Source organism: Aquimarina litoralis, from assembly GCF_039523995.1.
GTDB lineage: Bacteria > Bacteroidota > Bacteroidia > Flavobacteriales > Flavobacteriaceae > Aquimarina > Aquimarina litoralis.
In genome coordinates this window covers 1-107,598 of the sequence record NZ_BAAAGE010000008.1, presented here as the reverse complement: position 1 = coordinate 107,598, position 107,598 = coordinate 1, and the positions used below count along the sequence as shown (strand labels likewise).

Annotated in this window: 94 protein-coding genes and 1 other RNA gene; 44 read left to right on the top strand and 51 right to left on the bottom strand. The window is 32.7% G+C overall.

The window, feature by feature from the left end:
* The 5 genes from ABD077_RS24505 to ABD077_RS24485 form a co-directional block, all read left to right on the top strand.
* The coding region (locus tag ABD077_RS24505) for a T9SS type B sorting domain-containing protein (protein ID WP_343914840.1) at positions 1-445 on the top strand (445 nt) is incomplete at its 5' end.
* 68 nt (positions 446-513) lie between these two features.
* On the top strand, positions 514-1,473 hold the full coding sequence (locus ABD077_RS24500; protein WP_343914839.1) for a PorP/SprF family type IX secretion system membrane protein: 960 nt from the start codon (positions 514-516) through the stop codon (positions 1,471-1,473).
* 14 nt (positions 1,474-1,487) lie between these two features.
* Positions 1,488-3,455 (top strand): OmpA family protein, encoded by a 1,968-nt coding sequence (locus ABD077_RS24495; RefSeq protein ID WP_343914838.1) that lies wholly within the window; start codon positions 1,488-1,490, stop codon positions 3,453-3,455.
* 302 nt (positions 3,456-3,757) lie between these two features.
* Positions 3,758-4,417 (top strand): TrmH family RNA methyltransferase, encoded by a 660-nt coding sequence (locus tag ABD077_RS24490; protein WP_343914837.1) that lies wholly within the window; start codon positions 3,758-3,760, stop codon positions 4,415-4,417.
* Positions 4,418-4,616: 199 nt separating this feature from the next.
* Complete coding sequence (locus tag ABD077_RS24485) at positions 4,617-4,760, top strand: hypothetical protein (RefSeq protein WP_299610343.1); 144 nt, start codon at positions 4,617-4,619, stop codon at positions 4,758-4,760.
* Between the two features lie 79 nt (positions 4,761-4,839).
* Here the strand turns inward: ABD077_RS24485 and ABD077_RS24480 are convergent, their stop codons facing one another.
* From ABD077_RS24480 to ABD077_RS24465, 4 genes are all read right to left on the bottom strand, one after another.
* Positions 4,840-5,541 (bottom strand): hypothetical protein, encoded by a 702-nt coding sequence (locus tag ABD077_RS24480; RefSeq protein WP_343914836.1) that lies wholly within the window; start codon positions 5,539-5,541, stop codon positions 4,840-4,842.
* A gap of 73 nt (positions 5,542-5,614) precedes the next feature.
* Positions 5,615-6,475: a DKNYY domain-containing protein gene (locus ABD077_RS24475; protein ID WP_343914835.1), complete on the bottom strand. Its 861-nt coding sequence runs from the start codon at positions 6,473-6,475 to the stop codon at positions 5,615-5,617.
* A 101-nt stretch (positions 6,476-6,576) separates the two neighbouring features.
* Complete coding sequence (locus ABD077_RS24470) at positions 6,577-6,885, bottom strand: hypothetical protein (RefSeq protein ID WP_343914834.1); 309 nt, start codon at positions 6,883-6,885, stop codon at positions 6,577-6,579.
* A gap of 3 nt (positions 6,886-6,888) precedes the next feature.
* Positions 6,889-7,596, bottom strand: coding sequence for a hypothetical protein (locus ABD077_RS24465; protein ID WP_343914833.1), 708 nt, complete (start codon positions 7,594-7,596; stop codon positions 6,889-6,891).
* A gap of 739 nt (positions 7,597-8,335) precedes the next feature.
* On the opposite strand from ABD077_RS24465, the gene ABD077_RS24460 reads away from it, so the two are divergent.
* On the top strand, positions 8,336-8,530 hold the full coding sequence (locus ABD077_RS24460) for a type II toxin-antitoxin system HicB family antitoxin (protein WP_343914832.1): 195 nt from the start codon (positions 8,336-8,338) through the stop codon (positions 8,528-8,530).
* A 3-nt stretch (positions 8,531-8,533) separates the two neighbouring features.
* Positions 8,534-8,794, top strand: coding sequence for a hypothetical protein (locus ABD077_RS24455; protein WP_343914831.1), 261 nt, complete (start codon positions 8,534-8,536; stop codon positions 8,792-8,794).
* A gap of 13 nt (positions 8,795-8,807) precedes the next feature.
* Here ABD077_RS24455 and ABD077_RS24450 read toward each other — a convergent pair whose 3' ends face one another.
* Positions 8,808-9,923 (bottom strand): virulence RhuM family protein, encoded by a 1,116-nt coding sequence (locus ABD077_RS24450; protein WP_343914829.1) that lies wholly within the window; start codon positions 9,921-9,923, stop codon positions 8,808-8,810.
* On the bottom strand, positions 9,916-10,821 hold the full coding sequence (locus ABD077_RS24445; RefSeq protein WP_343914828.1) for an IS1595 family transposase: 906 nt from the start codon (positions 10,819-10,821) through the stop codon (positions 9,916-9,918). Before ABD077_RS24445 ends, ABD077_RS24450 begins: the two co-directional genes overlap by 8 nt.
* A 110-nt stretch (positions 10,822-10,931) precedes the next feature.
* Here ABD077_RS24445 and ABD077_RS24440 point away from each other — a divergent pair, with 110 nt between their 5' ends.
* Positions 10,932-11,297, top strand: a complete 366-nt coding sequence (locus tag ABD077_RS24440; RefSeq protein WP_343914827.1) for a VOC family protein — start codon at positions 10,932-10,934, stop codon at positions 11,295-11,297.
* A 15-nt stretch (positions 11,298-11,312) separates the two neighbouring features.
* On the opposite strand, the gene ABD077_RS24435 is transcribed toward ABD077_RS24440, so the two are convergent.
* The 3 genes from ABD077_RS24435 to ABD077_RS24425 form a co-directional block, all read right to left on the bottom strand.
* Positions 11,313-12,077, bottom strand: coding sequence for a carboxypeptidase-like regulatory domain-containing protein (locus tag ABD077_RS24435; RefSeq protein ID WP_343914826.1), 765 nt, complete (start codon positions 12,075-12,077; stop codon positions 11,313-11,315).
* A gap of 116 nt (positions 12,078-12,193) precedes the next feature.
* Complete coding sequence (locus ABD077_RS24430) at positions 12,194-13,957, bottom strand: DEAD/DEAH box helicase (RefSeq protein WP_343914825.1); 1,764 nt, start codon at positions 13,955-13,957, stop codon at positions 12,194-12,196.
* A gap of 115 nt (positions 13,958-14,072) precedes the next feature.
* Positions 14,073-15,122, bottom strand: a complete 1,050-nt coding sequence (locus ABD077_RS24425) for a glutaminyl-peptide cyclotransferase (RefSeq protein ID WP_343914824.1) — start codon at positions 15,120-15,122, stop codon at positions 14,073-14,075.
* 87 nt (positions 15,123-15,209) lie between these two features.
* On the opposite strand from ABD077_RS24425, the gene ffs reads away from it, so the two are divergent.
* The 3 genes from ffs to fsa all read left to right on the top strand — a co-directional run bounded on the left by ffs (position 15,210) and on the right by fsa (position 16,949).
* Positions 15,210-15,308: signal recognition particle sRNA small type (gene ffs, locus ABD077_RS24420), an RNA gene on the top strand.
* 91 nt (positions 15,309-15,399) lie between these two features.
* Entirely contained in the window at positions 15,400-16,221 is an 822-nt protein-coding gene (locus tag ABD077_RS24415; protein WP_343914823.1) for an SDR family oxidoreductase, read from the top strand.
* A gap of 74 nt (positions 16,222-16,295) precedes the next feature.
* The gene (fsa, locus tag ABD077_RS24410) at positions 16,296-16,949 is read left to right on the top strand and encodes a fructose-6-phosphate aldolase (protein ID WP_299610369.1); all 654 of its coding nucleotides are present in this window, start codon (positions 16,296-16,298) and stop codon (positions 16,947-16,949) included.
* Between the two features lie 45 nt (positions 16,950-16,994).
* Here fsa and ABD077_RS24405 read toward each other — a convergent pair whose 3' ends face one another.
* Positions 16,995-18,383, bottom strand: a complete 1,389-nt coding sequence (locus ABD077_RS24405) for a TlpA family protein disulfide reductase (protein ID WP_343914822.1) — start codon at positions 18,381-18,383, stop codon at positions 16,995-16,997.
* Positions 18,384-18,698: 315 nt separating this feature from the next.
* Here ABD077_RS24405 and ABD077_RS24400 point away from each other — a divergent pair, with 315 nt between their 5' ends.
* Positions 18,699-20,324, top strand: a complete 1,626-nt coding sequence (locus tag ABD077_RS24400; RefSeq protein WP_343914821.1) for an ABC-F family ATP-binding cassette domain-containing protein — start codon at positions 18,699-18,701, stop codon at positions 20,322-20,324.
* A gap of 61 nt (positions 20,325-20,385) precedes the next feature.
* Here the strand turns inward: ABD077_RS24400 and ABD077_RS24395 are convergent, their stop codons facing one another.
* Positions 20,386-20,985 (bottom strand): TetR/AcrR family transcriptional regulator, encoded by a 600-nt coding sequence (locus ABD077_RS24395; protein WP_343914820.1) that lies wholly within the window; start codon positions 20,983-20,985, stop codon positions 20,386-20,388.
* A gap of 86 nt (positions 20,986-21,071) precedes the next feature.
* Between ABD077_RS24395 and ABD077_RS24390 the strand changes: the two genes are divergently transcribed.
* Positions 21,072-22,925 (top strand): fatty acid desaturase, encoded by a 1,854-nt coding sequence (locus ABD077_RS24390; protein ID WP_343914819.1) that lies wholly within the window; start codon positions 21,072-21,074, stop codon positions 22,923-22,925.
* The gene (locus ABD077_RS24385) at positions 22,922-24,484 is read left to right on the top strand and encodes a GMC oxidoreductase (protein ID WP_343914818.1); all 1,563 of its coding nucleotides are present in this window, start codon (positions 22,922-22,924) and stop codon (positions 24,482-24,484) included. Before ABD077_RS24390 ends, ABD077_RS24385 begins: the two co-directional genes overlap by 4 nt.
* Position 24,485: 1 nt before the next feature.
* Here the strand turns inward: ABD077_RS24385 and ABD077_RS24380 are convergent, their stop codons facing one another.
* The 4 genes from ABD077_RS24380 to pheT form a co-directional block, all read right to left on the bottom strand.
* Positions 24,486-24,689, bottom strand: a complete 204-nt coding sequence (locus tag ABD077_RS24380) for a hypothetical protein (RefSeq protein ID WP_343914817.1) — start codon at positions 24,687-24,689, stop codon at positions 24,486-24,488.
* Between the two features lie 4 nt (positions 24,690-24,693).
* Positions 24,694-24,921: a putative signal transducing protein gene (locus ABD077_RS24375; RefSeq protein WP_343914816.1), complete on the bottom strand. Its 228-nt coding sequence runs from the start codon at positions 24,919-24,921 to the stop codon at positions 24,694-24,696.
* A gap of 10 nt (positions 24,922-24,931) precedes the next feature.
* On the bottom strand, positions 24,932-25,651 hold the full coding sequence (locus ABD077_RS24370) for a hypothetical protein (protein ID WP_343914815.1): 720 nt from the start codon (positions 25,649-25,651) through the stop codon (positions 24,932-24,934).
* Positions 25,652-25,819: 168 nt separating this feature from the next.
* Entirely contained in the window at positions 25,820-28,246 is a 2,427-nt protein-coding gene (gene pheT, locus ABD077_RS24365) for a phenylalanine--tRNA ligase subunit beta (RefSeq protein WP_343914814.1), read from the bottom strand.
* Between the two features lie 281 nt (positions 28,247-28,527).
* On the opposite strand from pheT, the gene ABD077_RS24360 reads away from it, so the two are divergent.
* The 5 genes from ABD077_RS24360 (at position 28,528) to ABD077_RS24340 (ending at position 35,050) form a co-directional block, all read left to right on the top strand.
* A complete protein-coding gene (locus ABD077_RS24360; RefSeq protein WP_343914813.1) occupies positions 28,528-28,905 on the top strand; it encodes a hypothetical protein in 378 nt (125 codons plus the stop codon).
* Positions 28,906-29,005: 100 nt separating this feature from the next.
* Complete coding sequence (locus ABD077_RS24355; protein WP_343914812.1) at positions 29,006-30,247, top strand: peroxiredoxin family protein; 1,242 nt, start codon at positions 29,006-29,008, stop codon at positions 30,245-30,247.
* A gap of 231 nt (positions 30,248-30,478) precedes the next feature.
* Positions 30,479-31,579, top strand: a complete 1,101-nt coding sequence (locus ABD077_RS24350; protein WP_343914811.1) for a DUF2911 domain-containing protein — start codon at positions 30,479-30,481, stop codon at positions 31,577-31,579.
* A gap of 178 nt (positions 31,580-31,757) precedes the next feature.
* A complete protein-coding gene (pta, locus tag ABD077_RS24345; protein ID WP_343914810.1) occupies positions 31,758-33,851 on the top strand; it encodes a phosphate acetyltransferase in 2,094 nt (697 codons plus the stop codon).
* A gap of 14 nt (positions 33,852-33,865) precedes the next feature.
* Positions 33,866-35,050 (top strand): acetate/propionate family kinase, encoded by a 1,185-nt coding sequence (locus tag ABD077_RS24340; RefSeq protein WP_343914809.1) that lies wholly within the window; start codon positions 33,866-33,868, stop codon positions 35,048-35,050.
* 66 nt (positions 35,051-35,116) lie between these two features.
* Here the strand turns inward: ABD077_RS24340 and ABD077_RS24335 are convergent, their stop codons facing one another.
* The 3 genes from ABD077_RS24335 to ABD077_RS24325 form a co-directional block, all read right to left on the bottom strand.
* Positions 35,117-35,308 (bottom strand): hypothetical protein, encoded by a 192-nt coding sequence (locus tag ABD077_RS24335; protein ID WP_343914808.1) that lies wholly within the window; start codon positions 35,306-35,308, stop codon positions 35,117-35,119.
* A gap of 138 nt (positions 35,309-35,446) precedes the next feature.
* Complete coding sequence (locus ABD077_RS24330; RefSeq protein ID WP_343914807.1) at positions 35,447-35,647, bottom strand: hypothetical protein; 201 nt, start codon at positions 35,645-35,647, stop codon at positions 35,447-35,449.
* A 224-nt stretch (positions 35,648-35,871) separates the two neighbouring features.
* Positions 35,872-36,075 carry a hypothetical protein gene (locus ABD077_RS24325; RefSeq protein ID WP_343914806.1) on the bottom strand — a complete coding sequence of 68 codons (204 nt, stop codon included), beginning with the start codon at positions 36,073-36,075 and terminating at the stop codon, positions 35,872-35,874.
* Between the two features lie 353 nt (positions 36,076-36,428).
* Here ABD077_RS24325 and ABD077_RS24320 point away from each other — a divergent pair, with 353 nt between their 5' ends.
* Positions 36,429-38,636 carry an endonuclease gene (locus ABD077_RS24320; RefSeq protein ID WP_343914805.1) on the top strand — a complete coding sequence of 736 codons (2,208 nt, stop codon included), beginning with the start codon at positions 36,429-36,431 and terminating at the stop codon, positions 38,634-38,636.
* 115 nt (positions 38,637-38,751) lie between these two features.
* Here the strand turns inward: ABD077_RS24320 and ABD077_RS24315 are convergent, their stop codons facing one another.
* The 3 genes from ABD077_RS24315 to dnaN all read right to left on the bottom strand — a co-directional run bounded on the left by ABD077_RS24315 (position 38,752) and on the right by dnaN (position 41,408).
* On the bottom strand, positions 38,752-39,528 hold the full coding sequence (locus ABD077_RS24315) for a type 1 glutamine amidotransferase domain-containing protein (RefSeq protein WP_343914804.1): 777 nt from the start codon (positions 39,526-39,528) through the stop codon (positions 38,752-38,754).
* Positions 39,529-39,621: 93 nt separating this feature from the next.
* A complete protein-coding gene (locus ABD077_RS24310) occupies positions 39,622-40,191 on the bottom strand; it encodes a Crp/Fnr family transcriptional regulator (protein WP_343914803.1) in 570 nt (189 codons plus the stop codon).
* 98 nt (positions 40,192-40,289) lie between these two features.
* Positions 40,290-41,408 (bottom strand): DNA polymerase III subunit beta, encoded by a 1,119-nt coding sequence (dnaN, locus tag ABD077_RS24305; RefSeq protein ID WP_299610424.1) that lies wholly within the window; start codon positions 41,406-41,408, stop codon positions 40,290-40,292.
* 371 nt (positions 41,409-41,779) lie between these two features.
* Between dnaN and ABD077_RS24300 the strand changes: the two genes are divergently transcribed.
* On the top strand, positions 41,780-42,754 hold the full coding sequence (locus tag ABD077_RS24300; protein WP_343914802.1) for a VPGUxxT family thioredoxin-like (seleno)protein, type 2: 975 nt from the start codon (positions 41,780-41,782) through the stop codon (positions 42,752-42,754).
* Positions 42,755-42,766: 12 nt separating this feature from the next.
* Here ABD077_RS24300 and ABD077_RS24295 read toward each other — a convergent pair whose 3' ends face one another.
* Positions 42,767-43,336, bottom strand: a complete 570-nt coding sequence (locus ABD077_RS24295) for a DUF1572 domain-containing protein (protein WP_343914801.1) — start codon at positions 43,334-43,336, stop codon at positions 42,767-42,769.
* 156 nt (positions 43,337-43,492) lie between these two features.
* Between ABD077_RS24295 and ABD077_RS24290 the strand changes: the two genes are divergently transcribed.
* Positions 43,493-43,705 carry a hypothetical protein gene (locus tag ABD077_RS24290; protein ID WP_343914800.1) on the top strand — a complete coding sequence of 71 codons (213 nt, stop codon included), beginning with the start codon at positions 43,493-43,495 and terminating at the stop codon, positions 43,703-43,705.
* A gap of 178 nt (positions 43,706-43,883) precedes the next feature.
* On the opposite strand, the gene gldG is transcribed toward ABD077_RS24290, so the two are convergent.
* From gldG to ABD077_RS24275, 3 genes are all read right to left on the bottom strand, one after another.
* On the bottom strand, positions 43,884-46,283 hold the full coding sequence (gldG, locus tag ABD077_RS24285; RefSeq protein WP_343914799.1) for a gliding motility-associated ABC transporter substrate-binding protein GldG: 2,400 nt from the start codon (positions 46,281-46,283) through the stop codon (positions 43,884-43,886).
* Positions 46,284-46,362: 79 nt separating this feature from the next.
* Positions 46,363-46,656 (bottom strand): putative quinol monooxygenase, encoded by a 294-nt coding sequence (locus ABD077_RS24280; protein ID WP_299610433.1) that lies wholly within the window; start codon positions 46,654-46,656, stop codon positions 46,363-46,365.
* A 152-nt stretch (positions 46,657-46,808) separates the two neighbouring features.
* Entirely contained in the window at positions 46,809-47,639 is an 831-nt protein-coding gene (locus ABD077_RS24275; RefSeq protein WP_299902685.1) for an SAM hydrolase/SAM-dependent halogenase family protein, read from the bottom strand.
* Positions 47,640-47,922: 283 nt separating this feature from the next.
* On the opposite strand from ABD077_RS24275, the gene ABD077_RS24270 reads away from it, so the two are divergent.
* Genes ABD077_RS24270 through ABD077_RS24260 form a run of 3 tightly spaced genes read left to right on the top strand, consistent with a single transcriptional unit; the run spans position 47,923 to position 50,316 of the window.
* Positions 47,923-48,879, top strand: coding sequence for a PhoH family protein (locus tag ABD077_RS24270; RefSeq protein ID WP_299902688.1), 957 nt, complete (start codon positions 47,923-47,925; stop codon positions 48,877-48,879).
* 58 nt (positions 48,880-48,937) lie between these two features.
* Positions 48,938-49,327: a four helix bundle protein gene (locus ABD077_RS24265; protein ID WP_343914798.1), complete on the top strand. Its 390-nt coding sequence runs from the start codon at positions 48,938-48,940 to the stop codon at positions 49,325-49,327.
* A 38-nt stretch (positions 49,328-49,365) separates the two neighbouring features.
* Positions 49,366-50,316: a phosphoribosylaminoimidazolesuccinocarboxamide synthase gene (locus ABD077_RS24260; RefSeq protein ID WP_343914797.1), complete on the top strand. Its 951-nt coding sequence runs from the start codon at positions 49,366-49,368 to the stop codon at positions 50,314-50,316.
* A 75-nt stretch (positions 50,317-50,391) separates the two neighbouring features.
* On the opposite strand, the gene ABD077_RS24255 is transcribed toward ABD077_RS24260, so the two are convergent.
* The 5 genes from ABD077_RS24255 to ABD077_RS24235 all read right to left on the bottom strand — a co-directional run bounded on the left by ABD077_RS24255 (position 50,392) and on the right by ABD077_RS24235 (position 55,214).
* The gene (locus ABD077_RS24255) at positions 50,392-50,811 is read right to left on the bottom strand and encodes a DUF4174 domain-containing protein (RefSeq protein WP_343914796.1); all 420 of its coding nucleotides are present in this window, start codon (positions 50,809-50,811) and stop codon (positions 50,392-50,394) included.
* 82 nt (positions 50,812-50,893) lie between these two features.
* Positions 50,894-52,009: a 3-isopropylmalate dehydrogenase gene (gene leuB, locus ABD077_RS24250; protein WP_343914795.1), complete on the bottom strand. Its 1,116-nt coding sequence runs from the start codon at positions 52,007-52,009 to the stop codon at positions 50,894-50,896.
* A gap of 11 nt (positions 52,010-52,020) precedes the next feature.
* A complete protein-coding gene (gene leuD, locus ABD077_RS24245; RefSeq protein WP_343914794.1) occupies positions 52,021-52,608 on the bottom strand; it encodes a 3-isopropylmalate dehydratase small subunit in 588 nt (195 codons plus the stop codon).
* 5 nt (positions 52,609-52,613) lie between these two features.
* Positions 52,614-53,996, bottom strand: a complete 1,383-nt coding sequence (gene leuC / locus ABD077_RS24240; protein ID WP_343914793.1) for a 3-isopropylmalate dehydratase large subunit — start codon at positions 53,994-53,996, stop codon at positions 52,614-52,616.
* A 48-nt stretch (positions 53,997-54,044) separates the two neighbouring features.
* The gene (locus tag ABD077_RS24235) at positions 54,045-55,214 is read right to left on the bottom strand and encodes a 2-isopropylmalate synthase (protein WP_343914792.1); all 1,170 of its coding nucleotides are present in this window, start codon (positions 55,212-55,214) and stop codon (positions 54,045-54,047) included.
* 192 nt (positions 55,215-55,406) lie between these two features.
* Here ABD077_RS24235 and ABD077_RS24230 point away from each other — a divergent pair, with 192 nt between their 5' ends.
* The 3 genes from ABD077_RS24230 to ABD077_RS24220 all read left to right on the top strand — a co-directional run bounded on the left by ABD077_RS24230 (position 55,407) and on the right by ABD077_RS24220 (position 61,231).
* A complete protein-coding gene (locus ABD077_RS24230) occupies positions 55,407-56,951 on the top strand; it encodes a hypothetical protein (RefSeq protein WP_343914791.1) in 1,545 nt (514 codons plus the stop codon).
* Between the two features lie 203 nt (positions 56,952-57,154).
* Positions 57,155-60,217 (top strand): choice-of-anchor L domain-containing protein, encoded by a 3,063-nt coding sequence (locus tag ABD077_RS24225; protein WP_343914790.1) that lies wholly within the window; start codon positions 57,155-57,157, stop codon positions 60,215-60,217.
* A 156-nt stretch (positions 60,218-60,373) separates the two neighbouring features.
* The gene (locus ABD077_RS24220) at positions 60,374-61,231 is read left to right on the top strand and encodes a DMT family transporter (RefSeq protein ID WP_343914789.1); all 858 of its coding nucleotides are present in this window, start codon (positions 60,374-60,376) and stop codon (positions 61,229-61,231) included.
* A 2-nt stretch (positions 61,232-61,233) separates the two neighbouring features.
* On the opposite strand, the gene ABD077_RS24215 is transcribed toward ABD077_RS24220, so the two are convergent.
* The 3 genes from ABD077_RS24215 to panB form a co-directional block, all read right to left on the bottom strand.
* A complete protein-coding gene (locus ABD077_RS24215) occupies positions 61,234-61,932 on the bottom strand; it encodes an RluA family pseudouridine synthase (protein WP_343914788.1) in 699 nt (232 codons plus the stop codon).
* An 82-nt stretch (positions 61,933-62,014) separates the two neighbouring features.
* Positions 62,015-62,365, bottom strand: a complete 351-nt coding sequence (locus ABD077_RS24210) for a four helix bundle protein (RefSeq protein WP_299610477.1) — start codon at positions 62,363-62,365, stop codon at positions 62,015-62,017.
* A 47-nt stretch (positions 62,366-62,412) separates the two neighbouring features.
* Positions 62,413-63,231 (bottom strand): 3-methyl-2-oxobutanoate hydroxymethyltransferase, encoded by an 819-nt coding sequence (panB, locus tag ABD077_RS24205; protein WP_343914787.1) that lies wholly within the window; start codon positions 63,229-63,231, stop codon positions 62,413-62,415.
* Positions 63,232-63,386: 155 nt separating this feature from the next.
* On the opposite strand from panB, the gene ABD077_RS24200 reads away from it, so the two are divergent.
* Positions 63,387-63,854: a nuclear transport factor 2 family protein gene (locus ABD077_RS24200; protein WP_343914786.1), complete on the top strand. Its 468-nt coding sequence runs from the start codon at positions 63,387-63,389 to the stop codon at positions 63,852-63,854.
* Between the two features lies 1 nt (position 63,855).
* Here the strand turns inward: ABD077_RS24200 and ABD077_RS24195 are convergent, their stop codons facing one another.
* Both ABD077_RS24195 and ABD077_RS24190 read right to left on the bottom strand, forming a co-directional pair.
* Positions 63,856-64,410 (bottom strand): CPBP family glutamic-type intramembrane protease, encoded by a 555-nt coding sequence (locus ABD077_RS24195; protein WP_343914785.1) that lies wholly within the window; start codon positions 64,408-64,410, stop codon positions 63,856-63,858.
* Between the two features lie 127 nt (positions 64,411-64,537).
* Positions 64,538-65,962 carry an L-serine ammonia-lyase gene (locus ABD077_RS24190; RefSeq protein WP_299610486.1) on the bottom strand — a complete coding sequence of 475 codons (1,425 nt, stop codon included), beginning with the start codon at positions 65,960-65,962 and terminating at the stop codon, positions 64,538-64,540.
* Between the two features lie 231 nt (positions 65,963-66,193).
* On the opposite strand from ABD077_RS24190, the gene dnaK reads away from it, so the two are divergent.
* Together dnaK and ABD077_RS24180 are read left to right on the top strand one after the other, a co-directional pair.
* Positions 66,194-68,104: a molecular chaperone DnaK gene (dnaK, locus tag ABD077_RS24185; protein ID WP_299610489.1), complete on the top strand. Its 1,911-nt coding sequence runs from the start codon at positions 66,194-66,196 to the stop codon at positions 68,102-68,104.
* A 197-nt stretch (positions 68,105-68,301) separates the two neighbouring features.
* The gene (locus ABD077_RS24180; RefSeq protein WP_343914784.1) at positions 68,302-69,603 is read left to right on the top strand and encodes a CoF synthetase; all 1,302 of its coding nucleotides are present in this window, start codon (positions 68,302-68,304) and stop codon (positions 69,601-69,603) included.
* Between the two features lie 150 nt (positions 69,604-69,753).
* On the opposite strand, the gene ABD077_RS24175 is transcribed toward ABD077_RS24180, so the two are convergent.
* From ABD077_RS24175 to ABD077_RS24160, 4 genes are all read right to left on the bottom strand, one after another.
* Positions 69,754-70,806 carry a T9SS type A sorting domain-containing protein gene (locus ABD077_RS24175; protein ID WP_343914783.1) on the bottom strand — a complete coding sequence of 351 codons (1,053 nt, stop codon included), beginning with the start codon at positions 70,804-70,806 and terminating at the stop codon, positions 69,754-69,756.
* Between the two features lie 496 nt (positions 70,807-71,302).
* Entirely contained in the window at positions 71,303-73,009 is a 1,707-nt protein-coding gene (gene ggt / locus ABD077_RS24170; RefSeq protein WP_343914782.1) for a gamma-glutamyltransferase, read from the bottom strand.
* Between the two features lie 16 nt (positions 73,010-73,025).
* On the bottom strand, positions 73,026-73,415 hold the full coding sequence (locus ABD077_RS24165) for a toxin-antitoxin system YwqK family antitoxin (RefSeq protein ID WP_343914781.1): 390 nt from the start codon (positions 73,413-73,415) through the stop codon (positions 73,026-73,028).
* Positions 73,412-73,996 (bottom strand): acyl carrier protein phosphodiesterase, encoded by a 585-nt coding sequence (locus ABD077_RS24160; RefSeq protein WP_343914780.1) that lies wholly within the window; start codon positions 73,994-73,996, stop codon positions 73,412-73,414. Before ABD077_RS24160 ends, ABD077_RS24165 begins: the two co-directional genes overlap by 4 nt.
* Before the next feature lie 122 nt (positions 73,997-74,118).
* Between ABD077_RS24160 and glmM the strand changes: the two genes are divergently transcribed.
* Positions 74,119-75,507, top strand: coding sequence for a phosphoglucosamine mutase (gene glmM / locus ABD077_RS24155; protein WP_343914779.1), 1,389 nt, complete (start codon positions 74,119-74,121; stop codon positions 75,505-75,507).
* Positions 75,508-75,565: 58 nt separating this feature from the next.
* On the opposite strand, the gene ABD077_RS24150 is transcribed toward glmM, so the two are convergent.
* Together ABD077_RS24150 and ABD077_RS24145 are read right to left on the bottom strand one after the other, a co-directional pair.
* Positions 75,566-76,465, bottom strand: a complete 900-nt coding sequence (locus ABD077_RS24150; protein WP_343914778.1) for a lysophospholipid acyltransferase family protein — start codon at positions 76,463-76,465, stop codon at positions 75,566-75,568.
* 81 nt (positions 76,466-76,546) lie between these two features.
* On the bottom strand, positions 76,547-77,452 hold the full coding sequence (locus ABD077_RS24145) for a lysophospholipid acyltransferase family protein (RefSeq protein ID WP_343914777.1): 906 nt from the start codon (positions 77,450-77,452) through the stop codon (positions 76,547-76,549).
* Between the two features lie 137 nt (positions 77,453-77,589).
* On the opposite strand from ABD077_RS24145, the gene ABD077_RS24140 reads away from it, so the two are divergent.
* On the top strand, positions 77,590-78,240 hold the full coding sequence (locus ABD077_RS24140; RefSeq protein WP_343914776.1) for a rhomboid family intramembrane serine protease: 651 nt from the start codon (positions 77,590-77,592) through the stop codon (positions 78,238-78,240).
* 56 nt (positions 78,241-78,296) lie between these two features.
* Here ABD077_RS24140 and ABD077_RS24135 read toward each other — a convergent pair whose 3' ends face one another.
* Positions 78,297-79,418, bottom strand: a complete 1,122-nt coding sequence (locus tag ABD077_RS24135) for a redoxin domain-containing protein (RefSeq protein ID WP_343914775.1) — start codon at positions 79,416-79,418, stop codon at positions 78,297-78,299.
* A 351-nt stretch (positions 79,419-79,769) separates the two neighbouring features.
* On the opposite strand from ABD077_RS24135, the gene ABD077_RS24130 reads away from it, so the two are divergent.
* Positions 79,770-82,136, top strand: a complete 2,367-nt coding sequence (locus tag ABD077_RS24130; RefSeq protein ID WP_343914774.1) for a GAF domain-containing protein — start codon at positions 79,770-79,772, stop codon at positions 82,134-82,136.
* Positions 82,137-82,152: 16 nt separating this feature from the next.
* Here ABD077_RS24130 and ABD077_RS24125 read toward each other — a convergent pair whose 3' ends face one another.
* Entirely contained in the window at positions 82,153-83,328 is a 1,176-nt protein-coding gene (locus tag ABD077_RS24125; protein ID WP_343914773.1) for a Pycsar system effector family protein, read from the bottom strand.
* 52 nt (positions 83,329-83,380) lie between these two features.
* On the opposite strand from ABD077_RS24125, the gene ABD077_RS24120 reads away from it, so the two are divergent.
* Positions 83,381-87,085, top strand: coding sequence for a metallophosphoesterase (locus ABD077_RS24120; RefSeq protein WP_343914771.1), 3,705 nt, complete (start codon positions 83,381-83,383; stop codon positions 87,083-87,085).
* A 57-nt stretch (positions 87,086-87,142) separates the two neighbouring features.
* Here the strand turns inward: ABD077_RS24120 and ABD077_RS24115 are convergent, their stop codons facing one another.
* Complete coding sequence (locus ABD077_RS24115; RefSeq protein WP_343914770.1) at positions 87,143-87,607, bottom strand: hypothetical protein; 465 nt, start codon at positions 87,605-87,607, stop codon at positions 87,143-87,145.
* Between the two features lie 368 nt (positions 87,608-87,975).
* Positions 87,976-88,257 (bottom strand): hypothetical protein, encoded by a 282-nt coding sequence (locus ABD077_RS24110; RefSeq protein WP_343914769.1) that lies wholly within the window; start codon positions 88,255-88,257, stop codon positions 87,976-87,978.
* Between the two features lie 295 nt (positions 88,258-88,552).
* On the opposite strand from ABD077_RS24110, the gene ABD077_RS24105 reads away from it, so the two are divergent.
* On the top strand, positions 88,553-89,098 hold the full coding sequence (locus ABD077_RS24105; protein ID WP_343914768.1) for a GNAT family N-acetyltransferase: 546 nt from the start codon (positions 88,553-88,555) through the stop codon (positions 89,096-89,098).
* Between the two features lie 2 nt (positions 89,099-89,100).
* Here the strand turns inward: ABD077_RS24105 and ABD077_RS24100 are convergent, their stop codons facing one another.
* From ABD077_RS24100 to ABD077_RS24090, 3 genes are all read right to left on the bottom strand, one after another.
* Positions 89,101-89,961 carry an SdiA-regulated domain-containing protein gene (locus ABD077_RS24100; RefSeq protein WP_343914767.1) on the bottom strand — a complete coding sequence of 287 codons (861 nt, stop codon included), beginning with the start codon at positions 89,959-89,961 and terminating at the stop codon, positions 89,101-89,103.
* A gap of 10 nt (positions 89,962-89,971) precedes the next feature.
* Positions 89,972-90,424 (bottom strand): Dps family protein, encoded by a 453-nt coding sequence (locus ABD077_RS24095; RefSeq protein WP_343914766.1) that lies wholly within the window; start codon positions 90,422-90,424, stop codon positions 89,972-89,974.
* 91 nt (positions 90,425-90,515) lie between these two features.
* A complete protein-coding gene (locus ABD077_RS24090; RefSeq protein WP_343914765.1) occupies positions 90,516-91,070 on the bottom strand; it encodes an NUDIX hydrolase in 555 nt (184 codons plus the stop codon).
* A gap of 132 nt (positions 91,071-91,202) precedes the next feature.
* Between ABD077_RS24090 and ABD077_RS24085 the strand changes: the two genes are divergently transcribed.
* The 7 genes from ABD077_RS24085 (at position 91,203) to acs (ending at position 100,593) form a co-directional block, all read left to right on the top strand.
* Complete coding sequence (locus ABD077_RS24085; RefSeq protein WP_343914764.1) at positions 91,203-91,622, top strand: IS1/IS1595 family N-terminal zinc-binding domain-containing protein; 420 nt, start codon at positions 91,203-91,205, stop codon at positions 91,620-91,622.
* A 110-nt stretch (positions 91,623-91,732) separates the two neighbouring features.
* Entirely contained in the window at positions 91,733-92,965 is a 1,233-nt protein-coding gene (locus ABD077_RS24080) for a hypothetical protein (protein WP_343914763.1), read from the top strand.
* An 11-nt stretch (positions 92,966-92,976) separates the two neighbouring features.
* On the top strand, positions 92,977-93,234 hold the full coding sequence (locus tag ABD077_RS24075; protein ID WP_299610544.1) for a DUF4212 domain-containing protein: 258 nt from the start codon (positions 92,977-92,979) through the stop codon (positions 93,232-93,234).
* A 30-nt stretch (positions 93,235-93,264) separates the two neighbouring features.
* Entirely contained in the window at positions 93,265-95,037 is a 1,773-nt protein-coding gene (locus ABD077_RS24070) for a sodium:solute symporter family protein (protein ID WP_343914762.1), read from the top strand.
* 265 nt (positions 95,038-95,302) lie between these two features.
* Complete coding sequence (locus ABD077_RS24065) at positions 95,303-97,987, top strand: ATP-binding protein (RefSeq protein WP_343914761.1); 2,685 nt, start codon at positions 95,303-95,305, stop codon at positions 97,985-97,987.
* A 29-nt stretch (positions 97,988-98,016) separates the two neighbouring features.
* On the top strand, positions 98,017-98,379 hold the full coding sequence (locus ABD077_RS24060; RefSeq protein WP_343914760.1) for a response regulator transcription factor: 363 nt from the start codon (positions 98,017-98,019) through the stop codon (positions 98,377-98,379).
* Between the two features lie 306 nt (positions 98,380-98,685).
* The gene (gene acs, locus ABD077_RS24055) at positions 98,686-100,593 is read left to right on the top strand and encodes an acetate--CoA ligase (protein ID WP_343914759.1); all 1,908 of its coding nucleotides are present in this window, start codon (positions 98,686-98,688) and stop codon (positions 100,591-100,593) included.
* Between the two features lie 62 nt (positions 100,594-100,655).
* Here acs and ABD077_RS24050 read toward each other — a convergent pair whose 3' ends face one another.
* From ABD077_RS24050 to ABD077_RS24040, 3 genes are all read right to left on the bottom strand, one after another.
* A complete protein-coding gene (locus ABD077_RS24050; RefSeq protein ID WP_343914758.1) occupies positions 100,656-102,839 on the bottom strand; it encodes a DUF3857 domain-containing protein in 2,184 nt (727 codons plus the stop codon).
* Between the two features lie 58 nt (positions 102,840-102,897).
* Positions 102,898-104,820, bottom strand: a complete 1,923-nt coding sequence (locus ABD077_RS24045; protein WP_343914757.1) for a transglutaminase-like domain-containing protein — start codon at positions 104,818-104,820, stop codon at positions 102,898-102,900.
* A gap of 196 nt (positions 104,821-105,016) precedes the next feature.
* Positions 105,017-106,150, bottom strand: a complete 1,134-nt coding sequence (locus ABD077_RS24040) for a M42 family metallopeptidase (RefSeq protein WP_343914756.1) — start codon at positions 106,148-106,150, stop codon at positions 105,017-105,019.
* Between the two features lie 106 nt (positions 106,151-106,256).
* Between ABD077_RS24040 and ABD077_RS24035 the strand changes: the two genes are divergently transcribed.
* Positions 106,257-106,961 carry a DUF4294 domain-containing protein gene (locus tag ABD077_RS24035; RefSeq protein WP_343914755.1) on the top strand — a complete coding sequence of 235 codons (705 nt, stop codon included), beginning with the start codon at positions 106,257-106,259 and terminating at the stop codon, positions 106,959-106,961.
* Positions 106,962-107,598 lie beyond the last annotated feature (637 nt).

The window sequence follows — 107,598 nt, the reverse complement described above, 5'->3', positions numbered from 1 at the left end:
CAATCAGGCTATAGTCACAGGTCAAGATCCAAATGGAGATGATGTAGTTGATGTTTCTGATGATCCTACCAATACAACTGATGATGATACCGATGGAGATGGAGATCCAGAAGATGAAACCGTTACAGAAATAACCTCAGATGAATCAGTAACTGTTTATACGGGAATTACTCCAAATGGTGATGGGATAAATGACTCTTTGATCATTAGAGGGATCGAGAATCTAGAAAATACCTTAGAGATTTACAACAGATGGGGAGTTATTGTTTTTAGTTCTAGAAATTATGGAAGTAATGATAATTTATTTAGAGGTTTTTCTAATGGTAGAGCCACTATACAAGAAGATAAGCAGCTTCCGGTAGGTACCTATTATTATTTCTTGGAATATACACTAGAAACAGGAGAAAAGAAAAATAAAACAGGTTTCCTGTACATAAATAGATAAATAATTGATCCGAACACAAATCGTCGATAATCAGGGCTCTTATGATCATTCTTTAAAAATTTAAATAAATGAGAAAAATATTTATATTATTCCTATCCTTTCTTTTGTGGTTTGGTTTTTTTAATAATATCCAAGCACAGCAAGATGCGCAATATACCCAGTATATGTATAATACGATAAGTGTAAATCCAGCATATGCAGGTAGCCGAGGTGTTATGAGTATTATGGGCTTGCATCGTAGTCAATGGGTTGGATTGGATGGAGCCCCAAGAACACAAACCTTAACACTAAACACTCCAATAGGAGATAATAATAGAGTTGGGTTAGGGTTCTCTATCGTAAATGATGAAATTGGACCTACAGATGAAACTTACTTCGATATAGATTTCTCCTATACGATCCCTACTTCGGATACAGGAAAGTTAAGCTTCGGATTAAAAGCGGGAGGACATCTCCTTAATGTAGATTTCCAAAGATTATCACAGTTTGATATAAACGACCCGAATTTTGAAAATAATATTGATAATAAATTTAGTCCTAATGTGGGTGTTGGAATCTACTATCATACAGATAAGTTTTATGCTGGATTGAGTGCTCCTAATTTATTAGAGACAAATCATTTCGATGAAGATGCTACAGTAAATAGTAATGATTCATCAACATTTATTGCAGAAGAACGTATTAACTATTATTTGATAACAGGATATGTTTTTGAGCTAAATGATAATCTAAAGTTTAAACCAGCATTATTATCCAAATTAGTATTTGGAGCTCCTTTACAGGTAGATCTATCTGCTAATTTCCTGTTGTATGATAAATTAACATTAGGAGCAGCTTACAGATGGAGTGCAGCTTTTAGTGCCATGGCAGGTTTCCAGATTTCAGATTCTTTAATGATTGGATTTGCATATGATAGAGAAACTACCGAATTAGGAAGAACACAATTTAATGATGGTAGTTATGAAGTAATGCTACGTTTTGAATTGTTTAGAAAATATAATAGAATGCTAACTCCTAGATTCTTTTAACCAATAAGATTGTTATGAAAGTTATAAAAACCCTTATAAGTCTATCTTTATGTGTTATTGTATTTGGAGGAATAGAAGCACAGGAAAAAAGACTGGCAAGAGCAGATGAGACTTTTGCTAAATATGCCTTCGTAGATGCTAGAAAAATATATTTAGATGTAGCCGAAAAAGGATACACTTCTTCGGATTTGTATAAGAAAATTGGCGATTCATATTATTTCAATGGCGAATTAGAAAAGTCCATTGATTGGTATGAAAAACTAATGAATGAGTATTCAGATGATATGGATGTGGAATATTTATTCAGATATTCACAAAGCCTCAAAAGCATAAAGCGTTATGATGATGCCGATGCTATCATGGAAATTTTCTACAAGAAAACAAATACCGATAAAAGAGCAGTCTATTTTGTAAGTACAAGAGACTATTTGCGGTTTATCGAAATGCAATCTGGAAAATTCACACTCAAAAAAATCGATATTAATTCAAGCGCCTCAGATTATGCTCCAAGTTTTGATAATAGAGGAAATCTAGTGTTTGCATCTTCTAGAAGTCCATATAGCTCCATGTCTAGAATAATTCACGAATGGAACGAAATGCCGTTTTTAGATCTTTTTATTTCAGAAGTTGTAGAACCTGATAACGAATTAACTCAACCCAAAAAAATAAAAGGTAAAATAAATACTAAGTTTCATGAATCTTCTACTTCTTTTAGTCCAGATGGACAAACAGTATATTTTACGAGAAATAATTATACGAAAAGAAAAATAGGTTCTGATACAACAGGAACAGTGTTGTTAAAGTTATATAGAGCAACCTTAGAGGGTGACAAGTGGAAGAATATAGAGGAATTACCATTTAATGGTGAGGAGTATTCTGTAGCGCATCCAGCTCTTACTAAAGATGGGAAACAACTATACTTTGCCAGTGATATGCCTGGTGCCAAAGGAATGTCAGATCTATATAAAGTAGATGTGTTACTCGATGGAACCTTTGGTACTCCAATCAATCTCGGAGATAAAATAAATACCGAAGGAAGAGAAACTTTCCCTTATATAAGTGATACAGGAAGACTATATTTTGCAAGCGACGGGCATGTAGGATTAGGAGGTTTAGACATTTTTGTAACAGTTCCAGAAGAAGAAGGTTTTTCAATTCCTTATAATATAGGAAGACCAGTAAATAGTCCAGATGATGACTTTAGTTTTGTATTAAATGAAATGACTAAAATAGGTTTCTTTGCAAGCAATAGAGAAGGAGGAAAAGGAAATGATGATATCTATAGTTTTAAGCAAATAGAAGAGTTAATCACCAGTTGTAGACAATATGTATCGGGTGTAGTTACAGATGCCGAATCTGGAGTGATTTTGTCAGAAGCCGATGTACTTTTACTAGATGAAGATGGAAATGAAATATCCAGAGTAGCAAGTGATGCTAAAGGGATATATAATTTTGAGTTAGAGTGTGAAAAATCATATATTATTAGGGCGCTTAAAAACAGCTACAACCCATCAGAAAAACTTCTGGTAACCAACACAGCATTAGAGTATACCCATGATGTACCTCTGCAATTGTCTAAAGGAGGATTACAAGAACAAGAAGTGAAACCTGGAGATGATTTAGCTAAAATATTAGACCTACAAATAATTTATTTTGACCTAGATAAGTCTTTCATTCGACCAGATGCGGAGATAGAACTTCAGAAGATTATTGCGACCATGAAACAATACCCAGAGATAAAAATAGATGTTAGATCACATACAGATAGTCGAGCTCCAGATAGTTATAACATGGCATTAAGTGATCGCCGTGCAAAAAGTACTATAAAATATATCGTAGAAAAAGGAGGGATTGATAAATCCAGACTCACTGGACGTGGATATGGAGAATCAGCGTTGGTAAATAGATGTGATAATAATGCGCAATGTAGTGAAGCTGAACATCAGAAAAATAGAAGAAGTGAGTTTATTTTACAAAAATAAAATTAAGAAAAATCAAAACATGTAGTAGCTAAAAACATCAAAACGAATTGAAAATTTAGTGATTTGTTAATAGGAGCTAATGTAATTTCTAAAAAGAATTGTTTTTTTATTTTTATATGACGATGGGAATAAAAACGTTAAGCAAAATTTTCGTACAAGACTTTTCTGATCTTATATTAGTATAGACCTCTCTATGCGGATGGGTAACGTAAGAGAGGTCTTCCTTATGAAGAAAATAGTTTGATGATCTTTAAGACCATTTTCATTTATAAATTACCAATGTTTTATATTTTAGCACTCTTATGGTAGATATTCAACTATTAGAGTACTTAGAATCTTTTCTTACTCCACGACGTCAGAATCTTAACAAAAATATAATTGCACAAAGAACAAACTATTTTTCTGTAGCTGTAGAAGATGTATATCAGTTACATAATACAAGTGCTGTAATAAGAAGTTGCGATGTTTTTGGAATTCAGAATGTGCATGTGATCGAAGAGATAAATGCTAAGCGTATTGATAGAGAAATTGCAATGGGCGCGCAAAAATGGGTAGATATCAATAGGTATACCACCACTCGAGAATGTATTAATACCCTAAAAAGTAAAGGATATCAAATTGTGGCAACAACTCCGCATGATAGCTCTGTTGAGTTAAAAGACTTTGATATTAGCAAGCCATCAGTATTTTTCTTTGGTCAAGAACAAGAAGGTCTTAGTGATATGGTACTAAATGAATCAGATGTTAAATTACATATTCCTATGGTAGGTTTTACCGAAAGTCTTAATATTTCAGTTTCTGCGGCGATAATTTTACAGCATGTAACTTCATTATTAAGAAATTCAGATATTCCTTGGCGATTATCTGAAACAGAAAAGATGGAAAAAAGAATGGATTGGGCCAAAAAAGTGATAAAAAGTCACGAAAAAATTATTGCTAGATACAAAGAAGAACATAAATAACAAATACTAATTGATTGATTACGAATAATTAAAAATAGTATTCAAATTCTATGATTTTGCTGTTTTTTCATGTCGTAGTTTATGAGTAAAAAAAGGTTTACACGTAAAAGGTTAATGTGCTTAAATCAAACGATTTAAAATTTAATTCCCTATATTTGAGTAACTTAATACTGTTAAGTACCCATAAAACATCTTTGTCATGAGCAAAAAAAAGTCTCCTACCAGCAAAATGAAAGCACTTATAAAACAAGTGAAAACAGGTTTTAAATCTAATAAAACAACCATCAATTATACATCCGAAGTTGTTCACGATATTTTTCATAAAGGAACAACTACTTCGTAACTAACTAATCCATTTTCCAGGTATTTTTTTAATGTAACAATTTTGAAATACCTGGAATTACATTAAACTTTGTCAAAAATTATTTTTTAACTAGGAATATATTTTCAGTAAAATAATTATTGAAATCGTAATTTTCTTTTACCAAGATATTTCTGGAAAACGATTGGTATCTATAATCATTTACTCTTATTTCCCAGTTTCCTTTAGGTAATTGAAGTCCATATAATCCATTTTCGGACACTGCGGTAAATCGTCTGATACCATTTTTTAATACTTCAATAGTAATTGGACTGGTTATTTTTTGTAAAGTTGTTTTATCCATAACCTGCCCTTTTACATTATAAAAACTTTGTAACACTGGTTCCTTTTTAGAGGTTTTTGTGCCATTCCATGAATACCAATAAGAAGAGTTATTCCATATCCATTCACCAGAAAAAGAGTTATTAAAATTAGGGTTATTCATTTCAAAACGGATAATACCATTTTTATTCATTCGATAGTTCTCAAAGGTACCTTCAAAATATTCCTTCCCATTGATATAATGTCTATATCCATAGATGACACCAATATCACTGTAATCTCCGTAGATAAGCTGACCTTTTTCAACAAGTCTTAATTCGCCATAGGTAGAATTCCAAGTTCCAGTCCATTTGATATTGGAATAGGTATTGCTTTTTTCTAATACTTCTGTTTCGTTTATAAAGATTTCATCATCTTCTTTAGAACAGTTAGAAAAAGAAAAGATGATTAAAAATAAGCTTAGTAATTTTAAGAGTTTCATGCCTTTAGTATTTATTTGAATTACAATACTTAGTATTCAATATGTCAAAAGGTTAACATGTATAGATGAGTTACTATATTTTTTTTCTTTTTCCTCGATCGTATCGATAGATGTCATCAAAAGCATATCCACGGCCATCAATGACTTCAAATCTAAAATTGTTAAGACTTTTTGTTTTAATTATCTTAGCCATAAATGGAGTGCTTATAAAATAGGCTTGCTTACTATCTTTTGCATAAAAGTCTATATCGCATTCCTGATAATATTCCTTATTGGGAAAAATGCAAGCATCTAAAAATTGAAAAGTTTTCGGATCTGCGCCTTCAATAATTTGATCTTTGTAGAAAACATGATTCTTATCTTTTGCAATATTTAAAACAGCCTCATGTACCAATTCAAAACTTTTTGCATCACATTCTAAAGGGCTCGTATTCCCAAAATATATAATATCATTCGCCATTAAATACACAGCATTAATGGGTTTTGTATTTTTTATCTTATAGGGTAATTTTTGATCAAATACATAATCATTAGCTCCATCAGTAGCATATCCTTTGGAGATATCAATTATTTTAAGATCTTTTGGAGTAATGCCTTCGATAATAGAAAAAGAACACATATAACTGTCTACATACACGTTGTTTTTATCAGCGAAATATATGGTTTCTTTATATTCTCCACCTGCACTATAAGGACTTTTTTCTGCATGTCTTTCTACAATATGAAAGGTCTCAAAGTCTATTTCTTTATAGTATTTTTTAAAACATTCTGTATTGTAATAATAAATCTGTTTTTTGTCTTTTGAATACCCATATCCTAGCTTTTTCCAATCGGTTTGGTAATCAATACCCCGAAAAATTTTAAACTCTTTATCCGATTGATCTCGAACTATCTGATGATCCCAAAAAATATCTAAAACAATGTAGTCACTCATGTAGTCAGGTATAAAGTGTAAATAAGAGTAATTCTTTAAAGGTTATGTTATAAATTTAAGAAATGTGAAGACAAATATTTATTGCTTATTAAAATTACTATTCATTTGTTTTTAATTTTTTTCAATCGTCTTACATCCCAAATTCCAATGCACACAACTAACAGGCATATGAATCCATATATAATTTTAATACCCATAAAACCAATATGTTCATACAGCCAAAATAGAGCGTTGTTGGAGATAAATCCATCTTCGTATTGCAATAATTCTAGATATATAAACCCTCCTATGATGAATAAAGATATCAGTATAAATATACTTGTTTTAAAGCCTTTATAAATACTTTTGGAATGCTTACCTTCATACATATGGTGTTGTATAAAGTTATGATCATTTTTTCTTTTAAACATGATTTACTCTTTTTGAAATGACCATATGTAAGCATAATTAAGTCCCATGCCTTTTTCTTGATGATATTCAGAAACACGTTCTTTGGTTCGAAATTCATCTTTCTTTATTTTGTATATTTTACCTTTATATCCAGAAGTCGGTGGCATAGCGCCATTTATTTGATCTAAAGGTACTTTTTCGGTGTGCATTTGAATAATGATGGTGTCACCAGTTACAATTCTGATAACAGCCCAACTATTACCCAAATCATTAAATTGTGATAAGCTCTCTCTTACTTGATGTTGTATGAGTAATTTATTATTTATAGTTGGATTTTCTAAAATCGCTCTTTTATCATCTGCAGTAGCTTTGGCACTAAAAAGTGCGTATCCTATACCAAAAGCTACTAATGCTAAAAAAGCAAGTAATATTTTAAAAATAATACTATACTTTTTTCCTGGTGTTTCGATTTGGCTTTCGGCCTTTAATTTTTCAAAAACAGTTTCTATTTCTGGGGTCCATTGCACATTAGGAATTTCAGTCTTACAATTTGTACAGTACGCAGTGCCACTTAGTTTATTGGTGGTATTATAGACAAGACCTGTATCAATATGTTTTTGATAAATTATAATTTCTATGCTATCCTTTGTATTACAAATTGGGCAAATTACATCTTTGGCAATACCTTTATGAATTGGTACGTAAGTAGTTTTTACGTTAAGTATAATCATGTTTGCATTTTTTGAATGTATCTCTTATTATCTGTAAGATTGAAGAGCTCTTTAGTTATTTAGATAAACAAGAAATGTGAAGACCTCTAATAATTCAATATTTATATATCCACTAAAATAATGTTCCGATAAAAATTAATAGTGCCAAATTATAATTTGAAACCTATAATCGTGTTTTGTAAAAGGATCATAAGTGCAATTGTTTTATAATCAGAAATGTAATGGATTTGTTTTGCTGCTCATTCAGATTGTTTTTTTTATTTAGAATAACTAACTTTTATCCGGGAACTATATATAAGTTTACACTAAAAAGAAAAGTTTAATCTCGCACATTAAAAAGTGCTTTTAAAAAATAAGTAAGTTATCTATTCCACGATTAAGTGTCGCTAATTCGACAAAACAGAGCGTGAGCTATTGCCGATAATAATCAAAATAGGTTCTTACTTTTCAAATAACGTGGTGCATTGTTAATGTTATCCCTTTGGATTAACCCTAACTAAACAGCCAAAACTGATGCATTTACAGATACAAATATAACTTTAACTACATATTTTAGCGAAGATTTAACTACTTAAAATGTAACATATACAGTATATAGACGTACTAATATATGAACTTTATTAAGTTAGCGAGGGGAATTTTAATTTGAATTATAATATATTTTATAATATATTTGATTAATAACTAAACTTAATGAGTGACCCCAAAGTCTAACATTAATCCTTAATAAAACACTATTATGAAAATTACAGGAACAATAATAAAAAATGAAAAGAGTGGAAATTTCATAGCTTTTATAAATGAGTATCCAGGTGTTTTAGCACAAGGTAAATCTGAGGAAGAAACAAAAGGTAAATTAGAAAAAGCTTTTGATAATTTTATTGATTTCTCTAAGAAAAGAGACATTCAATACTCAGAGCCTAATACTATTTAATTTATGATAGAATATGAAGTAATTATCAATCACTTGGTTAATAATGCTTGTGTTGCAATGGAAGAAGGAGATTATGAGGAAGGAACATTTTACCAAAATTTAAACAATTTTGAAGTTTGCCATGTGCCAAAAGAAGACGAACTAGACGAAATTGCTTGTTGCGATATATTTTTTGAATTGCAAATTGATCCAATTGAAGGATTAGAAGAAGAATTCGAAAGGTTTGTCGAATTTAGAAGATCATTAACAGTCCCTAGAAATTAATTTCTAGGGTTTTTTATTTATGATCCTTGGGATTCCAGTTTAATCCTTTTTTAAGATTTTGATTAAATTTTGATAATTCGTTTTCCTTTTTTATATCCTCTTTATTAGGTAACTCTCCTGTAGTCTTTATTTTATTGACTACTTTATCAAAGTCTGATATAAATTCTTTATCCTGAACAATTCTGAATCTATCGTATTCTTTTTCGGCTTTTCTTTTTGCAATTTTTGCAGATATTTTTCCAGAGTCTTTCAAAACACCGTACTCATTGAAATCTAAAAAAGCATCAAGTCTTTTAACCCAATCAACCATTTTCATAGTTTTATTTCTTTCAGCCATATTTTCTGCAAAATCCAAATACATTCCTACAACTCTATTCAATTCCCCAACTTCTTTTTGAGAAAGATAGTTTTTGGCTACTGAAACATCAGATTTAAGAATTTTACCTTGCGTTTTAGAGTTTTTCCAAGTAGTTAAACCCATATTTGGCTTTGATGAATCTGCTCTTTTTGAAATTAATTCAGCTGCTGTATGATTATGTATAGCCCAGTGTAATTTATTTTGAACTGTAGCATAAAAATCTTTAGTCACCTGTGAATTAGGATCATAATCCACAGCAGTAGCGTATAGGTCAGTGATTTTTTGATAAAACCTCCTTTCAGAAGCTCGTATCTCCCTAATACGCTCTAATAGCTCATCAAAATAATCTTTGTCAAATAAAGTTTTTCCTTGTTTTAATCTATCATCATCTAAGGCAAAACCTTTAATTAAATATTCCTTTAAGATTGAGGTTGCCCAAATTCTAAATGTAGTAGCTTTTGGAGAATTCACCCTATATCCTACTGATATAATAGCATCTAAGTTGTAAAACTCTATTGATCTTTGTACGTTTCTAGATCCTTCTTTTCGAACTGTCAAGATATCCTTTACAGTTGCAAATTTATTTAATTCACCTTCGTTATATATATTATTAAGGTGTTGGCTTATGTTTTGTTTAGTAGTGTCAAATATGTCTGCCATACTGTTTTGTGTTACCCAAACCGTATCATCATCTAGTATAACCTGTATATTAACATTACCATCATCAGTTGAATAGAAAAGAAAATTCTTTTGTTCTTCTAAATTACCCATTAATCAATTCTTTGTATGTTATTCTATTCTCAATATTAGACAAAAGTAAATTAAATCTTTCGTTCTCGCTTCCTTTTCTAGTGTTATATCTAAACACAAATTCATCTACATACATCTGTAAATGCTTTTTAGATGTAAAATGATATATTCCAAAAATACCACGTTTTAAAAGCGACCAAAATCCCTCTATAGTGTTAGTATGAATTCTGCCTTTTACATATTCGTTTTTGTGGTGCTTTACAACACTATGATCATAAACTCTTCTCATTTTTCTATAAGACAAATAGTCGTCTGTATAAAGTTTAGCACCTTCCTTAACGTTTTTAATTATTTCTTTAGACAAAGTTTCATACGTGGTGTTATCAACCTTTTTAGCTCTCAATTGACCATTACGTTCTACCATTCCTAATACAGGTGTTTTATCTCTTGTAGTTCCTTTAACCTTTTTATTGGCGTGTCTGTTTTTGTTTTTACCACCTACATAAGTTTCATCTGCTTCAATCTCATTGTCTAACTGCTCATCATTATCGATTCCGAAACATTGTCTTATGCGTTGTAACATAAACCAAGCAGATTTTTGCGTAATTTTTAAGTCTCTACCTAATTGTAATGAAGAAATACCCTTTTTATGAGAAGTAACTAACCAGATAGCAAGAAACCATTTTTGTAATTCCATTTTAGTGTTATCAAAAATAGTATTAGTCTTAACATTGAAATACTTTCCTGTATTCTTGCACTTATATTTATTACCCTTACAATTATATACTTTAGATGTCGGGTCAAACGGACTCACCACATTACCATTCCATCTAATTTCTTCTAAATGATCTATGCAAGTTTGCTCATCTGGAAAAGATTGTAATAGTTCTAATATCGAATTAAAATCCTTGTTAATCATAGTGTTACTTTTATTACACTACAAATATAGAGCTTAATTACACTAAAACCTAATTAATTTAGTGTAAACTAGTATATAATTACCTTTTATCCTAAATAAAAACACAAATTATGGTTACTTGGTTTGAAATTCCGGTTACAGATATGAATCGAGCAAAAGCTTTTTATGAAAAAGTTTTCGATATAGAAATTCACCTTGTTGAAATGGATGGTGTTAAAATGGGTTGGTTTCCCAACAAAAATCAGGTAGGTACTGCTACAGGAACTTTAATTCTTTTAGAAGAGGATTATAAGCCTTCTGCTGATGGAGTAGTAGTATATTTTTCTTCAGAAGATGTAGCTAATGAGATTGCTAGAGTGAATGTCTCAGGAGGAAAAGTACTTATAGATAAAAAAATGATATCAAAAGAAAACGGATTTTTTGCCCAATTTATAGATTCTGAAGGAAATCGTATTGCGCTACATTCTCAGAAGTAATACTAATAAGGATTATTATTTCCTATCCAGAACTTTATATTCCTCGTAGCAATCGCTAATAGCATCAAGTATTTGAAGATCGTTGGCAAATTTTATGAAGTCTGCCGAGTAATTACAGTTGCGTAAAATTTCATCAATGTCTAAACGCTCTACTTGCAATAACGCCATAAGAGTAGCACGATCAAATTTAGACTCTAACAGATTTCTGATCTCATCATCTTTCTTCATCTTTCTAAGTTTCCGAAGTTCATTTGATCGTTTACTAAAAATATTATAAAGAAAATCTGCAGGATTAAAAATAGCACCCAGAACCTTATTCACGGCTCCTGGCTGTTTACTTCCTCCTTCATAACCAGAATTTAATCCCGAAATACTGTATCTATAATTATTGTAAACCGGGATTTTTTTAGCATCAATCTCTAAATAACCAGTTAACTGAACATCCGCTACTACAACTTCTTCTAGAGCTATTCCAAGTTCTGTCATTTTAATTTTAACATCCCCAAACTTTTTCCAGTCATTCGTTACTCTAACTCTAAGCGCTTTGTATCCTATGTAGGTAAAATATAAGGTGTCATTAACTTTTGCTTTAATCTCAAAATTTCCTTCTTTGTCAGAGATAGTACCTATTACCTGACTTAAATTTACCACGTGAACATTTTGTAATTTAATATCCGTAGAGGCATTAAGAACTTGTCCGGATACAGTTTCAGGATCAGTTTCCTGAGCATATATTCCAATACTTACAACAAGCGTTATGTAGAATAAAATTTTTTTCAAAAGCTCCCTTTTTTAATAATTAATGATCAACTCTATCTAATATGACGGCTGTTCTATACGAACATAACATAAAAATCGGACCAAAAATCATATAGTTTAGTTAATTCATAAAAAAATTACCTTCGATCACTACGTTTTCTTCGATCTCTTCTTCCGTTATTATTTCCTTTATCACTACTTTTTTGGTCACGTCGATTTCTTCCTTTTGGTTTAAAACCTTCGCTTCTTCTTTTTCCTTTAAAACCTCCTCCGTTGTTATCTCTTCGTCGCTTTCCTCTATTTCTACCAGAGTCTTTAGAGATCTCTACGTTCACTTTTCTACCTTCCATTCTAAAATCTTCAAAAACAGCAAGAATCATATCTTGATGCTCAGACTCAGTATTGAAAAATGAAAAACTTTCTTTTACATCTACACGACTTACACCATCTCTTCCTAATCCTAAAGTTTCTTTTAGAAAATCTTTTAAAGTCATCCAATCGAAACCATCTTTTTCTCCTACATTAATAAAGTAACGTGTACTACCATCTCTGTCTCTAGAACTGTCTCCACTATCTCTGGATACATTTAGATCCTTTGCCTTTTTGTAATAATTATGGAAGCGAGAGAATTCTACAGAGAAGAATTTTTTTACCAATTCTTCTTTCGAAAAATCTTCTAGTACTTCATTTATTGATGGCAAGTAGCTATCAATTTCGTGATTTATTTCTGATTTTGCAATATCGTTGGCAAGATGAAATAACTGTACTTGGCAAATTTCTTCTCCACTAGGTATTTCTTTTTCCTCAAACTTCTTTTTGATGATGCGTTCTACAGACTTAATTTTCCTAAGTTCACTTTTTGAAACGATTACCATAGAAACACCACTTTTTCCAGCACGACCTGTTCTTCCACTTCTATGTGTATAGGTTTCTATTTCATCTGGTAATTGATAATTAATTACATGGGTAACATCATCAACATCAATTCCACGAGCAGCAACATCCGTTGCAACTAACATTTGTATCTGGCGGTTACGAAAACTTTTCATTACCAAATCTCGTTGATTTTGGCTTAAATCACCATGCAGCGCAGCAGCATTGTATCCATCTGTGATAAGATTTTCTGCTACTTTTTGAGTGTCTCTTTTGGTTCTACAAAAGATCACTGAAAAAATATCAGGATTTGCATCTGCTAATCTTTTTAAAGCAGCATAACGATCTCTGGAATTTACAACGTAATACTCATGAGATACATTTTTAGAACCTGTATTTTTATGTCCAACCGTTATTTCTTTTGGGTCATTCATAAAACGTTTGGCTATAGTAGCTACCTCTTTAGGCATGGTAGCAGAAAATAACCAAGTATTTTTGTCTTCTGGTGTATGCGCAAGAATGGAATTGATATCTTCATAAAATCCCATGTTTAACATTTCATCTGCCTCATCTAATACGCAATATCCAATATTAGAAATGTTAACCATTTTACGGTTAATCATATCTTGCATTCTTCCAGGAGTAGCAACAATTATTTGAGCACCACGCTTGATCTCCTTAGCTTGTTCCTGAATGCTGGCACCACCATAAATGGCAACGGTTCGTAGTCCGTTACAAAATTTAGCGTAGTTTTTTAACTCGTTTGTAATTTGTAAACAAAGTTCCCGAGTGGGAGATAGGATAAGTCCTTGTGTAATTCTACTGTTTACATCGATTTTTTCAATTAAAGGAAAACCAAAGGCAGCAGTTTTTCCTGTTCCTGTTTGCGCTAATGCGACAATATCAGTATCTTCACTAAGCAAAATAGGGATAGCCTTCTCCTGTACTTCACTAGGGGTCTCAAACCCCATTTCATTCACTGCTTTTATTATAGCTTCTCCGAGGCCTAATGCTTCAAATTTATTCATATATCTAAAATAAGCCGCAAAGGTACGGTTTATTATCTGTCTATAATAATAACGGAGTACTTATTCTGATGTGACAAAAAGAATGTTTTTGATCACCAAGCAGGAAATCATTTTTTTATTTAATGATCTCTATTTCAAAAAGTTTGTCCCAGTTTTTTCCTGTAACAAATAATTGCTTTGTATCTTTTTTGTAGGCAATACCATTTAATACATCTAAATTTTCATGCTGACTCACTTTTTCCCTTAATCCAGATAAATTAATAACAGCTTCTAGCGCTCCATTTTTAGGATTAATAATTGCAATACCATCTTTTTGCCAAGTATTCGCATAGATTTTCCCATCAATCCATTCCAATTCGTTAAACTTAGATTTAACCTTATTATGAGTAGTAACTTCGATATATGATTTTTCGGATAGGTCTTTTGGATCTAATACCCAGATTTTTTCGGTACCATCACTTTTGTATATATGAGTTCCATCATTACACAGTCCCCATCCTTCTTTACTTTTATTATAGGTAAACCCTCCTGTTTTATCTAAAGAGCTAAGATTATATATAAATCCTTCTTTAGATTGCCAAGTTAATTGATAGATGTTGTCCTTAATAATAGTGATACCTTCTGCAAAATATTTTTTGTCAATATCTTTCTTTATCAGTACTTCTCCAGTAGTATAATTTACTTTTCTCAAAGAAGAAAAGCCATTTTTACCAGTACTCTCATAAAGGGTATCTCCTACAAATTCTAATCCTTGGGTAAATGCTGTTTGATCATGAGGGTATTCTGCGATGATCTTATATTTGTATAGTTTCGGAGGTTTGTTATTATAAAAAGTTATTTTTTTATAAATATCTTCTTCCTTACCATCAAAATATACAATAGCTTTTAAAAGATGTTTTCCTAATCTTTCATCATCAATTTTTTCTACTAATAATGTTTTATCAGTAGTGGTGAGTTTGGTATCTTCAAAAAAGTAAGTTACGGAGTCAATTTCTATCTTTTTAGGATTAAGAATACTTGCTTTTACGGTTTCTCCAAGCTTAAATTTGGACTTATCACCATCAATTTTTATCGAAAATTGTTTTTTTTTCGCATCAGCATTACTTCCACATGCAAAGGTTAAAAAACATAATACTATGATGACGAATAGGTTACGGTTGTTCATGATATTGGAAATATTTAGAGCAAGATATTTATTTTAATTGGGTTTAAAAAATCATTGTTTTATATAGTAAAGATTGTATCTTTGCAGCGGCAAGTCCTACACAACCAGCTCCTGTTGAATCCTCCAGGGCGGGAACGCAGCAAAGGTATACGGTCGTAGCGGTGTGATGTAGGTAGCTTGCCTTTTTTTGTACGCAAAAGTTATCTTTTCTAAATGTTTTCGTTTATTTCGTTCTTCTAAATTCATAAATCGTAAATCCAGATGTATATTTGCCAATATGAATACAAATCAAAACGCTAAAGTTGTTTTAATAACAGGTGGCTCATCAGGAATTGGAAAATCCATAGGGCAATTTCTTTCGACTAGAGGATATGTGGTTTACGGAACCAGTAGAAACCCTTCTCGTTACAAAGATTTCAATGATTTTCGCTTATTACAATTAGATGTTGCTGATAAGAATAGTATTGCTAATGCAGTAAATACCATTCAAAAAGAACAAGAACGATTAGATGTTTTGATCAATAATGCAGGTGCAGGGGTTACAGGACCTATGGAAGAAATTCCAGAAGAAGAGATCATTAATAATTTTACTACCAATTATTTTGGGCCTCTAAATGTAGCCAAATCGGTATTACCTATAATGCGAAAACAAAATAGTGGTTTAATTATCAATATTACATCTATCGCTGGATATATGGGATTGCCGTTTAGGGGTGTGTATAGTGCTTCTAAAGCTGCTCTCGAGGTAACTACAGAGGCTTGGAGAATGGAGCTAAAAGCCTTTAATATCGAAATGACCAATATAGCTCCCGGTGATTTTGCAACTAATATTGCTGCAGGAAGATATCACGCACCTGTAGTTGAAGGTTCTCCATACGAAAAAACATATGGAGATTCTCTAAAGTTAATGGATGAACATGTAGATGAAGGAATGGATCCGAATGAAATGGCTAAAGCGGTATATCATATAATTAATACAGATAGACCTAAAGTGCATTATAAAGTAGGAGCGTTTATGCAAAAGTTTTCTATCGTTTTAAAAAGAGTTTTGCCAGATAAAGTATATGAGAAATTACTAATGAATCATTATAAATTGTAATTTTGCCCGATTCTAAAAGAGAATCATATAGAAAAAGAATTTCAACAAATAATCATAAATCTAAACACAACAATATGAAGTTTTTTATTGATACTGCTAACCTTGATCAGATTAAAGAAGCACAAGATCTTGGAGTACTGGATGGAGTAACTACAAACCCATCTTTAATGGCGAAAGAAGGTATCACAGGAAAGGATAATATTATAGAACATTATAAAAAAATATGTGATATAGTAACTGGAGACGTAAGTGCCGAGGTAATCTCTACCGATTTTGAAGGTATCGTAAAAGAAGGAGAGGAGTTAGCAAAACTTCATGACCAGATTATTGTAAAAGTACCTATGATCAAAGAAGGAGTAAAAGCGATAAAATACTTTAGTGATAAGGGTATTAAAACAAATTGTACATTAGTGTTTTCTGTAGGACAAGCTTTATTAGCAGCAAAAGCAGGAGCAACATATGTTTCTCCATTTATAGGAAGATTAGATGATATTTCTACAGATGGTCTTAACCTAATCGCAGAAATAAGAATGGTGTATGATAACTATAACTTCGATACTCAAATATTAGCAGCTTCTGTAAGACATACAATGCACGTAATTGATTGTGCAAAAATTGGAGCAGATGTAATGACAGGACCTCTTTCATCTATCGAAGGATTATTAAAACACCCTTTAACTGATATTGGTTTAGCAAAATTCTTAGCGGACTATAAAAAAGGAAACTAGATTTCTAGTATAGTATAAAATCAACACTTTATAAAAACTGTTCTTTTAATCGAGAACAGTTTTTTGTTTATCAATACTCGCCATTCTGCTATAATTCATTAACTGTTTTTCAAAAAACGAAGAAAATAGATCTGCATTAGGGTTAATTATTTTCCCTTCTTGATTTACCAGAATTACTTTATTAGTATAATGAATTACTAATTCATCCGAAGAACATTTTGGAAACTTAAATTCATATTCATTTTCCAGATTGTAGTTATGTCGTTTAATCGTTTTTAACCAGTTATCCGTTTGTTCGTCATCTGTATTAATAGCGATAAAATCAATATCTGGATATACTTTACTTAAGTGAGTTGTTTTTTTATGGGCTTTTACATAATGATCTTTTCTTTCGATAGACCAAAAATAAAGTGCCGTAACTGGCTTTTCAAAAAGTTCAGACAATTTGGTCATCTCACCATTAGAGGATATAAGATCTTGATCCGGAATAATATTATTAGGTTTTAATCTAGCTGTTGCTTTTGCCAATTTTTTAAGTTCTTTCTGAAATTTTTTATTACTACTAATTGATAAATAATGATCTAATACTTTCTGAGAGGTGTAATCATTTTTGTTATCCAATATAAAATTGGTAGTAATACCTCTTAGTAAGTTATTCTTAATATAAGATTGCTGTATAACACTGTCTACAAGATCAAGCTTATACATGGTATATTCAACCTTATTTTTAGAGAAAGATTTTTGATTCATATACTTGGTATATGAAGAATTAGTAAAATAGTGATTTAAGAATCTGTTGTAGGAGTATAATCTCATCAAATCATCTTCATTATAATTGACGAGATCTCTATATTCAAAAAAGTTTTTAGGAATTTCATTTGCAATATTTCTATTCTTGAGTCTAGAATATTGATATCTATACAGGTACATTTCATATCTAGAAAAGAAATCATATTCAAAACTAGACTTGCATATTTTGGTAGCGAGATCACTAAGTGGGTATTTGTCCGTCAGACTGGTGAATCTTTGCAGTCTCAAATCTAATAATGAATCCTGTTCTTTCTTAAATGCTTTTGGTCTTAAGGTATATCTTCTATTCGATAATCGATTTCGTTCACTTTCATTTTGTAAAAACATATCAATTAAGAAATTGTTTTTTCGTGAACCTTTACCCGTGAAAACAAGAGATTCATCAAATTCTAAAGTATTTAAACGCATTAAAATACTGTCACCTTTTTCTAACAGAATTAATTGATATTCTGGATTATGTCTAAAGGAGTATAACCCGTCTTTAATATTCTCTATCTTATGTAGAAATCGATTGTTCTTGTCTAAATAAATTGTGTCTTGATAATCATCACCTTTAAAAAGAACTACATAATCCGTATTCGGATTTACAATTTCTCCGCCTAAGTATACATGATTATTTGTCACTTCTTCAGTAGAGTCACAACTAAATAAACAACAACTAGATATACAGATAAAAAAAAGATACTTTAGTCTGAAGAAAAACATTTTGGGCGCTATTATTATACTGACAAACATTCAAAAATAAAAGGAAAGACTTTTCTGACTTGTTAAGAATACGTTAATTGTGTTATTATTAGCGTATATCTAAGAATTATAGAAAAGCAGTTTGTGTTCTTTTTTAATTGATTTTTTATTATAAAATACTATTTAAAATACCTAAGTATTCTTTTAGGGTTTGAATCCATTTTTCTACTTTTGCCGAAAATACAATTTATTACTATGTTATCAGTTTCTAATCTTTCAGTACAATTCGGTAAGCGGGTTTTATTTGATGAAGTAAATACCACCTTTTCCCAGGGTAACTGTTATGGTATTATCGGGGCTAATGGAGCAGGAAAGTCTACATTTCTAAAAATTCTTTCTGGGACAAATGAGCCTACTTCTGGGCATGTACATTTAGAACCAGGTAAGCGGATGTCGGTTTTAGAGCAGAATCACTATGCTTATGATGAACATACAGTTTTGGAGACTGTAATCATGGGAAATAAAGAATTGTATAAAATCAAAACGGAAATCGATGCATTATATGCTGATTATACCGATGAAAATGCAGAAAAGATTGGAGAGCTTCAAGTGCAGTTTGAAGAAATGAATGGATGGAATGCGGATAGTGATGCTGCAACCATGCTTTCTAATTTAGGTATTAAAGAAGACCTACATTATACAAGTATGGCTGATCTTGATACAAAGCAAAGAGTACGAGTGCTTCTTGCACAGTGTTTGTTTGGTAATCCAGATGTTCTGATAATGGATGAGCCAACGAATGATCTTGATTATGAAACAATTTCGTGGTTAGAAAACTTTTTAGCTAATTATGATAATACAGTGATTGTGGTTTCTCACGACCGTCACTTCTTAGATTCTGTGTGTACTCATATTTCGGATATTGATTTCGGAAAAATTAATAATTATAGTGGTAACTATACTTTTTGGTATGAATCTTCGCAATTAGCAGCAAGACAGAGGGCACAACAAAATAAAAAGGCAGAGGAGAAAAAGAAAGAGCTTCAGGAATTTATTGCTCGTTTTAGTGCCAATGTTGCTAAATCAAAACAAGCAACTTCTCGTAAGAAAATGATCGAGAAATTAAATATTGAAGATATTAAACCTTCTAGCCGTCGTTATCCAGCAATTATTTTTGAGAGAGATAGAGAAGCAGGAGATCAAATTCTAAATGTAGAAGGATTAGCAGCGAGCGTAGAAGGAGATATATTATTCAAAGGAGTAGATATCAATCTGGCAAAAGGAGATAAAGTTGTAGTTTTTTCAAAAGATTCTCGAGCAACCACTGCTTTTTATCAGATTTTAAATGACAAACAAAAAGCCGACGATGGTAAATTCTCATGGGGTGTTACCACTTCACAATCGTACTTGCCAGCTGATAATAGCGAGTATTTTCAAAATGACCTGAATTTAGTAGATTGGTTACGTCAGTGGGCTACTACCGAAGAAGAACGTGAAGAAGTTTACATTAGAGGATTTCTAGGAAAAATGATTTTTAGTGGAGAAGAGGCTCTAAAAAAATCAAACGTATTGTCGGGAGGGGAAAAGGTAAGATGTATGTTATCTAAAATGATGATGACAAGAGCAAATGTTCTAATGTTAGATGAACCTACCAACCACTTAGACCTGGAATCTATTACTGCCTTTAATAATTCACTTAAGAACTTTAAAGGAACTATATTGTTCACAACCCATGACCATGAGTTTGCACAAACAGTTGCTAATCGAGTGATAGAATTAACACCTAACGGAGTGATAGATCGTTATACTACTTTTGATGAGTATATGAGCGATAAAAAGATCAAGGAATTACGAGAAAAAATGTATGCTGTGAATGTTTAATAAACAGCTTTTGAAAAAAATATTCTAGAAAAAACATCTACAAGAAGTAGGTGTTTTTTTGTTATTGGACTAAACCTTCAAACTTTACAAACATATATTCCTTAATGGCAGATTCGAGTGTTTGTTGATGGTCATTAAAAAAAGTATGATCTGTAATTAGTTGCATGATGAAGTACTCATCTAGCTTGATCAATAGTTCTGGAGATACGTTTTTAAAGATCTTATTTTCAATACCGAATACGTAAAATTCTTTTAAGTCTTTTAGTAAGCCTTGTAAAAAATGTTCTACGATATCCCAAGCACTCGGATAGTGCATCTGTAATTGTTTTAGATAAAAAGGAGAAATATCTTTTACACCCTCTGCCAATATTTTAGCTAAGGCTTCATACTGGTAACCTAAACCCATAATTTCAATAGAAATTTCACTTTTGTAAGCTTTAAGCTGATCCACACGTACTTGGGTTACATATTCAAAAATTTCTTCTTTCGTAACAAAGTATTGATAAATAGTAGACTTACTTTTATTCATCAATTTTGCTAGATCATCCATGGTAAGCTCTCCAAGCTCGATATTCCTAAGTTTAGGCAATAAAGCTTGTGTCCATTGTTCTACTTTTTTGCTCTTATCTTTTCTTTCTCGATGAATTGATTTTCTTCCCATGCTTGGTAATTTGTAAAAATCGAACTATATTTGGTTAAATAGTTCGAAAAAATACATATCTTTTTTCAAACATAACCATTTGACACGTGAAAAATCAAGCAGTTTGGCAAAAATATTCTGGAAAGGTTGCCTGGCCTACGATAATTTTATTCATCTTTCTATGTCTAGGGTATGTGTTGCTTTGGAGACTTTATAGTAATGGTTTTTCACCAATATGGACTTCTACTATTGGTGCTGCCATAGCTTACGGAATGTTTACCATAGCGCATGAAGCGAGTCATGGTAATATAGCAGGTGGTGTTTCCTCATTTGAAAAAATCGAACATATACTGGGATGGATCTCTAGTTTTTTCTTGTTGTTTCCATTTTCTGCATTCGTCGTAATTCATTTGAGACACCATGCGCATACCAATGATCCAGAACATGATCCTGATCATTATGTAAATGGAAGTAATCCATTATCCATTTTTTTTAGATGTCTTACGCTAATTGGTCATTATTTTGGTTTAACCTTTGGAAAAAATAGTACAAAGAATACTGCTATGCGAAATATCAAAAATCAGTCGCTGTTATTTTTGATTTTTATAGTTAGTCTTATTAGTACACTAATTGTGATGGGATATGGAAGTGCATTGTTTTTTGTTTTCATTTTATCTGCATTGATAGCAGCTCCTATATTGGCATTTTCTTTTGATTGGCTGCCTCATTATCCTCATAATAACCTAAGTAAGTATCATAATACTCGAGTTGTAACGATTCCAGGATTAGAATTGGTTTCATTATATCAGAGTTATCATTTGATTCATCATTTATACCCTAGAGTGCCTTTCTATAAATATAAAAGTTGTTTTAAAGATGTAGAGTCACAACTTTTTGAAAAAAAGTCCATTGTAGAAGGTTTTAGAAATAAGGATTTAGCTCTGTTAGATAAGAAAAATACGTATGAAGATATCATATCCGGAAGGACTTGGAATTATGTACTGGAAATTGAAAATGTGTTTAATGAAACTAAAGATGCGGTTAAAATAGTTTTTAAGAATCTAGACCAAATACCTTTTTCTTTTTTGCCAGGACAATATGTTGTAATATCCGATTATGTAAGCGATCAATTAATAAGTAGGTGTTATTCTATATGCGAAGATTCGATTACAGGAAAACTAAGTGTAGTGGTTAAAAAAGTTTCTAAAGGGAAGTTATCTAATCATCTGGTGACTCATATGAAGAGTCATAAAAAGTTGAGAGTTTCTGGTCCTTTCGGTAGATTTTTATTACCAGAAGTATTGGACAAGTCATTTCTTTTTATAGCTGGAGGAAGTGGAATTACTCCGATCATATCAATGATAAAATACGTACTTAGGACTTCCAAAAACGAAGTGAAACTATTGTATGGTAACAAAAGTAATGAAGATATTATTTTCGCTAATGAATTACAAGAGCTATCGTCTTTATATCCTAATCGATTTACCTATATAAAAAGTTTACAGCTTTTAGATAAAGAAACACAACAAGGTTACTTGCTAGAAACATCAAAGGATACTTATTGTTATGTTTGTGGTCCAACACCTATGATGGAAGCATCAAAAGAAGTATTAACAGCATTAGGGGTGAACAAAAAGTTGATTCATTTCGAAGAATTTTCTCAAAATATTGAGAAACTATCTGGAAAGACTCAAAGCATCTCAGTAGAAGGAAGAGACCAAAGTTTTATATACGAAGGAGATCAATCCGAAAGTATTTTAGAATCCGCATTACGAAATGAACAACAGCTTCCTTATGCCTGTAAAAAAGGAGACTGTGGAACCTGCAAAGTACAATTATTACAAGGCCAAGTGCAGTGGAAACCGTATCAGGATATGGTATTACTAGACAATGAAATTGATCAAGGATATATTCTTACCTGTATGTGTACACCAGAAACCGATCTAAAATTAAAATTATGAATATCGAACAGGAATATGATTATATAATTATAGGAAGCGGTTTTGGTGGGTCTGTAAGTGCACTAAGACTAACCGAAAAAGGGTATAAAGTTTTAGTAATAGAAAAGGGAAAGTGGTATCGTCCTGAAGATTTTCCAAAAACAAACTGGAATCTTAGAAAATGGTTGTGGGTACCTTTTTTAAAATGGTTCGGAATCATGAAAATGTCTTTTTTCAAGCATGTAGTGGTAATTTCTGGAACTGGAGTAGGAGGAGGTTCTCTGGTTTATGCAAATACATTACCAGTTCCCAAAAAGGATTTTTTTGTTTCCGGAAGTTGGAAAAATTTGGCAGATTGGCAATCCGAACTAGCTCCATTTTATAACATAGCGCTAACGATGTTGGGAGCGCAAAAAAATCCCCACTTGTTTGATGGGGACAAAGCTCTTGAAGAACTAGCAACAAGTTTGGACATAAAAAATGATTTTTCTGCAACCGATGTAGCTGTTTTTTTTGGCACTCCAAATAAAAAAGTAGCAGATCCATACTTCAATGGAAAAGGCCCAGAAAGAACAGGATGTAATTTTTGTGGAGGTTGTATGACTGGTTGTAGAATTGGCGCTAAAAATACTCTGGATAAAAATTATTTGTATTTAGCACAACAGCAAGGAGCTCAGATTCTTGCAGAAAATGAAGTAATAGATGTAGTTCCTAGCAATGATGAATATATCATTACTTTTAAATCTTCTACAAGCTATTTTCCTCGAAAAAAACAAGTACGTACTAAAGGAGTTATTTTTTCTGGTGGAGTATTAGGTACTGTAAAACTTCTGCTAAAATTGAAAAAACATTCTTTACCTAGATTATCAGATTATTTAGGAGCAGATATAAGAACAAACAATGAAAGTTTGATAAGTGTTACTAACCTTAACGGCACTAAAGATATGTCCAAAGGTGTGGCAATAGGTTCTATACTTCATACCGATGAGAATAGTCATTTGGAAATTGTGAGGTATGCAAAAGGTTCAGGTTTCTGGCGATTGTCACATTTGCCTTTAACTCATGGTAAGAATACCATAGTAAGAGTGATAAAAATCGTTACAAGTTTTATTAGAAACCCATTGTCATATATAAAACTTTATACGGTAAAAGATTGGAGCAAGAGCACAGCAATTTTATTGTTTATGCAAACATTAGATAGTACCCTGAAATTTAGACTAAATACTTTTGGGAAAATGAATACTTCTGTAAATGATGGAGATAAACCAAGCGCATTTATTCCGGAATCTTTAGGGTTAGCAAAACAATATGCCAAAATTACCAAAGGAAAAGAAACTGTTTTTGGATTAGAACCTTTAGCAGGTATTCCTTCTACAGCACACATATTAGGTGGGGCTGTAATGTCTGATAACCCAGAAAGTGGTGTGATCGATAAGAATAATCAGGTTTTTGGCTATAAAAACATGTATATATGTGATGGGTCAATGATTTCAGCAAATCCAGGAGTAAATCCATCATTATCAATTACCGCTATAGCAGAGCGGGCAATGAGTAAAATACCGAATAAATCAGATGTGTAAGCTATTGCTTATTATTTTGAAAGTAACGATACAACAGAAAAATACCATATCCTATAAATGAAATGGCAAGTAAAATTCTATAGTTCCATTGCACGGGTTCTGCTTGTAAGTGTTGATATAATCTAAATGTTCCGAATAAAGTTCCAAGAATACCAATGATCAAATCGTATTTACTTTTGGTAGTTTTATTGTTAGTTTCATCCATGAGGCTAAGATAAACTTTTTTCGATTATAGGAACAGCTGCTTCTACATCTGATTTCTTCACAAAAAGCTGAATGTGATCTGGAATTCCACCACCAAAACCAGCTGCCATGCCTGATTTCATATCATCTCTTGTAATAGAATTTATACCTCCGTCTTGGAGTATGTTTTGCAAGAATTGTACGTTAATAAAACTTCCCGTATAGACTCGTTCATATTCACTATCAAAAAACATAGGTGGTACTTTATGCGTTAAAATATTTACTGTTCCAAATTGCAGTATTAAAGTTTTTGCCTAGTGCAAATCCATAAAATAAGACTACAGCTGCAACAGATTTAAACATAAAGAAAAATATCATAACATATTCTGAAGAGGTATTTTCTTTGCTAAATAATCCCTGAGGTATCATAAAAGTTAATAATACGCTTACCAAAAATGTAAGTACAATCAGATTTTCGAAGCTTTTAAAAAACCACATCATCAATTTTCGAAATGGATGAAGGTCTTCTCCCCATTTGTGTATGAGGTAATAGTAATCATTACCCATTGGAGCAAATAATAAGGGATCATCTGCATTTTCTAACTTAAATAATTTTGAAGGAGCTATTATCTTAAAGCCTTTTAGTTCTAGATTGTGGGTTTTTTCCAGGTCTTTTATTTTGGATAATGCTTCTTGTGGGAGTTTACCTTTAAAATATTTAGAAGCTAAAAAACGAAGTCTGTAATCAATACATATTTTTTTGATTTGGTCGATATGATAGATGTTATTACTATCTAAATAATCAAATATAAAATCATTCTTTTCTATAGGTGTTCCGTTTTCTAATGTATCCAGAATTCGGCTATCTTTTTGATTTTCTCTAGTAAAAATAGCTTCAACTTGTGATCTCCAATTCGTTTCATCTAGCTGTTTAGCACGAACGTTTGCCAGCTTTTGTTCAATATTAGTTTTAGGGAATATCATTTTCTTTCTCTTTAGCTCTACTAAATTAAATATTTAGAATCTGGATTCCAAGATTTTATGGTTTTTAACAACTGTTGAATTGTATGCTTCTATTTGGTGTTTTTTTTCAATAAAAAAAGCCTTTGATGTATTCAAAGGCTTTTATAGAATATTTGTTTAACTTCTTATTTATCGTAATTCAGCTCCTAATTTATTTTCGAAATTATGCTGAAGCTTATTCATTATTTTATCAATTTGCTTATCTGTAAGCGTTTTATGCTCATCTTGTAGTGTAAAACTCACAGCATAAGATTTTTTACCTTTTGGAAGGTTTTTACCTTCATACACATCAAATAGATTAATGTTTTTTAGAAGTTTCTTTTCAGTTTGATTTGCAATTGCATGTATTTCCTCAAAAGAAACGGTATTATCCAATAATAAAGCAAAATCTCTTCGTACTTCTGGAAACTTTGGAATCTCAGTAAATTTAATCTTACTTCTTCTAGCAAATTCTAAAATAGTATCCCAATCAAAATCAGCAAACAAGACCTCTTGAGAAATAGAAAAGTGTTTTAAGACAGATTTTTTTACGATTCCAAATTCTACAAGTTTTGATTTTCCTAAATGATAAGAAACTCCTTCAGAAAAGATATCATTTTTAATTGGTGAAGTTTTGGATTTTTTTATTCCTAATCGATCTAGTATAGCTTCTATTACTGCTTTAAGATAAAAGAAATCACTTTTCTCTTGGGTTACTTTCCAACTTTCACTGGTTTTATTTCCAGAGATCACTAGGCTCAAGTGTTTATCCTCAATCCTACCACTCTCGTAATTGTGATACGTCTTTCCAAATTCAAAGAGTTTAAGGTCGGAGCGTTTTCTATTAATGTTATAAGAAACTGCTTCCAATCCAGAAAATAATAGAGATTGACGTAACACAGCCAAATCATTACTCAATGGGTTTAGCATTTCTACATTATGATCAGCATTTAATTGCTCTGATAACGAGATGTATTCTGGTGACGTAAGAGAATTTGCCAGCATTTCATGAAATCCTTGACCAACTAATTGATTAGAAATGGTATTCTGAATTGTATGGTCAGAAAACTTATCTATATTGGATACAGAAGCATTTAGTTTTTGGCTAAAATTAATATTATTGTAACCATATACACGAAGGATTTCTTCGATAACATCAGCTTCTCTTTGCACATCATTTCTATAGGATGGAATGGTAAGGCCTAATCCTCCTTCAGTTACACTATTGACTTTAATTTCTAAAGAGCTCAAAATATCTTTGATTGTTTCCTGAGGTAGCTCTTCTCCAATTAATTTGGTAGTGTTTTCAAATGACAAGAATACCTGAAAATCCTCTATTTTTTTCGGATATAGATCAGTAATATCACTTGTAATGTCCCCACCTGCCAATTCTTGAATGAGTAATGCAGCTCTTTTTAGAGCATACTCTGTTATCGTTGGATCAATACCTCTTTCAAATCTAAAAGAAGCATCGGTGTTTAGTCCATGACGTTTTGCTGTTTTTCTAACACTTACCGGATTAAAATAAGCACTTTCTAAGAAAATGGAGGTTGTACTTTCTGTAACACCTGAGTTGACACCACCAAAAACTCCTGCGATACATAGAGGTTTCTTTGCATCACAGATCATAAGATCTTCTTCGTGCAATTCTCTTTCTACTTCATCAAGGGTTGTAAATTTTGTACCAGCTTTACATGTTTTTACTTCAATTTTATTTCCTTCGATACGGTTAGCATCAAAAGCATGTAATGGTTGCCCAAGTTCATGCAAGACATAATTCGTAACGTCTACTACATTGTTTTTTGGCGTAAGACCAATTGCTTTAAGACGATGTTGTAGCCAGTTTGGTGATTCTGCTACTTTTAAGCCAGAAATGGAAACTCCACAATATCTAGGAGCTAACTCATTATTTTTAACTTCTACATCAAATTTGTGAAGTCTATTATCAATTTTGAAATTACTTACTGAAGGAGTAATCAATTCTAGATTAAGATCTTTTTGTTGTAATCCAGCTTTAAGATCTCTTGCAGTACCCCAATGACTCATTGCGTCTGCACGATTAGGCGTTAACCCAATTTCAAAAATCTGATCATTTTCGATGTCAAAAACATCTGCCGCGGGAGTTCCAACAGGAATATCCTTATCCAGAACCATAATTCCATCATGACTTTTGCCTAACCCTAATTCGTCTTCTGCGCAAATCATCCCGTGACTTTCTTCTCCACGAATTTTACCTTTTTTGATAGTCCATTCTGTTCCTTCACTATCATAAAGCTTGGATCCGATGGTAGCAACAGGCACCTTTTGTCCTTCTGCCACGTTTGGAGCTCCACATACAATCTGTACGGGCTCACCAGTTCCTAGATCTACTTTAGTCACTTTTAGCTTGTCCGCATTCGTGTGCTGTGCACAACTGATTACTTGCCCTACTACAACTCCTTCTAAACCTCCTGTAATACTTTGGTAAGTCTCTATTCCTTCTATTTCAAGCCCTAAGTCCGTAAGTAGTTCTCCAGTTTTTACTGCATCCCAATCAAGCTTAATAAATTGCTTGAGCCAGTTATATGAAATTTTCATTAATGATGATTCTGAAATTAGGCCGTAAAGATACTACTTTGAGGAAAGTTGACAAACAAGATTTACTTCTTATATTATGGAAAACTACTTCAATTTAATTTCATCGGTTTATGAAAACTATTTAATAAACTTTTCTATAATTAGAAGACAAAAATAAAAGAGACGAAACGGTGAGATACATAAATTTTAATTATTAAAATCATATACAAAATGATGGTTTTCAACGTAAAAAAATATTTTTTTACCTTTGTAGTATAATCATATTATTAAATAAGCCCCCAATGAAGTCCTTCAAATTAATAATTGTATTCGTCTTTTCTATCTTTCTTGGAAACCATATCGGGTATTCACAAAATAAGAATGCCGATGACTCCGAGGAATATATCCCAAAAGGAGTAGCAACCAGAACCAAGAAGAACGCTGGGTTTAGTAAGGGAAAGATGAACAAAGCTAATCGAGCAAATGGTTCAGATAGGGATGCAATTTTTTCTGATAAAGAAAAAAATGCTAGGGCTCTAACCGCTCAAAAATCAAGAAAGAGTGGGAAAGTAAAACTTACCAAAGAACAGGCCAAAAAGAGAATAGAGGAAAGAGTGAGGGCAATTAAGGAAGAGAATAAAAGAAAAAAGAAGACACCTTCCAAAAGGAATAAGCAATGATGTAGTTATCATAAAATCTTCTAAATTATATAAAACTGTCTGTTGAGATTAAGATATCTTTCCAGACATTTTTTATATTCGCACATATCACACAATTCCTATGAAGAAATTTATTTTACTCTCATTTTCGGTAATAGCACTTTATTCATGCAAAAAAGACGTTTCCAGTAAAAAATCATCCAATGAAACTTTAACATTAAAAAGTGGTTTGTGGAAGGCTTCAATGACCGTTCAGGACAACGAAGAATTACCATTTCTTTTCGAGGTATTTGAAGATCAAACATTACGAATTTTTAATGCAGAAGAAACTATTGATGTTGATGAGGTGACCGTAAAAGGAGATTCTCTTTACATCAAATTTCCCGTTTTTGAAGGATATATCGCTGCAAAATTTAATGATTCTACCACAATCACAGGTAGTTTTATTAAAGAAAGCTTGGATAGAATTGTACCTTTTAAAGGAGAATATGGTGTTAAAGATCGATTCGAAATACTAGCAAAACCAACGGCAAATATTCAAGGAAACTGGGAATCCGTATTCAGTCCAGATACTCCAGAAGATAAATACATTGCGAAAGGTATTTTTAAACAAAATGGAAATGTAGTAACAGGAACTTTTAGAACTACTACCGGAGATTATCGCTATTTAGAAGGAGTAATAAATAACAATAAGCTAGAGTTGTCAACTTTTGATGGAGCACATGCATTCTTTTTTAAAGCAGAGGTTACTGATAGTACTATGAACGGCTATTTTTATTCAGGTAATCATTGGAAAGAGCCATTTGTGGCAAAACGAAATGAATCATATGAGCTGCCTTCAGAAGATTCTCTGACTTTTTTAAAAGAAGGATATGATAGGTTTGCTTTTAGTTTTCCGGATGCAAAAGGAAATCAGATTTCTCTAGAAGATGAACGTTTTAAAGGGAAAGTAACGTTAGTGCAAATCATGGGAACTTGGTGTCCTAATTGTATGGATGAAACTAAGTTTTATGTGGATTATTATAACAAAAACAAAAATAAGGATATAGAGTTCGTTGCATTAGCATTCGAATATGCTAAGACTTCTGAGAAAGCTTTTAAATCTATCGAAAGAATGAGGACAAAACTTAAGGTAGCATATCCTATTCTTTTAGCGCAATATGGAACATCCAATAAAGAAAAAGCTCAGGAGAAATTACCAATGCTAAACCATGTTTTATCATATCCAACTACTGTATTTATTGATAAAAAGGGATCCGTTAGAAAAATACATACAGGTTTTAACGGTCCTGCCACTGGCCAGAAGTACCTGGATTTCAAACAAGAATTTGAAAGTTTTGTTAACCAGCTGTTAAATGAATAAATGATTTAACATTAATTAGTACTTGTTCTTTTTCTTTAACAATCCCGTAACATCAGGATTAAAAATATCGTCTTATCATTGCTTAATTCGTGTGATTTTTCTTTCATACGAGCTGAAAGTAAATCATTTATAACTACAGTATTCAAAATTTACCATTGCAGTCTAAGGGCGCTTTTTCGATTGATTGTGCGGTAAATTATAACTGATCTGTAAAAATCTAAAGTAAAACAGATGAAACAATCTAAACTTATCATGACATTGTTGGTGGTATCAACAATGTTGTTCTCAATTGATTCTAAAGCACAATTAAATACACCTGAGGCGAGCCAAAGAGCAAAGGTTTCTCAGAGAGTAGGGATAACAGACATTACAATAGACTATGGAAGACCAAGTGTAAAAGATCGTGAAGTTTGGGGGAAATTGGTTCCTTATGGGTTTAATAATCTAGGATTTGGTACTTCTAAAGCAGCTCCTTGGAGAGCAGGAGCCAATCAGAATTCTACGATAGAATTTTCTCATGATGTAAAGATAGAAGGAAAAGATATCAAAGCTGGGCTTTATGGTTTGCATATTGCACTAAAAGAAGATGGTGGGGCAACGGTTATATTTTCTAAAAATTCCTCTTCATGGGGAAGTTACTTTTATGATGAAAAAGAAGATGCTTTAAGAGTTGATGTTAAAACCAAAGATGTGCCCCATACAGAGACCTTATTATTTTTATTTCCTTCATTTGATGCTAATAGTACAATTGCTGCTCTACGTTGGGAAAAGAAAGAAATACCATTCAAAATTGAAGTAGATGTAAATGCAATAGTAATGCAAGGATTGAAAGAAGATCTTAGAAGTAATAAGGGATTCACTCAATCTAATTGGGATAATGCTGCTAATTTTGCATTTAACGCTGGAGATTTAGATCAGGCTTTAGAGTGGGTAAATGCTTCTATAAGTGGCAACTTTTTTAGTAAAGAAACATTTGGGAATCTATCATTAAAGTCAAGAATTTTATCCAAACAAGGTAAAACTCAAGAAGCAATGGAAGTAGTTGATAAAGCAGTAGCCAAAGGAAATGCTAGTCAGGTGTTTCAGTTAGGAAATGGGCTTATTGGGCAAGGTCAGAAAGATAAAGCTTTAGAGGTTTTAAAGAGTAATGTGAAAAATAGTAATGGCGCTTGGCCTTCTAATTATGGATTAGCAAGAGCATATGCAGCAACAGGAGATTTTAAAAATGCCATAAAATCTATGAACACTGCGATGAGTAAAGCACCAGAAAGATTTAAAAATAGATTGTCTGGAGAATTAGAAAAACTCAAAAAAGGAGAAGATATAAATTAGATTGTTAAAAATAAACCAATTTTATCAAGGGGTCAGAAAAGTTCTGATCCCTTTTTTATGTATTTCAAACTTTAATAGTTAATGATTTAAGTACTATGAAATAGCAAGTTCTGGCTTCTAGAAAAGGTGTAAAACTTTGACAGTATTACCATATCTTTGCACCACCAAATTTATACACATGAGTAAAGCTGTTTATATCGCTACTATAGAACCTAATAGTGGTAAATCAATTGTAGTACTAGGACTGATGAGAATGCTGCTGGGAAAAGTAGCTAAAGTGGGTTATTTTAGACCTATTATCGATGATCCTAAAGAAGGAGAAATCGATAATCATATCAATACGGTAATTTCCCATTTCGAATTAGACATCAATTTTAAAAACACCTACGCTTTTACACGAAGTGAGGTTTTACAAAAATACAACCAAGGTAGATCAGGTGCAATTATTGATGGTATCATTGAGAAGTATAAAAATTTAGAAGAGAAGTTTGATTTTATTCTTGTAGAAGGAACTGACTTTTCTGATGAAGGAAGTATCATAGAGTTTGATATCAATGTAATAATCGCTAAAAATTTAGGAATCCCATCTATTATTGTTGCGAGTGGTGTTGATAAGACGAAAGATGAGATTTCTGGAAATTTAAAGTTAGCATATGACACTTTTACAAGCAAAGATGCAGAAGTGTTAGCGGTTGTGGCTAATAAAGTGGTGGATGGATGTGAGAAAGAATTGAAAGCACAACTAGAAAAGGATTTTGACAATGACATAGAGAAAATTATAATCCCTAAAATTGGAACTTTAATTAATCCTACAATTAAAGAAATAGTTAAAGAATTAGTAGGGAAAGTTCTTTTTGGGAAAGAATTTTTAAATAATCAAGCAGGGAGTTTTGGTGTTGGAGCAATGCAGTTGCGAAATTATCTTACACATCTCAAAGACAATAGTTTAGTTATTACTCCCGGAGATCGAGCAGATATAATTTTAGGAGTACTACAAGCGAATATATCTGATAATTATCCTAAAATTTCTGCGATTATTCTTACCGGAGGAATAATTCCTGAAGAACCAATTTTAAAATTAATCGAAGGCGTTTCGCTCTCCGTACCAATCATTTCCGTAGCTCAAGGAACCTTTTCCATAACGAATAGAATTGGTGCTATACGATCAAAAATTTATGCAGATAACCTTCAAAAAATCAACACATCTATTAGTACTTTCGAAAAGCACGTGGATGAGGATCGTTTGGTGGACCCGTTGATAACGTTTGAATCAGATAGTTTAACACCAAGTATGTTTCAGTATAACCTGTTGAAACGAGCACTAAAGAATAAAAAACATATTGTCTTGCCAGAAGGTTCTGATGAACGAATTTTAAGAGCTACGTATAGGTTACAAGCTTCTAATGTTGTAGATGTAACACTCATTGGTGAAGAGAAAAAAATAAAAACGAAAGCAACAAAGCTAGATATTCCTATAGATTTTGAGAAAGTTAAGATTATTTCTCCAACGAAATCACCACATTTTGAAGATTATGTACAAACATTTTATGAGTTAAGAAAACATAAAAATGTAAACCAAGATATGGCTAGAGATATGATGGCAGATGTTTCTTATTTTGGTACTATGATGATTTATAAAGGACATGCGGATGGAATGGTATCAGGTGCAGTTCATACTACACAACATACGATTAGACCGGCTTTACAGTTTATTAAAACCAAACCAGGTGTAAAAGTAGTTTCGTCAGTATTTTTTATGTGTTTAGATGATAGAGTTTCTGTTTTTGGAGATTGTGCGATTAATCCAAACCCAAATGCAGAGCAATTGGCAGAAATTGCTATTTCTTCTGCTCAATCTGCAGCAGCTTTTGGTATAGAACCAAAAGTTGCTATGTTATCCTATTCTTCCGGTACTTCCGGAAAAGGAGAAGATGTAGAAACCGTACGAGAAGCGACCAAAATTGTAAAAGAAAAACATCCAGAATTAAAGATTGAAGGGCCTATACAGTATGATGCTGCTGTAGATATGAGAGTGGGGCAGAGTAAACTTCCGGATTCTGAAGTTGCTGGGCAAGCTAGTGTTTTAATATTTCCAGACCTTAATACTGGTAATAACACTTATAAAGCAGTACAGAGAGAAACAGGAGCATTAGCCATTGGACCAATGTTACAAGGATTGAATAAACCCGTAAATGACCTAAGTAGAGGGTGTACTGTGGATGATGTGTATAATACTGTAATTATAACAGCAATCCAGGCGCAAGGATTATAAAATTAGAATAGTATATGAAAATATTAGTACTAAACTCTGGGAGTTCGTCGATAAAATTTCAATTGTTTCAAATGCCTTCCGAAGAAGTTATTTGTTCTGGATTAGTAGAGCGTATTGGGTTGGAAAATGCTAAAATAAGTTTTAAAACAGCCAGACTTTCAGTAGAAGACATTGAAGATATTCCTAATCATAAAACAGGATTACAATTAGTTGCCTCCTATTTATTGCATCCCGAAAAGGGAGTAGTTTCAGTAGCATCGGAGATCGATATTGTTGGCCACAGAGTTGTTCATGGAGGTAGTACTTTTGCTAAAACGGTAGAAATAACTTCGGAGGTTAAAGAAGAAATTCAAAAACTTTCTGCTTTAGCACCATTGCATAATCCAGCAAATTTACAAGGTATTTTGGTCTCAGAAGATATATTTACCGATGCTAAACAAGTGGCCGTTTTTGACACAGCATTTCATCAAACGATGCCAGTAAAAGCATATAAGTATGCAATTCCTAATGCTTTTTTGGAAGAAAACGACATAAGAGTGTATGGTTTTCATGGAACAAGCCATAAATATGTATCTGAAAAAGCGATAGAGTTTTTAGATAAACAAAACGCAAAGGTTATTACTATTCATTTAGGAAATGGATGCAGTATGACGGCTGTTAAAGATGGAAAAAGTATTGATCATACCTTAGGCTTTGCACCGATGAATGGATTGATCATGGGAACAAGATCTGGTGACATTGATCCTGCAGTAATTTTCTACATGGTAAACTCACTTGGATATTCCTTAGATGAAGTTAATTCGCTATTGCAAAAGGAAAGTGGTATGTTGGGATTAACGGGTTATAGTGATTTACGAGATATTGAATCTGAAGCGGAAAAAGGGAATGCCGATTGCAAGGAAGCATTAGCAATGAATGCTTATCGTATCAAAAAGTTTATTGGATCCTATGCTGCAGTATTAAATGGTTTAGATAGTATTGTTTTTACTGCAGGTATCGGAGAAAATTCTGATCTCATGCGAAAATTGGTTTGTGAAGAATTAGAATGTATTGGTATAGAATTAGATGAGGAGAAAAACAAAATACGCTCTAAAGAAATAAGAGATATTAGTATGAATACCTCTAAAGTTAAAATATTAATAATACCGACAAATGAAGAACTAGAAATAGCCAAGCAATCATTTCAATTGGTTTCATAATAAAAGAGATTACCAAAACTCTACAATTGGTAATCTCTTAACTTCCTTACTAAATCTGATGCTTATTTATGCCCAAATACAAGTACCATTTGGTTGACAGTATCCAAAATCACAAATAGTAGGCCCTCCAAGAAATGTCATACAACATTGTCCAGGAGGTCCACAAAATACGAATCGACGACCTGCCGCTCCTGTTATCTGTTGTTGATCTTTTTTTGTTAATTCTTTAATTCCTTTGAGATTTAAAATTTCTTTCATTGTGTAAATATTTAAATTGATTTTCTGCAATGTACCATTCATATCAATAGTTCAGCTAATAGAACCTATTGATATTTATAAATTTCAATAAACAAGTTATCAAAACACTAGCTTAGTCCTGTTTTACTTTAGCTATTTTTAGTACAAAAGACAACCTCCGTTACCCGTGCAACGTCCAGGCTCGCAAAAGCTAAAATTCCCATATGTTATTCTACACCTATTACCAGTGCCAAAAGGATTAGAGGAACAACAACTAATAATAGTCCCAGACCCTTTAATAGATCTTTGTTGTCCTTTACTTAAGGTTTGAACATCATTTAGCTCTAAAATTTTTTTCATTGTGTAAGTATTTAAAGTTATTTGTTCTTCCCAAGATACTTAAGGTAAAAGAGTAAAAACAAAACTTGATACTTGAGATTTATAAATTTAAAGAACACTATTGCATATTGTTTTGATAATAAAAGCCTTTTACATCAATCATTTGAACGTTTCTGGAAAAATTAATTATTAAAAAAAGAGATCTATTAAATAGACCTCTTTTTGTATTCGATTAGATTTTGCTTTTAGTACAGAATACAACCTCCAAATCGTGTACATCTGCCAGGTTCACAGAAACTTCCACCAGGAAAGCTTATACGGCACCTGTTACCAGATCCATTAATAGGATTCGGATTGCAACAAGTGATACTTGTCATAGCTCCTTTTATAGATCTTTGCTGCGCTTTACTTAATTTTTGAATTCCGTTTAATTCTAAGATTTTTTTCATTGTGTAAGATGTTTTAAAGTTAATCACTTAAAATTAGTTGAATTTTCCCTAAATAAAGTGCGCGAAAGACCTTTATTTATTATGGTTTTGTGGTTTTTAATAAGAAGTGTGTCAATAGGATAAACATAAATGCAATACTATTCTTATATCTCCTTGTAGGAAACAACTTATTAACAGGGGTTGTGATGAGTTAATAGGTTGTTTTTGAATGTGTTAGATGTGTTGGGTGTGCTAAATTAAAGATTATCAACATATTGCGTAATGATTTGATAACATTTGCCTATGGTAAATGTAACAAAATAGTTATAGCTTCGAAACGTTAAAATACACTAACCTAACTCACAACACACGAAATGAAAAAAATACTACTAATATTAGTAATGGGTTATACCATCGCTAGTTTTGGTCAAATTCCATCGTATTATAATGATGTGAATCTTTCTTTATCAGGACAAGCTTTAAAAAATGAACTAGCTTCCAAAGTAACAAATACACAAACAACAATATTATCATATACGCCTGGTGTATGGGATGCTTTAAAACAAACAGATATAGACCCCACTGATTCTTCTAGAGTGATATTGATTTATGGCTTCAGTGATACCGATGGTAATTCTACCACCGATAGAACAAGAGGAGTAGATAATAATGGAGGAGGTTCTACAGATTGGAATAGAGAGCATGTGTATCCAAGATCACTGGGAAATCCGAATCTAGGAAGTACAGGTCCTGGTTCTGATGCACATCATTTAAGACCCTCTGATGTGCAAAGAAATTCTAGTAGAGGAAATAGAAAATTTGCGGATGGTTCTGGTAATTCTGGAGTCACATCACAAGGACATTGGTATCCTGGAGATGAATTTAAAGGGGATGTGGCTAGAATGATGATGTTTATGTATATCCGTTATGGAAATCGATGTTTACCTTCTAATGTAGGAGTAGGAACTTCTGTTACAAACGATACAGATATGATTCAGTTATTCCTAGAGTGGAATGCAGAAGATCCTGTAACTCAGTTAGAATTGCAAAGGAATCCGATTATAGAAAATTTACAAGGAAATAGAAATCCTTTTATTGATAATCCAGCATTTGCAACTCAGATTTGGGGAGGACCACAGGCGGAAGATCGTTTTGGGAATACTGGTGGAGATACAGAATCTCCAACTGTACCTACTGCTTTAACCGCATCTAATATTACGACCACTTCAGCTCAGTTATCTTGGAATGCTTCTTCTGATAATGTAGGAGTTACGGGATATGATGTATATCGTAATGGATCTTTGTTAAGTTCAACTTCAAATACAAGCTATTCTGTAACAGCTTTATCTGCTGCTACAACGTATGCCTTTGCGGTAAGAGCCAAAGATGCTGCAGGCAATCTTTCTGGATTAAGTACTTCTATTAATGTTACTACAGAAAATACTTCTGGAGGAGGAAATACATTATGTAGTTCGGATATAACAACGTTTCCTTATAGCCAAAGTTTTGAAAATACCATAGGTCAATGGAGACAAGCTGGTTCTGGAGATGATTTTAATTGGGCAACGCGTTCAGGTAGCACGCCATCATCAGGAACAGGACCGAGTAGTGCAAACGAAGGATCTTATTATTTGTACATGGAATCATCTACGCCAAACTACTCTAATAAAAGAGCTATTTTATATTCTCCTTGTTTCGATATAACTAATGAAAGCGAGGCTACTTTTTCTTTTAAATATCATATGTACGGAGCTTCTAATATGGGAAGTCTTTCTCTCGAAGCTAGTCTTAACGGAACAAGCTGGACAACAATTTGGAGTCTTTCTGGAAATCAAGGGAATTCCTGGAAAACAGCTAGTGTTAGTTTAGAAGATTATGTAGGTCAAAGAGTACAATTGCGTTTTAATGGAGTTACAGGCACTACTTGGCAAGGAGATATGGCTGTAGATGCTGTAGAACTGTCTACTTCTGGAAATACAGGAGGAGGATCTACTACTAGTGATGTGAATTTAAGAATTACTTTTGATAATTATCCTGAAGAAACAAGCTGGGAAATACGAAATGATAGTAATCAAGTTGTTTTCTCTGGAGGCACGTATGGATCACAAGCAGATGGTTCTACGATCAATTTATCCAGAACGTTAGATAATGGTTGTTATACATTTATTATCTACGACACCTATGGCGACGGTATTTGTTGTAGTTATGGTAATGGTTCTTATGCATTAACAGATGCTACAGGTACTACACTGGTTTCAGGAGGTTCGTTTGGATCACAAGAAAGTAATAATTTTTGTGTAGGGAGTTCTGTAAGAAGTGCAGTACCTGAATCTAATTTTAAGGAGGTTTCTGATGTTTTTGATTTTAATTTTTATCCAAATCCGGTAAAAGAAACATTAACGATACAATCAGCGCATAGTATTTCTGGAAAATACGAAATCATAAATTACACAGGACAGATATTAAAAACTGGACCTATTACAAAAGAGCCTATTGGACTTGAAGGTATATCTTCGGGTATCTATTTTATTAAGTTGACTAATGGAACAGAAAATTTAGTGAAAAAGTTTACGAAAGAATAATTATCTCTTTTTTAAGTGTTATATATATAACCTCTACTTTATGATGAAGTAGAGGTTATTTTTAGTAAGTATAATTTATAATGTATAGTATATAAAAGTTGAGCTTGTACTTACTTTATTGTAGTTGATGAAGTAATTTTTCTGCCACCAGTTCAGAAGATGCAGGATTTTGACCTGTAATGATTAATCCATCTTCTAAAGCATAAGGAGTCCAATCATCTCTTTTAGAATATTCAGCACCATTGTTCATAAGCATGTCTTCCACTAAAAACGGAACTATGTCTGTTAGTTGAACAGCAGCTTCTTCAGAGTTGGAAAATCCAGTTACTTTTTTACCTTTTACCAAAGGTGCCCCTTCAGTGTTTTGCGTATTTTTAAAAATTGCAGGGGCATGACATACTGCAGCTACAGGTTTATTCTGGTTGTAAAAAGCTTCAATCAGTGAGATTGAATTTTTATCATTGGCCAAATCCCATAATGGTCCGTGACCACCAGGATAAAAAATAGCGTCATAATCTTCGGCTTTGATTTCTGAAAGTGAGATTGAATTCTTTAGTTTCTCCTGTGTTTTTGAATCTTGATCGAACCTTTTGGTAGCATCAGTTTGAAAATCTGGTAATTCACTCTTAGGATCGATTGGAGGTTGTCCACCTTTTGGAGAAGCAATAGTAATCGCTATTCCTTTATCTTTTAGAAAATAGTATGGAGCTGCAAACTCCTCTACCCAAAATCCAGTTTTTTCTCCTGTATTTCCTAATTCATCATGACTTGTTAATACGAATAATACCTTTTTCATGTTATTTGTTTTTTTAGTTATGCTCTTATCATTATTCTGATTTCTACAGGAAATCAATAGTAGTGCAGCAACAATTAAATAGATAAGTTTTCTCATTGCTAGTTTCTTTTAAATCGTTGTCATTATTTGATAGATTCAAAATTACTGCAAAGCAAAAGCCAAAAAATTGATGTATGATAAGAAATGAATTTAATTTCGTGCTATTTCTTTTCGTATTCGACTAAGGCTCTCTGAAGTGATGCCAAGATAGGAGGCGATATGATAATTTTTTACAAGTTGTTCTATATTTGGGTAGGTGTTTACAAAATCCTGATATCGTTCTTTTGCTGTTTTCGATAAATCTCCTATGATTCTCCTTTGGAAAGATCCGATGTAAGATTCTGTTTTAAATCTAAAGTATTCTTCTATTCCTGGGATCGTAGCACAGATTTCATTCATATCATCTCTGGATAGTCGGAGCAAAACAGCATCTTGTAAACATTCTATCTGAAGAATTGCTTTTTCTTTTTTAAAAAAGGAAGTGTAATCGCTTATCCACCAATCAGTAATTGCAAACTGTATAGTATGTTCTTTAGCAGAAATATCTGTAAAATAAGATCGCAAACATCCACGAACTACATAGTATTGATACGTGGTTGTATCACCAGGGAATAATAGGTTTTCTCCTTTGGAAATTGTAATTGTAGTAATTTTTTTATCAATCATTCGTTGATGCTCATTACTTATTTGATAACCTTTGAAGATGTTAGCAATATCCATTTTTGGTTAAAATCTTAGAATACGTACAAAAGTATAAAATAAGAGTCCGATTACAATTGATAATCGGACTCTGTTTGGTATAATAAAGATGTGTTTTTTTAATTATTTAGCATTACTGGCATTACAAGCATCGTAACACTTTCTCCTTCATCTAATCCATCTGTCGGAGTTAAGATTCCAGCTCTGTTTGGTAATGACATTTCTAACTGTACATCATCAGCATTTAGGTTATTTAGCATTTCGCTTAAGAAACGTGAATTAAAACCTATCTGCATATCATCTCCTTGATAATCACAGGTTAGACGCTCTTCTGCTTTATTAGAGTAATCAATATCTTCTGCAGAGATATTTAATTCTGCCCCAGCAATTTTTAATCTGATCTGATGCGTCGTTTTATTCGAGAATATAGAAACTCTACGTACAGAATTTAAGAATTGTGTGCGAGCAATACTAAGTTTGTTAGGATTTTCTTTAGGGATTACCGCTTCATAATTTGGATACTTACCATCGATTAGTCTACAAATCAATTGTGTTTCATCAAAAGTAAATTTTGCATTAGACTCGTTATATTCTATAAGAACATCAGTATCACTTCCTGCCAATATACCTTTTAGAAGGTTTAGTGGTTTCTTAGGCATAATGAATTCAGCAGACTGAGAAGCTTTTACATCCTCTCTAGAATATTTTACCAGTTTATGAGCATCAGTAGCTACAAAGGTTAAACTCTCTGTAGAAAACTGAAAGAATACTCCACTCATTACAGGTCTAAGATCGTCATTACCTGTAGCGAAAATAGTTTTACTAATAGCGGTAGCCAGAATGTCACCCATTACATTCGTAGCACTAGGATCTTCTAATTCTACTGCCTTTGGAAATTCTTCGCCATCTGCATAGGCAAGTGCATATTTACCGTGATTAGAACTAATTTCTATAGTATTATTATCTCCAGCAACAAATGTAAGCGGTTGCTCTGGGAATGTCTTTAATGTTTCTAATAGTAACTTTGCAGGAACAGCAATAATTCCTTCGTCTCCAGATTCTACTTCTAACTTAGCAGACATAGTAGTTTCTAGGTCTGAAGCTGAAACGGTTAAGGAGTTGTTATCTAATTCAAATAAAAAATTATCTAGAATTGGTAAAGTATTACTGTTATTAATTACTCCACCTAATACTTGAAGTTGTTTTAATAAATACGAACTGGAAACTATGAATTTCACCCGTTTAATTTTTTAGATTAATACTGTTTTGCAGTGGTCATTATAAAAATGGCTAACGCAAATATAATTGTAATCTCCAAGCTTGTTGGCATTCTAAAAACGTTAGTTATTAACAAACGGGTAGGAGTTATCGACTATCATCGATTGGTGGTTTAGATAACTTAAAAATTCTTTGATATTAAATGTTACACTATCGAGTATGATTGTTATTATTTATGAGCTTGTTATGGATTTGTATACTTATAAATAGGTTCACAGCCAAGCCGAAAACATCTTTATCCAGAAGAAAGATATGAAAATGTTGTTTAAATATGAAAAGTGTTAGTTTTCTTCTAGTAATACGACTGATTCCTAAAATTTTTATCCAGATAATGATGACATTTAAATTTCGATATACCCTATTACTACTATTTTTTGGACAGTTACTTCTTGCACAGCAAAAAACTGATCCTAATAACCAAAGTGAGGAATTAGGAAAGGTAACTTGGTTTCGGGATTATGATACGGCTCTAGAAATTGCTAAAAAGGAGAACAAGGATGTATTGATCTTATTTCAAGAAGTGCCGGGTTGTAGTACCTGTCGTAATTATGGGCATAATGTACTTAGTCATCCATTAATGGTAGAAGCAATTGAAAATTCTTTTATTCCTTTAGCTATCTTTAATAATAAAAAGGGAAAGGATGCAGAAATATTGAAAAAGTATAAAGAACCCAGTTGGAATAATCCTGTGGTTCGTATTGTAGATCATAGGGGAAATAATGTTGTGGGAAGAATAGGAAATGATTATGAAGCGATTACCTTAGTACAGCGTATGATGGAAGGTTTGCAGAAAAGAGGAGCGGTAGTACCCGAATATATCAACTTATTAGAAAAAGAGTTGTTAGCCACAAATACGCAAAAGGCTTATTACAGAATGTCTTGTTTTTGGAGTGGAGAAAGAGAACTAGGAAGACTGCCCGAAGTACTAAGTACGGAGTCTGGATTCATGGATCATAGTGAAGTGGTAGAAGTGGTTTATAATTCTAATGAAATAACTAAAAAAGAGTTAGATAATTATGCAAAATCTAGTGGAATGAGTTTGATGGATGGTAAAAAGTCTTACCGACCATCGCCAAAGGATATTCATTACTATTTACAACAAACTAAGTTTATATATCTACCGCTTACAGAACTTCAGAAAACAAAAATAAATAGTGCTCTTGGAGACGGACGTCCTACTCAACAGTTTTTAAGTCCTAAACAAAAGAAATGGCTCCAAAAGATTAAGAGTTCGAGCGAAGTATTATTTACTACAGATTTTCTAGAAGCCTGGGATAAAAAGGCAAAAGAGATGGATGCAATCTAAAGGGTAGATATATTATTCGTTATCCATTAATTTATCAGTATAATGCGCTTTGTGCTTTGGTTGTGCAAATCGCTTTTCATTATAGAAGTTAGATTTTCCTTTGGCAATGGATAGAGATTTCCAATCTTGATCACAAATCATTTTTCCAAGAAACACAATTTGTCCTACATGATACGAATAATGAGCTAATTGTCTATTAATAGCTTCGGTAATAGAATGTTCAATATTTCGGATATAGATCGGTTGATCAAAATTAGCATCAGTTACGCTATCTAAGGCATCGAATAAACATTGCCATCCTTCATTCCATTTCTGTAATAATTCTTCTTTCGATTGTATACCGTTTTCAAACTCTTGATCACGAGCTCTCCATTCCTTTTCACCATCTGTAGTTAAAAAATCAGTCCATCTAGATTTCATATTGCCCCAAAGGTGTTTTACAATAATGGCTATGCTATTACTTTCCTCATTATATTGCCAAAATAACATATCTTCATCTAATTGATCTATTGTTCGCTCTCCTAAGGATTTATAGTATGAAAATTGCTTTTTGATTCCTTTTAAATATGATAATGCATCCATCTTAAGAAGATAAGCATTTAGTCAACGGAGTGCTTTCTAAAATAGTTAAATAACATTTTCATAACATTATTGAGGTGTAATTGATTGTAGTTTTATGGGGAAATTTACACTTTTTTAAAGTGTTGTTTTACAATTAACTCTTTAAACTTACACATGATGAAAAAAAGAATTTATGCAATTTCTGAAGTAAAAACCTTGTCTAAATCTTCGCAAAAACAAATTTCTGGAGGTATGTCAGGTTCGGCTGATTACTTTAGTAAATGCTTTCCACTGTACCTTTCTGATATTGATGGTACGATGTGTGCTATATTTAGTCCTAGTGGAGAAATTTGTTATGGAACTATTAGATATGATGAATGTTGTATCTAAAAGCTATTTCTCAATTGATAATACCGTCTGAAAAGTAATTTATCTTTGTCAAACTGAGCTTGTCAAAGTTTTTAATTTATTAGTTTTCAATCTGTCTTTTACAGCCTCAGACTGACAAATACAAGTTTTAAATACTCTTTTGACAGCCTCATAAGTTTTGTGGTTTTAAGTATGCTTACTATCGGGTATATTTTCTTCTTCTCAACCAAGAGAAGAGTAGACTAAAAAGTCCAAGAAGAACTAAAGGAACTACGATATTGATAACTTGCCATAAGGTTCGAGTTCCTACCACTTTTTCTATATTTAGAAAAGCAATGTTTATCTCTTTTCCCCTTACTTCGGTTAAACCAGAATCGTCCAGCAGATAATTTACAGTGTTTAAAAGAAACTCTTTATTACCATATTGTAGATTAAGATACGGGTCATATCCTAGAGTAATCGGTCTTCCTTTTCTGATTCCATTTTTGATTACATCACCATCCGCAATAACTACCATTTTTGTGTCTTCACTTTGATCTTTATTATCACTTAATGAAAAAGGTTTCACTCTGTCTTTATATGCTGATTTAAAGTTACCTTCTAAGAGCACCGCCAGATTATGTGTTCCTTCGGTATAACTTTCCATATCAGGTTTTTGTCCGATGATATTGTCTAGTTTTATTTCTGTTGGAATTCCTTCCAATTTGGAACGTTCAGAGCTCGTTAATAATACAGTCTTTTTTACATCATTTTTAAGCGTATCTATTTGGTTCGAAAACTCAAATTTTACAGATTCAATATTTTTTACAATTGGGTGATTGCTGTTACTTTTAGTCAGTGATGCATAGTACCAAGGATGAGGTGTAAACTGTGTATTATTTCCTTCTCCAGAGGCAAGCATGAGTGGAGCAGAGTACAAGTCATTTACCAATACTGGATTAATACGTACCCCATATGAAAATAAGGCATCTCCTAATCGTAGATCCTGCATAAAGGCAATTGCAGATCCTTGGGATTGAGGTTTGAACAAGCTATCAATCTCCATCGCTACGGATTCTACCATCCATAATGATTTGCCGCCATCCATGATAAACTGGTCCATTACATATTTTTCATTTTCAGAAAAAGCTTCTGTCGGTTTTGCATTGATGAGTAAATCAAATTTTTGTAAATCTTCTAAGGTTTTCTTGGGGTTGGAAGCTACAGAATCTAGTGTAAAAGCACCAACAAAATAATACTCTTGCAAGGTTTTAATAAAATCAGCAATCTTTGCATCCGGTAGTTGTCCGTTTCCTTTGAGTACTGCGATTTTGTGTTTCTTTGGATGGATTAGTTTTTTAAGTGCATCTGCAAAAACATATTCTAACTGCTGTATAGAATTATTTACACGTTCTTCGGTTGTGGCGCCTATAGTGTTTTTTACCAAAGCAACTTTTACACTTCGCTTTTGGTAATTCATGATTGCCCACGGCACTACAGTTTCGATTTCTGTTTTACCACTTTCCTGCACACTTACTTCCATTGGCGTAAGTCCAAGACGCTGTAATTCTTCTAACGTTTCTTTTCTAAATTCTTCCTCTTCTAAAGGATTTGTAAATACGTACTGAATCTTTGGATTGATCGAGTTAAATTCCTCTACTATTTGTTTGGTTTCATTTTGTAATCTTCTGAACTCTGATGGAAAGTCGCCATCCAAAAGTATATCAATAGCAATAGGTACTTCAGCTTCTTTTAATAGGTTTTTCGTCGCTTCCGATAGTGTAAATCGCTGATCTGCTGTTAGATCAAAACGATTGTAAAATGATGATCCTAGAAGATTTATAATTACTACTGCAACAGTGGCAAAAGAAGCAAGCTTGCCGATGGTTTTCTTAGTATTTTTACTTAGAATAATCGATGTAAGAAATATAAAAATCGAAATGATACTCAAAAAATAGATAATATCTCTGGTATCTAAAATTCCTTGACTAATACGTTCGTAGTGTAATTGAATACCGATTTGTTCTACCGTATAATCACCAGCACCTAATAGTTGATAATTGGCTAATCCGCTAAATCCAAAGTAAAATAGAAAGCACAGAAAAAGTCCTATCAAAAAGGAGACAATCTGATTATTGGTTAATGATGAAGCGAAAGTTCCTATCGAGGTGTAGGTGGCTCCCAATAATAAAAGTGCAATATAGGAACCTATCGTACTACCACTATCTAAATTTCCAACGGGATTACCCAATTGATAAACGGTAATTACATATAACAAACTAGGTAGTAATGCGATACCGATTAATGCTAAACTTCCTAAATATTTTCCTAAAGCTAGTTGCCAATTTTTAATAGGTTTGGTAAGCAGTAATTCTAAGGTGCCTTGTTTTCTCTCTTCGGCAATACTACGCATGGTTACTGCCGGAATTAAAAACAATAAAATCCAAGGCGCCACTAAAAAGAAAGGTGTTAGACTAGCGAAACCACTGTCTAGGATATTGAACTGACCTTTAAAAACCCACAGAAAAAGACCATTAAGAATTAAAAATATACTAATCACTAAATATCCTACAGCGGATGCAAAAAATGTATTAATCTCTTTTCTTATGATTGCAAGCATATGCGGGTACTCTCTTTTGATGTAAGTTATTAGAAGGTGAAAATAAGAATTTTGTTTGTACTGATCCTACATCTTGGTATTACAATTCTTCAATTTTTTCCACACTCCAAGCTTCTGGTTTTTGATTGAACTTAGTTTTGGTATTTGCCCAAATATCTTTAAATAACGCAGAGTTGCGATAGTTATTGAGATGTTCTTCAGATTCCCAATGGCTATAGGTGAAAAATTGATTCGTTTGGTGTATATCTCTAATCAGTTTCAGATGTTTACAACCTTCAAAATTTCGGATTTTATCTTTGTTTTTTTCAAAATTTTCTAAAAAAGCGTCTATCTGTTCTGGTACGAAACCTAATTTTACAATGCGTATGATCATTTTTTATATAACTGGATGAGCAAAGCTACAAAGTTTTGCGTTAGGGATAGCAGTGGCATCCTTTTTTCTCAATAAAGTTTAATCTTCAGGAAAAAGGGTAAAGAAAAAAGATATAACGGATAGCCCGCTCGAACGCCATTGTTATAATGTGATCATTCAAAAGTAATGCTAACCGTGTCTCTAAAATACAATCCAAATAGACTAGAAGCACCACCGACCGTTCTGGGATTACTCTTATAGATCGCCAATTCTAAATATCCAGAAGAGTTAAAAACCGCCAATTTCTTGCCATCTTCTTCGCGTTTACTTTTCTCTACATCAAAATTGATGGCATCGCTATAACGCTCATAGATTTTGCTAAACACAGCGCTTCTGGCCGTAATCTTAAAGCTTCTTCCTTTGCCAATATCCTCAAAAAGTTTACGAGTGATATTGGTGATGAGGTTGCCATAATTATCGATGTATATAATACTTCCTACGATCTGCTTATCGCCAAGATTTACAATAGGAGTTATTCCTTTAATTAGTTTTATTTCGGCTGTAGGTTTACCGATTACCTCCAGAGTACCTCCTCGTGCAATATGACAAGCCACTGCCACAAAAACATCAAGTACCGGAAAGTTGGTTCCAATAGCATCATGAATATTGATTTCTACAATTTTTTCAGGTCGAAATTCTGAAGCAATTAAAGAAATCAATCCATTATTGGCGCAGATAAAGTAGTGATCGTCTAATAAAACAGCGATATGTTTATTTTCTGGATTGAGTTCACTGTCGATTCCTACGATATGAATACTACCTTTTGGGAAGCTTTTGTAGGCATTTTGAATAATATATGCTGCTTCTGTAATATGAAAAGGAGAAATCTCATGCGAAATATCAACAATCGTAGCTTCTGGTAATTCGGTATAGATAGCACCTTTAACCGCAGACACAAAATGATCTTTGATTCCGAAATCTGTAGTTAAAGTTATTATTGGCATCGATAAGAATTGTTAATATCTTTTGATTATAAGCGCTTAAAAATATGTAAATTTGCTAAGAAGTTATTCAAAGTTTTTTTGAATCGAGAAATCTATTAATAAAAACCTACGAGTTTATCATATTCGACCACGATACGCATTATATGATTATTACTAAAATTCAACTTGTACTATCATTTTCATTTTTGATTCCCCGACAAAAACTTCAAATAATCCCGATAGCCATTGGGAGCACAAACTTAGTCAATCCAAAAAACAAATCATACTAAAATTACTATAGCTTTTGAACGAACTTATCATTGAACTAACAGAAATCAATCCAAGAGAGTTTTTCGGACTCCAAAACAGTAATATTCAATTATTAAAGAAATATTTTCCTAAACTGAAAATTGTTGCTCGAGGAAGTAAACTAAAGGTATATGGAGATGAGGATATGCTCGAAGAGTTTGATATGCGTCTAAATATGCTTTTAGAGCATTTTGGAAAATACAATAAACTCGATGAAAATGTCATTGAGCGTGTATTAACCAGCGATAGTAAAGCGGATTACGAAACGTCTGCAGGTAGTGGAGAAACCTTGGTACATGGAGTAGGAGGTAGACTGATTAAAGCACAAACAGCTAATCAGCGTAAATTGGTAGAATTGACCAATAAGAATGATATGGTTTTTGCAATTGGTCCTGCAGGAACTGGTAAAACGTATACAGGTGTTGCACTAGCGGTAAAAGCATTGAAGGAAAAACAAGTACGAAGAATTATACTAACCAGACCAGCGGTAGAAGCTGGTGAAAATCTTGGTTTTTTACCAGGAGATCTAAAAGAAAAATTAGATCCATATATGCAACCATTATATGATGCGTTACGAGATATGATTCCTGCAGAAAAGCTAGAGAGTTTTATAGAGAAAGGAGTTATTCAGATAGCACCAATGGCGTTTATGCGTGGTCGTACCTTGGATAATGCATTTGTGATTTTGGATGAAGCACAAAATACTACGCATGCGCAAATGAAGATGTTCTTAACACGTATGGGGAAGAATGCTAAGTTTATGATTACAGGAGATCCTGGACAGATAGATTTACCACGTAGAGTAACTTCTGGATTAAAAGAAGCTTTGTTAGTATTGAAAGGTATCTCTGGAATCGGAATCATCCATTTGGATGATAAAGATGTAATCCGCCATAAATTGGTGAAAAAGGTAATTGCAGCCTACAAAGAGATCGAAAACCGAAATGGTTAGATAGTAGATTTGTTTTTGAAGTATTGTAACATCTAATTCTGAGTTAAAAAGTAGTACGTTGAAAAGTATATATCATTTTAAGTTCGAAGACTTAATTATTTATAACAAAGCAATCGATTTTGGAGAGTCTGTAAATGAGCAAGTTCAGTCCTTTCCCAAAGAGGAAGCCAATCGATTAGCATCGCAGTTTACGATAGCGGCTGATGCCATTGCACTGCACATAGCCGAAGGTTCGGCAAGTTCTAATGATCAATTTAATAACTATTTACAAATCGCTTGGGATCGTGCACATGAGTGTATTGTTTGCAGCACCAAAGCACGATTAAGAGGTTTTATTACCGAAGAGCAAGACGAATTGAATAGAGGTGATATCACTGAATTAACCAAAATGATTACCTCTTTTAAAAGACATTTAAAATTAAAGCAACTGGAGAGTAGCAGTAAGTAAAACTTAATACTTACAATAATTCTCCAATAGGAATTACAATGAAGAATACCATCACAAATACCAATTATAATTTTCCTGGTCAGCAATCAGTATATAAAGGAAAAGTAAGAGAAGTTTATAATATTAATGACGAATTGTTAGTCATGATTGCTACCGATCGGTTGTCTGCTTTTGATGTAGTCATGCCAAAAGGAATTCCGTTTAAAGGGCAAATTCTAAATCAGATTGCTACACAAATGATGAAAGCTACCGAAGATTTAGTTCCTAATTGGTTGATTGCTACTCCAGATCCTAATGTTGCGGTTGGGCATTTATGCGAACCTTTTAAGGTAGAAATGGTGATCAGAGGATATCAGTCTGGTCATGCTGCCAGAGAATATAAAGCTGGAAAAAGAATGTTGTGTGGTGTTGCTATGCCAGAAGGGATGAAAGAAAATGATAAGTTCCCAGAACCAATTATCACACCTTCTACCAAAGCTGATAACGGAGAGCATGACGAGGATATCTCTAGAGAAGAAATTTTGGCTAAAGGCATTGTCTCTGAAGAAGATTATTTGGTATTAGAAGATTACACGAGAAAGTTATTCCAAAGAGGAACTGAGATTGCTGCCGACCGTGGATTGATCTTAGTAGATACAAAGTATGAATTTGGAAAGACGAAAGATGGAAAAATTGTCTTAATTGATGAGATTCATACGCCAGATTCTTCGCGTTATTTTTATGCAGAAGGTTACGAAGAACGACAAGCGAATGAAGAACCACAAAAACAATTGTCTAAAGAGTTTGTAAGACAATGGTTAATTAGCAATGGTTTCCAAGGGAAAGAGGGACAACAGATTCCTGAAATGTCAGAAGAATATATCAATTCTGTATCTGATCGCTATATAGAACTCTTTGAAAATATTACTGGTACTACCTTTGAAAAAGCAGATGTTTCTGATATACAAAGTAGAATAGAAGCGAATGTGTTGGAGTATTTGAAGGGATAGTAATTTAATACATCTCCCTAAATCCCTCTTCGAAAGAGGGACTTTTGATTCCTCTTCTTTGAAGAGTTAGATTTTTTAATTTTGATTTCGTAATTCTTGCCTGCGCATTGGCATTTGATCGATTTGATCAAAGATTTGAGCGGCAGAGATTACTTTGTTGGATTGTAGTCTACGACCTCCATCCAATCCTATTAACATGAATTTAAAACTTTCTTGGGAAGAGTTATATTTTTTATAGAGTGTATTGTCTCTTGTTGGTTGGTTGTTCTCAATTCCTTTTATGTAGGATGTAGGTGTTATTTGGTATATGATCAGTTTTCTATCCGCTAACTCCTTTGTTTTATTTTGGAACTCATTTACCTGTTCTAATAATTTTGGATGTTGATATGAGTCTGCAGAGATGATTATCAAACGATCTTGCCATCTGTGTTCAGTTAAGTCTTGAGTATAGGAGAGTCGGGGTATGAATAATAAAAACAATATTACACTTTTCATACAGGTAAGTTACGAAAAACAAAAAAGCAACCAGAAAAATCTTTCTGGTTGCCTTCTTATAACAATAAATATATAACTAATACTAGATAATCGTAGATTGGCCTACGTGTATATTTTCAAAATTAATGTTAGAGTCTTCAGGGTTTAAAATATAATCATAAATAAAGTCTCCTACTTTTTCTGTCGTTAAAGGGTTTATACTATTTAAATCGGGTGTGGTAAGGTTTAATTCTAAAGCTTTCTCCACTGCATTTTTGATTGCTTGCGATTCCTCTAAAAGATCAAAATGTTCTAGTAGCATCGCTGCCGATAAAATAGCTGCAATAGGATTCGCAATTCCTTTTCCTGTTGCCTGTGGATAGGATCCGTGTATCGGTTCGAACATACAACAAGTGTCTCCCACAGAGGCAGAAGCTAATAATCCTATAGAACCTCCAATAACACTGGCTTCATCGGAGATAATGTCTCCAAACATATTTTCGGTTAAGATTACATCAAACTGACTTGGATTTAGAATCATTTGCATCGCTGCATTGTCGACAAAAAGAAAATCTAAATCTACATCTGGATATTCTTTCGAAATTTCTGTAACTACCTTTCTCCATAGTCTAGAAGATTCTAAAACATTTGCTTTATCAACTAATGTAAGCTTATTGCGTCTTTTCTGAGCTGCTTTAAAAGCTAATCTTGTGATGCGTTCTATCTCTTCTTTAGAATATTCACATAAATCTGAAGCCACAGTCCCTGCTTCGTTAAGCTGTTTTTTACCAAAATAAATCCCACCAGTAAGTTCACGATAAATAGAGATATCTGTTCCTTCGATAATATTTCTCTTTAAAGGAGATTTCTCTAATAAGGTATCGTAAGCTTTTACTGGGCGGATATTGGCATATAAACCGAGTTCTTTTCGTAAGCGCAATAACCCTTGCTCTGGACGAACGGGAGCACTGGGGTCATTATCATATTTAGGGTCTCCAATAGCTCCAAAAAGTACTGCGTCTGTATCAGCGCAGAGTTGCAGTGTTTCTTCTGGTAATGGGTTTCCTGTTTTATCAATCGCGATAGCACCTACCAAAGCATCCTTAAAAGTAAATGTATGATCAAAACTATGTGCAATAGCTTCTAAAGCTTTTACTGCTTGTGCAGTAACTTCTGGTCCGATTCCGTCTCCGGATAATACAGCAATTTCTAGTTTCATGTATTTATCTTTTAAGTACGTGCTTTTTCAAAAGCTTCTATTTCTGATTGGTTGCTGATTAAAAAATCAATATCGTCATATCCATTGAGTAAGCACATTTTCTTATAGCTATTAATTTCGAAGTCGGCTTTAGATTTAGAAGAAACAATGGTAATAGTTTGTGCTTCTAAGTCTACTTCTATTTGGGTTGTTGGATCTTTTTCAATCGTCGAAAACAACTCTTGTAAATACTCTGGAGTTACTTGTATCGGTAACAATCCATTATTTAATGAATTCCCCTTAAATATATCTGCAAAAAAACTGGACACCACCACTTTGATTCCATAATCATGAATCGCCCAAGCTGCATGTTCTCTACTAGAACCACATCCAAAGTTAGTGCCGGCAACTAAAATACTACCACTATATTTTGTGTTATTTAGGGTAAAATCAGTATTCTTACTTCCATCTTTATGATAACGCCAGTCTCTAAATAAGTTCTCTCCAAAACCATCTCTACTGGTGGCTTTTAAAAAACGAGCAGGAATGATTTGATCCGTATCTACATTTTCGATAGGTAAAGGTATCGCTGTAGATGTTAACTTTATAAACTTATCCATACCGATTAGTTTAAATGTTTAGTAATGTCTATTATTTTTCCTTCAATTGCCGTAGCTGCTGCCACTAAAGGACTAGCAAGAATGGTTCTGGCACCTTGTCCTTGTCTACCTTCAAAATTCCTATTAGAAGTAGATACACAATATTCTCCTTCTGGAATTTTATCATCATTCATAGCTAAACATGCCGAGCAACCTGGTTGCCTAAGTTTGAAACCTGCTTCTTCAAAGATTTCATTTAAACCTTCATCTATAATTTGTGAAGCTACACGCTGAGAACCTGGAACAAACCAAGCCGTAACATTTTCTGCTTTTTTCTTTCCTTTTATATAATTAGCGGCAACTCTAAAATCTTCAATTCTACTATTTGTACAGCTTCCGATAAAAACATAATTTACTTCCTGATCAATCAGAGATTGCCCTTTTTCAAAATTCATATATGCTAATGATTTTTCAAAAGAAGCATTTGTATCTACAGGAATGTTTTCAGTGATCTTAATTCCCATACCTGGATTTGTACCATAGGTAATCATCGGGGATATATCTGCTGCGTCGAAATGATATTCTTTATCAAAAACCGCACCTTCATCAGTAGGTAATGTCTTCCAATACGCTACTTTCTTATCAAAATCTTCTCCTTTTGGTGCAAATTCTCTTCCTTTAATATACTCAAAAGTAGTTTCATCTGGAGCAATCATTCCTCCACGAGCTCCCATTTCGATACTCATGTTACAAACGGTCATTCTGCCTTCCATAGACATTTCTTCAAAAACGTTTCCTGCATATTCACAGAAATATCCTGTTCCAGAATTGGTACCTAGTTTAGAAATAATATAAAGAATGACATCTTTAGGAAGTACTCCTGGTTGTAGTTTTCCAGTTACATTAACACGCAAACTTTTTGGTTTTTGTAATAACAAACACTGACTCGCAAAAACCTGTGCTACCTGACTTGTTCCAATCCCAAAAGCTATGGAACCAAATGCACCATGAGTGGAGGTATGGCTATCTCCACAAACCATTGTCATCCCTGGTTGTGTGATACCTAATTCTGGAGCCATTACATGTACAATACCGTTGTTTTCATGACCTAATCCATAGAGCGTAATGTTATTTTTAGTACAGTTTTCTGTTAATTGTGCCAATTGATTACGCGATTGAGGATCTTTTACAGGAAGATGTTGGTCTACAGTAGGAGTATTATGATCTGCAGTAGCTATTACCTGATGAGGTCTAAAAATTGGAATTCCACGTTGTTCCAATTCACCAAATGCTTGTGGACTTGTAACTTCGTGGATTAAATGTTGATCTATATAAAGTATTTGAGGGCCGTTTTCGACTTCTTTGACGACATGTGCGTCCCAAACCTTATCGAATAATGTCTTTTTCATATGTATATGATATACCTAACGTATTCGGAATCTAATAATTCAATATTGTTATGCAACCGCCGTTTCTACAGAAACAGTTTTCATAATTTCATGAATATCATCATTAACAACTTCTTTCTTTCTATCAGCATAGTTTAAGAATTCTTTATACACTTCATCTAATTGAAGTTTTGTTAATTCATAACCGATCTTTTTTGCTCTATATGCTAAAGCTGCTCTACCACTTCTTGCGGTAAGTACGATAGCTGATTCAGTAACACCAACTTCGGCAGGATCAATAATTTCATAGGTTTCACGATTCTTGATTACACCATCTTGATGGATACCAGAACTATGTGCAAAAGCATTAGCGCCTACAATGGCTTTATTAGGTTGTACCATCATTCCCATACTTTCGGATACCATTAAACTCGTATCATATAATAATTTCGAATTGATGTCTGTGTTTAGATGTAAGTAAGGATGTTGTTTCATGATCATCACTACTTCTTCCAAAGCTGTATTACCAGCACGCTCGCCAATTCCGTTAATGGTACATTCTATTTGTCGAGCACCATTGATAGCTCCTGCAATAGAATTGGCAGTCGCTAATCCTAAATCGTTATGACAATGACAGGAAATAGTAACCTTATCAATCCCATTTACATTTTCTTTTAAGTATTTTATTTTCTCTCCGTATTCTTCCGGTAAACAATATCCTGTAGTATCAGGGATGTTTAGTACAGTAGCACCTGCTTTTATCATTTCTTCACAGACTCGAGCTAAAAACTCGTTATCAGTTCTACCAGCATCTTCGGCATAAAACTCTACATCTTCAACAAAAGATTTTGCGTATTTTACAGCGGCAATTCCTCTTTCTATGACTTTATCTTGTGTAGAATTGAACTTATATTTGATATGTGAATCAGAAGTACCAATTCCTGTATGAATTCGTGGTTTTTTGGCATATTTTAATGCCTCGGCAGCTACTTTAATATCGTTTTTTACCGCTCTGGTTAATCCACAAACAGTAGCATTTTTAACAATTTTTGCAATTTCATTTACCGAAGTAAAATCTCCTGGGCTAGAAACAGGAAATCCAGCTTCGATGATATCAACTCCTAGAAGGTCTAGTCGCTCAGCAATCACTAACTTTTGTTGAGTATTTAATTTACAACCTGGGACTTGCTCTCCGTCCCTTAACGTGGTGTCAAAAATTTGGACTTTATTATCGCTCATAGGAATTATGTGAATTATTAGTTTTAAAAATATCTTCTAAAATATCTTCTAAGATGTTTTACTTTTCTCTTACGAATTTATATTTTGGGTATTCAAAAGGGAGGGATTTGTCAAGCTATTTTACAATGCTGAAAAGTTTCGATAATGATTTAACTTTCTTTTAATCAGTTAATTACAATATATTTTCTTACAATGACTAATGATCAAAAAGATCCTTTGTTTATTTTGGTAAAATCACTTTCAAAGTCAGAAAAACGACAATTTAAAGTGTACGTAGGACGATTAGGAGTGAATACAGACTCTAAATTTTTGGCATTATTTAATCATTTAGATAAAAGCGAAAAATTGGATGAAGAGCTTATTGTTTCTAAAGGGATTGTAAAGAAGCAACAACTTTCGAACCTTAAGGCACATTTGTATAAACAAATTTTAATTAGTCTAAGATTAAGTCCTCTACATCAAAACATAAGATCACAAATAAGAGAGCAACTGGATTTTGCGACGATTTTATATCACAAAGGATTATATAAGCAAAGTCTAAAGATTCTGGACAAGGCAAAAACAGTGGCCAAGGAGAATGAAGAAAATAATATTGCTTATGAAATTGTAGAGCTTGAAAAAGTAATTGAAACCCAGTATATCACCAGAAGTATTAATAGCCGTGCCGATGAATTAACGATTGAGGCGAAAATGTTGAGCATGAAAAACGTGCTAACCAGTCGATTGTCTAATCTATCCCTTCAATTATACGGTTTAATGATCAAAAGTGGCTACGTACGAAATGATAGAGAACATAAAGAAATTACCCATTATTTTGAGAGTAAACTTCCTAAATATGATTGGAGTCTCCTTGGATTTAGAGAGAAACTATGGTTATACAAAGCGCATCTGTGGTATAGTTTTATGGTACAGGATTTCTTGTCTTGTTATAAATATTCTAAAAAATGGGTAGACTTATTCTACGAACACCCTAAAATGATTACCCTAAATCCAGTTTTTTTTCTAAGAGGAAATCATTACTTATTAGAGTCATTGTATTTAATTCAGGATAAGGCAAAATTAAAACTAACACTTAGTAAATTAGAAGAAACTATTACGTCTGATAGTTTCCCGATAGATGATAATATAGAAGTATTATCTTTTCAGTTTATTTATAACAATAAGTTGAACGTCCATTTTCTTGAAGGAACTTTTGATGAAGGAGAGTATTTAGTCCAAGAGATTCTTAATGGTATCGTTAGTTATAAAAACCGTTTGGATGATCATCATATTATGGTGTTGTATTACAAGATTGGTTGTTTGTATTTTGGAATGGCAAATCATAGAAAATGTATTGAATATTTGGGTAAAATTATTAATAATAAATCCTTGAAAATGAGGGAGGATCTTATGTGTTTTGCCAGAGTATTAAGTTTGGTTGCACATTATGAAGCTGGAATGGATTATCATTTAGAAAGTCAGTTAAAAGAAACCTATAGATTTCTCATAAAAATGGACGATCTACATGAAGTACAAAAAGAGATGATTAGATTTCTTAGAAATTTAGGTGATATTTTTCCGCATCAAATTAAAGATGAATTTAGGAAATTGCATAAGACTTTAAAGCAATACGAAGATCATCCTTATGAGAAAAGAGCGTTTTTATATTTAGACATCTTATCATGGTTAGAAAGTAATATCGAGAATCGACCAGTAGCTGATATTATTAAAGAAAAGGCTCAAAAATTAGCTAGATAAGAGGAAAATCATGTAAGCTCTTTATCTAATTAGTTTTCATTGAAAAAAAAATCTTCAATTATATAACTTCCGGAGATTATAATATTTATGTGATTTTTTTAAAAAAGGTAGTAGGGTTTTTCTCGGATATACTGTTTATTTACCGGGTAAAGTTTATAAGGGAAAATAGAATGAACAAAACTACATTTTTAATTTTGTTTCTCATGAGTATTGCATGGTCTGGTGTTGCTCAAATTACAGTTAATGATTCTGCTTTTAGTACAGAGCAGTTGGTAGAGGATGTTTTGATTAATAGCCCATGTGCGCAAGTAAGTAATATTTCTTCATTTACAGGTACTGCGGCAGGATTTAATGGAATAGGATATTTTGAATCCAATGGTTCTGATTTTCCTATAGATAAAGGTGTAATCTTGAGTACTGGAAATGCCACCAGCGCTGAAGGGCCAAATGGGACTGTCCCTTTGAGCGAAGGATTAGGGTTTGATTGGACAGGAGATACTGATCTGTCAAATATAACTGGTACAACAAATTTGTTTAATGCCAGTTATATTCAGTTTGATTTTATTCCTACTGTGGATTTTATAAGTTTTGATTTTCTTTTTGCATCAGAGGAGTATTTCGAATCATTCCCTTGTACTTTTTCTGATGTATTTGCTTTTATACTAACAGATTCAAGTGGTAATTCTACAAATTTAGCCGTTATTCCGGGTACTGATCCACCAATTCCTATTAGTGTTACCACTATTAATGAAGGAGTAGATATCAATGGGGATAGAGATTTTACGGATGCGGGCGAGTGTCCTCCACAAAATGAAAGCTTTTATAATAGTACAATTCCTCCCGGAACAAATTCTTCAATTGATTTTAATGGTCTGACCAAAGTATTAACCGCTTCAGGTTCGGTAAATGTTGGAGAAACTTATACCATAAAGTTAGTAATTGCTGATAATTCTGATCAAGCTTTTGATTCTGCAGTATTTTTGGCGGGCGGTAGTTTTAATCTTGGTGGTGATTTGGGAGAAGATAGAACATTGGTTTCGGGAAATCCGGGATGTATAGGAGATCCTATTATTCTTGATGCAACTTTAGGGACTAATTCTACCTACATATGGATGCGAGATGGATTACCTTTAGTTCCAGGAGATGGCACCTCTTTACTTGCAGGAGGTTCTCAGTTAGAAGTTACACAAGGTGGAACTTACAGTGTAGAAGTTACCATTGCCAGTGGTTGTACATCTACAGATACTATAGAAATAGAATTTATTACTGCACCCACGATAGCAAATTCACCTAATACATTATTATCTTGTGATACAGATGATGATGGATTTAGTCCATTTGATCTCACCCTAAATACTAATGTAGTATTAGGTGGACAAGATCCAGCTTTATTTCAGGTTACTTACCACTTAACTCAAACTGATGCTCAAAACTACACCGGAGCAGCTTCGGATAATCTCATTGAAACTCCAGGCAATTTTACTAATACAGTTGCCAATCAGGTTATATGGGTAAGAATTGCGGAGACAAACCAAAAATGTTTTGATATAGAATCCTTCGTTTTAGAAGTAATTAAAAATCCTATTGCAAACGATACAGCAGATTATGAACTCTGTGATAATAGAAACGATGGTGATGATGTTAATGGAGCTGTGATTTTTGATTTATCAACCAAAATAACAGAAGTATTAGGTACACAAGATGCTTCTTTATATACAGTTTTATTCTATGATGATCAAACTACCGCACATAATGGAGTTACTGGAACGGAACTACCTACTGTTTTAACAAATACGAGTAATCCCCAAACAATTTTTGCTAGAATTGAAAATAATACAAATAGACAATGCTATGAAATTACAACCTTTCAACTGGTTGTTAATGCACTTCCAATTGTTGAGGATGTAGTTTCTCTGTTACAATGTGATAACGATATTGATGGTTTTTCTCGTTTTAATTTATCCGAAGCAAACTCTTTGATATCAACAAATTCTTCAAATGAAACATTTACATATTATCTTACCGCTCAACAAGCAATTAATGGAGGTTCTATTGGTCAAATAACTGATTTTACAACCTTCCCTAATCCTAATGCAGTAAATAGTGTTGTGTATGCCCGCGTGGAATCCGATAAAGGCTGTGTAAGAACCTCTCAGATTGATTTACAGGTATCAACTACACAGATTCCGAGTGATTTTAATCTAGTATATACTATATGTGAATCCGATGTTATGGATGATAATCCTTCGGATGGGATAGCGACTTTTAATTTTAGTGATGCTACTAATCAAATATCCCAGTTATATCCTACCGGACAGAATTTGATTATTGCATATTACCAGAATGAAGCAGATGCTTTAGCCGAAGAAAATGAAATTACGGATATTTCGAATTACAGAAATACTGCATCTCCATTTTTGCAAGAGTTGTATGTGAGGGTAGAGGATGGAACCAATAATTCCTGTTTGGGATTGGGGAGGCATATTACCTTACAAGTAAATCCTTTTGAGCCTATTGAATTTCAAGATGAATATGTAATTTGTTTGTTAGAGAATGGAACAGCGATTAATTTATTGCCAGATGATGTGATCGACACACAACTAGATGATACTATTTATAATTTTCAATGGTACGTTGGTGAAGTACCTCTAGCAGGAAATGAGATACCTGGTGAAACAGATGCTACTTATATTCCTAGTATATCAGGGGTTTATTCAGTTTTAGTCACAGGAATTGCAACGGGATGTACATTATCTAAAAGCACTACTGTTATTGAATCTTATCCTCCACAAAACATTACTGCCGAATTACTTTCTGGTGCTTTTTCGGATAATGCTGTCATAGAGGTAACCGCAGAACCGATTGGAGAATATGAGTACCGATTAGATGAGGGAAACTGGCAGGACTCTAATGTGTTTACCAATGTATCTAGAGGTGAACATACTGCTTATGTAAGAGATAAGAAATTATGTGGCGAATTGTCAGTTGTATTAGAGCCTTTTGTAGATTACCCTTCATATTTTACTCCTAATGGCGACGGTATTAATGACAGTTGGAATATTTCGGGAAGTGATAGTGTGGTGATTAGATCTATTAGAATTTTTGATAGATATGGAAAATTACTTAAAGATCTAGGACCATCGAGTACATGGGATGGTACATATAATGGTAGACTATTACCATCTAGTGAGTATTGGTTTGCTGTGTCTTATCTAGAAGAAAATATACAAAAAGATTTTAGGGCTAGCTTCTCTTTAATACGATAAATGAGGTGTCATCATCTTTGTTTTTATTGTACTATAAACTTTAAAAACTTTATGTATCAATAGGTGTTATACTTAAAAAAGAAGCATTTTTGTGTCTAAATTTGCATCTCAGTAAATGTTTTAATAACAATTAAATTAGGAATAGCCCATAATTAGATGGAGAAAAACCACCACCTTCGAAATATTCTGGAATTAAATTTGGCAATGCTTTTTATTAGTACTTCTGGAGCTCTTGGAAGATATATAGATATGCCAGTACCTGTAACCATTGCTTTTAGAGCAATTTTAGCCGGAATTGTACTATTCCTTTTTTGTAAATGGAAAAAGATATCGTTCACAATAGCCTCAAAAGATAGAGGTACCATTATTCTTGGAGGCATTCTTATGGGATTACATTGGATAACGTATTTCTATGCTTTGAAGATGTCCAACGTAGCTATCGGTATGTTATCTTTATTTACTTATCCAGTAATTACATCATTTTTGGAGCCAATTGTCCTAAAAACAAAATTTCAGAAAATGCATTTAGTATTAGGAGCTTTGGTCTTATTGGGGATTTACTTCCTAGTACCTAATTTCAGTCTAGAGAATTCATATGCGAAAGCAGTAGGTATAGGAGTTGTTTCTGCATTTTGTTATGCATTAAGAAATTTACTTATGAAAACCAAAGTAAGTAACTATCATGGTTCGATGCTCATGTGGTATCAATTGGTAATTATAAGTATGATGTTATTACCTACTCTTTTTGTGTTTGATAGTTCTGGAATTACAACACAATGGCCATGGACTTTGGTGTTGGCAATACTTACTACAGCTATTGGTCATACATTATTTTTGTTTAGTTTGAAACGATTTTCTGCAACAACTGCAAGTATTATTAGTAGTGTTCAACCGGTATATGGAATTATAATCGGAATTATTTTTTTAAAAGAGATACCGGTACTTACCACGATTATTGGAGGTGTGCTAATTCTTACTTCTGTTGTTATAGAAAGTGTGAGATCTTATAAATAGATTTATTGTAGAACAGAATCCCATATAGCATCAGACGGAGGAGGAGCTATAATAGTTAATGGTTCCTTTTTTACTGGATGAACGAAAGTTAGTTTTCTAGCATGCAGATGAATGCTTCCATCCTTATTACTTCTGTCCGCACCATATTTTAAATCACCTTTTATAATAGATCCAATATTTGATAATTGCGTTCTGATTTGATGATGTCTTCCTGTATGAAGAAGTACTTCCAAAGCACAATAATGATCTAATTCTTTAAGAATTTTGTACTCTAAAATTGCTTTTTTGCTATCAGGTACTTCTTTTTTGTGAGCGTATGATTTATTCTGTTTTGAGTTTCTTTTTAGCCAATGTACTAAAGTGTCGCCTTTTTTTGGAGGCGTATTCTTTACAACTGCCCAATAGGTTTTTTGGGCCTCTTTATTCGCAAAAAGTTTATTTAATCTTGGAAGAGCTTTACTGGTTCTTGCGAAGACTACAATTCCAGTAGTGGGTCGATCCAATCGATGTACCACTCCTAAGTATACAGCTCCAGGTTTGTTATATTTTACTGCAATATATTCTTTAACTACTTCACTAAGTGGTTTGTCTCCTGTTTTGTCTCCTTGTACAATATCTCCAGCTCTTTTATTTACAACAATAATATGGTTATCTTCATACAATACTTGAAGATTATTTTTATTGGAAATAATTTTGGACATCGATCGCATTAGATTACGGGATTCATTCGATTTTTAGATTATTGGAAAAAAGATAATTAGTTAATCGGTTAAATAGCTTGTTTTATTTTAAAGTAGATTTAAATTTTGAAGTCATTTTAACAATAGATTCAAGATCTTTCAAAAGTATATCAAGTTTTGTTTGATTAATAAATTCTAAATCTAACGATATAAGAAGTTGCGTTTCGATTTCGTAAGCCGAACCTAATGTAATTTGAAGAAACCGAGCAAAATCTTTATTCGAACTTCTTGAAGATCCTTCTGCAATATTTGAAGGTATTGAAACAGCTGCTCTTCTCAATTGATTAGTTAATCCAAATTTTTCTGATTCCGGAAATTCTGATGTTATATCATATATTTTAGTACAGAAAACACGACTCTTTTTCCATATTTCTAAATCCTTAAATCGGTGCATTTTTAAATCTAACTATCCATTTTCTAATAATCTAACCATTCTAAAAATTAATACTGCTCATTTTCATTTGGGAAATCCAAGGATTTTACATCAGCGACATATTTCTGAAATGCATTAGTCATTTCACTATATAAATCTAAATAACGTCTTAAAAAACGAGGATTAAACTCATGTGTCATCCCTAGCATATCATGCGTTACTAATACTTGACCATCTACACCATTTCCTGCTCCGATTCCTATGATAGGTATGGTAAGGCTTTCCGCTACTTCTTGTGCTAATTTGGCAGGAACTTTTTCTAAAACTAAGGCAAAACAACCTGCTTTTTCAAGCATTAAAGCATCTTCTTTTAATTTTCTCGCTTCTTCTTCTTCTTTAGCTCTAACCGTATAAGTTCCGAATTTATAGATAGATTGTGGAGTAAGACCTAAATGACCCATAACTGGTATTCCTGCATTTAAAATTCTTTTTATAGAATCTTTTACTTCTTTACCTCCTTCAAGTTTTACTGCATGCCCTCCAGATTCTTTCATAATTCTAATAGCAGAACGTAAAGCCTCTTTTGGGTCACTCTGATAACTACCGAAAGGTAAATCCACAATGATCAACGCTCTTTCGATCGCTCGGATAACAGAAGATGCATGATATATCATTTGGTCCAATGTAATTGGAAGTGTGGTTTCATGACCTGCCATCACATTAGAGGCAGAATCTCCAACCAAAATAACATCAACCCCAGCGCCATCTACAATTTTAGCCATGGTATAATCATATGCAGTAAGCATAGATATCTTTTCTTTATTAGCTTTCATCTCTACAAGAGATTTTACCGTAACGCGCTTGTAATCTTTTTTTGCTGTTGACATTTTGTATGTTAATTTAGTGTTGGTAAAAGTAATCAATTAGAAAGATCGTAACAAGAGTATACTATTTTTGATTTAGTTTTAAATTATAGCCCTTTCATTTTTAATTTTTTATAATAACCAGAAATCTGTTTTTAGGAATATCAAATCTTCTTATTATGTATAGAACTTTATTTGTAATTGTATCATTGATTTTAAGCCAGATGGCATACTCCCAAGATACTATGGATAGTAATCAACAAAAAGCGAAAGAACTGATTTTAGAATTTTTCGAGGGGTTTCATGAAGGTGATACTGCTAAAATAGCTAAGACGATCGATCCTAATCTTAGCATGTTAACTATCGTAAAAGATAAGAAAGGAACCGTTAAAACTGTAAAAACTGATTTTAATAAGTTTTTTGGGGCGATTCATAATAGACCAAAAGAGCAAAAGTGGTTAGAGAAATTATTGAGTTTTAAAATTGATGCCGATAATCAGATAGCTCAGGTTTGGACACCTTATGAATTTTATGTGAATGATCAATTCAGTCATTGTGGAGTGAATGTTTTCCAGTTATTTAATGATGGAGATAATTGGAAAATTATTGCGATTGCCGATACTCGGAATAGAGAAGGGTGTAAGTGATTTAGGGACGATTGCTTATAATCAAAAAGACTACACCGTTATTAATAGCATGTAATAATATTGGCCAAATCATATGATTGTTAATAATCTTTATTTTACCAAACATATGTCCTGCAATAATTCTCGGAACAATCAATAGAAATAGAATACTATTTATTGTTAGAGAATCTACGTAATTGAAAATATGTAAAAATCCAAAAATCACAGAAGTTAGTTGTAGAGTAATTAATTGATTACTATCTAGGTAATGTATCAATTTGTCTAAATATGATTTTGGAATAGCTTTTAAATAAGCATAGAATAATATAATCATAATGATTATGAAAATAAGGTAGCTATAGTACCATGTTATTTCTAAGGTAATGAAGATATTTATGATAAAAAATGTCCAAGAACTTAAAAATAAAGCTATGTCCTTATAGGAAGGTTTTAGCAATGTTCTAAACATGAGTTCTTCAATGCATGGAGCGAAAACTACCATAGCTAAAAAAGCCTTAAGTTTATCTTCTTTTATAATTTCTAACAGTGCATCTTGAGAATATTTCTGCAAGTCCAAGTATGGAAAAATACTTTGAAGAACAAGCACACAGATAAAGAACAGAATGTACAATCCAAATAGCCTAAAATAGCAAGTAATTAATTCTTGGATTTTCTGTAACAAGTTTATAGAAATATTGGTGTTATTAACAATCGCTTAGGCTTACTTTTATAGCTAATCCTCCTTCGCTGGTTTCTTTATATTTTGTATTCATATCTTTTGCGGTTTCCCACATAGTTTCGATAACTTTATCTAAAGGTACTTTGGCATTAGCTGCATCAGAATCTAGAGCCATTTCACAAGCGTTAATAGCCTTTATAGCACCCATAGCGTTTCGTTCTATACAAGGTATTTGTACCAAGCCTCCTATAGGATCACAGGTTAAACCAAGGTGATGCTCCATTGCTATTTCACTGGCCATTACTACTTGTTCTGGAGTACCTCCCATTAACTCAGTTAAAGCTCCTGCTGCCATAGCAGAAGAAACACCAATTTCTGCCTGACAACCTCCCATAGCAGCAGAAATAGTAGCACCTTTTTTGAATAAACTACCTATTTCTCCGGCTACCAGCATAAATTGTTTTACATCATCAAAATTTGCATCATGGTTTTCTATGACCATATAGTACATCATGACAGCTGGAATTACACCTGCACTTCCATTAGTTGGAGCTGTAACTACTCTTCCTAATGAAGCATTTACTTCATTAACTGCAAGAGCAAAGCAAGATACCCATTTTAGGATTTGCCTGAATTTCACCTCCGTATTTCTTATGGCTTCAATCCATTCTGTCGGATTGTTATAAGTGGAATCTCCAATAAGTTTTTTATGTGTGTCGTATGCTCTTCTACGTACATTTAATCCTCCAGGAAGTGTACCTTCGGTATGGCAACCTGTGTACATTGATTCAAGCATTACATTCCAGATTTCCTGTATTCTAGTATTAATTTCTGCATCACTTTGAAGAGATTGCTCATTCTCTAGAACAATTTCAGAAATCATTTTATTTTTTTGTTGGCAATAAGAGATAAGATCTGAAGCTTTTTGGATGGGTAAAGGAAACTCTCTAAAAGCTTCCATCTTTTTCTTTTCTCTTTTTCTTTCCTCCTGCACTACAAAACCTCCACCAATAGAGTAAAAAGTAGAGTCGATCGTTTTATCATCTGCTAAAGTTGCAGTAAATGTGATAGCATTAGGGTGAAATTCTTTGAATTCTCTATTGAATATAATTTGGGTTTCTGGATCAAAATCGACTTTCAATTCTTGATTAAAAAGTAATGTTTTATCTGACTTTATCTGGTCAATAATCTCAGGTATCAGGGCAACATCTATTGATTGAGGATCGTATCCACAAAGCCCCAAAATGGAAGCAATGTCAGTAGCGTGTCCTTTTCCGGTTAAAGATAAAGATCCGAACAAGTCAACTTTTATTGAAATGACAGAGGTAAAAAGTTTATTTTCTTTCAGTTCTGCGATCCAACGTCTCCCAGCTCTCCATGGTCCAAAAGTATGAGAACTAGAAGGACCAACTCCTATCTTAAGCATATCAAAAACACTGATACATTCCATAATTACGAATTGTGTGTGAAATTATGGCGGTAAATATAACGTATTGATAAAAAAAAACTATTTTTTTTACAGAATAGTTAAGTTCTGCTTGTTTTTCTTTATGGTGTTATTGAGCTTGTTTAAAGGATTTTATAGGATAATGACATCCTGTCATATAAATAGTCGTGGCATAATCATTGACTTAAGAGCAGTAAATAATTTAGAAAACACTAATAACATTTATATAGTAATATGAGTAAGATAATAGGAATAGATTTAGGGACGACAAACTCTTGTGTTTCTGTAATGGAAGGTAATGAGCCTGTAGTTATCCCTAATGCAGAAGGAAAGAGAACGACTCCATCTGTAATTGCTTTTGTAGAAGGAGGAGAAATTAAAGTTGGAGATCCTGCAAAACGTCAAGCGGTTACAAACCCGACTAAAACAATCTCTTCTATTAAAAGATTTATGGGGAATAAATTCTCTGAATCATCTAAAGAAGCAGAAAGAGCTGCTTATAAAGTAGTGAAAGGAGACAATGATACACCTAGAGTTGATATCGATGGTCGTTTATATACACCTCAGGAATTATCTGCGATGACACTTCAAAAAATGAAGAAAACTGCAGAAGATTACTTAGGTCAGGATATTAGTAGAGCGGTAATTACAGTACCTGCTTATTTTAATGATGCACAACGTCAGGCTACTAAAGAAGCTGGAGAAATCGCTGGATTAAAGGTTGAAAGAATTATCAATGAACCTACTGCAGCTGCACTAGCATATGGTCTTGATAAAAAAGGTACTGACCAAAAAATAGTAGTATTTGATTTTGGAGGAGGTACTCATGATGTATCTATCTTAGAATTAGGAGATGGGGTATTTGAAGTATTATCTACAGATGGTGATACACACTTAGGAGGAGACGATGTAGATCAAAAAATTATTGATTGGTTAGCTGAAGAGTTTAAAGCAGAGGAAAGCATGGATCTTCGTCAGGATCCGATGGCTTTACAGCGTTTAAAAGAAGCTGCGGAAAAAGCGAAAATAGAATTATCATCTTCTGCTCAAACAGAAATCAATTTACCATATGTTACTGCTACAGCTAGTGGGCCTAAACACTTAGTAAGATCATTAACAAGAGCAAAATTCGATCAATTAATCGATGATTTAGTAAAACGTACAATCGAGCCTTGTCGTACTGCATTAAATTCTGCAGGACTTTCTACAAGTGATATCGACGAAATTATATTAGTTGGTGGATCTACTCGTATCCCTGCAGTTCAGGAAGCAGTAGAGAAGTTTTTCGGAAAAGCACCAAGTAAAGGTGTGAACCCAGATGAGGTAGTGGCTATTGGAGCTGCAATTCAGGGAGGAGTACTTACTGGAGATGTAAAAGACGTATTGTTATTAGATGTTACGCCACTTTCTTTAGGAATAGAGACTATGGGTAACGTAATGACAAAGTTAATCGAAGCGAATACGACGATTCCGACTAAAAAGTCACAAGTATTCTCTACAGCAGCGGATAATCAACCATCTGTAGAGATACATGTTCTACAAGGAGAACGTCCAATGGCTGCTGATAACAAGACAATAGGTCGTTTCCACTTAGATGGAATTCCACCAGCACAAAGAGGAGTACCACAAATTGAAGTAACTTTTGATATCGATGCCAATGGTATTATAAAAGTATCTGCTACAGATAAGGCTACTAACAAATCTCAGGATATTCGTATCGAAGCATCTTCTGGATTAACAGAAGAAGAAATCGAAAGAATGAAGCAAGAAGCAGAGGCAAATGCAGAAGCAGATAAAACAGCTAAAGAAACTGCTGATAAGTTGAATGAAGCAGATGGAATGATTTTTCAAACGGAAAAACAGCTTAAAGAGTTTGGTGACAAATTATCAGATGATAAGAAAAAACCAATCGAAGAAGCTCTTGAAGAATTGAAGAAAGCTTACGAAACTAAAGATCTTGCAGTTATTCAGCCAGCGCTTGATAAAATAAATGAAGCTTGGAAAGTAGCAAGTGAAGAAATGTACAAAGCACAAGCTGAAGCACAGCAAGGTGGAGCAGCAGGACCTGATGCAGGACAACAATCCGGTGGAGGAGATTCTGAAGCTAGCGATGTTGAAGATGTAGATTTCGAAGAAGTAAAATAACAATGTTATTCTAGATAGAAAATGCACAGTGAAAACTGTGCTTTTTTTTTATCATAGCATTAATAAGCCAAAAAAATAATGTACTTTTATCAAGGCTTAATAATACTTTTACATTTATTTTTCACACACAATTATTCTTGATTTAGATTGCTAATGTCTAATTCGACAATGTTACGTCTAAGTAATGGAATATACTTATGAGTTTATCTCAAGTTTTTCGCAGAAAAATCTTTTGGTTTTTTGATATTCTAAAGGGGAACGATATTAAAAAGCATTTTGAGGATATTAAAGAGTTGATAGAAAATCCTCATATTCAGTCTTCTATTGATAAAAAAGAAGAATATCTTCAAAAGATCTTACAACATGCAGTTAGCACAACCTGGTTTTATCAGAAATACTCAGGGTATGTATCTATTGCTGATTTTCCTGTAATTAATAAAAATGTAATTCGTGATAATTTTGAAGAATTTAGATCTTCAAAATATAAGCTTAAAGATTGTGTAGAGATATCAACAAGTGGTTCTACAGGAGCACCTTTTTCAGTATTACAAAATAAAAGTAAGCGATGTAGAAATACAGGAGATAATTTGTATTTCTCTAGTAAATCTGGGTATGAAATTGGGCAAAAACTTGTCTACATAAAAATTTGGAGTGAAAACTATAAACATAATCCATTATCCAGATTTTGGTGGCAGAATATTTATCCAAAAAGTGTTTTTGATCTTTCTGACAAAGAAATCAATAGTTTAATAAAAAAACTCAGAAGGAATACTTCTAAAAAGAGTTTTCTGGGATATACATCAGCTTTCACAACGATTTGTCAATATCTAGATAAAATAAAAGCTAGCCCAATAGAATCTAATGTTCAGTCGATCATTACGATGTCAGAAAGTATGAATGATTATGTTAGAATAAGTATGAAAAAATATTTTGGTATAGAACCGATATCTCGCTATTCTAACAATGAAAACGGAATTTTAGCTCAGGAAGATCGCAATGCTCCGTCTAAATTTGTAATTAATTCTGCTAGTTATTTTATTGAAATCTTCGAGTTAGATAAAGAGATACCTGTTTTACCCGGTAATAAAGGCAGAATTATAGTTACTGATTTACATAATTATGCCATGCCTTTGATTCGATATGATACTGGTGATATAGGAACAATGGATGTAGATGAAAGTAACACTTCTTATTTATCTTCGGTTGCGGGTAGAAAACTGGACCTCATTTATAATACAAAAGGAGAAATTATTCCATCACATGTTTCTTATAAGTTGTGTAAATATGGAGATTATAAGCAGTTTCAATTAATACAGTACGGTAAAAAAGATTACACTATCAAATTGAATACTGATAAAAAAGTTGATGAACCTACAGTATTACAGGAGTTTAAAGGGTATTTTGGGGATGATGCAAATATTGATATTCAATATGTTGATGAAATCCCACTTTTATCTTCGGGTAAACGAAAAGAAGTGACTAATACGTATCATATTTAGTCTAATTATGAGTGTATTCTGGAGAAGGATACATTCTAAAATAAAATTGACTATCTAAAAGCTCATCGTTGTAAATGCGTCTTACCATAGCTTAGGGATAAGAAGTTTGAGCGTTTTTAGATAGCCAATTTAGGTATTCAATATGCTATATTATCGCACAAATTTCAAATATTTTGAATCTGATCTTGCGATATATAGTCCTCTTGGTAGGGAGGATAAATTAATAGTTGGTGTGTCCTTTAGATTATCTATTTCATATACTTTTTTTCCTGTAGTATTAAATATACTTAGGGATTCAGCTTGAATGCTATTGTTTACTACTAAAGAAGCCGAAGCACTATTAAAATATAGTTTATTACTATCAAAGGCAACATCATCTACACTTAACAGTTCGTCAATTACGATTTCAGGGTATTCACCACCAGTGTCCCAAGTAACGTCTGATGTAGCGTCAGGATTATCTGCAGAGGATAGTTTACCAAATATGTAGTACTTAGTTCCTGTTAGCGAGGCACTTGTTGGGAAATCAGATGGGATATCTAGGGTAACTGTAGTAGATACATTAGTTCCAGCGGTTACAGTTGGTGTTACAATAACTGCAGAACTATTAGCCACAGAACCTCCAAAAATTCCTGGGGTATCAGCTTCCCATATTTGAAATTGTGTAGCAACATCCATAGAAGCGGTATAGGTATAATTAAGAGTGATAGATTCACCTTGCACAACTGTAACAGGATTCGAAGAATCATAGCTGATAGCATATGGTGGATCAGTTACTGTGATCAAAGGATATACTCCAGCCGTATCCCAAGTAACATCTGCTGTAGCATCAGAATTTGCTGCGGAGGATAACTTTCCAAAAATTCTATACTCAGTTCCAGAAAGTGAAGAGCTTATGGGAAAATCTGCGGGTATATTAAGCGTAATAGATCCAGAAACATCCGTTCCTGCGTCTAAATTCGGAAATTCGGCTACGGCTGTTCCAATAGCAGTACTTCCGCCAAAAATACCTTGATTGTCGGTTTCAAAAATTTGAAATTGAGCATCTACAGCCATGGATGCTGTGTATGTATAGTTTAAGGTAATGGATTGACCTGCAACTACCGTAACAGGGTCAGCAGAATCATACGTAATAGAATACTGTGCATTTAGAAAACTAATACTACTAATAAGGGATAATAGAAATAATAGAGATTTTTTCATAATGTTAAGTTTGATTATAATTAGATTTTTATTTGAAAAAAAAAGAGTTAACGAGAAAAAGTTTATCGATTTGTTCTTCGGAATAGAAAAACGTATCATCTTGTTAGGCTAATAACAAAATTTGGTAAAAAAGAATTTACCTTCAATTATAAAATATGTGATAGAGGCTTTTACTGAAATCCGGATATAAATGTTCGTAAGTTGTTTTTGTTAGTAGAGATTTTACCATAATTGAATTATTAATATTGGTTTTTGTTGAATTCGCAATAAAACTGTTAAAACATAATAGTTTTATAATGACACTAAGGTATCATACAAGCTAATTCTCTACTGTAAGATATGTTGCAAATGATGGTAATTATGCGGCATTTCTTACTAAATGGTAAGTATTCAGCAAGTTAAGAGTGTGTTCTTATCCAAGAAAATAAATTAGGATTACCTATGGAATTTTGTTCTTTTTCTATTCTTTATCCAATTATATAGTAACATTATTTACTTAAAAACCTACTGCGGTATCGTCACCGCGTCTGTCCGCACCACCTTCTAAACTTCCATTTGGTAGTACAAGGATTCCATCGACTTTACCAATAACACGGGTTTCTTCTTCATTGGTTTTGTAACCTTTTGCTTTTAGACTATCGATAACTTTTTTATCAAAAGAATTTGGTTCGAAAATAACCACATCAGGCAACCATTGGTGATGAAAGCGAGGAGCATTTACGGCATCCTGCATACTCATTCCAAATTCTTTTACATTTAATATTGTTTGTAATACCGAAGTAATAATTGTGGATCCACCAGGAGTTCCTACTGACATCCATAGTTTTCCTTCCTTTTCTACAAGCGTAGGAGTCATAGAACTTAGCATTCTTTTTTCTGGAGCGATAGCATTCGCTTCTGCTCCTAGCAATCCGAACATATTAGGAGTACCAGGTTTAGCACTAAAATCATCCATTTCATTGTTTAAAAAGAATCCCAGTTCCGGAACATATAATTTAGAGCCATAGGCGCCATTTAATGTTGTAGTGACAGAAATGGCGTTCCCAAACTGATCTACGATGGAGTAATGTGTAGTTTCACTACTTTCATATCCAGGTATGGTTCCATAACTCAAATCCGTTGATAAAGTAGCTTTGTTAGGATCGAAATTATTCATTCTATCTGCTAGGTAGGAATCACTAATTAAAGTGTCTATTGGAATTTTTACAAAATCGGGATCTCCTAAGTAAAAACTTCGATCTGCATAGGCTCTTCTTTCTGCTTCGGTAATTACCTGAATAGATTTTAGTGTATTATGGCCATAGCTTTTGAGATCATAGGGTTCAATCATTTTCATGATTTGCGCCAAGCAAACTCCACCGCTTGAAGGAGGAGACATAGAAATAATATTTAAATCTTTGTACGAAAATTGTATAGGATTTCGCCATTTAGCTTCGTATTTACCAAGGTCTTCCATGGTGATAATTCCACCTTTGGACTGTAAATAGTCTACTAATTTTCGACCTGTTTCACCCTTATAAAATTCATCTTTTCCATTTTCTATGATCCTTCTTAGGGTTTTGCCAAGCATAACATTTTTTAAGGTGTCTTTTGCTTTAATAGTTCCTGCATAAAGGATTGTATCTTTGTTAGTTTCTAAAAAAAGTTCTTTAAAATGATGCAATCTTTTTTCTTGCATTTCTGTGATAACATATCCATCTTCTGCTAATGCAACTACAGGAGTAAGTAGTTCTTCGATAGATAGTGTCCCGAATTTTTTATGAACTTCAAAAATACCAGCAATTGTTCCTGGAACACCTACTGCCATCGCGCCCAATTGACTTTTTTCTGAAATAGGATCTCCGTTTTCATCTAAGTACATATCCTTAAATGCAGCTAGAGGTGCCTTTTCTCTATAATCAATAGCACCTACTTGTCCATCTGCTTTTCTATATACCATAAATCCACCACCACCAAGATTACCAGCATAAGGGTAAGCTACTGCAAGAGCCATTTCGGTAGCAACCATTGCATCAAAAGCGTTACCGCCTTTTTTAAGAATATCTCTACCAATTTTGGAAGCTTCTTCACGTGCAGATACTACCATAGCATTTTTTTCTATAACTCCAATGACAGGCTTTTTTTCTGTCTTAACTACAGGTAGTTCCTGATTCTTTTTACATGAAACAATAATAATAAGTAACAATACATAAAGAATTCGCATGGTGCTCAATGTTTAATTAATAATTTATTTCTTTAATAAGGTTATTTTTTTGATCATAAAATTTCCAATAACCAGAAGGTTCACAATTTTCTATATGACCTTCAGACTTCACAAGACCATTTTTATGATATTCTTTCCAATATCCTTGTTTTTTATTATACCGATAATGCCCTTCGGCTTTCACTTTTCCATTTCTATAGAAAAATTTCCAAAATCCATCTTTCTTTCCTGCTGCATAGTGTCCAATACTTTCTAGATTAATTGAATTTGGATAATAATTCTTGGTATATCCATTTTTAGAAGTTACTGCGCCTAGATCGTTACACAGGTTTTTGGAAATAGGATCGTTACTTATTTTATTACATGAAACTAGAAGTGCTAATAAAAATAGGAATATCATTTTCATAGAGTTCGCATTTCGTTTTTAGTAAATAATTCAAGCTCTTCAAAAAATGTTCTGAACTCTTTTTCAAAATCACTATAATATTTCTCGAGTTCGATTACCGCAAAATTCATCTTAGATCTATTTTTGGTTCTATGATTCATTTGATATAAAATTCTTCCAATACCTGGTATGGTAGCATAACTTAACAACCAATTATCCCGAAACATATATGGCAAAAAATCCTGAACACGTTTAGGGAGTATTTCATAATTTGTTTCTAATAATTTATAAAAATCAGCCACATATATTTCTAAGGGAGTGTTAGAAAATTCATTCCAATAGGCTGCTAAAAAATGATCATATAGGATATCCACAATTACACTACTGTAGTGTCCATATTTTGGAAATAATCTCAAAACACTTTCTCTCACTATAGGATGGCTGTCAGTATAAGAGTCTATTTTGCGATGTAGTGTAATACCTTTTTGAACTTGATTCGGAAACTGAGAAAACTTCTTTCCTTTTACGGAGTCTGCTATAAAGTTACCTATTTTCAGTTCATCATCATCTCCAGAAAGATAAATATGGGCTAAAAAATTCATTAGGTGAATTTACAATTTTTTAGAATGTTGTTGTTGTTTTTGTGTAAACTTTAATTTTAGAGTTGTGGTAATGACCTTAAGCACTTACATTTGCCAAAAACAAAAAATAATCGATCAATATTATGACATTAATCAAATCAATTTCTGGTATTCGAGGAACTATTGGAGGAAAAGTTGGAGAGAATTTAACTCCTGTAGATGCTGTTAAATTTGCATCAGCCTATGGAACCTGGTTAAAAAATGCATCGCAGAAAGAACATCCTACCGTTGTAGTAGGTAGAGATGCTCGTATTTCTGGGGCTATGATACAACAACTAGTAATGAATAGTTTGGTTGGGTTAGGAATACATGTAGTTGATTTGGGATTGTCTACAACACCTACCGTAGAAGTAGCGGTACCCTTGGAGAAAGCCGATGGAGGAATTATTCTTACGGCTAGTCATAATCCTAAACAATGGAATGCACTAAAATTATTAGATAATAAAGGAGAGTTTTTAAATGCCGAAAATGGTAAAAAAATCCTTGATATAGCAGAAAATGACGATTACCACTTTGCTGAAGTTGATGATCTAGGAACTATTACTACCAATGATACATATATTGATAAGCATATTGAAGAGGTATTGAATCTTTCTTTAGTAAATTCTGAAATTGTAAAAGAAGCTGGTTTTAAAGTTGTCGTAGATGCAGTAAACTCTACAGGAGGAATTGCGATTCCTAAATTATTAGAAAAGATGGGAGTAGAGGTAGTAGAGTTATATTGCGAACCTAATGGTCATTTTCCTCATAATCCAGAACCATTAAAAGAACATCTTACTGATTTATCCGAGTTAGTAGTTAAAGAAAAAGCACATTTTGGTCTTACCGTTGATCCAGATGTAGATCGTTTAGCTTTTATGAGCGAAGATGGTGAAATGTTTGGAGAGGAATATACATTAGTAGCTTGTGCAGATTTTGTTCTTGGTAAAACTCCTGGTAATACAGTATCTAATTTATCTTCGAGCAGAGCATTAAGAGATGTTACCGAAAAGCATAATGGAAGCTATGAAGCTAGTGCAGTTGGAGAAGTAAATGTAGTTACTAAAATGAAAGCAAATAATGCTGTTATTGGTGGAGAAGGTAATGGCGGAATTATATATCCAGAATTGCATTATGGAAGAGATTCATTGGTTGGAGTTGCCTTATTTTTAACACATTTAGCTGAAAAAAAATGTAGTGTTAGCGAATTACGAAATAGCTACCCTTCTTATTTTATGAGTAAGAATAAAGTACAATTGACACCAGAATTAAATGTTGATGAAATTCTGAAAGGTTTTCATAATAAACACATTGCCGAAGAGGTAAGTACTATAGATGGAGTAAAGGTTGATTTTAGTGAATCTTGGGTACACTTAAGAAAAAGTAACACAGAACCTATTATTAGAATCTATACCGAAGCATTAAGTCAGGAAAAAGCGAATCAATTAGCAAATGAAACGATTAATACGCTAAAAGAGATAGCTGGAATCTAATAGAAAATAAATTTGCTTCTGTAATAGGATATAAATTATTGCAGAAGCAAAATTTAAATTAATGTACCGTTGCATCTTTAGGAATTTCGGCATTACGATGTTTCCATCGTTTATGAGTCCATAAATAGTATTCAGGTGCTTTTTTTATTTGTTCTTCTACCATACGTAAATAAGTTTTTACGATGTAAAAATCTTCACAGTTCTTAGCATTTTCTGTTATAGGAATAAATTTAGCTTCGTAATACCCACGTTTTACTTTTTCGACATGAAGATATGCAACCGACATATCTAGTCTTTTGGCTAAGACTGATCCGCCAACGTGTGTTGGAACCTTGATACCCATAAAATCTGTCCAGTACGTAGCTTTTGCTAGACTTGGCGATTGGTCAGATAGAAAAGCATAGGAACAAAGTTTCCCATTTACTTTGTCTTTTGTAATTTCTTTCATGGCATTATAGCTACGGATAAGTCGAGCATCATAACGTTGTCGTATTCTATGGACTAACGCATCAAAATATTTATTCTTGATTTGCTTGTAAACTCCCACTGTAGGAAAATCTATCAAGAGTTGAGTTACTGTTGCCCACTCATAACTAGCGTAGTGTGCCATGAGTACGACAATACTCTTGTTCTTAGATTCCAAATTTTTGAGAGTTTCTATATCAATAATCTTAAATCTCTCCAACAAATCTTTATCACTAATAGAAATAGACTTTACCATTTCTAAAAACATATCACACATATGTTTGTAAAAAGCTTTTCTAATTCTCTTAATTTCCTGATCCGATTTCTCAGGGAAAACCAGTGTAATATTTTCGGTAACGGCTTTTTTTCGATAGCCAATAATCCTATATACAAAGATGTATACAGCTGTAGAAAAAGCATAAAACAAACGCCAAGGGAGTTTTGATATAATCCATAAAAAAGGGTATACCAAGAGGTAAACTATTAACTGCATTGTGTTTAATTAAGCGTACAAATATAAACTTATTTAAAACCCAATAATCTTAGAATAATCTTAAAATAAACAAATGTTAAATTAACTTGCAATTGGATTTTTTGAAGGTGCTGCATCGCGGTGTTTCCAACGTTTATGCGTCCAAAGGTAGTTTTCAGGTTTCTGTCTTATTTGTTCTTCTAATAATCGCGTGAATTTTTCAGTAATCGCATATTCATCTTCATTTTGCGGATCCTCAGAAATTGGAACCAAAGTGGCTTCATAATAACCGCGTTTTACCTTTTCTACGTGTAAATAAAATATACTAAGACCTAATCTTCGTGAAAGAACTTCTCCTCCTACAAATGCTGGTACTTCTATTCCCATAAAGTCAATCCAAAACGTAGCATTATTAAGTTTTGGCGATTGATCAGATATTAAACCATATAAACTTAACTCAGGATTTTCTTGCCTTTGATCCATGGTCATTTCTCTAAATACTTTAGCACTAGGTATTAATCGAGAATTAAATCTTCCTCTAATTCTGTGAACTAATTTATCGAAGTACTTATTCTTGATAGGTTTATAGATTCCCACACACCTAAATTTACTTATTAAGTCAATGGAATTGGTCCATTCATAACTATTATAATGGCCCATCATGGTAATAATACTTTTGTTTTTATCTTCTAGGGCTACCAAAGCATTTAAATTGGTAATATGGAAACGTTTTACTATTTCTTTTTCGCTTATCGATAAAGAACGAATCATTTCCAAAAACATATCGCACATATGTTTATAGGAGGCTTTTCTAATTCTATTAATCTCTTTCTCATCTTTTTCTGGAAAAGCAAGTTGCAAGTTTTCAGTTACAGTTTTTCGTCTGTATCCAATGATGTAATAAACTAATACGTAAATACAAGTAGAAAAGAAATAAAAAATTCGCCAAGGTAATTTAGAGATCATCCATAATAGCGGATACACTAAACAATAAACTGCTAATTGCATTGATTTGGTTTTTGGTCGCTAAAGGTAAACTATTTTAACTTAAGGTTAAGAAACTTTGAAGGCAATCTTATTTCCAATATTATCTACGCTTTTTTAGCTGTAAATATGTGCTATATTTGATCTTCAAAAAATAGATTATGTTGAATATTGATATTGTCCTTATCGTTATAATAGCGGTTAACGTGATCGTTTCTTTAAAAGGACTTAATGATTTCTCCTTCTTAGAACGTTATAAGTTTAATATTGGTGGTGTTAGACGAGGTGAGCAAATACGGATGTTAACTTCTGGATTTTTGCATGTGGATATTATGCATTTATTCTTTAATATGTTTACGCTATATTTTTTTGCCCCAGTAGTCATTGACTCTTTAGGTGATATTAAGTTTTTGGTCATCTATTTTTGTAGTTTAATCGTAGGGAATCTCTTTTCACTTCTTTTTCATAAAGATGAATATCATTACAGTGCTGTAGGGGCTAGTGGTGCAGTTTCTGGAATAATATTTTCTGCTATATTATTTCAACCAGGAATGAGTTTATACCTTATGTTTATACCTATTCCAATTCCTGCTTATATTTTTGGTATAGGGTATTTATTGTATTCTATTTATGGAATGAAAAGTAGAATTGGAAATATTGGGCATGATGCACATTTTGGAGGAGCTGTAGGAGGTTATGTGGTAACATTGCTATTAGCTCCTTATTTGTTTCAAGAAAATCTACTTATGATCGGATTATTAGCAGTTCCTATTATTATATTGTTTATAATGAAACGTCTTGGAAAATTATAATAAATAGAAAAGCGACTCTACGGAGTCGCTTTTTTGTGATCTGTAAAAATCTAAAATTATAAAGAACTTTCTCCAAGCAGTTCGGATATTTTAGTTTCTAATGCTGGACCTCTCAAGTTCTTTGCAATTACATTTCCTTTTTCATCGATAATAAATGTCGCAGGAATTGATCGCACTCCATATGCTTTTGCTATTGGATCTTGCCAAAATTTTAAATGGGAAACATGGTTCCACTCTAAGTTATCTTGATCAATTGCAGTAGTCCAATGATCTTTTTTTCTATCTAAAGAAACTCCAATAATATTTAAACCTTTATCATGATATTTATTGTAGACTCTAACTACATTTGGGTTTTCAGCTCTACAAGGCTTACACCAAGATGCCCAAAAATCAATGATAGTAATTTTACCCATAGACTCTTTAAGAGAAACCATTTTACCTTCAGGATTAGGAGCAGAGAAGTCTTCAGCTTCACTACCGATATCTATTTTTCCTATAGATGCTGCAATAAGACGATCTAGGTTCTTTCCTAATCGCGATGTTTTTAGCGTATCTTGTATGGTACCATAAATTTGTTTTACTTCTTTAGCAGGAACTGCCTTTAGATTAAGAAGATCGGTAAGTGCCATTACAGCAACCAAAGAATTAGGGTTGTTTTCAGCTATTTCTTTTCTAAAACTATTCTCGTCAACTCTTATCTGCTGTAGATCTTTAGATAATTTGATAGCTTTATCCGTTTCTTTTAACTTGGATGCTATTTGGTACTGATTGCTTAGGTCTTGCCTTAGTTTTCCGTAATCAGTCATTTTCTTAAGGTAGCTAAAGAATAGTTCATTTTCTGGCCCTCCAGTTATTACCGAAGAACGTAAACTATCTTTGTAAATCGTCATTTTTAGAGGATTATTTTCTGCTAAAAACAATACATTATTTGGGATTCCTTTAAAAGTCAAATAGTTGAAGTCGTTATCTTCTACCACTGGTAGTGCCATCTTAAACTTACCATTCTGTATGGTAGTGGAATCTATAATTGTAGGGCGATTCGAGCGATTAATTGCATTTACATATACCGTTACTCCATCATCAAATCCTTCAGTATTTGCGGTAATTGAATATCCCTTTTCTTCTTGTTTGCAGGCAACAGATAGTACCAAAAGAGCAAGCAATGCTATTTTTTTCATTCTAAATAATTTTTGGATTCGTAAAAATATGTAATATGCTCTTTAAACCCCAAAAATTAACTTTTAAATATCAGTAAATGTTAATTTTTTTCAACGTAATTTCAATAAAAACATAAATAAATAACATGAGCTGTAACAAAAACAGGCTTTCGAAGTCTAATAATAATGCATCACTTGGGGGTATTATTGGTCATATAGAAAACTTTTTAGGGTTTCATGTCCTAATTATAAGGTGTTATTCGTCTTCAAAATTAGAGAAACTGCTTATTATTGATTTAATTTATTGTTAATGCAGTCATCAAGTGAGTTAGTTTTGTATTATTTTTGTTAAACTACCGTAAATAAACTGTTATGAACGTACTAGAGCACGATTTTCCCTTAGATATTAGGATAAGCTTCTCTTTGTTCTTCGATCAGTATAGAGAGTTCTTACACAGTGAAAACAAATTGCTTCGTGATCGAGCGCAGAGTGTCTTGAAGATTGCCCAAGAATACCCAGAATTGGAAGAGGGAATTACTTCTGAAGAACGAGTACAGGAATTACTACCACAAATTGAATTGGTACTAGAGGATTCTTTCTCGCAAATATTGCAGAAAAATGAGATTAAAATAGCAACTATTCCATTTCATAACACAGTTTTGAAATCCACAGAACGCTACAAGAATATTGTAAATGCTGCAGGATATGATTTCGAACCTCAAATCAAAAATTTAAGCGAAGATCATTACTACATTATGGGATGTAGTATAATCCTTGGGCAATACTACGGCTATAGGATCGATTTTCGAAGACCATTTTTTTACGATATTCCAGATGCTTCGGGAATTATGCGTCATTATAGAATTCTGTATAATGGTGATTTTATTCAGATCGAAAAAACAGACAAGGCTATAGAGATTACTGAAGAGGATGTTGCAATTTTGATAGACAATTTTGATAATGTTGAGATTTGGAAGGAAAAATTTCCTCCTGATAGTTGGGTTTTCAAAGGAATCGTTATTGCCAATTTATTTGATGCCACTGCAGATGTATCCTTGTCCGAATTTAAAACTAGTTTATTAAAATACGATAAAACTCAAGGAGATTTTATTGGGACTTTCCAGAATATATTTCGAGGTATTTTTAATCTTCCAGAAATCAAAGTAGGTTTTTCTAATTATAATGAAGAGGAGCGAGTGTTAGAACGTGTTCCTTTTAAGACTATCGATAGTTATGTGCTCTTTGATAAGTTTTCTGATTGTTGTGAAACAGCATTATGTAAGGGGACCTATCAGAGTTTGTTTGAAAAATCAGAAGCATTTGCTATTTCGGATGTTACCAAAACACATACGGCATATCCAGATGAATTAATGTACTCTAATTTAGCAAAGCAAAATATAAAAAGTGCGATTATTGCACCTATTGAAGACAATGGTAAATTATTAGGAGTCTTAGAGATCGTATCTCCTAATAGCAGAGAACTGAATAGTATTAATGCCAATAAGCTTCAGGATATAATGCCGTATTTGGTGGATTCTGTATTACGTTCGAAAGCAAAAGCTGAAGATGAATTAGAATTGGTAATACAACAAGAATGCACTGCAATTCACCCTAGTGTGTATTGGAAGTTTAGGCAAGAAGCTAAACGTTTTATTTTGGCAAGAGTAGAAGAAAACCCAACTTCATTTCAGGAAGTTGTTTTCGACAATGTCTATCCGTTATTTGGCCAGATCGATATTAAAGGATCTTCAGAAGCTAGAAATGGATCTGTTCAGAAGGATTTAATATTACAATTAAAAGCAATTGACAAAGTAATTAATAAGGTTGTTGATATTGATCCTTTACCTATCTACGAACAAATTAAGTTTAGAATAGATAATTATATAGAATCTGTCTCTAACCAATTGCAGGTAGACACGGAACAAAAAATACTTAATTTCATTAAGAACGAAATTAAACCTTTGTTTAAGCATTTGAAAGGAACAAATGTAGCTCTAGAAGGTTTGATCAACCAATATAATAATTCACTTGATAAGAACACTAAGATGCTTTATAAGCATAGAAAAGCTTATGACGAGTCTGTAATGTTGATTAATAAGAAAATGGCAGCATTATTGGATCAGAAACAGGTGGAAGCTCAGAAAATGTACCCTCATTATTTCGAGAGGTTCAAAACGGATGGAGTAGAACACAATATGTATATTGGAGAATCTATTACCAAGCAGGATAGTTTTAATAAGATCTATCTCTATAATTTGCGATTATGGCAATTGCAGGTAATGTGCGAGATGGAAAATGAGTATTATCAGCTTAAACAAGATCTACCGGTTCCGTTAGATGTTGCCTCAATGGTCCTGGTTTTTAATGCTTCATTATCTGTGAGATTTAGAATGGATGAAAAGCGTTTTGATGTAGATGGTACATATAACGCTCGTTACGAAGTAGTGAAAAAACGAGTAGACAAGGCGTATATCAAAGGTACAAATCAGCGTATTACCGAGAAGGGTAAACTAGTAGTTGTGTATTCTCAAAGAAGTGATGAACAAGAGTATTTGAAGTATATCAGTTTCCTACAATCCAAAAACTATTTGGAAGATGATGTTGAGATTGTTGAGCTGGATGATTTACAAGGAGTAACAGGACTCAAAGCGCTACGAGTAAATATTCTTTATAATAAAAGCAAAGAGGATAAAGAATACTATACCTATGATGATTTGATGAAAGAGATCAACAAATAATTAATTCTTTTCTTCTTTATTGTAGCGTATTAAAAGCAATCACAAAAGAGATGGAGGAGGTAATAAATCCTATCATAAATACAGTGTAAGTTATTCTTAATATCTTGTATTTTTTATGTAGCACTTTTCCTAAGAAATATAAATCTTTAATCATAGTGTCGTAGATGTATTCCTTGTCATCCATTAACTCATGCATCGCCCATTTGTATTCATCCAACGGCATTTTATGAAAATTACCAAAGAATAAAAGGTTCACTTTTTTTTCCTCAATTTCTTTACGTGTAAACTCACCACCTGTAACATTTGGTCGTGTCGCAAGTACTGATAATAACATTGAAATAATACTGAACACTATAAATATAAGTGTAGGATAAATTAGATATTGATTGGATGGATTGTCTAGTTTAGGAATTAAGTTAGACAATGCCAATGAGATGATAATTGCATTTACAGATAGTAAAATATTGGCTTTGGTATCTGCAATATCACTTAACTTTAAATGATTTCTTAGCGTGACTCTAAAAAGTGTTTGGATTCCTTTTTCAGGGCTTTCTTCTTTAACTAATTTTTTTAACTTTTCCTTTTTCTTTTTTTTCTTTAGAATAGCTTGTTCATTTAATATTTCCAGCAAATGTCTTTCTTTTTTGGGTTGCCAATTTTTTATTGCATAGTCGGTATAATATTCGTGCTTATTTTTTAGGAAATCGATATTAATTTTTAGCCAATCTTTTCTGCTATATTTTTCTTTATGATGGTGTTCAAATTCTTGTCTAAGGAAATCACTAGTTTCTTCAAAATATCCCTTGGCTAAATGAGAAGCATCTGCATCACGAATAATTTTTTCGAGTAAATCCGTAGGTTCATGATCCATTTTAGTTGCCATAATAAGTTTAGAAACTTTATCGATGATTTCTTGAGGCGTATTCTGTTTTTTTAAGAAATTTTCAGAAATACCAACACTGTATTCTTCATGATTATCAAGGCTTTCTGAATATCCTGTATCGTGTAATAAAGCGGTTAATAATAATATGTATGCATCTTCTTCAGAAATACTGGTACTGTCAATAATTTCTTTTGTACTTTTAAATACTCTTTTGGTATGAGTATAATTATGATAGATGCAAGTTTCGGGAAGCTTTTTAGTAAAAAGTTCAGAAACGAAATTATCAGTTTTTTCAACTAATGTGTCCATATTATAATTTTTCAATAACCAAAATAATTAAAAAAAATGAATGTACTCCATTATGACTAAAAATATACAGACGTTCTTAATTATCGGCTTACTATTATTAAACTCTTGCGCAACGTATTCTCCTCAATATTTAGACGAAAATTTTTCTGAAAAATTACCAGATAATGAAATTGAAAAAACTTTTTATTTAGTTGGTGATGCGGGAAATGCAGCTTTAGGAGAAAGTACTCCAGGTTTAGAAGCGTTAAAACAAATTCTGGCTAAAGAAAACACCAAGGATGATTACTTAATTTATCTAGGAGATAATATTTATCAAAAGGGAATGCCGGAGAAAAATGATGCCTCAAGAAAATTGGCTGAACATAGAATAGATGCTCAAATTGAAGCAGTAAAATCTTTCGATGGTGAAGTGATTTTTATACCTGGAAATCATGATTGGTACAACAATGGAGTAAAAGGTTTACAGAGACAAGAAAAGTATATAAGAAAGAAATTGGATAGTAAAAGAGCTTTTTTGCCATCCAAAGGTTGTCCGATCGAAAGTATTGAGATCGGAGATCAAATTCAGTTAATTATATTGGATACTCAGTGGTATCTTGCGGATTGGAATAAAAATCCCACCATAAATGACAATTGTGAAATAAAGACAAGGGATAAGTTTTTTAGTGAAATTCAGGGTGAGTTTAAAAAACACAATGGTAAGACTGTTTTGGTAGCCATGCACCATCCAATGTTTACAAACGGGCCACATGGCGGTAAATACAGTTTTAAGAGTCATATATTTCCATCTAAAAAGAAAATACCTCTACCAGTACTAGGATCTTTGGTAACTCAAATAAGATCACAAGGTGGAGTGTCTCCACAAGACAGATATAACGAAAGTTATAATAAACTAATGAGACGTTTGTCTACAATGGCCAGAGATAATGAGCGTATTATTTTTGCATCTGGGCATGAACATTCACTACAGTATATTGATAGCGAAAGATTAAAGCAGATTGTTTCTGGATCTGGATCTAAGAAATCAGCTGCTTCTTTGGGAAAGGATGGATTATTTTCATATCCAAATCAGGGTTTTGCCATATTAGATGTATATAAGGATGGATCGTCCAACGTTCGTTTTTATGGAAATGAAAATGGTAAAGCAACATTAGTCTATCAAACAAAAGTTCATGAAGAACCCGAACAATATGAGATTGGTAATCTGGGAAATTCTTTTGAGAACGAAATAGAGGCATCTATTTATAATAAAGAAGAAACTACAAAATCTAATTTTTTCCAATCCTTATGGGGAGATCATTACAGAGAAGTATATAGTACAGATATTAAGATCCCAATTGTTACGCTGGATACATTACTTGGAGGTTTTAGTATTGATAGAAGGGGAGGTGGTCAGGTTACTAGATCATTGCGATTGGTGGATAGCGCAGGAAAGAGATATAGTTTACGTGCTATGAGAAAGAGTGTTACCCAGTTTTTACAGAAGGGAGTTTTTAATGATACTTATCTAGAGGATGATTTTGATGATACATTTACTGAAGAGCTATTAGCAGATTTTTATACTTCGAGTTATCCTTATGCTTTTCTGGTGGTAGGCGGATTGGCAGATGCGATAGGAGTGTATCATGCTAATTCTAAAGTATATTATATGCCTAAGCATCCAGCTTTAGGAGCTTATAATAAGGATTTTGGTGATGAAATGTATTTTCTGGAAGAAAGACCTGGTAAAGAACACAAAGATCTGGCCTCATTCGGAAAACCAGATGATATTGAAGGAACAGATGATTTACTAAAAAACTTGAGAAAGGACGAAGAGTATCAGATGGATGAACCACATTACATTAGAACCAGATTATTTGATATGATCTTAGGTGATTGGGATAGACATTCAGATCAGTGGAGATGGTCTCGTTTTGATTCAAAAGATAAGAAAATGTATCGTCCTATACCAAAGGATCGTGATCAGGTGTTTTCTAATTACGATGGAGGTTTATTAGATGTAATCAAGTTTATCGCTCCTCTTACAAGAAAGTTCCAAGTATATAGTGAAGAATTAAAAAATATCAGATGGATTAATGAGTCTGGGATTCGTTTAGATCGGACATTTGCGCAAAAATCAGATAAAAAAATATGGTTAGAACAAGCTGAGTATATCAAACAAAATCTTACTGATGAATCTATTGATCAAGCATTTAGAAACTTGCCTGCAGAACTTCAGGATGCTACGGTAGAAAGGATAAAAGGCTATCTTAAAAAGAGAAGAGATGATGTTGTGGATATTGCAGGTAGATATTATGGATATCTATCGAAGCAAGTAATTATTAGAGGTACAGATAAAGATGATCTATTTGAGATTATAAGAGGAGATAATCAAACATTAGTAAAAATTTCTAGAATAAAAGATGGTGTGCCACAAAAACCGTTTTTTGAGAGAACTATTTTTTCGAAAGAAACGAAAGAAATATGGATTTATGGATTAGACGATGATGATCAGTTTAAGGTTACTGGAAAAGGGAAAAACCCAATTTACACGAGAATAGTTGGTGGCCAGAATAACGATGTATATACGATAGAAAATGGAAGAAAAATACGTGTGTATGATCATAAATCTAAACCAAATACAGTAAAGAAAAAAGGAGGTGCAAAATTTATTTTTAGCAATAATTATAATCATAATACATATGACTACAATAAGTATATTGATAAGACCAATACGTTAACTCCATTGATAGGCTTTAACCCAGATGATGGAGTAAATATTAACGTAACCAATGTTTATACCGTTAGAGGATTTAATAATAATCCTTATCAAAGCAAGCATACAATAAAGGGCGCATATTATTTTGCCACCGAAGGTTATGATCTATCCTATAATGGAGAATTTGTTAATGCTATTGGTAATTGGAGCTTGAGAGTTGGAGGAAAGTATACAAGTGAGAATTTTGCACAGAACTTTTTTGGTTTTGGAAATAATACTATCAATTTAGATGATGATTTGGGATTGGATTTTAATAGAGTAAAAACAGGGATTTGGGGACTTAATCTTGGAGTTTCGAAAAATGGTTTTTATGGAAATAAACTTACGATAACTGCATCCTACGAAGGTGTAGAAGTACAAGACTCTGCTGGTAGATTTATAACTTCTGGACTTGATTTTGTAACGGAAGATGTTGATTTTTTTGAAAGAAAGTTCTTTGCAGGATTGGATGTAGATTACGAATACAAAAGTTTTGATATCCCTGCTAATCCAACAAGAGGCATGTTGTTTTCACTAAATGCAGGTTCTAAAATGAATCTGGATGATACAGATAGAACTTTTGGATATATAAAACCTAAATTAGGATTTTATAATGCAATTACTAAAAATAGAAAGTTAGTATTAAAAACGGATGTGCAAGCCGCTTTTATGATTGGTGATGGTTTTGAGTTTTATCAAGCAGCCACTTTGGGAGGGATTAATAGTCTAAGAGGATTTAGAGAAGAACGTTTTACAGGTGATAAAGCTTTAGCATTTAGTGGTGACCTGAGATATAGTTTTAATAAGTTTAAAACAGGTTTATTACCACTACAGTTTGGGATTTATGGAGGTTATGATATAGGGAGAGTATGGTTCGAAGGAGAAGATGTAGATATATGGCATGATTCTATAGGTGGTGGTTTTTGGATCAATGCTGTAAACTCCGTTGCGGGACAGTTTAATTTATTTAATAGTGATGATGGTTTGCGTTTTACCTTTGGACTAGGATTAAGTTTTTAAAAAAAACCGTTTGTAAATTCATACAAACGGTTGGGCTACTATCTATCTGATTCCTAATTAAAAGTCGCCCTGAATACTCGATATATTATTGTAGGAGTTAGGTTGGGAATTCATTAAAACTGTTGGATTTTCAATTGACTTATAATAGAAATAGTTATCCGCTACAGCATTATCAGTCTTTTGTAAAGAGGGTTTCATAATGATAATCGGTTTTTCTGATGAGTCGGTAGCAGCTACTATTGGATTGTCATAAGAACCAGAGGCAATAACTCTAGAACCATTTTCTATACTAATAATGATTTCGTTGTTTTCTGGATTTTTTAGAATTACACCTTCTTCTATGGTTAAGGTGGCGCTGTTAGTAACAAGAATTTCGTTAGGAACGATATACGTAGTGTTGGCTTTGAGAACGGTACTACTAATAATAGGACTTTTGACTTTTTCGAAATTCTCTTGACTAAAATTAAAGTTGGGGACTAAAATTAAAATAAAACATAATAGGGGTAAGTAATTTTTAATCATAATTTATATTTTGGGGTATTTGTAAGTTATTTCCTTCTAAATTATGAAAAAATTAACAAAAACAACTCTTTATCGATTTTTAATGTCTTTTAATATCCATTTTGAGTTGTTGATAACTCAATTTTGTCGGTTTTATTTTTGTAGGAAAATTACTAATAATAAGGGTTTTCAGGTGAAATGAATTATAAACAAAATATTGATCATTGTTAATAACTTTTATAGTAACTTATTGTAATAATGGGATTTACGAAGCTCCTATACGAAAGGATATTATAATAAGAAGCTCCCGATATAAGATGCGAAATATCAGGAGCTTCTCGGTTAAAAGACAGCAAAGCCGTCTCTATTAATTTTTATTTTAAAATAAATTAAAAAAAGTCTAAGGTAGTTCTTGGCACCTCGTTAACCTTGTTTTTAGAAGTTTTAGTATTAGTTTGAGTAATGTTTACTTTTGAAATATTCGATGTTTTTTTTATTTCGATCTTGGTATTTGTCTTCTTCTTTGTTTCTTTTGTAATAGCATGTTCTGTAGTTGTAGTTTTAAGAATATTAGGAGGAACTTTTAAATTCTTAGTGATACTTTGTTGAGAAAATGCTGTACCTGTAAGTAATATAGATAACAACAAAACGTAAGCTGGGGCGGCTTTCATATGTAAATAAGTGTTTGGGGTTTTTCAATTGATGACTATGCGTCATACATTAGCTAAATTAGGAATAAAACTCATAAGAATAACTTATAAAATATTTGAAACCAGTATTTTAAGTTGTTGATTTGTTGAAAAGTAAGTTTTGTATTACTTTTTGTTTTTGTTAGCGCTTAATTTTGTTGTTTTTGCCGATAAAAGGTTAAAGTTTTAGTTTAAGTGTTTAAATGTTAATAACTTTTGAGGAAAAACGGAAAAACAAAATATTTAAACGTTTTTGATTGTTTAGAGATATATTTTTATGGAAAATTTACATTTGTTTACAGATAGATTAGAACTTAGATCCGTAGAGGTGTCTGATCTCTCTAATATACATCGGTTGCTTTCAATTGCTGAAGTCGACGAATATAATGCTTTAGGTATTCCAACAAATACAGAAGTAACAGAGGTCTATCTTAATGAATGGATAGATAATTTCAGATATAGAAAGGAATTTGTTTTTGCTATTAGGCTAAAATCCACTGAGATATTTATAGGTTTGATTTCATTAATTGTTGGAAACCCTAAATATAAAATAGGATCGCTTTGGTATAAGTTAGATCCACAATTTTGGTCTAAAGGGTATGCAACAGAAGCAGTTGGTGAGGTTTTAAAATTTAGTTTTCAAACAATGGAATTACACAGGGTGGAAGCTGGTTGTGCTATTGCTAATATAGGTTCTGTAAAAGTATTAGAAAAATCGGGATTGATCAGAGAAGGTCATAAGAGAGAAATACTACCCTTAAAATCGGGTTGGTCCGATACTTACGAGTATGGGATTTTGGAAAAAGATTGGGTTACTCGCTAGTTTTACTTTAATCGATATTTATATAAAGCTCCTTTTGTTTTTTTTTGTTTTTCATCTACTATAAGTAATGTAGAATCTGTTAAGAAACAAATTCCTTCTTTTTGTGAAAAATGATTGAGCTTAATCTTTTTGATCTTTCCGCCGAATAAATCATCTCCTTTAAAATCTGATAATATGAAAATTTTATTATAGGTGAGAAGCGCAATTGTATCTCCATTATAATTTATTGCCGCAGAACTGATAAAACAATCCCTAGCATCATCACATATTGTATGAGTATCTATCAATTTAGCTTTTTGCTTGCCTGGTTTATCTTGTAATTTGTAGAGCTTGGTTTCACCATTAAATTTACTGCCTCGGTTTTTTGTAAATAAATAGAAGCTTCCTTTATTATAAAAGAAAGCTTCTATATCAAAATTTCTTTTCTTCTTAGAAGGAGGAAATTTCTTTTGATCCTCTAAAAAGAATTCTATTGTTGTAGTTTTTATCTGTTTATTCTTAATACCAGACACCCTATATATGGTAAGATTTTTTCTATCATTATTGTTATTGCCAAAATCTCCAATATAAATATTGTTATTATGGTCATACGCTAGATCTTCCCAATCTACATTTTTGCTATTTGGTATTTTAATCTCCTCTAGAATTTTACCTTTTTGATTGAGTAAGAATACAACATTTTCATTTCCGGAATCATTAACAGCATATAGATTAGATTCACCTTTTATATATGTAATACCTGATATTTCATGCAAAGCATTTGACAAATGATCAATCATTATGAGATCCGTGTCATTCTTTTTTTGACAACTTACCGTTAAGGTGCAGCACAATAAGAAAATACAAATATTACTTTTATACATATAATTATTTTTATGAAGTTTGATTCCAAGCATCTAACATCCAACTTGTTTTTTCAAGGTCAGCAATATACGTGCCAGTGATATCCAAAGTTCCATCATCTTCTACTTTTTCAGCTTCTTTAGTAACTAATTTCAATTGCTTTAAAATAATATCGTGATCTTCAAGAATAGATGTTACCATTTCTTTATCGGATAAATCACTACTCGCTTCTTTTAGGGAAGATTTCTCTAAGAAAACACTGTAATTACTCACGGGTTTAGCTCTTAGTGTTAAAATTCGTTCTGCAATTTCGTCAATTTTTAATTTCGCGTCTTCATAAAGCTCTTCAAATTTTAAATGTAATTCAAAAAAGTTTCGTCCAGTTACATTCCAATGGAAGTTTCTTAGTTTTTGATAATATAAATGATAATCAGCTAATAAGATGTTTAAGGAATCTACGGTTTCTTTATTAATATTTTTCATAGTTTTTGTTTATTGGTTTTTTAATTTCGATACAAAAATACTATGATAATAAATTGTTACATAGATGATGTGATAGTTAGTAGTAATTATACTATTGGTTAAATCGATTTTCGATTTCGTTAAGAACAAAATCATAATAATCTACATCATGAGGAACATATTCTTTTTTCTTTATTGGCTCTAAAAGCTCTTTTTTTAGAAGATTTAAAGGTATTAACTTAATACTATGAACTTCTTCTTTTTGTATTTTAAGATCTTTAATAGACTTAGTTAATCGGGTCAAATAGATATAATGAAATTCATTATCAATGATCACAGGATTTGGTTTTTTCTCGGCAAGGTATTTACCAATAAATTCTAAATCAGCACTTGCAATAGTGTAACCTATTTCTTCTTGTATTTCTCGTAATGCTGCATTTTCTGGAGATTCTCCAGTACCGATATGCCCAGCAACAGATATATCCCATAAACCTGGATAAGTATCTTTATCCAAGGCACGTTTTTGAATCAATACTTCGCCCTTATAAGTGTACAACCAAATATGAACACTACTATGATATAATCCTAGTTTGTGTGCCTCTGATTTTAATCGAATTTCACCAGTGAAAATTCCTTCTTCGTTAACGATGTCTATAAATTCATCCATGATTTTTGATAATACAATAAAGTTATCTTTTATCAATGAATATTATGGGGTTTTGGTAAATAAAATGAATAAAATATAATCCATATCTTAAATTTGTTGCTAAATTAATATATTTATGCTAAATAAATATATATGAAAATTGCATCTTGTCCAAACTGTAATTCTGAAGATTATATAAAAAGCGGAATCGTAAATAATAGGCAGCGATTTAAATGCAAATCTTGTGGTTATTACTTTTCGGTAAACAAAATTGGAAAGAAAATAGATGATTATTATGTTAACAAGGCTTTACAATTATATTTAGAGGGATTGACCTATCGTGAAATTGAACGTATTCTTGGTATTTCACATGTAAGTATTATGAATTGGGTTAAAAAATATAATATTAAACGACCTTATAATTCAAACTATCATCCGACCTACAAAATTCTTAATGCTTCTGAGTTATCGGATTATTTTAAAGACGTGGAAAACTTATCAGGTGCAGGGGTAGTTGTAACTGAATTAGGGGATAAGTTTATGCTTATTAAATGGGAACGTTTTAGAGATTAACTATAATAAATTAACAAATAAATATATTAGTTTTTTCTTAACTACTAGATTTTAAGAGATTAGTATCGCGCACAAAATCGAATTATTACTAATCTAATTTTTAAAACTCTATGAGAAAACAACTAATCATACTGGTAGTTTCTATATTTCTTACACTCCAGTATACGTACTCTCAGGGTTCGCCAGATTATACTGGCGGACTGAAGGTAAAACTGAATGAAGATGGTACCAAATACTTTAGAATTATATCATGGGCACAATTTTGGGCAAGATATCAAGATGATGTTCCCGATGATGTAAGTAATACAAACATGAGCATAAGAAGAGCTCGTATTTTAACCTATGCTCAGATCAATAAAAATTTTTTGATTCTTACTCATTTTGGACTTAATAGTTTGAATGCGAATAACCAAAGTCCTTTAGGACGAGGAGAAGAGTCTCAGCTATTTTTTCATGGAGTATGGGGGCAATACAATCTAAACACGAATCATTCCATTGGGGCAGGTCTTCATTATTGGAATGGAATATCAAGACTTAATAACCAGAGTACACTAAACATCATGACTCTTGATAATAATCGACAATCATGGGCAACGATTGGGTTGTCGGATCAATTTGCAAGACATATTGGTATTTATGCCAAAGGCGCTTTTGGAAAACTTCAGTATCGAGTATCTATTAATGAATCAGGAACTAATAATTTGCAAGAGGCTACGGATCCAACTCCAGATGGTCCAGCAGTATATGCGGGTAGAAGATTACTAGGTTCTAAAGATGCTGGGAAAAACTTTGCAGGTTATTTCGATTATCACTTTTTTGATCAAGAGTCTAATTTTCTTCCATACAAAGTAGGTACCTATTTGGGAGGTAAAAAGGTTTTTAATGTAGGAGCTGGTTTTTTCTTTCACCCAGAAGGTAGTGTAGTAGCAAACGATACTGGAGAATTAGAAGGTGAAGATGTAGCTATTTTTGCGGTAGACGCTTTTTATGATGCTCCTTTAGGAGAAAATGGATCAGCAATTACTGCTTATGCAACTTATCAAAATAATGATTATGGAAAAAACTTTACCTTAGGACAAACCTATGAAACAGGTTCCATGATTTACGGACATGTAGGTTATGTTATCCCAAATGACAATAAAAAAACCAAGTTTCAGCCTTATGCTTCTTTTAACAGGAGATCGATAGATGCAATTGATGATAATGCCACAACTTTTGGAGTAGGTGCAAATGCTTATTTCAGTGGACATCATTCTAAAATTACTATAGAGTATTTAAATACAAAATACGGGGATAATGATGCGCAAAGTTTTGTAACCCTGCAAGCGATGATTTACTTATAAAATATAAAGTTATGACTGATAAACAAAAAGCTGTTGCCTATTGGAAACAAAACCTAAAGTACCTAATAGTTCTTCTCATTATTTGGTTTGTGGTCTCCTATGGAGCAGGAATACTCTTTAAAGACGAATTAAACAATATAAGATTAGGAGGATTTAAACTTGGTTTCTGGTTTGCTCAACAAGGTTCTATTTACACTTTTGTAATCCTCATCTTCGTTTATGTGCGATTGATGAATAAACTGGACAAAAAATATGGTTACGATGAGTAATCTTAATACTAACCACAAAAATATATTATTATGAGCGTTCAAGTATGGACATGGATTTTAGTAGGGATTACGTTTGCCCTGTATTTCGGGATTGCTATATGGGCCAGGGCAGGTTCGACCAAAGATTTTTATGTAGCTGGTGGAGGTGTTTCTCCGCTTGCTAATGGGATGGCAACTGCAGCCGATTGGATGAGTGCAGCTTCGTTTATTTCTATGGCAGGCTTGATATCTTTTATGGGATATGATGGTTCTGTTTTTCTAATGGGATGGACTGGCGGTTATGTGTTATTAGCACTTTTGTTAGCTCCATATCTCCGCAAGTTTGGAAAATTTACAGTTCCTGATTTCATAGGAGATAGATATTACTCAAATACCGCTAGAACTGTAGCAGTGATATGTGCATTAATTGTCTCATTCACCTACGTAGCTGGACAAATGAGAGGTGTAGGTATTGTGTTTTCTCAATTTTTGCAGGTTGATATTACTTTGGGAGTTATTATAGGAATGGCTGTGGTTTTAGTATTTGCCTTTTTGGGAGGAATGAAAGGAATCACGTATACACAAGTAGCTCAATATTGTGTATTGATTTTTGCCTTTATGGTTCCAGCATTTTTTATCTCTATGCAAATGACAGGAAATATCATTCCACAGATAGGAATGGGTGGTACAGTTGAAGACGGTACATATTTACTTGAGAAGTTAGATGCGTTGCATACTCAACTAGGTTTCAATGAGTATACCGATGGTTCAAAATCAACCTGGGACGTGTTCGCAATAACACTGGCCCTTATGGTAGGTACCGCTGGATTGCCTCATGTTATCGTACGTTTTTTTACAGTTCCTAAAGTAAAAGATGCTAGAAAATCAGCAGGGTTGGCTTTACTGTTTATTGCTATTCTGTATACTACGGCTCCGGCTATTGCAGTTTTTGCTAGAACTAATTTAATAGAAACTGTGAGTAATAATCCTTATAAAGAAGTTCCAGAATGGTTTAAAAACTGGGAAAATACTGGGCTTATTGCTTGGTCAGATAAAAATGGCGACGGGAAAATACAATATGTAAATGGAAGCGCTACAGAAGGTAAACCAAAATACACTGGAGAAAGAGGAGTAAACGGCGAAAGATTAGTTTCCAATGCTAGTGGCTCCGAAAATGAGTTATATGTCGATAGAGATATTATGGTTTTAGCAAATCCAGAAATTGCTAATTTACCTAATTGGGTAGTAGCACTAGTTGCTGCAGGTGGCTTAGCTGCCGCATTATCGACTGCAGCTGGTTTGTTATTGGTAATTTCTACTTCTATTTCTCATGATCTTATTAAAAAACAAATCAAACCAAATATTTCTGAAAAAGGAGAACTTTTGGCTGCTAGAATTAGTATTCTATTTGCGATTATCATAGCAGGATTATTTGGGATATATCCTCCGGGGTTTGTGGCGGCTGTGGTAGCCTTAGCATTTGGCTTGGCCGCGGCATCATTCTTCCCTGCGATTATACTAGGTATTTTCGATAAGCGCATGAATAGGCAAGGAGCAGTAGCAGGAATGATTGTGGGAATCACCCTTATGTTAATTTACATGGTTGTGTATAAAACTGGATTGATCGGTGTTATGGAACCAAGACCTAAAGAAGAATGGTGGTTTGGGACATCTCCAGAAGGTTTTGGTACTATTGCAATGATTGTAAATGTTGTCGTTTCTGTAATCGTTTCTAGAATGACTCCAGAACCACCAAAAGAAGTACAAGAAATTGTTGAAGATATAAGAATCCCTAGTGGAGCTGGAGAAGCTTCGCATCATTAGATTTGATTTTAGTAGAATACGGTGTTATATTTTAGTTATGGCACCGTTTTTTCCTAACTTTATAGAGTGAGTTCAAAAATGAAGAAAAGACATCAGCAAAAACTTATCATCCTTTCATTGGTGCTGTTTTTATTATGGAACGTTCCGTTAGTGCTAATTTTTGACCATTCCGACGAAGTCTTTGGTTTTCCAATGATCTATTTTTTTATTTTCTTGATATGGATATTGGCAATTATCATTTCTTATATCATCTTACATAGGCACTATGAATAATTATCTTTTGATATCTATCATAATTGTTTATTTGACTTTTTTATTTCTAGTTGCCTTTTGGGCAGAGAAGAACTCAAAAAGCAAATGGGTCAATAATCCATACATTTATGTATTATCTCTAGCCGTATATTGTTCGGCTTGGACATATTACGGAAGTGTTGGGATTGCATCGCAATCAGGAATTAGTTTTCTTACCATTTATCTCGGTCCTGTGATATCTATTCCGTTGTGGATTCTCGTAATGCGTAGGGTAATCAGAATTTCAAAGCAACATAAGGTCTCTAGTATTGCGGATTTTATATCACTACGATATGGTAATAATCGTTTTTTAGGTGCATTGGTAACCATAATTTGTGTTTTTGCCATAGTGCCATATATTTCGCTCCAGCTTAAAGCTATCTCCGAAACCTTTGAAATTATTACCGATGAGACTAGTTACAATTCTACATTAATTGTGGATGATTCTACCTTTTATATTGCAGTACTTTTGGCAATTTTTGTTGCTTTTTTTGGAACCCAAGCAGCAGACGCATCTCAACATAGAAAAGGAATCATGACTACAGTAGCGGTAGAGTCTATTATGAAGTTAGTTTTTTTTCTTGTGATTGGGATTTACGTCACCTTTTTTATGTTTGATGGTACAAAAGATATTTATGATCAAGCTTCTTTACTCGGGAATTTTGAAAAGATCACCTCCTTTAATGGTTTAGAATCTGGTTTTAACTGGATGTTTACTATTATGCTTTCTTTTTTTGCCATTTTCTTGCTTCCTAGACAATTTCACGTAGCAGTGGTCGAAAATGACAGAGAGCGCTATTTAAAGAAAGCTATATGGATGTTTCCGCTATACCTTTTATTATTTAACATATTTGTAATTTTCATAGCATGGGCAGGAAATCTTAGTATTTCAGGAGAGGTAAATCATGATTACTACACGTTATTACTGCCATTGCAAAATGGAAATATTATTTTGGCATTATTGGTCTTTCTTGGTGGATTCTCTGCAGTGATATCAATGGTAGTAGTGTCGACTTTGGCATTATCCACCATGGTAAGTAATAACCTTATTATTCCCTATGGGTTTTTGGATAAATTTTTGAAAGGAGATCCAGAACAAAATGAGAAGTATATCAAAAATATTAGACGTATCTCAATATTTACCTTAATTATTGCAGCATACTTTTTCTACATCAACTTTTCATATGAGTTGTCATTATATTCTATTGGTCTAATTTCATTCGCTGTGATAGCTCAATTAGCACCTTCTTTTTTTATGGGACTTTTCTGGAATCGTGGTTCTGCAAAAGCAGTTAAAATTGGAATGATTGTAGGTGTTTTTATTGTAATATATACGTTAATCCTACCACTTATTGTTACTGTACTTGCAGGAAATAACCTATTTGTAGAAAATGGATTATTCGGAATAGAACTTTTAAAGCCATATGCATTATTTGGCTTAGATTTTTTAGGGCCAGAAGCGCATTCCTTTTTTTGGAGTATGTTCTTTAATACATTAAGTTTTTTGATCATTTCCTTGCTGTCTAAAGGGAATTATAGAGAACGGAATTATGCGGAAATGTTTGTGAATAGCAGTAATTATGCGAACTTACAAGACGGTGCTTTTGTGTGGAAAGGAGAAGCTTTTATCTCTGATATTAGAAACATGTTAAATCGTTTTTTAGGAGAAGAACGTACAGAAAAAGCCTTGAATTTATTTTACTTAAAATATGGAATCTCCAAAGAGGAAGAAATGGCCGATGCTCGATTGATTAAGTTTTCAGAAAAACTTTTAACAGGAACAATAGGTAGTGCTTCTGCACGTATATTGATAGGAAGCGTAGCCAAAGAAGAACCAGTGAGTTTACTCGAGGTTCTAAAAATATTAGAAGAATCAAAAGAAACTATAGCAGTAAATAAAGCACTTCAGGAAAAGTCTGATGAACTTACAAGACTTACCGAAAAACTAAAAACAGCAAATGAAGAACTTTTAGAACAAGATAGAATAAAAGATGAATTTTTAGATACTATAGCTCATGAACTTAAAACTCCTGTAACTTCTATTAAAGCTGCGTCAGAAGTGTTAACAGATGACGATGATATGCCGAAGGATTTAAAAAGTAAGTTTCTAGAAAATATAGTTAAAGATTCAGATAGATTAACCAGATTAATACACAATATTTTAGATCTTGAAAAATTATCTAAAGGACAAGAGCATCTCGATATTGAATCTAGGGAGGTTGGTATAACGATAAATAAGGCGATTTATGGTGTTGAGCAGATTGCAAAAAACAAAGGAGTGGAGCTAATACATAATGATGGGTACCAAATACATGCTAATTATGATGAAGATAGGATAATTCAAGTACTAACAAATTTATTGTCGAACGCCCTCAAGTTTTCAGATGAAAAAACTGGAAAGATAAGGGTTCAGGTTCGTCAGAAAAAACAAACTGTAGAAATTATAGTCGAGGATAACGGAAAAGGTGTTCCAAAAGAGGAAATGAACTATATTTTTGATAAATTTTACCAGTCAAAATATCAAAATATAAAAAAACCTATAGGTAGCGGATTGGGTTTGGCAATTAGCAAAAAAATCGTTGAAAGTCACAACGGAAAAATCTGGATCGATAAAAAGTACAGAAAAGGAGCCCGTTTTTTGTTTACTATACCCAAATGAAGTAGCCTTTTAGCCGAATAGCAAAGTATATGAAAAAGATTTTAATTGTAGATGATGAACCTAATATTGTAATGTCACTAGAATATACCTTCAAAAAAAAGAATTTTGAAGTGTTCATCGCTAGAGATGGTAGTGAAGCTCTGCAAATTGCAGAAGGAGAGATTCCTGATATAGTATTGTTAGATATTATGATGCCTAATGTAGATGGTTATGAGACTTTAAAAGAAATAAAGAACAATAAAAACCTTAAGGATACTAAAGTTGTATTTCTTTCGGCAAAAAATAAAGCTACAGATATAGAAAAAGGATTACGTATGGGAGCAGATAAGTATCTGACTAAACCTTTTTCAGTAAAAAAATTGGTAGCAGAAATAAATGAATTATTACAATAACTTTTGATGTTGTGCGCAAACAATGAGGATTTAATTTAGATAAGTAAAAATGAAAATACGTTTAAAACCATTAGCATCTGATATATTTATTAGTGTTTACGTAGTAATCTCTTTATTTCTAAGGTTTTTAGCGGAGATGAAAACACAAATAAGTGCAGCGAATTCTATAGTCATAGGATTTTGTTTTGTAGTCATTTTATGGGTTTTGATACGATTAAAATTTCTTAACCCAAATTGGTTCGGATTATTTACATCAAATGATCAAACAAATAAAAATTAATTTAAAGAATATTAAACATACCAACAATGAGTAATTATCACATAAAACATCTTGAAGAATATTATCAAGTTTATAGAAAATCTGTACGTGACCCAGAAACGTTTTGGGCAGAAGTAGCCGAAGAACACTTTATGTGGAGAAAGAAATGGGATAATGTATTAAGCTGGGATTTTACCAAACCTGAAGTTAAATGGTTTGAAGGAGCTAAGTTGAATATTACCGAAAATTGTATCGATCGACACCTTCAAAATAGGGGGCATAAAACAGCAATTCTCTTTGAGCCTAATAATCCAGAAGAAGATACACAACATATTACATATAAGCAACTACATGAAAAGGTTTGCAAGTTCGCTAATGTTCTCAAAGAGCAAGGTGTAAAAAAAGGAGATCGTGTTTGTATTTATTTACCCATGATTCCAGAACTCGCAGTTTCGGTATTAGCCTGTGCGAGAATAGGAGCTGTTCATTCCGTAGTTTTTGCTGGGTTTTCTGCTTTGGCCTTATCCACAAGAATCAATGATTGTGATGCGAAAATGGTAATTACTTCAGATGGTTCTTATCGCGGCTCCAAAACGATTGATCTTAAAGGTATTGTAGATGATGCGTTAGAAAGTTGTCCTGGAGTAAGCTCGGTGTTAGTAGCCAAAAGAATTAACTCTGATATACAAATGAAGAGTGATCGGGATCATTGGTTACAACCGTTGCTTGATAATGCTAACAAGGATTGTGTTCCTGAGGTGATGGATGCTGAAGACCCTTTGTTTATTTTGTATACTTCTGGATCTACAGGAATGCCAAAAGGAATGTTGCATACTACTGCGGGGTATATGGTGTATACGGCTTATACTTTTAAAAATGTGTTTCAGTATAGAGAGAATGATATTTATTGGTGTACCGCTGATATAGGTTGGATAACTGGTCATTCTTATATCGTGTATGGTCCTTTGGCAAATGGAGCAACTACTGTTATGTTCGAAGGGGTGCCTTCTTATCCTGATTTTGGTAGATTTTGGGATATTGTTCAAAAGCATAAAATTACTCAATTTTATACGGCACCTACAGCTATTCGTGCTTTAGCAAAAGAAAATCTAGATTATGTGACCAACCATGATCTTTCTAGTTTAAAAGTATTAGGTACTGTTGGAGAACCCATCAATGAAGAAGCTTGGCATTGGTATAATGATCATGTAGGAGAAAAGAAATCTCCAATTGTTGATACCTGGTGGCAAACTGAAACTGGAGGTATTATGATTTCACCGATTCCTTATTCCACACCAACAAAACCCACATATGCAACCTTACCAATGCCAGGAATACAACCAGCGTTAATGGATGAGAATGGTTTAGAGATAAAGGGAAATCAAGTAGACGGGCGTCTTTGTATAAAATTTCCATGGCCGTCGATGGCAAGAACGATTTGGGGTAATCATCAACGTTATAAAGAGACCTATTTTTCTGCATTTGAGAATAAATATTTTACAGGAGATGGTGCATTAAGAGATGAGGTGGGATATTATAGAATAACAGGTAGAGTAGATGATGTGATCATTGTTTCTGGTCATAATTTGGGTACTGCTCCTATAGAAGATGCGATAAATGAACATCCCGCTGTTGCCGAATCTGCTATTGTTGGGTTTCCTCATGATATAAAAGGAAATGCATTGTACGGCTATGTAATTCTGAAGGAAACAGGAGAAAATAGAGATCGTAATAATCTAAGTAAGGAGGTAAATCAACAAATTACAGAGCGAATTGGTCCTATTGCAAAACTGGATAAAATACAGTTTGTACCTGGTCTTCCTAAAACTAGAAGTGGAAAAATAATGCGACGGATTTTGAGGAAAATAGCATCCAAAGACACATCAAATCTTGGAGATACTAGTACACTTTTAAATCCCGAGGTGGTTCAAGAAATTATAGATAAAGCATTATAGCAGAATAAAGAAAACCAAAAAAGCCTCAATAATTGAGGCTTTTTTGGTTGTAAAATGATTAATTATAATTTTTTAATTAATATTTTCTGTTGAGAAAATTGATATGCAGCCTCCAAAAAGGCTAACATTTTTGACCAATTAGAATTTGGTTCGTAATTATGAGTATAATATTTATAAGTTTTGATGATTAATTTGTTACCATCCAAACTATAATTACTGGTAAAACCTCCAGTTTCGTTGGTAATATCTACTGCTAGTTTATCTAATCCAGTTACCTCATAACCATCAGGAATAGTTAGGCTAATGGTATTGTTAAAGGATCTCGGGTATGACATATAAATATCTTCTTTTCTCTCTTTATCTCCTTCCTCAATTGCAATTTGTCCACCAATAAACTTTCCTATTTCAAAAAGATAGTTAGGCCCCGCTCTTTTTAGTAGATCATTAGTAGCTGAGAATTCTTCCTTATAGCTAAGAACGTCTTCTATGTTGTATCTTCCAGTTTCTATAACTTCAAATGAAAAATCTTCAATCTTAAAATCCAACTCTTCTTCAAGACTCTCTTCATAAGATTCTTTTTGTAGCGTTATAGTTTTTTCCTTAAAAGCAGGAAATTCTTTCTCGTATTTATTTTTGTTTCTTCTCTTTTTTAAACGATCATATAATCGTTTAGTATTATATTTTTCATGATCTTCTTCTGTAAAATTTAATGAATTTAGACGTTCGCTAATTTCATTTACTTTGTTATGCCCTTTTAATTTAGATTTTCTAGATACTTTGATTTTTTCGAAACCATCTAAGAAAGTAATTTCATATTCCTGATCAGAATTATTCAGCTTATAGTCTGATATGGGGATTTTTACTTTTTTAATGGTTTCTAATCGATGTCCGTCTCCAATTTCTAGACTGTATGCTTCATTACCTTCCAGATAATATGGGAAATAGTTGAAATTAGTATGGTTTCCAAATTGACTAACAAAAAGTGGGTTTTCAGGATCAAGATTGATTTTTAAGAACAGCGTAATATCATCTGGAAATAAAAGGTTATCTATTTTTCCCTGACTTCTCGGAATTCCTGCAATCATCTCGAATGGAATTTTTTCTTCTCTAAGGAAAGAAGCATAATAGTTAATAAACTTTAATTCCTCTGTAATGTATTTTGGAAAAGCATAAAATTGGAAGGGGTTGTCTACGGTTAAGTCATTTTTATAGGCAACAGCAGCTTCAATAAATTGATTTAGATAATATTGTCTCATATAATAGTATGCTTCCTCAATTCGCTCTTCTTGTGATAGTCCTTTGTCCTTTAAGTATTTGTCAGAGCCCTTATATCCATGATCAAAGACAGTAATTCCTTTGAAATATTCTAAAACTTCTTCTTTGGTTACATTGTCCTTTATTTTAGATTTTTCTTCACCAACAAACGCTTTTGTTTTTTTCTCTTTCTCTAAAGAAACTTGAAACTTTATATATGGTGCATTTAATAAGGTGTACTCCCACATAATTGGATCAATTTTTTCGATATCCTGCATTTTAAAAGAGTATTGTCTATCCTTACCTTTTTTAGGACTTACATCTTGTGGTTCGGGCGCTCCATTTTCAGTTTTAATACTTATGAAAAAGTTTTTCTTAGAATGAACATCTAATTCGTAGTTCATGATAGGGTATTCTCCGCTAATTACATCAATAACAGATGGGGCTTCTAATACTCCCATTATAGGTTTTCTTTCTTTAAAGTAAATACAGAAATCTATAATATCACCAACTTCTAAATCTGGAATAGCTAGTTTACTTTTATAAACATTTTTTCTATACCCAAATGTCACGTAGCTACTTTCTAACTCAGAGGATTCTACTTTTTCTTTATCTACATCGATTATGTTTACAGATCCATCTGGTTTTATAATTTTTACAACAAGTTCTTTGTCTTGCCCTAATTCATCAAACTCAGAAAAAAGATTAACTGCGGCTTGGTCGTTTAGCTTAATAATTTTTCTAGTAATTACAAATGTATTTAAAGCTTTTCCTCCTTTAAAATAATAGTAATCATAGTCGCTCAGAATAACAACCGCAGACTCATTTTTCCATTTTTCAGGAATTGCAGGCAATGTTGTATAGGTGTCTTTTTCACCCCATATATATTCACCAAGATCTGATATTTTAGGAAGCTGACCATATACAGTTATTGTTTGGATAAAAAAGATAAAGAATGTGATTTTAATAAGTTGTTTATTGATGGTTTTCATGGTTTTATATGCTACAGTGATGAAGAATTAGATTGAAATTTCAATACTAATTAATTATTTATTCTTTTGTTAAAATTATTTGTTGCTGATATTGTTGTTTTAGCTTTTTATGAAACTCTTGCCATGCGTTTATTTCAGTTTTACTTATGATTGCATTTTTGAAATCAATTTTCTTTTCATAAGTAACCTTTTCGCTATCGGACTTATAAATAAAAGATATTTCAAAATCCTTATTATTAATGGAAAGATTCTTAGGTAATTCTTTGATAACATATCCTTTAGGAATTTCGATGGTAGTAGAGGTGCTTTCAAATGTTTTATAGGGTAATACAAAAGCTGTTTTTCGTTTTTCGAAATCCAATTGCTGATAGTTTTTGTAGTAATCTATATCTATATATAGTTCATTTTCGAAACTACTTACAGCATTGTTTTGTAAAATATTGTAGGATAAAAGTAAATCCTGATCTCGATCTGTTATACTGGATATCGTAACGTTATCTAAAATCAAATTTTTATCTCCTTGACCTATATAATAAGCCAGAGCTTCCGTTTTCTTATCTTTTTTTAGGCTATTAATGTTATATAAAAAATCGGTTTTACTTTCACCTTGATAGGTTCTTTGGATCGTTCCACTTAGTTTTTCTCCTTCTAGTTTTAAGTTGGAAACTAATGTCTCTTTATTATTTTTAGAGGTGTTTGAAGGAATAGTGTCTAAAATGTAATTTTCTTTATCTTCTATTAGTACTTGTTTTTTTTGAATTCTTTCAGCGTAGTTACCAAATGGGTTGTATTTCTCGGTAGCATCTAGAAAGTATTTTTTGCCGTTCAGAAAAACAGTACAAATCATGTGATTATCTACAGCAATAGTCGGCAAGGAATAATCATAGGCAATTCTTCTCGTTCCAATCCAAGATAATCTGGCATCAAACCCTGCGATAATTAGCATTTGCTTGGTTAGGTTAGCCATGCCTTTACAATCTCCATATTTTTTTCTATAAACTTCAATAGCTTCTTCTGGCTTAAAACCTGCAATTCCATCCTCAAAAGCGATATATCTTATATTGTCCTGAACCCAATAATAAATCGCTTTTATTTTTTCTTCGTCTGTGTCAAAATTTTCTATAATAGAAAGAGTTTTATCTTGTAATTGTTCGTTATCGTTTGTAAGCTGTAATACTAAAGAATGATACCATTTATATAAATCTTTAGTATCATTAAGAAGTGCCTGTTTAGCATCTTTTTTTGAATGTGATTTAGCTAAAAAGAGCAGGTGTGGTCGATAATGGGTAGGACCAACGCTATTTTCTTCTTTAAAGGAAGCTGCTATATTCTCTATTGTATAAGTGTATTGGGTAATCTTTTTATTTTCAATCCTTGTTCGTTGCTTTTCAATTAGATCCTTACCCATATTCATTTCCTTAATTTCTAACTCTAACCAATCGGGAATGTTTATGGTGATGGTTTTTTTTACTATGGGAAAATAACTATCTAAATATGTATTAATAAAATATTTAATATCCTTGTATTTTTTTTTGTATCCATAAGTGTACTTATATCCTAATAGCGGAAAATTTAAACCAGACCATTTGATTCTCGCATCAGAATGAAAAAGATCTTCTTGATTGTAATATTCATCTCTGAATCGAATATTTGTAGGTTTACCATTTCTATATTTTACATAAATATTATTGATTTGTGATTGATCGTCGTATCCAATTATTAGAGGGATTTGTGTTCTGGATTTTAAATTTATAAACTCTTGTTTGATTTTGTTTTCGACAAGTACTTTATCTGTTTTTTTGTTATAATCAAAGTTGATTACTTCTGAATATTCTAATACCACTATATCGTCTTCAACAAATTTTTTAGATAGTTCTTTGGCAAGAGCTATATCTTCCTCGGTTGGTTCTATGCTTTTTTGAGCAGAGAATTTTAGGGTTAAGAATAATGCTAATAAGAAAAAAGAATATTTTTTTGTCATAGAGATTGGAAGTGTTGAATTTGAGCGCAAATGTATTAATAAAATCCGATAAAAAGCATGAAAAAACCGATAAAGTGTTTTGTTGATTTTTATTTCAATTTTATATACTTAGTGTCATAAATGCAAAAAATGTTACCATAAAAAAACTGCATTTTTTACAATGCAGTTTTATAAAATTTCAAAAATCAATTATTTTCTATTTTGATTTCGATTTAGTTTTAGGTTTTGAAGCAGCTACAGATGTTGAAAAATAACTGAAGGTTTCACCCGCTTTTATATTCAAAAGACTTTCATAAATCAGTCTTATTACATTCTCTACATCGTCTCTATGAACCATTTCTACTGTAGTGTGCATGTAACGAAGTGGTAAAGAAATTAATGCAGATGCAACACCTCCGTTGCTATATGCAAATGCATCGGTATCAGTTCCTGTCATTCTGCTTGAAGCCATTCTTTGAAATGGAATTTTTTTCTTCTCTGCTGTATCGATTAAAAGTTCTCTTAATCTATTCTGAACAGCAGGAGCATAGGAAATTACCGGACCATCACCAATTTTAGTTTCACCTTGAGTCTTCTTGTCGATCATAGGTGTAGTAGTATCATGACAAACATCTGTAACAATAGCTACATCTGGTTGAATAGTATGGGTTATCATTTCTGCTCCCCTTAGACCAATTTCTTCCTGTACAGAATTAGTAATATAAAGACCAAAGTCTAGTTTGTCTTTATTCTCTTTTATCAATCTCGCAACTTCGGCAATCATAAAACCACCCATTCTATTATCTAAAGCACGACATACAAATTTATCTTTGTTTAGTATGAAAAACTCATCAGGGTAAGTGATAACACAACCTACATGTACACCTAATTTTAGAACTTCTTCTTTAGTGTTACATCCTACATCTATACAAATGTTATCTAGTTTTGGCGGTTCCTCTTTTGCACGATTTCTTGTATGTATCGCAGGCCAACCAAACACACCTTGCACAATACCTTTTTTCGTATGTATATTTACACGTTTGGATGTAGCAATTTGATGGTCACTACCACCATTACGGATTACGTAAATAAGACCATTGTCGGTTATATAATTTACATACCAAGATATTTCGTCAGCATGGCCTTCAATTACTACTTTGTATTTGGCTGTAGGATTTATAACTCCAACAGCAGTGCCATAAGTGTCCGTAATAAATTCATCAACATATGGTTTTAGATAGTCCATCCAAATTTTTTGTCCTTCCCATTCATAACCTGTAGGTGCAGCATTGTTCAAATACTTTTCAAGAAAGGTCAAAGACTTTTTGTTTAGTATACTTTTTTTAGCCATTTAAATATTTTTGTTTTGTACGAAGTTAATAATATTCACAAAGATTTTACAGTTTGCTATGTGTTTATTGTTAATTTTGGAACGATTTTAGAAGCCTAATAAGCATATGCAGAAAAATATACTGTACATATTAGTTATTTTTTTTCCGTTGACAATATTTTGTCAAAAGGAAATAGATTCTTTAAAAATAGATTCTACTAACTATGTGCAATATTATATTATAGAAGGAGATACAATTCCTCACGATGCAATAGATCTGGATGAGGTTGTTATATTAGGTAAATTAAAGTTTAAAGATAGATTAGCTAGAAGGAAATATCTAATCCTTAGACGTAAAACAAGAAAAGTTTATCCATATGCGAAATTAGCTTCTGATAGATTAATAGCATTAAATCAAAGGTTAGAAAATATTGAGTCCAAAAGAGCTCGGAAAAAGTATATAAAAATACTTCAGAAGTATATGGAGGAAGAATTTACAGCCGAGTTAAAAAAAATGACACGTACTGAAGGTCAAATATTGGTTAAACTCATACACAGACAAACAGGAAAAACGATGTTTGACTTAGTAAAAGAATATCGAAGTGGATGGAAAGCATTTTGGTATAATAGTACAGCTAATCTTTTTAATATATCTCTTAAAGAAGAGTATGATCCTATTAATATAGAAGAAGATTATTGGATTGAGGATATTTTGCAAAGAAGTTTCCAATCTAATATCCTAGAAGAACAAAAGACAGCTTTAGATTTTAGTTTTTATGATTTAAGAAATAAATGGACTGATACTATTAAGACTACTAATCTAAGAAAGTAATTTTTTTGGTTTAAATGTATGTGTCGTATCAATCGTAATCATGAATACTCTTTATTGCCTTTTTAGAAATAATATAATTTAGTGTACAGTTAGGATATTCTAAATTCGAAAGAATTGCTGGTGGATTACATTTAAAAAATTAGATTTTTAAATTTTTTTTACTTTTTATCTTCATTAATTTTAGTATCTTCGCTTTCCAACTTTTTAAAAATCAGGTGTTTTACAAAAAGGTTAAAAAATAGTTGTATTTTTTTGTTGTGGAAATGAAAAAGGGTTGTATGTTTGCACCCGCAAAACGGAATAAGTTTTGAGAGTTCATTGAGAGAGTTTGGTTTTTTTGAGGATTTTTTTAGAGAATTTTAGTTGATTAAAAATTTTTTAAAAAAAAGTTCAAAAAAGTTTTGCGGGGAATAAAAAAGCGTTTTATATTTGCACCCGCTTTGAGAAACAAGCCAAGTTCATAAGCATAGAAATTATACTGGAGTAGGGCAAAAGAGATTTTGTTTTTAGGGTTCGATTCCTTGATAATTATCGAATACAGCCAGCGATGAAGATTGTGTTGGGTTGTTGAAAAAGTTCATTGATTTATTGATTGACAGCGCGTATTAATATTGGTTTATACTGATATTATTACAAT

Coding starts and splice junctions, on each gene's coding strand:
- ABD077_RS24500 (WP_343914839.1), top strand. CDS start 514: ATGAGAAAAATATTTATATTATTCCTATCCTTTCTTTTGTGGTTTGGT.
- ABD077_RS24495 (WP_343914838.1), top strand. CDS start 1,488: ATGAAAGTTATAAAAACCCTTATAAGTCTATCTTTATGTGTTATTGTA.
- ABD077_RS24490 (WP_343914837.1), top strand. CDS start 3,758: ATGGTAGATATTCAACTATTAGAGTACTTAGAATCTTTTCTTACTCCA.
- ABD077_RS24485 (WP_299610343.1), top strand. CDS start 4,617: ATGAGCAAAAAAAAGTCTCCTACCAGCAAAATGAAAGCACTTATAAAA.
- ABD077_RS24480 (WP_343914836.1), bottom strand. CDS start 5,541: ATGAAACTCTTAAAATTACTAAGCTTATTTTTAATCATCTTTTCTTTT.
- ABD077_RS24475 (WP_343914835.1), bottom strand. CDS start 6,475: ATGAGTGACTACATTGTTTTAGATATTTTTTGGGATCATCAGATAGTT.
- ABD077_RS24470 (WP_343914834.1), bottom strand. CDS start 6,885: ATGTTTAAAAGAAAAAATGATCATAACTTTATACAACACCATATGTAT.
- ABD077_RS24465 (WP_343914833.1), bottom strand. CDS start 7,596: ATGATTATACTTAACGTAAAAACTACTTACGTACCAATTCATAAAGGT.
- ABD077_RS24460 (WP_343914832.1), top strand. CDS start 8,336: ATGAAAATTACAGGAACAATAATAAAAAATGAAAAGAGTGGAAATTTC.
- ABD077_RS24455 (WP_343914831.1), top strand. CDS start 8,534: ATGATAGAATATGAAGTAATTATCAATCACTTGGTTAATAATGCTTGT.
- ABD077_RS24450 (WP_343914829.1), bottom strand. CDS start 9,923: ATGGGTAATTTAGAAGAACAAAAGAATTTTCTTTTCTATTCAACTGAT.
- ABD077_RS24445 (WP_343914828.1), bottom strand. CDS start 10,821: ATGATTAACAAGGATTTTAATTCGATATTAGAACTATTACAATCTTTT.
- ABD077_RS24440 (WP_343914827.1), top strand. CDS start 10,932: ATGGTTACTTGGTTTGAAATTCCGGTTACAGATATGAATCGAGCAAAA.
- ABD077_RS24430 (WP_343914825.1), bottom strand. CDS start 13,957: ATGAATAAATTTGAAGCATTAGGCCTCGGAGAAGCTATAATAAAAGCA.
- ABD077_RS24425 (WP_343914824.1), bottom strand. CDS start 15,122: ATGAACAACCGTAACCTATTCGTCATCATAGTATTATGTTTTTTAACC.
- ABD077_RS24415 (WP_343914823.1), top strand. CDS start 15,400: ATGAATACAAATCAAAACGCTAAAGTTGTTTTAATAACAGGTGGCTCA.
- fsa (WP_299610369.1), top strand. CDS start 16,296: ATGAAGTTTTTTATTGATACTGCTAACCTTGATCAGATTAAAGAAGCA.
- ABD077_RS24400 (WP_343914821.1), top strand. CDS start 18,699: ATGTTATCAGTTTCTAATCTTTCAGTACAATTCGGTAAGCGGGTTTTA.
- ABD077_RS24395 (WP_343914820.1), bottom strand. CDS start 20,985: ATGGGAAGAAAATCAATTCATCGAGAAAGAAAAGATAAGAGCAAAAAA.
- ABD077_RS24385 (WP_343914818.1), top strand. CDS start 22,922: ATGAATATCGAACAGGAATATGATTATATAATTATAGGAAGCGGTTTT.
- ABD077_RS24380 (WP_343914817.1), bottom strand. CDS start 24,689: ATGGATGAAACTAACAATAAAACTACCAAAAGTAAATACGATTTGATC.
- ABD077_RS24375 (WP_343914816.1), bottom strand. CDS start 24,921: ATGTTTTTTGATAGTGAATATGAACGAGTCTATACGGGAAGTTTTATT.
- ABD077_RS24370 (WP_343914815.1), bottom strand. CDS start 25,651: ATGATATTCCCTAAAACTAATATTGAACAAAAGCTGGCAAACGTTCGT.
- pheT (WP_343914814.1), bottom strand. CDS start 28,246: ATGAAAATTTCATATAACTGGCTCAAGCAATTTATTAAGCTTGATTGG.
- ABD077_RS24360 (WP_343914813.1), top strand. CDS start 28,528: ATGAAGTCCTTCAAATTAATAATTGTATTCGTCTTTTCTATCTTTCTT.
- ABD077_RS24355 (WP_343914812.1), top strand. CDS start 29,006: ATGAAGAAATTTATTTTACTCTCATTTTCGGTAATAGCACTTTATTCA.
- ABD077_RS24350 (WP_343914811.1), top strand. CDS start 30,479: ATGAAACAATCTAAACTTATCATGACATTGTTGGTGGTATCAACAATG.
- pta (WP_343914810.1), top strand. CDS start 31,758: ATGAGTAAAGCTGTTTATATCGCTACTATAGAACCTAATAGTGGTAAA.
- ABD077_RS24340 (WP_343914809.1), top strand. CDS start 33,866: ATGAAAATATTAGTACTAAACTCTGGGAGTTCGTCGATAAAATTTCAA.
- ABD077_RS24335 (WP_343914808.1), bottom strand. CDS start 35,308: ATGAAAGAAATTTTAAATCTCAAAGGAATTAAAGAATTAACAAAAAAA.
- ABD077_RS24330 (WP_343914807.1), bottom strand. CDS start 35,647: ATGAAAAAAATTTTAGAGCTAAATGATGTTCAAACCTTAAGTAAAGGA.
- ABD077_RS24325 (WP_343914806.1), bottom strand. CDS start 36,075: ATGAAAAAAATCTTAGAATTAAACGGAATTCAAAAATTAAGTAAAGCG.
- ABD077_RS24320 (WP_343914805.1), top strand. CDS start 36,429: ATGAAAAAAATACTACTAATATTAGTAATGGGTTATACCATCGCTAGT.
- ABD077_RS24315 (WP_343914804.1), bottom strand. CDS start 39,528: ATGAGAAAACTTATCTATTTAATTGTTGCTGCACTACTATTGATTTCC.
- ABD077_RS24310 (WP_343914803.1), bottom strand. CDS start 40,191: ATGGATATTGCTAACATCTTCAAAGGTTATCAAATAAGTAATGAGCAT.
- ABD077_RS24300 (WP_343914802.1), top strand. CDS start 41,780: ATGATGACATTTAAATTTCGATATACCCTATTACTACTATTTTTTGGA.
- ABD077_RS24295 (WP_343914801.1), bottom strand. CDS start 43,336: ATGGATGCATTATCATATTTAAAAGGAATCAAAAAGCAATTTTCATAC.
- ABD077_RS24290 (WP_343914800.1), top strand. CDS start 43,493: ATGAAAAAAAGAATTTATGCAATTTCTGAAGTAAAAACCTTGTCTAAA.
- gldG (WP_343914799.1), bottom strand. CDS start 46,283: ATGCTTGCAATCATAAGAAAAGAGATTAATACATTTTTTGCATCCGCT.
- ABD077_RS24280 (WP_299610433.1), bottom strand. CDS start 46,656: ATGATCATACGCATTGTAAAATTAGGTTTCGTACCAGAACAGATAGAC.
- ABD077_RS24275 (WP_299902685.1), bottom strand. CDS start 47,639: ATGCCAATAATAACTTTAACTACAGATTTCGGAATCAAAGATCATTTT.
- ABD077_RS24260 (WP_343914797.1), top strand. CDS start 49,366: ATGAAGAATACCATCACAAATACCAATTATAATTTTCCTGGTCAGCAA.
- ABD077_RS24255 (WP_343914796.1), bottom strand. CDS start 50,811: ATGAAAAGTGTAATATTGTTTTTATTATTCATACCCCGACTCTCCTAT.
- leuB (WP_343914795.1), bottom strand. CDS start 52,009: ATGAAACTAGAAATTGCTGTATTATCCGGAGACGGAATCGGACCAGAA.
- leuD (WP_343914794.1), bottom strand. CDS start 52,608: ATGGATAAGTTTATAAAGTTAACATCTACAGCGATACCTTTACCTATC.
- leuC (WP_343914793.1), bottom strand. CDS start 53,996: ATGAAAAAGACATTATTCGATAAGGTTTGGGACGCACATGTCGTCAAA.
- ABD077_RS24235 (WP_343914792.1), bottom strand. CDS start 55,214: ATGAGCGATAATAAAGTCCAAATTTTTGACACCACGTTAAGGGACGGA.
- ABD077_RS24230 (WP_343914791.1), top strand. CDS start 55,407: ATGACTAATGATCAAAAAGATCCTTTGTTTATTTTGGTAAAATCACTT.
- ABD077_RS24225 (WP_343914790.1), top strand. CDS start 57,155: ATGAGTATTGCATGGTCTGGTGTTGCTCAAATTACAGTTAATGATTCT.
- ABD077_RS24220 (WP_343914789.1), top strand. CDS start 60,374: ATGGAGAAAAACCACCACCTTCGAAATATTCTGGAATTAAATTTGGCA.
- ABD077_RS24215 (WP_343914788.1), bottom strand. CDS start 61,932: ATGTCCAAAATTATTTCCAATAAAAATAATCTTCAAGTATTGTATGAA.
- ABD077_RS24210 (WP_299610477.1), bottom strand. CDS start 62,365: ATGCACCGATTTAAGGATTTAGAAATATGGAAAAAGAGTCGTGTTTTC.
- panB (WP_343914787.1), bottom strand. CDS start 63,231: ATGTCAACAGCAAAAAAAGATTACAAGCGCGTTACGGTAAAATCTCTT.
- ABD077_RS24200 (WP_343914786.1), top strand. CDS start 63,387: ATGTATAGAACTTTATTTGTAATTGTATCATTGATTTTAAGCCAGATG.
- ABD077_RS24190 (WP_299610486.1), bottom strand. CDS start 65,962: ATGGAATGTATCAGTGTTTTTGATATGCTTAAGATAGGAGTTGGTCCT.
- dnaK (WP_299610489.1), top strand. CDS start 66,194: ATGAGTAAGATAATAGGAATAGATTTAGGGACGACAAACTCTTGTGTT.
- ABD077_RS24180 (WP_343914784.1), top strand. CDS start 68,302: ATGAGTTTATCTCAAGTTTTTCGCAGAAAAATCTTTTGGTTTTTTGAT.
- ABD077_RS24175 (WP_343914783.1), bottom strand. CDS start 70,806: ATGAAAAAATCTCTATTATTTCTATTATCCCTTATTAGTAGTATTAGT.
- ggt (WP_343914782.1), bottom strand. CDS start 73,009: ATGCGAATTCTTTATGTATTGTTACTTATTATTATTGTTTCATGTAAA.
- ABD077_RS24165 (WP_343914781.1), bottom strand. CDS start 73,415: ATGAAAATGATATTCCTATTTTTATTAGCACTTCTAGTTTCATGTAAT.
- ABD077_RS24160 (WP_343914780.1), bottom strand. CDS start 73,996: ATGAATTTTTTAGCCCATATTTATCTTTCTGGAGATGATGATGAACTG.
- glmM (WP_343914779.1), top strand. CDS start 74,119: ATGACATTAATCAAATCAATTTCTGGTATTCGAGGAACTATTGGAGGA.
- ABD077_RS24150 (WP_343914778.1), bottom strand. CDS start 76,465: ATGCAGTTAATAGTTTACCTCTTGGTATACCCTTTTTTATGGATTATA.
- ABD077_RS24145 (WP_343914777.1), bottom strand. CDS start 77,452: ATGCAATTAGCAGTTTATTGTTTAGTGTATCCGCTATTATGGATGATC.
- ABD077_RS24140 (WP_343914776.1), top strand. CDS start 77,590: ATGTTGAATATTGATATTGTCCTTATCGTTATAATAGCGGTTAACGTG.
- ABD077_RS24135 (WP_343914775.1), bottom strand. CDS start 79,418: ATGAAAAAAATAGCATTGCTTGCTCTTTTGGTACTATCTGTTGCCTGC.
- ABD077_RS24130 (WP_343914774.1), top strand. CDS start 79,770: ATGAACGTACTAGAGCACGATTTTCCCTTAGATATTAGGATAAGCTTC.
- ABD077_RS24125 (WP_343914773.1), bottom strand. CDS start 83,328: ATGGACACATTAGTTGAAAAAACTGATAATTTCGTTTCTGAACTTTTT.
- ABD077_RS24120 (WP_343914771.1), top strand. CDS start 83,381: ATGACTAAAAATATACAGACGTTCTTAATTATCGGCTTACTATTATTA.
- ABD077_RS24115 (WP_343914770.1), bottom strand. CDS start 87,607: ATGATTAAAAATTACTTACCCCTATTATGTTTTATTTTAATTTTAGTC.
- ABD077_RS24110 (WP_343914769.1), bottom strand. CDS start 88,257: ATGAAAGCCGCCCCAGCTTACGTTTTGTTGTTATCTATATTACTTACA.
- ABD077_RS24105 (WP_343914768.1), top strand. CDS start 88,553: ATGGAAAATTTACATTTGTTTACAGATAGATTAGAACTTAGATCCGTA.
- ABD077_RS24100 (WP_343914767.1), bottom strand. CDS start 89,961: ATGTATAAAAGTAATATTTGTATTTTCTTATTGTGCTGCACCTTAACG.
- ABD077_RS24095 (WP_343914766.1), bottom strand. CDS start 90,424: ATGAAAAATATTAATAAAGAAACCGTAGATTCCTTAAACATCTTATTA.
- ABD077_RS24090 (WP_343914765.1), bottom strand. CDS start 91,070: ATGGATGAATTTATAGACATCGTTAACGAAGAAGGAATTTTCACTGGT.
- ABD077_RS24085 (WP_343914764.1), top strand. CDS start 91,203: ATGAAAATTGCATCTTGTCCAAACTGTAATTCTGAAGATTATATAAAA.
- ABD077_RS24080 (WP_343914763.1), top strand. CDS start 91,733: ATGAGAAAACAACTAATCATACTGGTAGTTTCTATATTTCTTACACTC.
- ABD077_RS24075 (WP_299610544.1), top strand. CDS start 92,977: ATGACTGATAAACAAAAAGCTGTTGCCTATTGGAAACAAAACCTAAAG.
- ABD077_RS24070 (WP_343914762.1), top strand. CDS start 93,265: ATGAGCGTTCAAGTATGGACATGGATTTTAGTAGGGATTACGTTTGCC.
- ABD077_RS24065 (WP_343914761.1), top strand. CDS start 95,303: ATGAATAATTATCTTTTGATATCTATCATAATTGTTTATTTGACTTTT.
- ABD077_RS24060 (WP_343914760.1), top strand. CDS start 98,017: ATGAAAAAGATTTTAATTGTAGATGATGAACCTAATATTGTAATGTCA.
- acs (WP_343914759.1), top strand. CDS start 98,686: ATGAGTAATTATCACATAAAACATCTTGAAGAATATTATCAAGTTTAT.
- ABD077_RS24050 (WP_343914758.1), bottom strand. CDS start 102,839: ATGAAAACCATCAATAAACAACTTATTAAAATCACATTCTTTATCTTT.
- ABD077_RS24045 (WP_343914757.1), bottom strand. CDS start 104,820: ATGACAAAAAAATATTCTTTTTTCTTATTAGCATTATTCTTAACCCTA.
- ABD077_RS24040 (WP_343914756.1), bottom strand. CDS start 106,150: ATGGCTAAAAAAAGTATACTAAACAAAAAGTCTTTGACCTTTCTTGAA.
- ABD077_RS24035 (WP_343914755.1), top strand. CDS start 106,257: ATGCAGAAAAATATACTGTACATATTAGTTATTTTTTTTCCGTTGACA.